75 protein-coding genes, 2 tRNA genes, 3 rRNA genes and 4 pseudogenes (1 of these 84 running past the window's edge) are annotated in these 115,343 nt (G+C 58.2%); 36 read left to right on the top strand and 48 right to left on the bottom strand.

The features are described 5' to 3' along the window. Positions 1-529 carry the 5' portion of a glycosyltransferase family A protein gene (locus tag ACUIAI_RS00420; protein ID WP_445342255.1) on the bottom strand. It extends 269 nt beyond the left edge of the window, so only the first 529 of its 798 coding nucleotides appear in the window; the start codon lies at positions 527-529; its stop codon lies beyond the left edge, outside the window. A 529-nt stretch (positions 530-1,058) separates the two neighbouring features. Between ACUIAI_RS00420 and ACUIAI_RS00415 the strand changes: the two genes are divergently transcribed. Then, on the top strand, positions 1,059-2,204 hold the full coding sequence (locus tag ACUIAI_RS00415) for an acyltransferase (protein ID WP_445342254.1): 1,146 nt from the start codon (positions 1,059-1,061) through the stop codon (positions 2,202-2,204). 153 nt (positions 2,205-2,357) lie between these two features. Here the strand turns inward: ACUIAI_RS00415 and ACUIAI_RS00410 are convergent. Then, positions 2,358-3,746: pseudogene (locus tag ACUIAI_RS00410) on the bottom strand (DUF6020 family protein); the annotation flags it as partial. A 376-nt stretch (positions 3,747-4,122) separates the two neighbouring features. Here ACUIAI_RS00410 and ACUIAI_RS00405 point away from each other — a divergent pair. After that, positions 4,123-5,193, top strand: a complete 1,071-nt coding sequence (locus tag ACUIAI_RS00405; protein WP_445342776.1) for a glycosyltransferase family 2 protein — start codon at positions 4,123-4,125, stop codon at positions 5,191-5,193. A 493-nt stretch (positions 5,194-5,686) separates the two neighbouring features. Here the strand turns inward: ACUIAI_RS00405 and ACUIAI_RS00400 are convergent. From ACUIAI_RS00400 to ACUIAI_RS00385, 4 genes and pseudogenes are all read right to left on the bottom strand, one after another. After that, positions 5,687-6,676: pseudogene (locus tag ACUIAI_RS00400) on the bottom strand (glucosyltransferase domain-containing protein); the annotation flags it as partial. A 96-nt stretch (positions 6,677-6,772) separates the two neighbouring features. Next, entirely contained in the window at positions 6,773-7,843 is a 1,071-nt protein-coding gene (locus ACUIAI_RS00395) for a glycosyltransferase family 2 protein (RefSeq protein ID WP_445342253.1), read from the bottom strand. A gap of 56 nt (positions 7,844-7,899) precedes the next feature. Beyond that, the gene (locus ACUIAI_RS00390) at positions 7,900-10,326 is read right to left on the bottom strand and encodes an RICIN domain-containing protein (RefSeq protein ID WP_445342252.1); all 2,427 of its coding nucleotides are present in this window, start codon (positions 10,324-10,326) and stop codon (positions 7,900-7,902) included. Positions 10,327-10,743: 417 nt separating this feature from the next. Then, positions 10,744-11,472 (bottom strand): metal-dependent transcriptional regulator, encoded by a 729-nt coding sequence (locus ACUIAI_RS00385; protein WP_445342251.1) that lies wholly within the window; start codon positions 11,470-11,472, stop codon positions 10,744-10,746. Between the two features lie 194 nt (positions 11,473-11,666). On the opposite strand from ACUIAI_RS00385, the gene ACUIAI_RS00380 reads away from it, so the two are divergent. The 3 genes from ACUIAI_RS00380 to ACUIAI_RS00370 all read left to right on the top strand — a co-directional run bounded on the left by ACUIAI_RS00380 (position 11,667) and on the right by ACUIAI_RS00370 (position 15,094). Next, a complete protein-coding gene (locus tag ACUIAI_RS00380; protein ID WP_445342250.1) occupies positions 11,667-13,109 on the top strand; it encodes an Nramp family divalent metal transporter in 1,443 nt (480 codons plus the stop codon). A gap of 321 nt (positions 13,110-13,430) precedes the next feature. Beyond that, entirely contained in the window at positions 13,431-14,873 is a 1,443-nt protein-coding gene (locus ACUIAI_RS00375; protein WP_110412379.1) for a catalase, read from the top strand. 133 nt (positions 14,874-15,006) lie between these two features. Beyond that, a tRNA-Ser gene (locus tag ACUIAI_RS00370) sits at positions 15,007-15,094 on the top strand. A 606-nt stretch (positions 15,095-15,700) separates the two neighbouring features. Here the strand turns inward: ACUIAI_RS00370 and ACUIAI_RS00365 are convergent. Together ACUIAI_RS00365 and ACUIAI_RS00360 are read right to left on the bottom strand one after the other, a co-directional pair. Continuing rightward, entirely contained in the window at positions 15,701-17,134 is a 1,434-nt protein-coding gene (locus tag ACUIAI_RS00365; RefSeq protein WP_445342249.1) for an MDR family MFS transporter, read from the bottom strand. Positions 17,135-17,197: 63 nt separating this feature from the next. Then, a complete protein-coding gene (locus ACUIAI_RS00360) occupies positions 17,198-17,647 on the bottom strand; it encodes a MarR family winged helix-turn-helix transcriptional regulator (RefSeq protein ID WP_445342248.1) in 450 nt (149 codons plus the stop codon). A gap of 524 nt (positions 17,648-18,171) precedes the next feature. On the opposite strand from ACUIAI_RS00360, the gene ACUIAI_RS00355 reads away from it, so the two are divergent. Next, positions 18,172-18,609: a MarR family winged helix-turn-helix transcriptional regulator gene (locus ACUIAI_RS00355; RefSeq protein ID WP_198178630.1), complete on the top strand. Its 438-nt coding sequence runs from the start codon at positions 18,172-18,174 to the stop codon at positions 18,607-18,609. Further along, positions 18,606-20,873, top strand: coding sequence for an ATP-binding cassette domain-containing protein (locus tag ACUIAI_RS00350; RefSeq protein ID WP_445342247.1), 2,268 nt, complete (start codon positions 18,606-18,608; stop codon positions 20,871-20,873). Before ACUIAI_RS00355 ends, ACUIAI_RS00350 begins: the two co-directional genes overlap by 4 nt. A 32-nt stretch (positions 20,874-20,905) precedes the next feature. Here the strand turns inward: ACUIAI_RS00350 and ACUIAI_RS00345 are convergent, their stop codons facing one another. Then, entirely contained in the window at positions 20,906-21,598 is a 693-nt protein-coding gene (locus ACUIAI_RS00345; protein WP_445342246.1) for a GNAT family N-acetyltransferase, read from the bottom strand. A 426-nt stretch (positions 21,599-22,024) separates the two neighbouring features. Here ACUIAI_RS00345 and ACUIAI_RS00340 point away from each other — a divergent pair, with 426 nt between their 5' ends. Beyond that, the gene (locus ACUIAI_RS00340) at positions 22,025-22,645 is read left to right on the top strand and encodes an isochorismatase family protein (RefSeq protein ID WP_254478070.1); all 621 of its coding nucleotides are present in this window, start codon (positions 22,025-22,027) and stop codon (positions 22,643-22,645) included. Between the two features lie 18 nt (positions 22,646-22,663). Here ACUIAI_RS00340 and ACUIAI_RS00335 read toward each other — a convergent pair whose 3' ends face one another. Beyond that, the gene (locus ACUIAI_RS00335) at positions 22,664-23,410 is read right to left on the bottom strand and encodes an SDR family oxidoreductase (RefSeq protein ID WP_445342245.1); all 747 of its coding nucleotides are present in this window, start codon (positions 23,408-23,410) and stop codon (positions 22,664-22,666) included. 459 nt (positions 23,411-23,869) lie between these two features. Here ACUIAI_RS00335 and ACUIAI_RS00330 point away from each other — a divergent pair, with 459 nt between their 5' ends. The 3 genes from ACUIAI_RS00330 (at position 23,870) to ACUIAI_RS00320 (ending at position 26,813) form a co-directional block, all read left to right on the top strand. Beyond that, positions 23,870-25,195, top strand: a complete 1,326-nt coding sequence (locus ACUIAI_RS00330; protein ID WP_445342244.1) for an MFS transporter — start codon at positions 23,870-23,872, stop codon at positions 25,193-25,195. A 423-nt stretch (positions 25,196-25,618) separates the two neighbouring features. Beyond that, positions 25,619-26,359, top strand: a complete 741-nt coding sequence (locus tag ACUIAI_RS00325) for an SDR family oxidoreductase (RefSeq protein ID WP_015021283.1) — start codon at positions 25,619-25,621, stop codon at positions 26,357-26,359. An 88-nt stretch (positions 26,360-26,447) separates the two neighbouring features. Beyond that, entirely contained in the window at positions 26,448-26,813 is a 366-nt protein-coding gene (locus ACUIAI_RS00320) for a TIGR02328 family protein (protein ID WP_445342243.1), read from the top strand. Between the two features lie 132 nt (positions 26,814-26,945). On the opposite strand, the gene ACUIAI_RS00315 is transcribed toward ACUIAI_RS00320, so the two are convergent. After that, positions 26,946-28,196, bottom strand: coding sequence for an MFS transporter (locus ACUIAI_RS00315; RefSeq protein WP_445342242.1), 1,251 nt, complete (start codon positions 28,194-28,196; stop codon positions 26,946-26,948). Positions 28,197-28,711: 515 nt separating this feature from the next. On the opposite strand from ACUIAI_RS00315, the gene ACUIAI_RS00310 reads away from it, so the two are divergent. Continuing rightward, complete coding sequence (locus tag ACUIAI_RS00310) at positions 28,712-33,703, top strand: Spy0128 family protein (protein WP_445342241.1); 4,992 nt, start codon at positions 28,712-28,714, stop codon at positions 33,701-33,703. 236 nt (positions 33,704-33,939) lie between these two features. Further along, positions 33,940-34,356: a hypothetical protein gene (locus tag ACUIAI_RS00305; RefSeq protein WP_045934962.1), complete on the top strand. Its 417-nt coding sequence runs from the start codon at positions 33,940-33,942 to the stop codon at positions 34,354-34,356. A gap of 96 nt (positions 34,357-34,452) precedes the next feature. Here ACUIAI_RS00305 and ACUIAI_RS00300 read toward each other — a convergent pair whose 3' ends face one another. Then, positions 34,453-35,220, bottom strand: a complete 768-nt coding sequence (locus tag ACUIAI_RS00300) for a helix-turn-helix transcriptional regulator (protein WP_445342240.1) — start codon at positions 35,218-35,220, stop codon at positions 34,453-34,455. 419 nt (positions 35,221-35,639) lie between these two features. Between ACUIAI_RS00300 and ACUIAI_RS00295 the strand changes: the two are divergent. After that, positions 35,640-35,810: pseudogene (locus ACUIAI_RS00295) on the top strand (glycerophosphodiester phosphodiesterase); the annotation flags it as partial. 82 nt (positions 35,811-35,892) lie between these two features. On the opposite strand, the gene ACUIAI_RS00290 reads toward ACUIAI_RS00295, so the two are convergent. Then, positions 35,893-36,663, bottom strand: coding sequence for an MIP/aquaporin family protein (locus ACUIAI_RS00290; protein WP_445342239.1), 771 nt, complete (start codon positions 36,661-36,663; stop codon positions 35,893-35,895). 252 nt (positions 36,664-36,915) lie between these two features. Beyond that, complete coding sequence (locus ACUIAI_RS00285; protein ID WP_445342238.1) at positions 36,916-40,410, bottom strand: SNF2-related protein; 3,495 nt, start codon at positions 40,408-40,410, stop codon at positions 36,916-36,918. A 160-nt stretch (positions 40,411-40,570) separates the two neighbouring features. On the opposite strand from ACUIAI_RS00285, the gene ACUIAI_RS00280 reads away from it, so the two are divergent. The 4 genes from ACUIAI_RS00280 to ACUIAI_RS00265 all read left to right on the top strand — a co-directional run bounded on the left by ACUIAI_RS00280 (position 40,571) and on the right by ACUIAI_RS00265 (position 45,336). Then, positions 40,571-42,043 (top strand): DHA2 family efflux MFS transporter permease subunit, encoded by a 1,473-nt coding sequence (locus ACUIAI_RS00280; RefSeq protein WP_445342237.1) that lies wholly within the window; start codon positions 40,571-40,573, stop codon positions 42,041-42,043. A 101-nt stretch (positions 42,044-42,144) separates the two neighbouring features. Further along, positions 42,145-43,380, top strand: a complete 1,236-nt coding sequence (locus ACUIAI_RS00275; RefSeq protein ID WP_445342236.1) for an FtsX-like permease family protein — start codon at positions 42,145-42,147, stop codon at positions 43,378-43,380. Continuing rightward, positions 43,377-44,372, top strand: coding sequence for an ATP-binding cassette domain-containing protein (locus ACUIAI_RS00270; protein ID WP_445342235.1), 996 nt, complete (start codon positions 43,377-43,379; stop codon positions 44,370-44,372). Before ACUIAI_RS00275 ends, ACUIAI_RS00270 begins: the two co-directional genes overlap by 4 nt. Before the next feature lie 82 nt (positions 44,373-44,454). Then, entirely contained in the window at positions 44,455-45,336 is an 882-nt protein-coding gene (locus ACUIAI_RS00265) for a hypothetical protein (protein WP_445342234.1), read from the top strand. On the opposite strand, the gene ACUIAI_RS00260 is transcribed toward ACUIAI_RS00265, so the two are convergent. Then, positions 45,315-45,980, bottom strand: coding sequence for an HD domain-containing protein (locus ACUIAI_RS00260; protein WP_121913057.1), 666 nt, complete (start codon positions 45,978-45,980; stop codon positions 45,315-45,317). The genes ACUIAI_RS00265 and ACUIAI_RS00260 overlap by 22 nt on opposite strands. Before the next feature lie 233 nt (positions 45,981-46,213). On the opposite strand from ACUIAI_RS00260, the gene zwf reads away from it, so the two are divergent. From zwf to pgl, 3 genes are all read left to right on the top strand, one after another. Next, positions 46,214-47,695 (top strand): glucose-6-phosphate dehydrogenase, encoded by a 1,482-nt coding sequence (zwf, locus tag ACUIAI_RS00255; RefSeq protein ID WP_445342775.1) that lies wholly within the window; start codon positions 46,214-46,216, stop codon positions 47,693-47,695. Continuing rightward, positions 47,692-48,699, top strand: a complete 1,008-nt coding sequence (locus ACUIAI_RS00250; RefSeq protein WP_445342233.1) for a glucose-6-phosphate dehydrogenase assembly protein OpcA — start codon at positions 47,692-47,694, stop codon at positions 48,697-48,699. Before zwf ends, ACUIAI_RS00250 begins: the two co-directional genes overlap by 4 nt. An 80-nt stretch (positions 48,700-48,779) precedes the next feature. Further along, the gene (pgl, locus tag ACUIAI_RS00245; protein ID WP_445342232.1) at positions 48,780-49,571 is read left to right on the top strand and encodes a 6-phosphogluconolactonase; all 792 of its coding nucleotides are present in this window, start codon (positions 48,780-48,782) and stop codon (positions 49,569-49,571) included. Between the two features lie 29 nt (positions 49,572-49,600). Here the strand turns inward: pgl and ACUIAI_RS00240 are convergent, their stop codons facing one another. After that, positions 49,601-50,383 (bottom strand): FadR/GntR family transcriptional regulator, encoded by a 783-nt coding sequence (locus tag ACUIAI_RS00240; RefSeq protein ID WP_445342231.1) that lies wholly within the window; start codon positions 50,381-50,383, stop codon positions 49,601-49,603. Between the two features lie 231 nt (positions 50,384-50,614). Between ACUIAI_RS00240 and ACUIAI_RS00235 the strand changes: the two genes are divergently transcribed. From ACUIAI_RS00235 to gnd, 3 genes are all read left to right on the top strand, one after another. Next, positions 50,615-50,968, top strand: a complete 354-nt coding sequence (locus ACUIAI_RS00235; protein ID WP_110412357.1) for a GntT/GntP/DsdX family permease — start codon at positions 50,615-50,617, stop codon at positions 50,966-50,968. A 111-nt stretch (positions 50,969-51,079) separates the two neighbouring features. Then, positions 51,080-51,757, top strand: a complete 678-nt coding sequence (locus ACUIAI_RS00230; RefSeq protein WP_110412356.1) for a gluconokinase — start codon at positions 51,080-51,082, stop codon at positions 51,755-51,757. 87 nt (positions 51,758-51,844) lie between these two features. Next, positions 51,845-52,723 carry a phosphogluconate dehydrogenase (NAD(+)-dependent, decarboxylating) gene (gnd, locus tag ACUIAI_RS00225; RefSeq protein WP_110412355.1) on the top strand — a complete coding sequence of 293 codons (879 nt, stop codon included), beginning with the start codon at positions 51,845-51,847 and terminating at the stop codon, positions 52,721-52,723. Here gnd and ACUIAI_RS00220 read toward each other — a convergent pair. The 4 genes from ACUIAI_RS00220 to ACUIAI_RS00205 all read right to left on the bottom strand — a co-directional run bounded on the left by ACUIAI_RS00220 (position 52,713) and on the right by ACUIAI_RS00205 (position 56,773). Further along, on the bottom strand, positions 52,713-53,603 hold the full coding sequence (locus ACUIAI_RS00220; RefSeq protein WP_258334395.1) for a family 43 glycosylhydrolase: 891 nt from the start codon (positions 53,601-53,603) through the stop codon (positions 52,713-52,715). The two genes, gnd and ACUIAI_RS00220, sit on opposite strands and share 11 nt — an antisense overlap. A gap of 122 nt (positions 53,604-53,725) precedes the next feature. After that, positions 53,726-54,583 carry a carbohydrate ABC transporter permease gene (locus tag ACUIAI_RS00215; protein WP_445342230.1) on the bottom strand — a complete coding sequence of 286 codons (858 nt, stop codon included), beginning with the start codon at positions 54,581-54,583 and terminating at the stop codon, positions 53,726-53,728. Then, positions 54,580-55,509: a carbohydrate ABC transporter permease gene (locus ACUIAI_RS00210; protein ID WP_181414846.1), complete on the bottom strand. Its 930-nt coding sequence runs from the start codon at positions 55,507-55,509 to the stop codon at positions 54,580-54,582. Before ACUIAI_RS00210 ends, ACUIAI_RS00215 begins: the two co-directional genes overlap by 4 nt. A gap of 13 nt (positions 55,510-55,522) precedes the next feature. After that, positions 55,523-56,773 (bottom strand): ABC transporter substrate-binding protein, encoded by a 1,251-nt coding sequence (locus ACUIAI_RS00205; protein WP_110412353.1) that lies wholly within the window; start codon positions 56,771-56,773, stop codon positions 55,523-55,525. 185 nt (positions 56,774-56,958) lie between these two features. On the opposite strand from ACUIAI_RS00205, the gene ACUIAI_RS00200 reads away from it, so the two are divergent. Continuing rightward, positions 56,959-57,993 carry a LacI family DNA-binding transcriptional regulator gene (locus ACUIAI_RS00200; protein WP_181414845.1) on the top strand — a complete coding sequence of 345 codons (1,035 nt, stop codon included), beginning with the start codon at positions 56,959-56,961 and terminating at the stop codon, positions 57,991-57,993. 69 nt (positions 57,994-58,062) lie between these two features. On the opposite strand, the gene gndA is transcribed toward ACUIAI_RS00200, so the two are convergent. From gndA to ACUIAI_RS00185, 3 genes are all read right to left on the bottom strand, one after another. Further along, the gene (gene gndA, locus ACUIAI_RS00195) at positions 58,063-59,529 is read right to left on the bottom strand and encodes an NADP-dependent phosphogluconate dehydrogenase (protein WP_110412351.1); all 1,467 of its coding nucleotides are present in this window, start codon (positions 59,527-59,529) and stop codon (positions 58,063-58,065) included. A 112-nt stretch (positions 59,530-59,641) separates the two neighbouring features. After that, positions 59,642-61,963, bottom strand: coding sequence for a KUP/HAK/KT family potassium transporter (locus ACUIAI_RS00190; protein ID WP_110412791.1), 2,322 nt, complete (start codon positions 61,961-61,963; stop codon positions 59,642-59,644). A gap of 175 nt (positions 61,964-62,138) precedes the next feature. Further along, positions 62,139-63,095 carry a TatD family hydrolase gene (locus ACUIAI_RS00185; protein WP_110412350.1) on the bottom strand — a complete coding sequence of 319 codons (957 nt, stop codon included), beginning with the start codon at positions 63,093-63,095 and terminating at the stop codon, positions 62,139-62,141. Between the two features lie 176 nt (positions 63,096-63,271). On the opposite strand from ACUIAI_RS00185, the gene ACUIAI_RS00180 reads away from it, so the two are divergent. After that, positions 63,272-64,336, top strand: a complete 1,065-nt coding sequence (locus tag ACUIAI_RS00180) for a glycoside hydrolase family 43 protein (protein WP_445342229.1) — start codon at positions 63,272-63,274, stop codon at positions 64,334-64,336. Positions 64,337-64,894: 558 nt separating this feature from the next. Here the strand turns inward: ACUIAI_RS00180 and ACUIAI_RS00175 are convergent. The 4 genes from ACUIAI_RS00175 to metG all read right to left on the bottom strand — a co-directional run bounded on the left by ACUIAI_RS00175 (position 64,895) and on the right by metG (position 74,053). Further along, positions 64,895-66,826: an ABC transporter ATP-binding protein gene (locus ACUIAI_RS00175; RefSeq protein ID WP_445342228.1), complete on the bottom strand. Its 1,932-nt coding sequence runs from the start codon at positions 66,824-66,826 to the stop codon at positions 64,895-64,897. Positions 66,827-66,855: 29 nt separating this feature from the next. Further along, positions 66,856-68,694, bottom strand: coding sequence for an ABC transporter ATP-binding protein (locus ACUIAI_RS00170; RefSeq protein ID WP_445342227.1), 1,839 nt, complete (start codon positions 68,692-68,694; stop codon positions 66,856-66,858). Between the two features lie 226 nt (positions 68,695-68,920). Next, positions 68,921-71,941: an HAD-IA family hydrolase gene (locus ACUIAI_RS00165; RefSeq protein ID WP_445342226.1), complete on the bottom strand. Its 3,021-nt coding sequence runs from the start codon at positions 71,939-71,941 to the stop codon at positions 68,921-68,923. 240 nt (positions 71,942-72,181) lie between these two features. Next, positions 72,182-74,053 carry a methionine--tRNA ligase gene (gene metG, locus ACUIAI_RS00160; protein WP_445342225.1) on the bottom strand — a complete coding sequence of 624 codons (1,872 nt, stop codon included), beginning with the start codon at positions 74,051-74,053 and terminating at the stop codon, positions 72,182-72,184. 138 nt (positions 74,054-74,191) lie between these two features. On the opposite strand from metG, the gene ACUIAI_RS00155 reads away from it, so the two are divergent. Both ACUIAI_RS00155 and ACUIAI_RS00150 read left to right on the top strand, forming a co-directional pair. Next, positions 74,192-74,959, top strand: a complete 768-nt coding sequence (locus tag ACUIAI_RS00155) for a hypothetical protein (RefSeq protein WP_445342224.1) — start codon at positions 74,192-74,194, stop codon at positions 74,957-74,959. A gap of 182 nt (positions 74,960-75,141) precedes the next feature. Beyond that, on the top strand, positions 75,142-75,417 hold the full coding sequence (locus tag ACUIAI_RS00150; protein WP_082097676.1) for a variant leucine-rich repeat-containing protein: 276 nt from the start codon (positions 75,142-75,144) through the stop codon (positions 75,415-75,417). Here ACUIAI_RS00150 and rsmI read toward each other — a convergent pair. Further along, a complete protein-coding gene (gene rsmI, locus ACUIAI_RS00145) occupies positions 75,381-76,310 on the bottom strand; it encodes a 16S rRNA (cytidine(1402)-2'-O)-methyltransferase (RefSeq protein WP_445342774.1) in 930 nt (309 codons plus the stop codon). The two genes, ACUIAI_RS00150 and rsmI, sit on opposite strands and share 37 nt — an antisense overlap. Before the next feature lie 250 nt (positions 76,311-76,560). On the opposite strand from rsmI, the gene ACUIAI_RS00140 reads away from it, so the two are divergent. Further along, positions 76,561-78,117, top strand: a complete 1,557-nt coding sequence (locus ACUIAI_RS00140) for a dolichyl-phosphate-mannose--protein mannosyltransferase (RefSeq protein ID WP_445342773.1) — start codon at positions 76,561-76,563, stop codon at positions 78,115-78,117. A gap of 75 nt (positions 78,118-78,192) precedes the next feature. Here the strand turns inward: ACUIAI_RS00140 and ACUIAI_RS00135 are convergent, their stop codons facing one another. Next, on the bottom strand, positions 78,193-79,587 hold the full coding sequence (locus ACUIAI_RS00135; RefSeq protein WP_445342223.1) for a GH1 family beta-glucosidase: 1,395 nt from the start codon (positions 79,585-79,587) through the stop codon (positions 78,193-78,195). Between the two features lie 212 nt (positions 79,588-79,799). Between ACUIAI_RS00135 and ACUIAI_RS00130 the strand changes: the two genes are divergently transcribed. Continuing rightward, on the top strand, positions 79,800-80,471 hold the full coding sequence (locus tag ACUIAI_RS00130; protein ID WP_045923865.1) for a VTT domain-containing protein: 672 nt from the start codon (positions 79,800-79,802) through the stop codon (positions 80,469-80,471). A gap of 78 nt (positions 80,472-80,549) precedes the next feature. Here the strand turns inward: ACUIAI_RS00130 and ACUIAI_RS00125 are convergent, their stop codons facing one another. From ACUIAI_RS00125 to ACUIAI_RS00105, 5 genes are all read right to left on the bottom strand, one after another. Beyond that, positions 80,550-83,633 (bottom strand): glycoside hydrolase family 3 N-terminal domain-containing protein, encoded by a 3,084-nt coding sequence (locus ACUIAI_RS00125; RefSeq protein WP_445342222.1) that lies wholly within the window; start codon positions 83,631-83,633, stop codon positions 80,550-80,552. A gap of 88 nt (positions 83,634-83,721) precedes the next feature. Continuing rightward, entirely contained in the window at positions 83,722-85,761 is a 2,040-nt protein-coding gene (gene yicI / locus ACUIAI_RS00120; RefSeq protein ID WP_445342221.1) for an alpha-xylosidase, read from the bottom strand. Between the two features lie 86 nt (positions 85,762-85,847). After that, positions 85,848-87,125 carry a glycoside hydrolase family 1 protein gene (locus ACUIAI_RS00115; protein WP_445342220.1) on the bottom strand — a complete coding sequence of 426 codons (1,278 nt, stop codon included), beginning with the start codon at positions 87,123-87,125 and terminating at the stop codon, positions 85,848-85,850. Beyond that, positions 87,122-90,001: a family 78 glycoside hydrolase catalytic domain gene (locus ACUIAI_RS00110; RefSeq protein WP_445342219.1), complete on the bottom strand. Its 2,880-nt coding sequence runs from the start codon at positions 89,999-90,001 to the stop codon at positions 87,122-87,124. Before ACUIAI_RS00110 ends, ACUIAI_RS00115 begins: the two co-directional genes overlap by 4 nt. A gap of 36 nt (positions 90,002-90,037) precedes the next feature. Next, positions 90,038-91,423, bottom strand: coding sequence for an MFS transporter (locus tag ACUIAI_RS00105; protein WP_211120844.1), 1,386 nt, complete (start codon positions 91,421-91,423; stop codon positions 90,038-90,040). 308 nt (positions 91,424-91,731) lie between these two features. Here ACUIAI_RS00105 and ACUIAI_RS00100 point away from each other — a divergent pair, with 308 nt between their 5' ends. Next, entirely contained in the window at positions 91,732-92,559 is an 828-nt protein-coding gene (locus tag ACUIAI_RS00100) for an IclR family transcriptional regulator (RefSeq protein ID WP_445342218.1), read from the top strand. A 301-nt stretch (positions 92,560-92,860) separates the two neighbouring features. Beyond that, positions 92,861-92,933: transfer RNA gene (locus ACUIAI_RS00095), tRNA-Ala, on the top strand. A 613-nt stretch (positions 92,934-93,546) separates the two neighbouring features. On the opposite strand, the pseudogene ACUIAI_RS00090 reads toward ACUIAI_RS00095, so the two are convergent. The 5 genes and pseudogenes from ACUIAI_RS00090 to dnaK all read right to left on the bottom strand — a co-directional run. Beyond that, positions 93,547-94,914: pseudogene (locus ACUIAI_RS00090) on the bottom strand (DEAD/DEAH box helicase); the annotation flags it as partial. 202 nt (positions 94,915-95,116) lie between these two features. After that, entirely contained in the window at positions 95,117-95,647 is a 531-nt protein-coding gene (locus tag ACUIAI_RS00085; protein ID WP_110412787.1) for a heat shock protein transcriptional repressor HspR, read from the bottom strand. Between the two features lie 52 nt (positions 95,648-95,699). Further along, complete coding sequence (locus tag ACUIAI_RS00080; protein WP_110412332.1) at positions 95,700-96,704, bottom strand: DnaJ C-terminal domain-containing protein; 1,005 nt, start codon at positions 96,702-96,704, stop codon at positions 95,700-95,702. Positions 96,705-96,851: 147 nt separating this feature from the next. Further along, positions 96,852-97,577: a nucleotide exchange factor GrpE gene (grpE, locus tag ACUIAI_RS00075; RefSeq protein ID WP_445342217.1), complete on the bottom strand. Its 726-nt coding sequence runs from the start codon at positions 97,575-97,577 to the stop codon at positions 96,852-96,854. A gap of 1 nt (position 97,578) precedes the next feature. Beyond that, positions 97,579-99,477 (bottom strand): molecular chaperone DnaK, encoded by a 1,899-nt coding sequence (gene dnaK / locus ACUIAI_RS00070; protein WP_445342216.1) that lies wholly within the window; start codon positions 99,475-99,477, stop codon positions 97,579-97,581. A 376-nt stretch (positions 99,478-99,853) separates the two neighbouring features. Between dnaK and ACUIAI_RS00065 the strand changes: the two genes are divergently transcribed. Continuing rightward, a complete protein-coding gene (locus ACUIAI_RS00065) occupies positions 99,854-101,626 on the top strand; it encodes a glycoside hydrolase family 13 protein (RefSeq protein WP_445342215.1) in 1,773 nt (590 codons plus the stop codon). 183 nt (positions 101,627-101,809) lie between these two features. Here the strand turns inward: ACUIAI_RS00065 and ACUIAI_RS00060 are convergent, their stop codons facing one another. Continuing rightward, entirely contained in the window at positions 101,810-102,436 is a 627-nt protein-coding gene (locus ACUIAI_RS00060) for a DUF624 domain-containing protein (protein ID WP_445342772.1), read from the bottom strand. A gap of 321 nt (positions 102,437-102,757) precedes the next feature. Between ACUIAI_RS00060 and ACUIAI_RS00055 the strand changes: the two genes are divergently transcribed. Continuing rightward, positions 102,758-103,762, top strand: a complete 1,005-nt coding sequence (locus ACUIAI_RS00055) for a LacI family DNA-binding transcriptional regulator (RefSeq protein ID WP_445342214.1) — start codon at positions 102,758-102,760, stop codon at positions 103,760-103,762. A gap of 245 nt (positions 103,763-104,007) precedes the next feature. Here ACUIAI_RS00055 and ACUIAI_RS00050 read toward each other — a convergent pair whose 3' ends face one another. Further along, positions 104,008-104,709, bottom strand: a complete 702-nt coding sequence (locus tag ACUIAI_RS00050) for a histidine phosphatase family protein (protein ID WP_445342213.1) — start codon at positions 104,707-104,709, stop codon at positions 104,008-104,010. Between the two features lie 267 nt (positions 104,710-104,976). Between ACUIAI_RS00050 and ACUIAI_RS00045 the strand changes: the two genes are divergently transcribed. Next, a complete protein-coding gene (locus ACUIAI_RS00045) occupies positions 104,977-105,342 on the top strand; it encodes a DUF4235 domain-containing protein (RefSeq protein WP_445342212.1) in 366 nt (121 codons plus the stop codon). A 106-nt stretch (positions 105,343-105,448) separates the two neighbouring features. Continuing rightward, positions 105,449-106,267: a nitroreductase family protein gene (locus ACUIAI_RS00040; protein ID WP_445342211.1), complete on the top strand. Its 819-nt coding sequence runs from the start codon at positions 105,449-105,451 to the stop codon at positions 106,265-106,267. A 212-nt stretch (positions 106,268-106,479) separates the two neighbouring features. Here ACUIAI_RS00040 and ACUIAI_RS00035 read toward each other — a convergent pair whose 3' ends face one another. The 7 genes from ACUIAI_RS00035 to ACUIAI_RS00005 form a co-directional block, all read right to left on the bottom strand. Next, the gene (locus ACUIAI_RS00035; protein WP_254478150.1) at positions 106,480-106,731 is read right to left on the bottom strand and encodes a hypothetical protein; all 252 of its coding nucleotides are present in this window, start codon (positions 106,729-106,731) and stop codon (positions 106,480-106,482) included. 197 nt (positions 106,732-106,928) lie between these two features. After that, a complete protein-coding gene (locus ACUIAI_RS00030) occupies positions 106,929-107,867 on the bottom strand; it encodes an aldo/keto reductase (protein WP_445342210.1) in 939 nt (312 codons plus the stop codon). Positions 107,868-107,935: 68 nt separating this feature from the next. Further along, on the bottom strand, positions 107,936-108,688 hold the full coding sequence (locus ACUIAI_RS00025; RefSeq protein ID WP_445342209.1) for a tyrosine-protein phosphatase: 753 nt from the start codon (positions 108,686-108,688) through the stop codon (positions 107,936-107,938). Positions 108,689-108,876: 188 nt separating this feature from the next. Beyond that, a complete protein-coding gene (locus ACUIAI_RS00020) occupies positions 108,877-109,542 on the bottom strand; it encodes an NAD(P)H-binding protein (protein ID WP_445342208.1) in 666 nt (221 codons plus the stop codon). Positions 109,543-109,844: 302 nt separating this feature from the next. Continuing rightward, positions 109,845-109,961: ribosomal RNA gene (gene rrf / locus ACUIAI_RS00015) — 5S ribosomal RNA — on the bottom strand. Positions 109,962-110,129: 168 nt separating this feature from the next. Then, positions 110,130-113,200: ribosomal RNA gene (locus ACUIAI_RS00010) — 23S ribosomal RNA — on the bottom strand. A gap of 411 nt (positions 113,201-113,611) precedes the next feature. Further along, a 16S ribosomal RNA gene (locus ACUIAI_RS00005) occupies positions 113,612-115,137 on the bottom strand. Together the 16S, 23S and 5S rRNA genes form the textbook arrangement of a ribosomal RNA operon. Positions 115,138-115,343: the final 206 nt, after the last annotated feature.

Raw genomic sequence — 115,343 nt, 5'->3', positions numbered from 1 at the left:
TTAAGTTCTTGTTAAAGGTAGAGTCCGGCATCAAGTGTGGAGGGAAGAGCGTGCCGGCACCAGTGGTGGCAAAAAGTCGCATGGATGGCACACCCACCAGACGGGGATGATAATGCGGCGCCTCGTAAATCCAGTCCTCATATTTTTTACGACTGCCGTCGCTGTTAAAAGTGATGAGATGGGTGCGTGAAGCCACTATGGTTTGCGGATAGCGGCGGTGGGTCGCCAGAAGATCCCCAATCATGGTATTCCGGTAGATTAAATCATCATCAACTGTGACAACCAAGTCGTTCGGAAATTCGCGCAGAGCCCAATAATATTTCTTGTGCGGTTTTAAATCATCATCGACCCAACGCACCTGGACATCCATCCAAAGCAGGTCTTTCAAGCTGGAAGGCAGGTCACGCTCTCCACCTGGAAAATCAGATCGGCAGAGCCAAAGAATGATCAAATCTGGCAGGGTCTTTTGGGCAAGCAGCGACTTTATTGCCAGGTGGACAGTCTCGATGCGGGCAGGGTACGAGGTCATAGAGGCAATGATTCGTGGACGACCAGGCACCAGAGCCCGACCACATCGGGTACCCAGACGCCTCAGTCTGTTGCGCTTCTCCCTCAAAGACAGGCCCGTAGACATAAACTCCACCTCACCTTCGGCAACTATAAAGATAAACGCTCCTGGATTGCCAAGAACTTGAATTCCTTGCAGTCAGCATGCCACAAAGTCTAGTTTTACCAGGCTGGACTCGCATTCCCTACCGGTAGGCAACAACTCTCATCAGTTCTCCAACAGCTCGATAGCAGAGCCCTGGAGGAACGCCTTGGAAATCACACCGATTGTTTTATGCATAGACTGCTCATGACGGGAATAGGTAAACATCACCCAATAACCATGTGGGCCACAGTTTCAAGGGGAGTAAAATCGGTACGACTGGTTGAGGTGATTGGTTGTGGCTTCTGCTGACATTTCAGAATCGACTGTGGAATAGAGGTTGGAGCCATTTCTCGCCGGCGGATGCGCATGATTAAATATGGGGGTTTTCACACGAAAGAGGCTGCAGATGAACGACCAGCGAAGAGCTGCTCCTCCTGAACATGCAGCGAGACACAGAGTCCATAAGGATCGGATCGCTGGCCTGGATCTGGCAAAATCGCTGGCAATATTTCTTGTTATTTTTATACATTACATTTTTTACACCGGTTTTGTCGGCGACACCGCACTGAACAACCTTGCCTCAACTTTCTCAGTCGTCGGAGTGCCCTTGTTCTTTGCTGTCAATGGATATCTTCTGATGAACTCGCGATTTTCGGCGGACAAGCATCTTCATAAAATCCTCAGGATGGTATTCATCCTGCTGGCATGGAAGATCATCAGCTTGCCAATACTCAGTGCCCTAATGCACAAAAGCATAGATTGGAAATCGGTTCCCCAGTATCTTCTTGGCGGCTCTTACGACGTGGTTCCTCTGGGATACTTCTGGTTCATCAATGCGCTGCTGGCCATTTACATTGTTTTTCCCATACTGAAGACTGTCTACGATGACCCGGATGGGAAACGATATCTGGGCTACGTCACAATTGTGCTTGGCGCTCTTATATTCGCTGTAACGCTCGGAGACAATGCCAAAGACATACTGGCAAGCTACTGCGGGCATCAGGTTCCACAAGTGCTCGCCTCGCTCAGCCAATACAACATACTGGGAGGCTATGGTTACGCCCTGGTGTATTTCATTGCCGGAGGCTACGGGCACGACATGGCAGCCTGGCTGTCTCGTCACCTCTCAAGCACGAGAGCGAAGAACATCTGCCTTTCTCTCATGGCCCTACTGGCCTGGGGCTTGCTTTTCACTTTGCAACGGTTCCAGGCTCGGGCAAAGGGCATATCTTTCTATGTAGACTCTGGTTACCAGAACGTTTTAACCTTGATCTTGACTATTGCCCTATTCCAATTATTCATACAGGTCAGGAAAGTCCCGTCAGGCCTGAATACAATCGTCACGGCTATTGGGTCCAATACGCTTGGCATCTATTATCTGCATCTGATGCTGATATTGGTAACCCGTGATCTGGTCCTGCATTTCCATCTATTCTACAAGGCGCCCATGTTCATCAATCTTGTGCTGGTGGCCGCTATTGTTTTGATTGCTACCTTTATAAGCTGGGTCGGTGGCAAAATCCCCTTCTTCAGACATCTTTTTATTGGCTGAATACAGAGCCCCCAGGGCCAGGGGAGCCGTCAGCACTGCATGGAACACATACCTTGTGGGATCCATCCGTCCTGGGACGGAAAACGAGATGGGATATGCGAACAGGCTCAGCACTGAAACGAAATAGGGCGCCAGCCGCATGACCAATACCACCAAGCGCTCCCTTGCACGCCTTCTCCAAGCGGCATACAGAATGAAGAAGGGTACGACCGATGACCAGATAGCCACATAGAAGCAGACATTCAACACCGGGATGGTTGTCAGCGTCTGGTATGTTTCGTCGGACAGCCGTTGACGCCCATTGGGGTGCGGATCTTTTTGCAGCCGACCGTAAGTATCAGGATTCGTCATGGTCCATGTATACACGCGCATCACCATGGAATCTTGCCTATATGGGGGTTTCTGGGCCTTGGTGGATTGCGGCCCGACAAAACTCGTCCAGCCACCCTCTAAGCAGAAGAAGCCATTCAAATACGACAAGGGATGATGAAGTCCTAAGTTCACCCACAAACGCGCGAAACCGAGCAGGGACCCTTTAGGACCATTCGCCCCATAGCCGGTGACCGGATCGGATATATAAGGTATGTACTTTGCAGCCATTCCCTCCCAACCAAAAGGCATCACCTCATCTACTGCTTTTTTCTGGGAATCGGCGATTGCTGTTTGATGATCATGAGCCGCCCTGGACAGCACCTGTACAGGCATGACAATTGCTGCGACCTTCTCCCCCGGTACCACATGCAGCGCAGGAAAAAGACAGGTGGGTATCAGCATGTTGACAACCAGCCAAGTCGATGCTGCCAAGCAAGCGGCCAGAACCTTCATTTTCCTTCGGAAATGGCCGAGAACCAGCAGGAGCAGACTCACCACAATGATGTAAAGGCCCATCTTCTTTGTCAACGAGCTTAGAAGGGTCAGAACAATGAAAGCGCTGAGGAAACGGGGGTTCTTCAAGGGTTCCAGCCGGCCATCGACCAGCTTTACAAACAGGATGACCCAGGGCAGGAAAAACAAGGCATGAGTCGTATCCTTGCAAATCATCATGGCCATCATGGGAACCAGAGGGAAAAGGCAGAAGAAGGCTGTGCAAAGGGCAATGATTCTTTTCCCCATCGCCCTTGTGGACATATAGGCCAGCAGCCATGCGATGCAGAGTGCAAAAAGTATGACCTGAATTATGACATACAAGGAAAAACCGAAATTCGGACTGCCCGTCAGGAACCGGCCAAGATCGGAAAACCAACCGTAAAGCAAAGTATCAAAAAAGGGATGACGGTCAGATATGATGCCAGGGGCCTGGCTGAAAGCTGCAATCCCATAGTATTGGGCCAGTTGATCACCAGTATCCCAAAAAAGCGAACCCGGGTATAGAAGTATCAGGTACGGAAGCCAGCAGATGAGAATTCGTATGCCATCGCAGAGCACGCCTCTGGGCGATTCAATGTGATTGAAGTACAGTCGTCGTATCAGCCTGTTTTTTTGCTTTCCGGCTCGGTCGTCCGAAAAAGAACCGATCCTTTCGGGAAAGCAGAACCGGAACATCGTAGCGAATAAGACCCAGAAGAGTATTCCATAGAGCACAATATTCAGATACAGATGCGCCTGACCCCATTGAATGGCACCATAGGTTCCTGCATCTGAAGACAGAGAGAAAAGCACTCCCAGCAGCAGAGGAAAGAAGCACCCTTCCATTGCTCTGCCTTGCAGCAACATGTCTCGGTTCTTGCCATGTGCGATGGGCCTGATTCGATTCGAATCAGTCCTGCGAAGTCCGACCATGATTCCCTTTGCATACTTTTGGATACGTCAACGATCCCAGCTTATCCTTCCGCCTACCTTGTAACACCATCAGGAAGCAGCAGAATACGACCCTGATTCATTGTTGCGCTGATTGGTAAGCTTGTGCCTTGTGGAAGCAATAAGGAAGAACGAGGAAGCACACGTGGCCGTGCTTATTCCCTGTTACAACGAGGAGATGACTATAGGCAAGGTGATCGACGATTTCCGTCAGGCTTTGCCTACGGCCGACCTGTATGTCTTCGACAATAATTCCACGGATGCCACGGCTTCCATAGCAAGGCAACGAAACGCCATCGTCTGCCAGGAACCTCGACAGGGCAAAGGCAATGTCATCAGAGCCATGTTCGAGGAGGTTGATGCGGATGTCTATGTGCTGGTAGACGGGGACGACACCTACCCGGCCGAGGCGGCGCCAGAGCTTGTCTCCAAAATCCTCCAAGGCTATGACATGGCCTCCGGTGATCGACTCAGCTCCACCTATTTCCAAGAGAACAAACGGCCCTTGCATGGTCTTGGCAATCGACTGGTCAGATCTTCAATCAACTTGCTTTTCGGAGCCCATCTGACGGATGTCATGACCGGTTTCAGAGCCGTATCCTTTGCCTTTGCTAAAACCTGCCCCGTAACCTCCTCGGGCTTCGAGGTAGAAACCGAAATGACCATTCATAGCCTGGATAACAACCTGCGCATCTGCGAAATCCCCATCCAATACCGCGACCGCCCAAATGGATCGGTGAGCAAACTAGATACCCTCGGTGATGGGATTAAGGTCATGTCAACTATCTTTCGCATGATACGCGAGTACAGACCTTTGCCATTCTTCGGCCTTTCCGGACTATTGATATCCATGATTGGGCTGGGGTTGACTCTGAGCGTCATGATCGACTATTGGGAAACCGGCGTGGTTCTACGCTTCCCTACGCTTATCGGATCCGTAATGCTCGTCATTGCGGGTCTGTTGCTCATCGTGGCCGGCATCATCCTGGACATCATGGCAGCCGAGGAACGCAAACGCATCATCCTGGCCCGAAACCAGTTCGCGTATCTGAGCAGACAGCAAGCCGCTAGTACAAGGCCAGATAGGCCTTGTCGCCAGAGAATACCAGCTGCTGATCCAAATCGAGCTGGTTCCAGTCCCGACCAGCAAAATATCGGCGATAGTCCGACTGAGGCATCTCAATTTTGCTGAGGTTCGAATGACTCAGATAATTGATCATCTGATAATTTGAATAAGGGGTATTCATGATGCGCCGGTTCAGTTCGTACCTCTGATAACGCACATTGTCGTATTTGACATGCACACTTGCATCAGGAACTATGGCGATAGCTGTTATAGGTTGCCCGGTGGAGGTCTCATGCTCTTTGATCTTCTGAGCGACGCTCATGGCATAGGCCTGATCCTGGGTGTTACTGACATAGGCATCATAAGCTATATCCGCCATGCATAGGCTTGAAAAGAGGAGGAAGACACCAGAGACGGCGATAAGTGCTGCAACATGCTGGGCACCGTTGCAAGAGCCAGGGAAGGCCTCAGTCCCCTCCACCGTGACTCCGACCTTTCGCTCCGGTTCCGGCACGGGCTCGATCGAGGTCCTGACCATGAACGGCTGATGCCGGGATACAAGCAGGGAAACTGCAAAAACCGTGGTCATTGACGCAACCCAAGCCCAAAAAGCCATATTGCTGCGCGGGGTCAAGAGAATATTTTTCTCGATATAGTGAGGAGCAAAGACTGCCAGATAGGCAACCAGGGCGGCGCAAGCCAATTGCCCATAGGGCAGATTGTGCCTGGTGCGGAAGGACAGCACCAGCAGAGCAATCAGAAAGAGCATTATCAGGGTAACGCTGAATTTGGGCATGAGTCCATCGGCATTATTGAGCAGAGACAGCTGGTATTTCAATACCTGTTTGAGGTTGGAGACAATATTTGGCAAAGAAAGCCCGGCTCCACGCCCAGGATCAACTATGTACTTAATATGTATCAAATATTTTACGCAGATAACATTAAAAACAGAGCCGAATGCGGCCATGCCCAGCACCTTGGCCCAACGAAGCATCACTCGTGTAAAAGGCTCGTGTCCTTCCCTTAAAGAAGTCAGGCAACCTCCTAGCAAGGCGAGCGCTAAATACACCCCTACCAAGCTTTGGTAGCATCCCAGGGCAATCAGAAGACAAATCAACGATGCAGCCGACAGCCAAGCATTCCGTCTGCCAAGGATGAGGCTAACGGCCAAGCTGACGAATATGGAACCGACGGCTGCAGACACAGCGCTTTCGGGGAACAAGAGGAATTCAAGTACAAATACGTTGATCCATACCACCGACAAGGTCAGGCACAGACAGCACTGTCCTCCAAAGGAGGATATACCGCCCAGCCTGGCGAAAGAGGCCGTGAGAATAACCAAAGAAATGGAAAATCCGACAATGCAGATTGCTATGAACAGTCGTTGCCGCAAGACCAGGTTCAGGCCGAGCCTGTCAGCCATCAGCGTCAAACGCCACCATGTGTATCGGCCATTCTCCAAATACCAGGGGGCATTCTGGTCGTCGATCAGATGATAGGAATCCACCGAGTAATGACGGCGGGCAATCAGAGGAGCAAAGGCAACAGCGTTAAGGATGAAGGCCAATAGAGCAATGCCAGCGTGACGCTTCAGCGATTCGATGGGCATCAGTGCATGCCGAGAGAGGGCAGATTTCACGTTGAATACCTCTTTTGAATTATCTCGTCGAGACTTTCCCGGTTGAAAAGTGGTTTGACGTACATATCAGATGCGTTCTTCGACGATATAGCGGGGCCGATGCTTCACTTCCAAATAGATTCGGCCAACATACTCGCCCACCACTCCAATGCCTGACAGGATAAGCCCTCCAAGGATCCAGATTGAACACATCACAGACCCCCAGCCGGCCACCGCACGACCACAGAAGAAGGACACCAGCACATAAATAAGTATCACTATGCCTACCGCAACCGAAATGAGACCGATGCCGGTGATGGCTCTGAGCGGGGTGATTGAAAAAGACGTAATGCCTTCCACTGCGAATGACATCATCTTTTTTAAAGGATACTTGGACTCACCTGCTGCTCTTGAACCGCGCTTGTAGTACACCTTGCTGTGGGGGAAACCAAGAGAAGGAACGATGCCTCGCAAAAACAAATTGACTTCAGTGTAGTGTGACAGAGCCTTTAAGGTCGTACGGCTCATAAGTCGGTAATCAGCATGGTTCGGTATTGTGTCAGTTCCCAGCCATGACATCATCTTATAAAACAGATCCGCTGTTGATCGCTTAAAAACGGTGTCGGTATCCCTGTTGTCCCTGACACCGTAGACGATGTCGCTTCCTTTGGCATACTCCTTTACCATTGCATCAATGGCATCGGGATCATCCTGCAAGTCCGCATCCATTGAAATGGCCGCGTCGCATCCACGATTCAGAGCCTCCATAAGCCCTGCATACAGGGCGTTCTGGTGTCCTCTATTATGAGAAAACTTAAGGCCATGTACCCTCGTGGGGTACTGGGAATGACTCGACTGGATAATTGACCATGTGGAATCATCAGATCCGTCGTCCACGAGCAGAATGTAACTGTTCTCTGTGATGAACCCACGCTTTTCCAAGTCTGAGAGCTTAGCATACAGGGCAGGCAAAGTGATAGGCAGAACATCCTGCTCGTTGTAGCAAGGAATCACCAAGGCAAGTTGCGGAGCGTCCCTATCGAAACCCTGATCGTCGGCATTCCCGCCGTGGCCGGAGGCAGATTCGGCTGCCTCGCTTTTAGGCAGATCCGATTTCAACTGCCCAGCAGTGTTCATGGTTTCTATCTTTAAACCCATGCTCCACCAAGCTTTCAGAATACCCGCAAAAGATTGTTAGAAAGACAAACTTTAAATCAATTGAGGACCGCTCCGGTCGTCTCATCAAAGTGGCGCATGGAGCCTTCGACCTGCTGCCAGCCCTTTAGCATCCACCCCATAACCGGATCGTAGTAGACCCACTTGCCACCGTTGGATCCCAAGTACTTCCAGCCATAAGTAGTGGCGCCGCTCCAATCGTTAAAGTAGTACCAATTCCCATTGATGCGGGCCTCTCCATGGAGCATTTGGCCGTTGGACGGATCGTAGTAGACCCACTTGCCGCCGTTGGACGACACATGCTTCCACCCCCGAGCCATAGCGCCGGTCACGGGATCAAAGAAATACCATTTACCGGCCTTGCTGCTTTCGCCCTTGACCATTTTTCCATCGGCAGCGTAACGTACCCATTTGCCGCCGCTTGAAATGAGGTAGAGATCCCGGCTCCGGACCATATTGCCGTCATAGGCAAAGTAATACCAGGCCCCATCAATGAGCCTCTCGCCATGCGCCATTCCTAATGTTCGGGGATCGTAATACACCCTTCGCCCATCAGGCAGCGTCTTCCAGCCCTGGGCCAGCTGACCATCGTCACCTGCCCAGTACCAGAGTCCGGCGGAAGAATCATATACCTCCTTGGAACGGACTTTTGCTCCGTTCTCATACCAGTACTTTCCACCATCAGCGCTCACCAACTGACCTGATGCTGATGAGTTACCGTTGCCGTTTCCATTAACGCTGACCAGCTTGAATCTTTGATTCTGGCCTTGATTAGCCGCCCACAGTTCCAGCCTGGATCCCGGGGCATCATTTGAGGCAGTGATGTCCCAAACCTTGTTCCGGCTTCCGGCATATACCGAAGCAAAGTAGTACGAACCATCAATGCCCCGATACAGGGTCCACTGCTGATTGCGACCGCCATTTGCCGAAAACTGAATCAATGGGGTCCCGTTATCAGCCGAAGGTCCTGACGCATCCACCACTTTGCCATAGCTGGTCGCAATAGTGTAATTACCGCCACCGGCCGGTTTGATATAGAACTGCTGGTTGTCCTGCCCGTTGTAGGGCCAGATATCCAGAGGCACACCATTGTCAGGACTGGCTCCTGTTACGTCGACATAACGATTGTCGAAAAGACTGGCGATATAGTAACGCCCCTCAGGCACGTCCGTGACTTTGGCGGCAAATGAATTGGGGTCAGTTCCACTGAAATCAGGCTGATTGCGTATGTTGCTAAAGGCATTCAAATCCACGTGTCCGTTGATGCCGCTGACTGAACCGCTGCTGCTGTATTGCCAACCCTTATCAGCACTCCTGAAATGAAAACCAGTACGCGGACCATAGCTAGCCACCCAATGCGTCTTGGAATGAAGGTTATCAGAATTCAAGGCGGAATAGAGATAGTTGGTGTATGAGTACAGGGACAGGCTGTTGTATCCGGCAGATGTCAACTTGCCCCACCAGGTATTGACTATTTGATCATAGGTTCCAGGATTGGTGGGATGACTGTGACCTGCCCAAGTCCAATTTTCCAGGTCATAATAAACGGGATAGCTGAGATCGTAAGGGCTGACCCCGGCCTGCCTCAACAGATCGACCGCATTGTTGCCCTCGGCGGCGGCCGTATTGGAGTCATAGGCGTACGAGTAGATATAGACCCCGAAGGGTATTCCCAAACGCTTGCATTCACTGATGTTTCTCTTGGCCTGCTTATCGAGGCCATTGCCCCAACCGTAGCCTAGGCGAATGATGGCGCCGTCAACTCCGGCGTTCTTTACAGCATCCCAATTTATAGTATTCTGCCACACAGAAACATCGATGACCCCCTTGGCCTGTTGCGCGAAGAGAGTTCCATCAGCCTCAAAAAATGCCTGTGAACCTTGATAAAAGCCCCAGTGAGCACCGTATGTGTTATTTTGCAAAGAAGCAAAGGACGTACGCGACCGTACGGAGGAATCAGCTGTTGCCGGTCTTGCCTCTTCACCTTGGTTGCCCTTGGTCTGTTGATCGGAATCCGTCTTGGAATCTTTTATGGCTTTTCTGACTTTATCCACATGAACGGGGATGAATGATTCTCCATCGGTCTTAGCCAAAGGATCTGCCTGACGGGTTGACGTCCCGACGATTTTCGGATCGGTAACTTTCTTGCCTGAGTCCAATTGCTTAAGCTGCTGGTCTGGCGTCAAAGCCAAATCATTCGCAACTACGGTCGCATCCTTAGGTATAGCGTTGCTGATTTTCTCTGGCAGGGGTTGATTGGGGTTGTCCGGCATGGATGCACTCTGCGACTGGTCCTGATCACCTATTGTCGAGGGGCTCGCATGCTCTTCCTCGGTCACCTTTTCCTGCGTTGCTGACTGTGGTGTATTCCATTCAGCAGCCGTGGATCCAAGAGCACTAGGCTGAAATCCCATAGGGCCGGCCATGGCAACAGTGGCAGCAATAACCAGAATATTTTTAATCACAGACCAAAGCACAGCTACGGCTCCCCTTCAATCGTCATGCAACAATGTGCCCTACCAACCACACTGGTACCAGCTTAGGAGGTAAAGCCGAGTTCGTCCAATGATCGCAGAATTGGTTTCGAAACATACCAGACTAAGACTACCGAGCGATCACCTCAGCCTATGAAGAGGCGTATTTACAAGCCTTGTTTGAAGACGATAAGCGAGAAGTCCATTCATGCGTATACCAGGCAGAGTCTGGACGTTTTGAAGGAATTTAGCTGGATCTTCCCGCAGCTGCGGGGAGCACCATGACTCCCAACAGAAAAGCGATGCATGGTGAAATAATCCATGAACTCATAGCTGGCGCTGATAGACATGCTCCCTGATATACAGCGCAACCGTCACTACTGCCAGGACATCTAACTTATACAAAAGCTATTGAATTACTACCTTGATTTTTGAAGCCTGTGCATCGTCCAATTCCAAAGGCTCAGCAATCCCCTTCGATTCATCCTCATCCTTATTGGGAATACTTCGCCCAGCCGATATCTTCTGAACGCGGACTTGCGCCCCCTTTGATGCGTCCACAGGCGAAACTAATTTCAGCAAGGTCCCCGGGCGTACCCTGTGCCTGCTCAGATACCTGAGCAATGCTGGATCCTGATCGCTTACTCGCCAAACGCGTACGGTTTGCCCATCTTCCACCTGAGACAAAGATTTCGTTAGAGGGACAACGGGCATGCTGCCGGATTCAGTCGGTATGGCATCCCCATGCGGATCCTGGGCTGGATGGCCCAGATAGCGATCAATCCTGTCAACCAACTTTTCAGAGACGGCATGCTCAAGGGCATCAGCCTCCTCGTGCACTTCATCCCAGGTATAGCCCAGGACCTCCACCAGAAACGTCTCCAGAAGACGGTGGCGACGGACCATGGTAACGGCCGAGCGCCTACCTGCCGAAGTGAGACCAACCCGTCCATAAGGCTTATGTTCCACCAAGCCGGCATTGACCATACGCGAGAGCGCGCCCGAGATGGTCGATTGCTTCATGCCGGTCCGTTCAGCGATATCCGTCGGGTGGACTGGGCCATCGTCCCACTCCTCCAGATCCCAAATGACTTTGAGGTAGTCCTGGACATTGGTGGAAAGCTGAATGACGTCCATGTGCACAGTCTATAGCACAATTCCTCAGCCCCTTCCCCGATTTTTTCAGTCAAACATCAGCAGAATCCGGCATGTAGGCAATGTCACAGACATGTCATTGTCGAGGTCTCGCAATTTTCATGTGGCACCATTAGACTTCGAAGGGTCGAAGTTTTCTCCCAGACCTTTGAGCAACCAAAATCAAGGAAGGTGTCATGCCGAACAGTCAGACCAGACCCTCCTCAGGGTCCGCCAGTCCAGCCGGATCCGAAGTCAGGACTCCGCCGTCCAGTCGGCAGCGCCAATCCCATCCCATCATCGAGACGGCCAATGGGCGATCCCTGGAGGAGATCAACGCCACAGTCTCCGTGCCCAACTCGACATCCTCCTTCTGGAAGAACCTGGCTGCCTTCTCAGGCCCAGGCGCCCTGGTTGCAGTCGGTTACATGGATCCTGGCAACTGGATCACCTCCATCGGCGGCGGCGCCCAGTATGGCTACCTGCTCATGAGCGTCATCCTCATCTCCAGCCTGATCGCCATGATGCTGCAATACATGTCTGCCAAGCTGGGGATCGTGACTGGTCTGGACCTGGCACAGGCCACACGCCAGCACACCAGCCGCCGGCTCAGCTTCGCCCTCTGGATCTGCACGGAGCTGGCTGTGATGGCCACCGACATCGCCGAGGTGATCGGCGGAGCGATCGCCCTGAAGCTGCTCTTCGGCATTCCACTGATCCTGGGCGTGACGCTGACCGTGCTGGACGTGCTCATCCTCCTGCTGCTGACCAAGATCGGCTTCCGCCGCATCGAGGCCATCGTGGCCACCCTAATTCTGGTCATCATGGCGGTATTCCTCTACGAGGTCTTCCTTGCCAGGCCCGACATGCCCGCGGTCTTCCGCGGCTTCATCCCTGACAAGGCCATCCTGGGCAACGGCCAGCTGACCATGGCTCTGGGCATCGTGGGCGCCACGGTCATGCCTCATAACCTCTATCTGCACTCATCCATCGTCCAGACCCGCGACTTCGACCGAAGCGACGACCATCAGGTTGCCAACGCTGTCCGCTTCGCCACCTGGGATTCCAACATCCAGCTGTCCGCCGCCTTCGTGGTCAACTGCCTGCTGCTGATGCTGGGTGCGGCCATGTTCTTCGGACACGGCGAAGGGCTGGATACCTTCACCGCCCTCTACAACGCCCTTGGCGACAAGACCATCGCCGGTCCGGTCGCCTCCGGTCTGCTCTCCACCCTCTTCGCCGTAGCCCTGCTGGCCTCGGGCCAGAACTCGACCATTACCGGCACTCTGACTGGACAGATCGTCATGGAGGGTTTCATCCGCATGAGGATCCCCCTCTGGCTGCGCAGGCTGGTCACCCGTGTGATCTCCATCATCCCCGTACTGATCTGCACCATCGCTTTCGGCGGCAAGGAGTCCGCCCTGGATAGCCTGTTGGTCTACTCCCAGGTCTTCCTGTGCGTGGCCCTGCCCATATCCATGATCCCCCTGGTCTGGTACACCTCCTCCAAGAAGATCATGGGCAAGTATGCCAACCCTCGATGGATGGCCTTCCTGGCCTGGATTGTCGTGGCTGTCCTGACCGGGCTTAACCTCCAGCTGGTCATCCAGGATGTGGGCGAACTGATACAGATGCTCTGAGCACCAGTGCTCTGATGAGAGCCGTCGCCGTTTGCCGATTGAATGAGGCATCGTCGGCGGCTCTCTTGAAATTCCGCCCGCAACAGACACATCACTCTTCGTCGTCATGAGCATCTTGCTCGATTAGTGAGATATCTGACTCTCGCTCAGCGCGCATATCCACCAACCCCATCCCCTGTCAGATACGGTGGAGAATAGCAGGATTTTGTCAAGAGTCCTGCCATCAGCGATCGAGTGGTCAACCAGGAGCTGGGTCGCAGACCCGGCTCGCATGGGACCGTCAATCGCGAAAAACATAGAGGTCAGAGGAATCGAGCAGACATGAACGACAAACTTACTACCAACGAAGGGCAGCCCTGGGCAGACAACAACCATAGCCAGACGGCGGGCACCCGGGGGCCCATCCTCATGCAGGACTACCAGCTCCTCGAAAAGCTGGCCCACTTCAACCGCGAGCGCATACCAGAGCGCGTAGTCCACGCCAAGGGAGCCGGAGCCAAGGGAACCTTCACCTTGACCAAGGACATGAGCGCCTACACCAAGGCCGACGTATTCAACGGAGCAGGCAAGACCACGCCCATCCTGCTGCGCTTCTCCCAGGTGGCCGGCGAATCCGGCTATCCCGACACCCTGCGCGACGTCCGCGGCTTCGCCCTGCGCTTCTACACGCAGGAGGGCAACTACGACGTGGTGGGCAACAACACCCCCGTATTCTTCGTCAACGACCCCCTGAAGTTCCCCGACTTCATCCACTCGCAGAAGCGCGACCCGGCCACCCACCTGCGCAGCCAGGAGATGCAGTGGGACTTCTGGTCCCACTCCCCCGAGTCTGTGCACCAGGTCACCTACTTGATGGGCGACAGGGGCAACCCTGCAAGCTACCGGAACATGAACGGCTACGGAAGCCACACCTTCAAGTGGGTCAATGCCAAGGGCGAGCAGTTCTGGGTCAAGTACCACTTCCTGAGCGAGCAGGGCGTAAAGAACATGACTGATGAGACCGCCGCCAAGGTCGCCTCCGAGGACACGGACTTCCTCCTGCACGATCTCTATGATGCCATCGACCGGGGCGACTACCCCAAGTGGAAGGTCTGCGTGCAGATCCTGCCCTACCAGGAGGGTCTGGACTACAAAGACGATATCTTCGACGTGACCAAGGTGGTCTCCAAGAAGGACTATCCGCGCATTGAGATAGGCGAGTTCGTGCTGGACACCAACCCGACCAACTATTTCGATGATGTTGAGGAAGCGGCCTTCTCTCCCGCCAACTTCGTCCCCGGCATCGAGCCATCGCCCGACAAGCTGCTGCAGGGCCGCCTGTTCGGCTACAAGGACGCTGAGCGTTACCGTCTGGGAGCCAACTACGAACAGCTGCCCATCAACCGGCCGGTCAATGAGGTTCACAACTACGAGCGGGACGGGTTCATGTCCCAAGGGCAGGACGGATCGGTCAACTATGAGCCCAACAGCAAGGGCGGCCCCGTGGAAGACAACGATGCCCGTATGCACGGCGATGCCGTCCAAGGGCAAACCGAGTACTCCCGCCCCTATGACAAGGACTACTATTCCGCAGCCGGCCGTCTCTATAGGCTGATGAGCCCGGAAGAGAAGGACCGTCTGATCCAGACCATCAAGAACAACCTGGGATCCGTTGATGACCAGGAGATCCAGGTTCTCGAGACCAGGCAGTTCTACCAGGCCGACCCCGACTACGGCCAGCGCGTGGCTGAGGCCCTTGGCCTTTCCATGGATCAGATCAAGTAACACAGAAAATAGAAACAGGGCGAGGATTGTCGGCGACACGTCTGGACTGGCCCGCAATCCTTGCCCTGTGTTATTATTTCGTAGTTGCCTTGATCAGGGTCACGTAGGCTATGGCCCTGTTCACTGCAGCCATGGAGGATTCGCCTAGTGGTCTATGGCGCACGCTTGGAAAGCGTGTTGGGTTCACGCCCTCACGAGTTCGAATCTCGTATCCTCCGCCAGCAGAGTCTTGGACAGTGACCCAAGACTCTTTTTGTATGCGCAATATCGGCATCACCATCCTTTGCGCTGTCTATCCTGTTTCTTTCCACTATGTCTGGTCTTAGCAGGTCGTTTACTATAGTGAGCTAGGCGGTCTTGTTACGATAAGGCGCCTGATCACCTAAGTACTTGGCAAGACAGGGATGTCTGGAGGCGACAAGACGCTGCGAGCAGAGCGAGACAAAGAAAGTTCAAGGCCATGCCGTTGAAGACTTACGGCAAATGCGAGAGAGGATACGCTCAGCCCCGTCACCAGCTACAAGTTGGCACACATAAATCTTTGCGACGGGTGATCTTACTTAAGCGAATCACCGGTCGCTTCCTGGACAGGCTGATAGGCGCCTCTTCTGGTCTGAGCGCTGAGTGCGCCCACAGCAGACTGAAGGTTATACGATTTGCAAATGTAATGATCGGCATCATATCAATTTCCATTTCGTACATCTAAATAAGCGTCATACCTTTTTAAGTATCAAATTATGACCGATGCCTGTATCCCTGCTCGTTGGCATCATGAGCCAATCGATGTCAGCAACGGTCCCTGCTTTGAAAGCGAAAAGACACCTTTCTTACTCAGTCGCAGTTCTATTCGGTTTAAGGAAGAGCGAGCCGCATAGGCCGATCAGGGCTATGACTGCAAGGAAGATGAATGCCCATTGGTAGCCCTGGTCGAGAGCCTGGGCTGACGTGGCTCCACTGAGACTGCCGAGCTGAGCGCCGATGGTGACGATCATCATGGCTGCAGCCGTACCGAGCGAACCGCCCACCTGACGGACAGTCGAGGCAGCCGCGTTTCCATGGGCCGTGAGTTCCGTCGGCAGAGCGTTGATGCCCTCGGTGAAAGTAGTCATCATTACCAGCGCCACTCCTGCCAGGCGCAGAGCATAACAGGAGGCGATAACGATAAGACTGGTAGCGGTGCCGAACCATACCATCGGCAAGGTTCCGGCCAGCAGCACCGCATACCCCAAAAGGGAAATCTTCCTCGCCCCGATTCTTTGATAGATCATCCCGGAGAGAGGGTTGAATATGCCCATGACGATGGCTCCCGGCAACATGACCAGACCAGAGGTGAGTGCGCTTGATCCACGCGTGTTCTGCAAATAGAGAGGAAGGACCAGCTCCACACCGACCATGGCGATGTTGCTCAGGGTGCTCAGCAGACTGGTCAGATTGAAGGTGGCATTCGTGAAAACTCGCAAATTCACCAGCGGAGACTCCAGAAGCAGCTGACGCCGACAGAACAGGGCCACCACCAGCAAGCCGGCCAGAAGCAATCCCAAGTCAAGCACTGAGGCACCGCCCGCCTCCCCAATGGCGGACAGGGCGTACAGAATGAGCCCGAAACCCAGGCAGGAGTAAACCACAGAAGGCGTGTCCAGCCGGGTTCTCACCTGCCGGTTGACCGTGTAGACCAAGAAGAACGAGGCCACCAGAATCGCAGCGCTCAAGGCAGCAAGCAGCACAAACAAAGCCCTCCAGGACCAGTGCTCCAAAACAAACCCTGAGAGCGTGGGGCCAACCGTAGGACCTAAGGCCACCACCAGGCCCACCATACCCAAGGCCACACCGCGCCTATCCGGCGGGAAAAGCAGCAGTACCACATTCTGAATGAAAGGCATCAGCGATCCGGCGGCTATGGCCTGGATGATTCTGCCCGCCAACAGCAGCGGGAAATGCCCTTCGGAAAAGACACAGACCAGGGAGCCAGTCAGGAAAATAGCCATCATAGCCATGAAGGTGTGCTTGGATCGGAAGTTGGAAAACACCCAAGCCGATACGGGTATCATCAGCCCCACCACCAACAGGTAGGAGGTGCTCAGCCACTGAGCAGTGGATTGGGACACATGGAATTCCGCCATAATGGTGGGCAGAGCATTGTTAAGGAAGGTCTCCGCCATCAAGGCCAGGAAAGCCCCTGCCAAAAGCGTGCCCATCATCGCAGTGCGACTTCCCTCAGCCCCTCCTTGGCTGCCTTCCCCCTTGGCGCCATCCTTATTCATATTGCATCCTCTCCGTCCTTCACCGGCTCGGGCCAAAGCCTGCGTGATCCGACTAAAAGCAGATCAGGATTCCATGTTTCTAATGATTCGTTCCAGGTAGCCGACCAGCTGTCTGCTCTCCTGCTCATCGAACCCTTTCAAGGCAAGCTCGCCCGTGGTCTCTAATACATGCCGGATCTCGACCTGGTGGGCGTTCAGCTCTTTCCGCGCCTGCCCGGTGAGCTTAAGAACCATCTGACGTCGGTCATCACTCTGCGGCTTTGCCGTCAGCCATCCTGCCTTGACCAGCCGTTTGACAACTCCCCGAACCGTAGGATGGCTCAAACGGAACCTGTCGCCCACCGTCTTCTGCGTCACCTCCAGGCCCTCATGCTCATACAGGTAATAGACCATGACGAATTGGGGACCAGTCAGATTGGGAAAGATGTTCCGCACACACTCATTCATGTGCTTTTCCAGCAGGGTGTTGGCTATTTTGACCAGCCCCTCTGGCCGCTTCTCCGAGAGCTCCAAAAAATACCGCCTCTCTAAAATGTAGCATGCTACATTATTAGCGAAGAAAGCCTAGCTGTCAAATCAAGGAAATACAAGAACCTATTCATCAACGTTCTTAATACAGGAGGCTCGAGCAAAAGAAGAGCCTTAGCTCAGCCTTTCCGACCGGTGGGCATGCTGGTTTACCTAGCATTTAGGCCTCAGTATCGTCGTTCTGCATAGCCGATTGACTAAGCAATACTGATAGGATGATAAGTTGACACTCCATCCCACCGCCGCTGTCAACAAATCACGAGCCTTTAGTCCAATAGACCTCCTTTACCTTGGAGCGGCCAACAGAGAAAATTGCTAAACCGCATCAAGGGATCCACCAGGCAGACACACGCCTACTCTCATGCAAGAAGCTCTTTCAACAACACAAGGCCAATATTGAACCTCCTGAGACGTGGCTTCATCAGTCAATACAGTCAGACAAGAACGAATTCAGAGAAAAGCAAGCTATCCGGGTAATAGATAGTTTCCGATATGATATAGTTTCTATAATGAAATCAAATAATCCGTCCTCCCTCTACGATGCTCTCATGTATCTGCAGTGCGAATTCGTAGCAGAGCGCAACAGGGTCAACCCGGGGAACATCACCTGGCAACAGTTCGACATCCTCACCGTTCTGCGCACAGGAGCGTCCACGCCCTCACAGATTGGTCAGCGACTCGGCATAACCCGATCCAAGGTCTCCAAGAACCTCAGCACTCTGCGCGATCTCGGATACATCAGGCAGGTGCCTGACGCCCACGACCGGCGAGAGCTGGAGACCAATCTGACCCAGGATGGCCGGGACATGCTTGACATCATCGATCAACAGCATAAAACCCTTGAGGAAGATGCCCGACAGGTCTGGTCCAAAGACGAACAGGAAGAGTTCGCTACTCTTGCCAACAGGCTTATCAACAAGCTACGCCAGGAGCGAGTCGCCCAATGAGGACCGAGTGCATTCTTATTGATCGGGCCTCCACGCACAACCTCAAACAAGTCTCACTGGCCATACCCAAGAGGGCCATCACCGTGGTCACCGGCCTGTCGGGTTCAGGAAAGTCGTCTCTTGTGTTTTCCACGCTGGCAGCCGAATCACAGCGCATGATCAATCGCAGCTACAGCTCCTACATTCAGCAGCTCCTGCCCAAGTATGAGCCTGCGGAAGTCGCCCGAATCGACAACCTGCCCTTCTCCATTGTCGTAACCCAAAAGCAGCTCTCGGGCAATGCTCGCTCAACCGTAGGCACCTACACTGATATCTACACTGCCCTGCGCCTGCTGTTCTCCCGTATGGCCCAGCCCTTCATCGGGTACTCCATGACATATTCCTTCAACAATCCTGCGGGGATGTGCCCGATCTGCCAGGGACTCGGAACTGTGCGCACTCTGGTGCTTGATCGCCTGCTCAACATGGATCTCTCGCTGAACCAGGGAGCCATCTACTTTCCCACCTTCCAGCCAGGCGGCTGGAGGCTGACCAGGTATACGGATTCAGGTTATTTTGACAACGACCTGCCTCTACAGGAGTGGGACAGAGATGACCTCGACTTCCTGCTCTACGGCAAGAGGCAAAAACCGGCACACCCTGGCCCCAACTGGCACAAGACAGCCATGTATGAGGGATTGGTGCCCAGGATCACCAAGACCTTCATCAACCAGAGCAACGACAAGTACCAGCATGAGCTGGAGGAGGTTACGCGAATCACCCAGTGCCCCGACTGCCAGGGGGCCAGAGTCAACGCCAAGGTGCGCTCAGCCAGGATCCGCGGACTGAACATAGCTGACTGCTCCGCCATGAGCGTGGCAGACCTCCAGGAATGGCTTGGAAAGATTCATGACGATCAGGCTGAGACCATTCTGCAGGACTTGAAACGCAAGATAGCCAATCTGATAACGGTGGGTCTGGGCTACTTGAGTTTGGAGCGTGGCACCTCCACACTTTCCGGAGGAGAGGGACAGCGTCTGAAAATCGCCAACTGCCTGAACAGCCCCTTGAATGACGTCCTCTACATCTTCGATGAGCCAAGCGTTGGCTTGCACCCCCATGACCTGACTGGGATCAAGAAAATCTTTGAGGGCTTGCGAGACAAGGGCAATACGGTAGTGATCGTGGATCATGACCCCGAGCTCATCGCCATTGCGGACCATATCGTCGATATGGGGCCAGGGGCAGGCAGTGAAGGCGGACGGATCGTCTTTGAAGGGAACTATCAGTCTCTGCTGAGAAGCGGCACAGCAACTGGCAGAGCCCTGGCAGATCCAGGCGTGGTAAATGAACCATCGGTGCCTTCGCATGGCTTCTATACAATAGACAAGGTCACTGCCCACAACGTCAGAGAAGCCCACGCCAAGATACCCCGGCAAATGCTGACTGTGGTGACCAGGGTGGCCGGCTCAGGTAAGAGCACCCTTATTAAGGAAGGCTTCATGGCTCAACATGAGGCCTTACTCCTGGATCAGAAACCAATCAAGACCAGCGGACGCTCCAACCTGTTGACCTACTTGGGTGTCTTCGACCCGCTGCGCAAGGCCTTTGCCAAGGCCACAGGCGAGTCCCCCTCGCTCTTCTCATTCAACGCTGCCGGAGCCTGTCCGGTCTGCAAGGGCAAGGGGGTCGTCACCCTGGATATTGCCTACATGGGCGACACCAGCACTATCTGCGAAAGCTGCCATGGAACCAGGTATTCAACGCAGACCTTGTCTGCCAGATACCGTGGTCTCAACATCGCCCAGGTGCTGAAACTGACTGCCAGCGAGGCTATGCACCAATATCGTGAAGTGCTGGGGCCAGCTATGAAGGCCCTGGAGGATGTGGGTCTGTCTTACCTATCCGTTGGGCAGGCTCTTGATACGCTTTCGGGCGGTGAGCTGCAACGCCTCAAGCTGGCCAGACTACTCAAGGAAGGAATTCATGAGACCCTGATTTTGGATGAGCCTACCAGCGGCCTGCATGAATCCAATATCCTGCAGCAGATTGCGCTCCTACGTAAACTCATCACCAACAAAGGACTCACTATCATCGTCATAGAACATAACCTGCGCTTCATCGGCCAGGCCGACTGGGTGATCGATATGGGCCCGGGAGCCGGAAGCGCGGGCGGAAAAGTGCTATTTGAAGGAACTCCGCTTGCGCTGATGCGCCGCAATGACACTCCTACAGCCCGAGCCATGAATGCCTATTTCGGCTTTTTCAAAGATGCCGCAGTGTAACCATAAGGGGTTGCAGTCAGATCAGCAATAGTTCAGCAATCTTGCAGACGGCGCTTCTGCCTGCCCTGCTGATCGAAATTGTCATCATCCAGCCAGGTCTCCAACCGCTCTTTCACTGCCGGCCATTCGCTGTCCAATATGGAAAACCAATCCGTATCCCGAGTACGGCCCTTGTAGACCATATCGTTCCTGAACCGGCCTTCAGCCTTGAATCCCAGCCTCAGCGCTGCCGCCCGTGAGGGCGCGTTGAGGCTGTCGCACTTCCACTCGTATCGGCGATAGCCCAAGTCCTCGAAGACATGCCTAGCCATCAGATACTGGGCCTCGGTAGCCTGCCTGCTTCTCTGCAACTCATGGGTATAGATAACGTGCCCCATCTCAATGCTTCCCACGTCGGACCTTATCCGCTGCAAGGCATACATACCCAACAGATCCGACGAATCAAGAAGCTTCACATGCTTCCGTATATCCGCATCCTTTCCATCTGCAGACTGACCGACACTGAGTCCATGTGCAGACGGATTGCGGAGAATAGCAAAGAAGAGAGGATTGCGACTTTCAATCATGGATTCGAACCCTGAGTCGAATGATGGTCTATCAGGGTAGAGATCGTGAGTGCTATAGGTCATGATGGCTTTGTCGCATTCTGGACTGAAAATCCGTTCATAGAAGGCATCACCCTGGTTGCCGTCCAAGGGCACTGCCAGAACAGTACTGCCAGTCAAGATGACAGGCTCCGGCGTAATGGCCCCGGGAAACGAAATCGCATCACCAATAGGTTGCCCAAACTCATTGATCCTCATACCCGCATCTCCTCCCTTGGAACGATGCCCGCTCTGTCACGTACGAAAGAGGTAGCCCCAGAAGCATCAGCTATAACTCCGTACAATCCTGGCACTTAGACTACCAAGTAAACACCCCAAAAGTCCGTATGAATCCGCCTCGCGCAACCACATTTGTCCTCCTTCGCTACTTGTCTTATCGTCTTGTGCGCAAGATGCTGATCCGCCGCCACATTTGTCCACATGCACTCAACCTGGAGGACCGACTCACCTGCGAGAATTAAACTAATACGTAAGAAGAAATGATCGAGGAGCTTCAACCGGTATTTCCTCTGCCTACCGTCAGCATCGACCAAGGGAGTGATCACTATGTCCAAGGCTTTGATCGTCGTGGATGTTCAACCGACCTTCTGCGAAGGAGGTGAGCTGGGAGTCGAGGGAGGCAACGCCACGGCCGACAAAATCGCCGACTATGTCCACGACCATGCCGGGGACTATACCTACATGGCCACCACCCAGGATTGGCACATCGAACCCGGATCCCACTGGTCCGATCACCCGGATTTTGTGGACACCTGGCCCAAGCACGGCGTGGCAGGCTCACCCGGGGCGGAGCTGCATCCCAGTATTCGGGAGCTGGGCATCACCCATCACTTCAAAAAGGGTCAGTATTCCGCCGCCTACTCCGGATTCGAAGGCATCGAAGACAACACTGATCGAATCCAGAGCAGGGAGGAATTCGCTGCCGCCAAGTCAGCTGGAGTCACCTTGGCCGATGCCCTGGCACAAGCAGGAGTCGATCAGGTGGATGTAGTCGGCATCGCCGAATCCCACTGCGTCAAGGAGACGGCCTTGGATGCCGCAAAACTGGGCTACCGGGTCACGGTCTTCGAGGATCTGACTGTCCCGGTCAGCGAGGATCAGGGCGTTGAGGCTCGAAAGGCCATGGCCCAAGCAGGCATTCGTCTGCTTTCCTCCAGCAGCGACTAAGGGCAGCGACAGAGGAATTCACCAGGGCTGGATGGTAGGGCCTACAGTAAACTCCGATACATTGGTATCCTCAGGCTGATCGATAGCGAAGGCCACTACCTGGGCCACCCGTTCGGGATCAATCTGGTAGCTGTCGTAGGTCTTGTTCATATCAGCCAGGGTCCGCTTGTCTGTGATGGTGTTCAGCAACTCGGTTCGAATGGCCGCCGGATAAATGGTAGAGGTGCGAATATGGGTCCCCTCCTGGGCGGACTCCATCCTGAGCACCTCCATCAGATCACGCAGGCCCCACTTGGTTGCCCCGTAGACAGCTCCGCCAGTATAGGCTTTGAGCCCAGCAACCGAAGAGGTGGTGATGAACTGCCCGTGACGCTGCCCGATGAATTCCGGCAAAGCCGCAGCAATGCCATACAATGCGCCCTTCAGGTTGACATCAATAGTGCGGTCCCACTCGTCCACATGCAGGGCCGACAGGGGTGAGTTGGGCATGAGCCCGGCGTTGAGGAATACCACGTCCACCCCGCCGAACTGCCTTTTGGCAAAAGCCACGAAGTCCTCATTGGCCTGACGATCGGTCACGTCCAGAGCCATGGAAGCCGCCTGGCCACCAGCCTGAACAATGTCGTCGACGATTGTATCCAGCCGATCCTTGCGGCGAGCGCCCAGCACCACCTTGGCCCCTCGCTGTGCCAACAGCCTCGCTGTGGCCTCTCCGATGCCGGAAGAGGCTCCGGTGATCAGCACTGTCTTATCCGCAACACTCATAACAGCCCCACCTTTCATTAATCTGTAGTCGGCCTGATGGTACAACCTCGAGTCGCTGGAGGTGCAAGTCATTGCTACAACCAAGTCCATATCGACAACCATGACTAAGTGCGCGTGGTACAAAGCTGAATCTTCTGAGAAGAACAGATCAGTTAGGACCGCACCAGCATCGGTATATGGAGAATCGACGCAGTTATTTACGAAGAAAGGCGGATGCCAGCCAAAAGCGGGCTCGATCGCCCTATTGCAAGAGGTAAAAACGGCAGTGACGCAAAACTACTTAATCTGCATCGTCTTAATATGCATTGTAACGATAGGTTAGGGTCAAATATTGAACTACAATCAGTTCTTAAATTTCCCATAGTGGACATTCAGAGCAGACAAACCGCAAATCAATGGGAGCATACAAACCAAGCAGCAGTTGGCTAGCCACGATCCCATAAGAGGAAGGTCGCAGTTATGTCGACCACACCGACACAGCCCTCATCACCAAAACAGGCTGTTTATCCGTACCTGATCGTGCTGTCGGGCATTGTCTTCACGGCCATCCCAGTATCGCTGGTATGCAGTTGCGCAGGTATCTTCTTCACTCCTGTTAGCAACTACTTCCATGTTCCCAAGGCTGCATTCACGGGGTATTTCAGCATATTCAGCATCACCATGGTCATCTTCCTGCCGGTGGCGGGATGGCTGATGCACCGCTACGATCTGCGCATCGTCCTGACGGCAAGCACCATCCTTGCCGGACTGGGCTGCCTTGGCATGTCCCGATCATCCGCCATGTGGCAGTTCTATCTATGCGGAGTGGTTCTGGGAATAGGCATGCCGCCCATCCTCTATTTGTCAGTCCCCACGCTCATCAACGCCTGGTTCCGCAAACGGGTCGGGTTCTTCATCGGCCTATGCATGGCCTTCACCGGCATAGGCGGCGTGATCTTCAACCAGATAGGCACCATGATCATCAGATCCGCCCCTGATGGATGGAGGCGAGGATACCTGGTCTTTGCCATTCTCATTCTGGTGATCACCCTGCCTTTCACCATTTTCGTCATTCGCGGCACGCCCGAACAAATGGGTCTGCATCCCTACGGCGCCGCCGACCAGGAGCCTGCTGCAGCTGAGGCTACCTCCAACAGCACAGACACCGGAAGTAAAGACAAAAAGAGCCCAGAGCCTGCCGCGTCGACTGTGGGCATGACCGCTTCCCAGGCCTTGCGTTCCCCTGCCTTCTGGGCACTGGCGCTCTTCTGCGGCCTGATCACCATGAATCAGACCATCTACCAGTTCCTGCCCTCCTATGCGGCATCCCTGCCATCCATGGCGGCTTACACAGGCCTGATAGCCTCCTCCTGCATGGCCGGCCAGGCTATCGGCAAGGTCATCCTGGGCATGGTCAACGACGGCAGCATCGTGGGCGGGCTCTGCCTGGGCATCGGCGGCGGCATTCTCGGCGTCTGCCTCATGGTCGCCTTCCCCGGATTGCCTGCGCTCCTCCTGCTGGGAGCCTTCGCCTTCGGTCTGGTCTACGCATGCACTACGGTGCAGACACCCATTCTGGTTACAGCAGTCTTTGGCTCGCATGACTACACCAACATCTACGCCCGCATTCAGATGGTGGGCTCCCTGGCTTCGGCCTTCGCCGCTCTTTTCTGGGGCGCCATAGCTGACCAGCCCCACGGCTACATCATCATGTTCGGTCTGAGCATCCTGATCATGGTTGCAGCCTTGTTCCTGGGCATTATCCCACTGAAGGGGACGCGCAAGTCAGCTAATCAAACCAACTGACCGAACCTTGCAACCAGCAGCCTGCGCAACATTCCACCTTGCATCATGGGCTGACAGGATACGGCAGACCGCAGCTGTTACTACCTGGGCCCCGTCACCGCTATAGGGCCCATCGTATGCCGGGAAGAAAGCAGGGCCGGACGGCAATGACCGGATGCCCATCACCATCACCGACCTCGGTCTTGACCGACCTATGGATCACGGGCTCTACCGCCATCTGCTCGACATCCGAACATGCCCAGTCAGCAGAACAGGCGCACTGTTTCAGCGGGGAATCGACTGTAACCCCTGCAGAACTTTTGGCCCCTCATGGACAACTTCGGAGAAATAACGAAACCAGGATAATCGGTACGTCGGTCACCACCGTGGGCATGCCATCCCATAGGATGGAATATGACAGCACATCTCTATAAAGGAGTGGATATGACTGATCGACTACAAGGTAAGGTAGCCATCATCACCGGAGGAACCGGTGGCATGGGCGTGGGCATCGCCGAATGCTTCGTCCGCGAAGGAGCCAAGGTGGCCCTTACCGACATCAAGGAGAGCGATGCTTCCCGCAGCTTCATGCAGGAGCACCCCGGGCAGGTCGTCTTCCACACCCTGGACGTGACGGATGAGGACCAGTGGGTCTCCACCATCGACACTGTTGAAAAGGAATTGGGTCAGCTGACCACCGTGGTCAACAATGCCGGCATAGGCGGCAGCGGGGCCACTATGGACCAGGAGAGCTACGAGGACTGGAAAAAGGTCATCGCCATCAATCTGAACGGGACTTTCCTTGGCACCAAGCATGGCATGCGGGTCATGAAGGGCCGCGGCGGATCCGTTATCAACATCTCCTCCATCGAGGGCTTCGTAGGCCTGAGCGGAGCCGGAGCCTACAATGCCAGCAAGGGCGGCACCAGGCTGCTGACCAAGTCCGCGGCCCTGGATTCCGCCAACAACAACTATGGTGTTCGCATCAACTCGGTCCATCCCGGATTCATCAAGACCCCTCTGATCAGCCAAAGCCTTGAGGACAGGATGAGCAAGCTGACCCCCCTGGGTCACATCGGCGAGCCCCAGGACATTGGCGAGATCTGCGTCTATCTGGCCAGCGACGAATCCAAGTTCGCACTGGGTGCCGAATTCGTTGTGGACGGTGGATTCATCGCCCAGTAAGCAATTCCAGTAAAGAATTACCGAAACCCCTTCTTCCGCCAGTCTGCTTTACAGTAATGCAAGCGGCTAGGCTGAAGGAGGGGGCATTATGCGACTGTGGCATCAGGATTTGATTCGACTGCTTCCCAGACAGCAGCTGTTGGGTCAGCATCGGGAGATCACCGCGCTGCGGGGCCTGGGCTGGGGTAGACGGCACGCCACTGTTGACTATGTCTTCCACTACTCCCCATACAAGCTCTTCCAATTTCATCTGCTGGTCATGTCAACGATGCGCGAGCGCGACTACCATCCTGATCCTGCCTGGTATGATCCGCTTTACCGCGGCAGACATTGCCCGCCCTACAAGGATCTATCTGTAGTGCCGTTAACGGACCCCATCTATCCCGAGCACAATGCAGCCTATCTGCAGGAGTGCTTGGAAAACCTGGCGGGGAAGGGCATCCATCTGCCCTAAGGCCGATTACCAGAGCCGGTGCCGGCCGACTGCTGCAGCCATGAAATTCACTGACGTGTACGGCAATATTGGGGAAGGGCTGTTTGAATCCGAGCATCTACCCAAAGAGCGCTCTTCGCCAATGCAAGCGCATCATTCCCGAGTAAGCCTGGACACCGTAGGCACCAGGAGGGTGACCGCCGCCAGCAAGAGTGCCAAGGGGATCAACGCCGGCCTGACGCCTGTGTGGTCGGCCAAAAATCCGATAGCCGGAGGAATGATCCAAGAGACCCCGTAGTAAGCAGTGGAGATGACCGAAGCTCGCTGAGCCGCCATGGCTGGATCCTTGGTTGCCAGAGTAGTGACGATGGGTACGCCCAGAGCTGCTCCGACACCCCAAATTCCAGTACCCACGAGGCTGAGCACGAAAGAGGGGGAAAGAGCATAGACCAGGATACCCAGAGCCGAAACCAGCAGGGTAAGGACCAGCGAGCGCATATTCCCCAGCCACTCAATCAGATGCGTACCCAGCAGCCTTGAGACGATCATGGCTGCAGCGAAGATCGTGGGAGCGAGACCGGCTTGAGACTCGGGGACACCGAAGGAATCGACCAGACCGATCCCGCTCCAGTCGTTGACAGCACCCTCGCTGGCCTCCAGAGCCACGTTGATCAGGGCCAGGATGAGCACCAAGGCATCACCCCAAGCCGCTAACTGCCTGCTGAAGGCGGATGATCGTCCTGAATCAGCATGACGATCCGAACGTTTGCCGTCAGCACTGCCCTTGTAGTCCCCTAGAGGCTGAGCCGGGCAGAGCAGAACACAGGCGGCCACCAGGACCAGGCTGGTCAGTGCATTGACCGCCAAATGCGCGCCTATGGGCACGCCCAGATGAGACAGAAGCGAGCCCAGCCCCAGCGCAAGAAACATGCCCAGACTATATGAGGCATGGAAGCGCGGCATTATAGACCGGGAGGAGAATCGCTCCACTGCACCGGCCTCAACGGTGTTGACCGTTCCCCAGAGGCTGATCCCCGCCGAATTGAAGAGCAGCCCTAAGATCACCCCCGGCACTGATCGCAAAGTGACGGCCAGAGCCGCGATCACCATGCCCAGGCACCAGGTCGAGGCTGCCAGCAGCATGGCCCGGCGCACGCCCAGCTGATCAGTCAACACTCCCGAGACCAGCATGCCGACCAGAGCGCCGCATCCGCCCAGGATGGTCATCAGAGCCAAGCCCGAAGGTTGCAGACCGAGACTGGCCTTGACCGTGGGCAGTCGAGAAATCCAGGCCGATGTACCAATACCCATGATGATGAAGAACCCGTAAACGGCCAAGCGCTCGCGCATTCCGTGACCTGGAGGACAGGCCGCTGAAGGTTCACTATGATTCCGTTCAATCATGTGACCCTCCTCCTTATTCTGTCCATGGTCGACCCTTTTCTCCGGAGGCTCACATTAGTAGGGAATCTTAACCAATAGCTCTGTATACTGGCTTATCAACGGACCTAAGAACATCGTACATAGTCGACCGGATGACCTGGACGGGGACGCCCCCCAGATGGCTGTCGGTGCACAAAAGGAGAAATGTGGCAAAGGGTAATTTGAGCGGTAGATTCTTCGCCGGCCTGATGGCCATGGCCATGCTGGTGCCCACAATGGCTATAGCAGATGGCGGGCGGACAGCAGATACCCAGGCCACTACCTCCACATCGACATCGGCTACAACGCACGAACAGCATGTCAGAAATAACAGAAAGACTTCAGACCAGAGCAATCGAGTCCAGTCTACGGCAGCCATTCAAACTCCGGCACCACAGTCAGACACAACCAAATCCAACACAGCCCGATCCACTTCCCCTAACCAGGTTGCACCCATACAACCAGGCACAACGAGCGGCAGATCGACCCTCAACAACATGTTGGATACCGACAATGCCAGAGTCACCTCAATAAAACAGACCTCCCGCAGTACCGGCACCGCCCCTTTTGACAAAGACAACGACCCCGGCGATGACCGCGATGCGGACAATGGCATCGTGCGCTCTTTCGATACGGTGATATATGACTTTACCTTCTCTGTGAACTCACTGGACGACACGACCTACCGACAGGCTCGGATAGGCTTTCAATTCACGCTGAACCAACCTAAGGACCTGATCGCTTTTGATCAGGACTCCATGCCATGGATAGACAATACGCCCGGCTATGAGCCCAAGCTGGAACAAAAAAGCATCAACGGTCAAACCACTCAGGTGCTTACCGTTTACAGACTGCTCACCGCGACATCGAACTCGGCTATCGTCATTCCAAGCACATCGAGCGTCTCCTTGGTCCTCCAGGTTCGAAACATGGCCAATGGCAGCAGTTTCGCCCCCCAGGTCCAGGCGTGGTGTGCCCCCGATCCCACGACCAGGACCGAACCGGCTTCAGCTGCATCAGATTCGGTGACCGTGTCAGCCAAGCCCAACCTCAACCTGAGAATCACTGGCGGAACCAATGAGGGCTCCGGCAATCAAACCTTTGACTTCGACACCACAGAGGCCCATAACTACATCAATCATGAGTTGGGCAAAAGCAAGGGGATCATCAGCAAATTCAACTGGGCAGTCGACATGCGCTGGCCTGATCGATCCAAGGGCCTCAAGGGCCTGGAAGTGCCCACCGGCCCCATAACCTTTTCCATCTCTTTGAGCAACCTCTGGCAGACCAGCGGCGGAAAGGTATTTCCCAAGATCAAGGACCTTCAGCCTTACTTCTGGGACATCGGCACCATTGACGGCGACTTCAACAACAGTGGACGCAACACCATCAACCAGGGCTGGAGCCCCTCTTTCAACAACTATGACTACGCCCGCTCTACGGGAGGTCAAGCCGGGAAAGACCGCGTCCAAGGCAATGGTAAATACACTGTAGCAGAACACCGCAGCGATCAGGGTCTCGTGCTGGATTTCACCGTAGAAGACTACCGGACGAATGATCCCTTCCCCAAATTTGGACATACCTATGCCACAGATAGATGCACGACAATCTTAGCCTCAACCGATTGCTCACAGGTGGAAGTGGCCGAGATCTCCACTGGCTACCTCTACGTTTTCAACCCTTCTACCGTCCAAGGCAAGGATGTGGCCAATTACTATGGCCAGTCCGGCCTCAGTCTGCAGAGCCAAGTCAATGACGGTCGGCTAGGGGCGACTTCTATCTCTGGTCAGCAGTTGCCTGCGGTTTCTGACACCAAGGATGTGTCAAACCAGGCCGACCAATCCGATGATGAGTGGCACAATGTCATCTTCGCACAGGGCTCCGAAACCTGGCAGCCCGGCATCAGCAACATCATTCAATACAGTTGCATGTCTTTGCCCAACTACTTTGATAACGGCGTAGATTGCGGTTGGTGGAACGCTCCCGACAACAAGCAAGGGACCGACTCAGCACTAGCAGGAACCCAGGTGCGGATTATGGCTGGCTTCAACGCCAAAACCAGCAAGGCCGATCTGCCCCTGCTGGCAATGTCTTTGGTCAAAATCGATCCAAATGTGCTCGAGCTGCCGAGCCCCAACCAAGAACCCCCTAAACCGGACCAGTCGGGCCAATGCAGAACTATTGCAGACCCTGTCCCGGAAGACCATGACCACTACCACAATGAACTGGGACTGCCTTGGAAGGGCAACGGTGACTGGCAGAATGGCCAAGACAACGCCTTCGGCAACCCTTGCCAGAATCTGACCATGGTCTTGTACGCTACCAAACGTGGCGGCGGAACCTGGAACAACGACCAGGAGCAAGCCAACGCCGACATGAAAGATCTGAACTTCTACAAAACCCCAGATGAAGCGAGAAAGCACGGCTCCATTGTGGGCATACTGCTGGGCGCCCGCACCGCTGCCTCCAGCAGCTTCATCTACGACGAGAACAACAGCAACAAGAACCCTCGGTACGGCTTCGGCGGATTTGTGATCAACGTGCGCGCCGATGCCAAAGAAGGCTCGGTGGCCCAGCTGACATCAGTTTCACGTGCTTTCACACGTAGCCAACTGGCAGACCTAGCCGGTTTAGACCCCGTAAACTCCAGCGACCAGGACTGGGAAGATTGGGCAGAGAAGCAGAATCCATACGAGCTGTCCCAAAATCGCAGTCCCGTTTTCGCAACATCCACTGGAGGCTATACAAAGGCTCGCTATGATCAAACCAAAGGTTATCTAGGCGGTGACACCGGAGGCAACGAACACGGTGACAGCCTCTATGTAGCCGGCGAAGCCAGCACCATCTCCAATACTGTGGCACAGATGGGCACGAATTCCGACCCCAAAGGATCCTTCGACATAGACCGTGATCAGCGATATGTCGACTGGCGGCTGACCATCAACACTGGCACTTCGGCCTCCCAGGCCGACAAGCCTGCTAAAACCGATCTTTACGTCACTGATGTGCTGCCTGCCAAACTTCACTACATCCCCGGCAGCGCCAGACTGGGAGGCACCTATACCGAGGGCACACCTGAAATGGGACATATTGAGGGCGGAACAGTCTGCGAACCATCGGTGAGCACCACCGAAACCCCCGGTGAGACCAAGCTAAGCTGGACACTGCCCGACATACCTGTAGATGGTAGCAACCACGTCATCTACTTCTCAGCCTCCGTCGGAGACCAGACCGACCCAAGCAAAGACGTCGCCAGCCCCTACGAGAATCTGAAGACCCATGCCGAAGTTCAATCAAAGCATAACATGTCCAAACCCAGCTCGTTCATGGACACTGTCAGCACATCGACCATTCGCGCCGTGCGTAATAACGCAACCAGCCTGTCCACCTTGCCCCAGCAAGCCATCAACGAGACTGGCGACCATATCGGTTTCACCAACATGCTGAGCAATACTGCCGATAGTGGCAAGAAGTATCACTATGCCGTCGACATCATGCCCTACTCTCATGCGAGCGGCAATCCTGGCAAACCTGACTTCCAAGGTAGTCCAACTCTCGCCGATATGAGTGTGAAGCTCACAGGGGTCGATCTGAAAAATGTCCACATATACTACACGACAGAATCTAAATGGCAGGTAAACGACACCGCTTCCATAACACCTAGTGAATTCCAAGACTGGCCCGAGGCTGAATTGGACCCAGCTACAGGCAAAGTGAGCATGTCCCCAGATGTGACCGCCTGGGCTTTCATGGTCGATGGACAACCTGGACAGTTCCGTTGCGACATCACCTTCCATATAAACCCAGGAAACAGCTCCACTGGCAATCTTTATCGGAACCGCTGGGGCAATGCACAGAACCAAATGTCCACCCAGTCCGTAGTGGCTCAGCGTTCCGTCAGCGGCATAGCCTGGTACGACCTTAATGGCGATGGGATCCGCGGCGCCGACGACCCCTTGCTAAACGGCGTCAAGGTGACCCTGCTTGACAACCAGAATAATCCTGTCAGATCGGTTGTAGCCCCCCATGATGAGCTGACCACGGAAACCAATGCCCAGGGCAGGTACAACCTGACCAATATACCTGCCGGACAATTCCATCTCAGGTTTGATCCGGCTGAGGGCACTGACTGGAGCCATCTAAACACCACCACTCCGCAAGCTGCCGGAGCCACGGAGAGCGAGAACTCTTCTGCCCACGATCTTACGGAGGACGGGATCTTGAAAGCAGCCGTCATCGAGCTGGACGATTTCAAGCAGGCTGCGGAGATGGACACAGCCAGCCAATCCCAGGACTTCAACAACTGCGGCCTGAAGGGTCTGATGCGCACCGATGAAGTGAAAGCTGACGTCGAAGTACAGCTTCAAGGCCGAGACTGGCTCAACAGTGACTCCTTCACACTAAATGTCGAGCCCGTGAATGGAGCGCCGGCTACGGCCCTGCCCGAACATATCAATATAACAGCCGATCATAAAGAACTCCAAGTGCCTGTCAAGATGGAAGCCTTCCCCAGTGACGGCACCTACCAATACCGTGTGAGCCAGGCAATCGGCAACCTACCTGGTCTGACCTATGACAAAGGCAACGCGAAACTGACCATCACGCTGAAAACCAATGCAGGTCAGTTGTACCGAACCGCTACTGCAACGTGGGCTGACGACAAGGGCCAGGAGATAAGCAAGGCGGTCTTCACCAACACCTACAAGACCCATTCGGCTACAGTGAAGATCACCGCCTTCAAACGCCTGGACGGCCGGAGCCTGAAGGGCGGGGAATTCACTTTCCGCCTGTCCAAGGACGGCGAGCCGCTGACCGAAGCATCCAACAAGGCCGACGGGACCGTCGAATTCCCCGACCAGACCCTGGACCAGCCCGGCGACTACACCTACTACGTGAACGAGGTCCAGGGCAGCCTCCCCGGCATCACCTACGACCAGTCCACCCCCAAGATCACCGTCCACGCCACCGACGACCACCAAGGCCAGCTCCAGGTCACCATCATCGGCAACAACCCCACCTTCACCAACACCTACAAGGCCCAGACTGATAACCCAGGCAACGCCGACAACCCCGACCACTCTGGCAACTCTGGCGAGCCTGACAAACCCGACAAGCCTGGCAACCCTGACAAGCCCGACAGACCCGACAACTCTGGCGATCCTGGCAACCCTAGCGAGCCCAACAAGGCCGACAAGCCCGACAACTCAGGCGGAAATGACAAGCCGAATCCGCCGGTAGAACCAAACAAGTCGAGCGAATCCGATCATGCATCCAGCGAACTGGGCCAAACCAGCAATAGCCAAAAACCATTGCCAGGAAGCCAATCTTCTGATGACCAAGCGAAGTCCTCGACGGATTCCTCATCCCTAGCCGACTCCGGCTCAGACATTGTCATGCCTGCAGCACTGACTATCGGCACTGCCGTCCTCGGCCTGGCACTGATGTGCTTGCTTCGGCATCGCAGGGATCGAGAGACCGACCTGGGCTGATGGTTCCCTGCATGAAAACATAGCTGGACACGTTTCTCACTACTGACAGCCACCTATGGCGAACCTCACGGTTCCCTGCCCCTATCTGCAGACGAAATTTGGTATTCTTGCAAGTGGAAGGAATCTTGCATCCAGGGGTCACCGTCGACGATGGACGGCGACCCAAATGGTCATGGCCCTGCACGGTCATGATGTCGATTGTCACACGTGCAGGCCGTCACACAGAAAGGTCAGTCATGGCAGACGATACAGTCATTGTTGTTGATACTTCCATGTTCGGAAAAGATGCCGCAGCGAAGACGGCCAAGGCCAACGAGGTCGCCCGCAAGTACGGCATCAGCGACGAGGCCCTTAAGAAGGTCGAGGATTACAAGAATCAGTTGAGCTACCACCAGGCATGGGACCTGCCTTTCCTGGGCTACGTGGACGAAGACGGCTATGGATATGCCTACGTACCCAACAAGGCTGTCGCAGCCGATGGCTGGGATGCCCATAAGGCTTTCCTGGACCTGCCCGATGATGCCCAGACGGCATTCGCCATCCGCATGCTCTTCACCCATCGCGACGTCGACCGCCACGGTGCAGAGATGTTCCTCCACCACGGCCGCGGACTGACAGTCCGCTTCCAGGAGCCCACCTCAGCCAGCTACTGAGCTCGAGCTACCCAACTAACTCGACCCCCGGCCCTGTCGTAATAACCCCCTGACAGAGCCAGGGGCTTTTCCATGCCGACGATCAAGGCGCAATATTCAAGTACGATGGATTCGATGCAAATACCGATAAATAGAGGAATCAGCCAATCCGAGCTGCCCGGCAATCGCAGAAATCGCTCCTTTAAGCTGAAAATAACCGCTCTTATCAAGCTCACGGATAATGCCGAAACGCTCAGAAGCATTGAAACGATCTGGCTGCCGCCCAGTCTTGGCTACCATAGCCCAAATGACCTGCTTTCCCATACTCTCGACTGAGGCAGACAAATTCTCCCGGTCTGGCTGGCCATCCCCGTCGCTACCATTGCCTTGAGAGTAGGAATATGCCTGCCCTAGAGAAGCCGCAGGCTGCGTAAGAGGGAAGTACCCCTGCAGGGCCTGAGTCGCAGCACGAAAATCCTCTAGAGCCGACTGGTCGGTATTAATGCACAACATCCCAATAATCCTGCCTTCCCTCCGTATAAAATACGCTGATGAAATCAGGTCCCGGTCGTTTTTGGCCGAATGCGTTGCATACCCAACAACATAATCGCGCCTCTCCTTCAAACCCTGATGCAGAATTTCCGGCATGGAATCAGTAGCCGCTACCCCGACCCGACGACCACTGACGTCCCCATTGGCTATAGCGATGATAGGATTGCCAGGTGCGACTGTATTATGAAGAGCAACTTCAGTCATCGGTCCACAGACACTTCCTAAAAACTCAACCAATGGCTTGAAAGATTCTACAAATCGCTCATCTTTACCCCACTGGTCACCAGTTCCAGGACGCTCCCCCCGGTCATCCCCACCAATACGACTACCCATATCAGCCTTCCCCTGTTCATGAGGCACATGCTAAGAACCGGCCAATTCATGAACTAATCACCATTGATGTTCCCCCTTCAGGAACATAGTCAGTTGACTAGCATGATGTCCAGGATCGCCCTGCCCACAACCTACATACAAATCGTACTCAGTTCACCGAACTCTTTACCGATCGCGTTAGCATCAGGGCACTTCAAATTATTGCGAAAGAGAGACAGAATATTCTGCTAAGCCAGAAACGTGTTCAGACAAGCCTTTTACATAAGACAGTATCCTCACAAAGGACTCACTGCTATAGAGGTCTTTATCATCACGTTGGCATGTTTTTAAAGAGTCCGCACCTGGGGGGGGGGGCTGTAGCTGCACATGACTAACCAGAGGAGCCCGAAGAGGAAAACTAACTACCAAATACTCATGGCTGGGATGCCCATAAGGCTTTCCTGGACCTGCCCGATGATGCCCAGACGGCATTCGCCATCCGCATGCTCTTCACCCATCGCGACGTCGACCGCCACGGTGCAGAGATGTTCCTCCACCACGGCCGCGGACTGACAGTCCGCTTCCAGGAGCCCACCTCAGCCAGCTACTGAGCTCGAGCTACCCAACTAACTCGACCCCCGGCCCTGTCGTAATAACCCCCTGACAGAGCCAGGGGCTTTTCCAAGCTGACAATCAAGGCAAAAGCCCCATCCAGGCAGGGACTAGAACGCCGATGCAAGCTCCGACGATCGGCCCAACAAAGGGTATCCATGCGTAGCTCCAGTCCGCGTTCTTCCTGCCAGACATGGGCAGAAGGCAGTATGCCAATCGAGCGGAAAAGTCACGTGCAGGATTCATAGCCGCACCAGAAACCCCACCCAGGGCCATGACCAGAACCGTGATGACCAGAGCCACGCCCAGGGGCCCGACCTGGGTAGGAGTCCCTCCATTGAGAAAAACCCAGGTAACCAGGATGCCCGTGCCGATGGCCTCCGATGTCAAATTCCAGAAATTTGAACGTATGGCCGGCTTGGTGCAGAAAACCATAAGTTTGGTATCTGTATCGGTCGGAAGCTCGAAATGCTTGCGAGTGCCCAGATAGCCCAGACAGGTGCCAAAGAAAGCCCCAAGGAACTGGGCGGAAATGAAGATGGCCACATTCGCTAAGGTGACCGGAATGCCGCCCTTGCCCATGGCCAGACCGTTCAAGGTCGCCTGCGGATCGATCCAGTGACCGACCACCCTGGCCAGGGTCACGGCCGGATTGAGATGGCCGCCCGTTCTCCACCCCACATATACGCCCACATAGACAGCAAGGCCCCAACCCAGTGAAGCGTTGATCCAGTCGGCTCGATAAGCCCCTGTCTTGGGGAGCGATCTGCTGGCTGCGACCATGAAAGCAATGGCCATCATAAGGGCCGTGCCCAGGAACTCTGAGCAGAACATTTGCATGCCGCTGATCATGCTCTCTCCTCCAGCTTCCCATAATCAAAGGAGCTGAAAATGGCCAGGCTCCCATAACCCGAATAATCGAACGCTGTCAAACCGACAAGCCCGCAGTGGAACAACCGTCAATCTGCTCATGCACATAGTCTTTCGATTTGACTACCGCATCAAGAATAACCGGAACCGTGGCCCAAAGACCTCGCCATCGATGATGCCACCGCATTCGAGACCACTGACTATTAGGTTCGAATAGATTCGCGTCATACGGGATCAGCCCAGCAGGGCCAGGAGGTCTTTTCTGCTCAGTCTGGCCACGCTGGAAGCACCGGTGGAGGCGGCCGAATCAACAAAGCGCGATGCCAGGTCGCTCTTGCTGTGCTGCAGGTTGAGGATGCGTTCCTCGATGGTGTCCTTGGCTACGATCTGGTAAACGTTGACATCCTGGGTCTGGCCGATCCGGTGGGCGCGGTCGTTGGCCTGCTCCTGGGCTGCGGCGTTCCACCAAGGATCCGCATGGACCACCACACAGGCTCCGGTCAGGTTGAGCCCGGTATTGCCGGCCTTCAGGGAGATCAGAAAGACCGGCGTGGCATCTCTATTGAACTGTTCCACCAGCTCCAGTCGCCGCTTCTTGGATGTAGCGCCGGTGATCAGATCGTAGGACACGTCCAGCCGACGGAGCCGTTGAGCTATTAGGTCCAGGTAGGAGGTGAACTGGGAGAAGATCAGCATCTTGCGCCCGGCATCCTGACAGGAGACCACCAGATCCTCGATGGCATCCAGCTTGGCCGAATCGCCACGCCGGTCCCGGCCCTGATCCTGGTAGACCAGACGCGGATCGCAACAGACCTCCCGCAGCCTGGTCAGCTGGGCCAGGACCTGGATTTTACCGACCTCGTACTCCTGATCCCTTTCCTTGTTGAGGGTAGCCCTCAGCTCCTGCTCCAGGGCCGCATAGAGCTTGCGCTGACGACCCTGCAGGGGCACGCTGATCACGTTTTCGATCTTCTCGGGCAGATCCGTCAGCACCTGTGACTTGAGCCGGCGCAGAATGAAGGGTCCCACCAGGGCCTGGAGCCGAGACTGGGCATCCTGATCGCCGCTGAGTATGGGCATTTCGAAGCGGTCCCGGAATCGGGAGTAGGGCCCCAGCATCCCGGGCATCAGGAAGTCGAAGATGCTCCAAAGCTCAGACAGACGATTTTCGATGGGTGTACCGGTCAGAGCGAACCGGTGCAGACTGTCCAGAGCACGTACGGCCCGAGCGGCCTTAGTGGCATGGTTCTTGATGTACTGGGCCTCGTCCAAGACCAAGGCATACCAGGGCAGGCTCCGATACCGGTCCAGGTCCCTCCTGAGCAGGTCATATGAAGTAATCAGCAGGTCGTAGGACCTGGCCTGATCCAGCAGATCCTGACGCTGGCTGCGCCCTCCGGCCAGGACCGCCACCCGCAGATCCGGCGTAAAACGACGGCACTCGGCCTCCCAGTTGTAGACCAAGGATGCCGGACAGACGATCAGCGAAGGTCTCCGATCCCTGGCCTGATCCTTACGGGAGAGCAGGTAGGTCAACATCTGTATGGTCTTGCCCAGGCCCATCTCATCGGCCAGGATGCCGCCGAATCCGCGGTCACTCAAGGTGCATAGCCAACGCAGTCCTTCTACCTGATAGGGTCTGAGTTGCCCGCGCAGCCCATCGGGGACCCTGAACCCCTGAGGGTCAGGCTTGCGCTCCTTCATATAGTCGCTGAAGCTGGAATCGCGGTCCTGCTCGGGTACCAGCGCATCCAGGTAGCCGAGCTGGAACTCAGGCACACGGACCGGCCCCTTGGCCAGATCAGCCGGGTCGATGCCCAGGTCTTGGGCCAGGGTGTCCACAGCATCCGTATTCAGATCAGCCAACTCGACGAAGGCCCCATTACGCAGACGATGGAAGCGCCGACGACGGCGATGGTCAGCCAGAATGGCAGCGGCCTCCTCGGGCCGTACCTCATCCGCGATGGGCGAAATCTCGACCAATCCGGAGCGCACCCGCACACCCACACGAATCTGCGGATGGGAGATGACGCTCAGTCCGTCGAAGGCCGGGGTGGAAAAGACCCGTCCCAAACCCTTAAGTACCGGCAGACCCCGGGTCAGCAGGGTGTGGATAGCATCCTCGTTTTCTTCGGGGATGCGGGCCAATCCCTCCTCCATCAGGGGGAAATAGCGGCGAACCTTCTGCCGGGCCAGAGACTCGCTTTCCCGATCCCTGCCAGGTTCATTCTCGGAGCCGGGATCAGCGCCGACGGACACAAGACGATCTCCATAGCGAGCCTTGAGATCACAGCTGACCCCCTGCTGATCCCTGTCCAGGTAAAGCTCGATCCTGCAGGGCGGCCGTCGGCGGGCATCCAGCTCTTCAGGCAGTGTGGCGGAGAGCCCGGGTCCTTCCTGGGCACCCTGATTCAGGTCGGGCAGGACCGTACGTGCGAACAGATCCAGGTCGTCGGCATCCAGATGCAGATCCCGATCCTCGCCAGGGCGGCAGAGGGTCTCCAACAGATCCCGATGACGCATGAAACGCGCGCTGCAACGGTGGATGACTGGTCCTAATTCCAGCCCTAAGCCGGGCTGAGAGGGGCGTACGATAACGAAGGAATGGGCCTGGCCTACGATGAAGCGCTCCACAGCCAAGGCATGGGTGATCCGATAACCTTCCGCCTCCTTGGTGACTGCGATGCCAGGGTCCGGGTCTCCGTTAACTACCGGGGCAGGCATGGTCTGCAGGAAGGAATCCTCGGGAGGTGTGTAGTCCAGGGTGAGCCCGGAGTCCACAAACAGATCGAGGATCTGTGTCACCTCGTCGTCGCTAAGCCGGATTCCCGCCAGTCCTGCACGTGTAAGACGGCGACGCACGCCCCCCTCCTGTTCGACCAGGCTGCGACGGATGGCACCGGCCCTTTCCAGAATGGTCAGCAGAGCCTGGGCTCGATCATCAAAGGTGTCACGAGAATGGATGAAGGCCAGACGGCGTCCATAAGACATGAATTCGCCCTGGTCCACGGCGCGCAGTAGGGCCGGCAGGTCCTTGACCAGGTAGGCAACCCCGTGGGAGGACAGGGTGATATGCAGACGGACCAGCCAGCCTCCGCGCTCGCTGGTTAGGTCGGGGATCAGTCCCACCGAACCGATGGGCAGGTGACGGCCTCCAACTGGTCCGTTCTCCTGCTTGAGCAAGCTCAGCTGGCGGTCACGAAAGGCCTGCCGCCGCCGACCCTCCTGCCGGTGCATGTAGGCTGCCAAGGGTCCCGAGGTCGACCGGGCGGACCGGGGTCGACCCTCGTCGCCGGTCCAGTCATCCGATCCTGTAAACGCCTGGCTGGACTCGTTATAGGCCATGATCAGCGCGACTACATGCTTGCATGCGGGACCCTGGCGCCCAAAGGCTCGGCAGGTGCAGGAGGAGTCAATGACCCGATGAGCCTGCTCATCCAGCCGAGCCTGAACCATGCAGTCACCATCCGGCTGATAGGTGGCGGGCACACGTCCTTTGAGAACAGTCAAAGCCCCCAGGTGTCGCAGGCGCAGGTCTGTAAAGCGGCGGTCATCCAGCAGTTGATGGGCACGAAAGTAGGCCTTGCCGCCCAATCGACGCAGAGCAGCGTCAGAGATGGCGTCCGGATCACCGAAGGTCCGCCCCTCCTCCTCGTCGCCCGGATCATAGAAGCCATGTCCTCCTGAATCAACGGCTCTTGACCCGTAGACCGCTGCATGCCAATCCACACGCACCCTCCTTATGATCTCTGACGACCATTCCCGAGCATAACCTTTTCCATCTCGACGCGGCACGCCTTCGGCGAAGCGAGTAGACATGCCGACTTACGAAAAAATTGCCGCCTCCCTAAGATGGCGTGCTGTTTGTCTGAAGAAGGAGATCATTATCGTGCAAAACACGTCCACCTCTGCCTCCGTTCACCGGTCACGACCGGCCGTCCCCCACCCCTGGCCGGCCATCGCCGCGCTGATGATCGGGGCCTTCGTGGGCATGCTGAGCGAAACCTCGCTCAATATCGCCCTGCCCAACCTGATGGAGAGCTTTCACATCCCCGCTGCCACTGTGCAGTGGCTGGTGACAGGGTACATGCTGGTCATCGGCATCGTCTTGCCCTTCTCCAGCCTGATCTCCAAGTGGTTCACCACCAGGCAGACCGTGATCTTCGGTCTGGTCGCCTTCCTGGCGGGCTCGATTATCTCGGCCATGGCATCCACCTTCCCTGTCCTGTTGACTGGACGGCTGATCCAGGGCATCGGTACGGGCCTGATCCTGCCGCTCATGTTCACCGTGGCCATGCTGATCTTCCCGCCTGCCCGTCTGGGAACGGTGATGGGTATGTGCGCTCTGGTCATCATGTTCGCTCCCGCCATCGGCCCGACCTTGACCGGGATCATCCTAGGCAAGCTGACCTGGCACTGGATCTTCTGGTTCTTCACCCCCTTCCTGGTGGTGGCTCTGATCTTCGCCGTCTGCTTCCTGAAGAACGTGGGAACCATCACCCACCAGCGGCCCGACCTGGCCTCCATACTGGAATCCATTGTCGGCTTCGGCGGGCTGGTAGCAGGTGTCAGCCTGGCCAGCCGGTACGGATGGCTCTCTCCGGTCACCCTGATCATCCTGGTCGTGGCCCTGGTTGCGCTGGTCCTCTATATTCGTCGTCAGCTTGGCTTAGAGCACCCGGTGCTCAACCTACGCATCTTCTCTATCCCAGCCTTCCGCTATGGTGCCACTCTGGTCATGCTGGACTTCGCAGTCATCCTCTCCTCCATGTATCTGCTGCCCCAGTTCCTGCAGCGTGGGCTGCTCTTGCCCGTGGCCATGACCGGCATCCTCATGCTGCCCGGCGGCGCCATCAACGCCCTGGTCTCAGCCTTCGCCGGCCGGCTCTATGACGGCTTTGGAGCCCGAATTCCCGTCCGCTGCGGATTCCTTGTCGCCCTGCTTGGCACGGTCATCCTCCTGTTCACCGGCCCGCACACCCCTGTGGCCCTGGTGGTGGCTGCACACATCATCCTCATGATCGGCTGCCCCTTGGCCATGTCGCCAGCCCAGACCTACGCGCTCAACTCTCTGAGCGGCCCGCAGTCCGGCGACGGGAGCACTATCATCAACACCATGCAACAGATCGTAGGAGCCGTGGCCACAGCCATCACCACCTCCCTGCTGGCCATGGGTGAGGGGCAGGCAGCCGGAGTTGATAAAGCCCAGGCGTTCACCAAGGGCACCCACTACGGATTGATCTTCACCCTGGTGCTGATTCTGACTGCTCTGGCCGTGTCTCTGAAGGTGCGCAACTTCTCCCACGCTGACCAGCAGGAGGCCGATCGAGGCATTCAGCAAGCTCCAAGTTCGCACCGCTAGCTTGGGAACGTCCTTGGCTAGACTGGAGGACGGCGACCGGACTTAAGGCCCGCCATCGCGGGCCGCTCGGTCATCCCTGGAACGCTATCAGGAAGGGTGTCATGTTCGTTCTCAAGAACGCCTGGTTCACCATCAGGCGGCATGCGGCGCGGAGCCTGGTCATGGTTCTGGTCTGCCTGGTCGTGGCGGCGCTGGCCACGACAGCGGCCACCGTGCTCCAGGCTGACACCAAGGCACGTACCACAGACTACGAATCCCAACAGGTGGATGCCGTCATCAGCCCGCGCAAGGGAACCAAGGTCTCCCCCCTGGGCTGGAACGAGTATTCCAAGTACGCCCAACGCCTGCAGATGGATGGCATGCAGTACAAGGCGTATTTCCATGAGACCGCCGACATCAACCCGGAGGGACTGACCCAGTCAGGCACTTACTCCCTGGTGGGCGTCTCCGACAAACAGGCTGAGCCTACCCTGCCTCATGGCCCCTTCGTGCTGGACCAGGGCAAGGGGCTGGACTACGCCTCACAGAATGCCTCCGGCACCCAGACCGTACTGATTTCCAAGCAGATGGCCCAGGCCAACAAGCTCAAGGTGGGTGACACCCTGACCATCAAGGATCCCCGCCAGCAGGATCAGCAGGTCAAGCTGACAGTCTCGGGCATCTATCACTACCGCAAAGCCGCCGACCAGGCAGCCAACCGGGCCATCTACACGGCCTATCCCACCTTTGCCATGCTGGGACTGGATACGGCAAGCAAACCCGGTGACCCTGGCCATGAGCTGCTGGTGGCCTTCGTCCTGGATTCGCCGAGCACCTACCAAAAGTTCATCAAGGAGCTACGCAAGGACGGGCTCAAGGCCTCGCAGTACGACATAGACTCTCCCAGCCTGAAGGACTATCAGCGGCGGATGGAGCCGGTCCACCAGGCTGCCGACCAGGCGCGAACTGTCATCATCCTGGTCTGCCTGCTGGGCGGGCTGATTCTGCTGGGTTGCCTATTTCTGATGCTGCACGGCCGCGCCAACGAAATCGGCATGGCCATCGCCATCGGTGTCCACAAGGCCCGGCTGGGCTGGCAGTTCGCCTTGGAGACCCTCTTGCTCACCCTGCCCGGACTGGCCCTGGGCCTGGCGCTGGGCACCGCGATCAGTCGGCCGCTGGGGCGGTCGCTCTTCCATCTGGGGAGCCTGGCCAGCATGCCTCATGCTGGTCTGATCTGGAAGATAATCCTGATTGGCCTGGCCGTCTGCCTGGTCCTCGCTCTAGCAGCAGCCGCCAGAGTAGCGGCCTTCAGAACCGCCCAGCTATACACCAACGACCTGGAGGACGAGGCATGAGCGAAAAGACATCGGACCAGCAGCCAGACGAAGAGTCCCAGGCAACTACTGATCAGAAACAGACCGATCAGAAGCAAGCCGCTCAGACAAGGGCCGAAGCTGAGCAAACAGCCGACGAGAGCACCAACGCCGAACCCATGTCCGAACCCGAGGAAGAAGCAACCACTCAGACGGACAAAAAGACCGAGGAGGATGATTCTTCGGAAGAAGATGCCGCGCTGGCTGCCTTCAAAGTGGTCATCGAGCATGAAGATACCGAAGATTCCGATGACGATCAGGAAGAGGACCCGCTGTTGGATACCGATGACCAACGGGTGCTGGTTCCTGGAGGCTACCCGGTGCTTTCCCTGAAGCACGTGGATTACGCGCGCAAGATCCAGGGTCGCCCCGAACAGATCCTGGACGATGTCGATCTGGAATTCCAGCGTCGCCGCATCTACTCGGTGGAGACCACCTCCCCTTCCGTACGGGCCGCCATGATGGCCTTGATGACCGGCTTGCGCGCCCCCACCCAGGGCAGTGTGCTCTTCCGGGGCACAGATCTGCGCCAGTTGCTGGCCTCCGACTATCGCGGCCACCAAATTGGGGCCATCTTTGGCACCGATGCCCTGAGGCACGACCTGACCGCTGTGCAGAATCTTGTCTACACCATGGATGCCAGCGGGCGCACCTTCCTGGGCCCCAAGGACAATCTGGCCCGTCAACTGCTGGACGAGGTCGGCTTCCCGGAGCGTCTGCAGGACAAACTGACCGCTGATCTGGGCCACCTGGACTTCCGCCTGGCCTCCGTGGCCCGAGCCCTGTGCTGCGAGTGCGATGTGCTCATCGCCGACGAACCCACCGAAGGGCTGGAGCCGGGCGACTGGGATACCCTGCTGGCCACCCTGAAGCGGGTCTCCCGCCGTCATGACTGCACCGTGATCATCCTGACCTCGGGCGGTTCGGACACTGTAGACGAGGGCACCTACGACGACCGATTCATCGTCGATTGAGCCTCAGCCTTCCGGACCGAAGACGGATGGCACTGCACTGATTTGTTCGGTCATCACCCATGAGGAGTGGATACCCCGGGTCATGGCCGAACAAATCGATTTGTGCAACAAGGACCCACATCGGCAACGGGGAATCATCCTGCACCATCACCATGGATTCGGACCCGTTCGGGATGTCGGCGTCAAAGAAGCGATATGGATCACCCCAGGGCTGCTGATTGCCCAGAACGCCTGGCTGGTATCCCGCGGCCGTCCCTCATGGGCCCTGTCAGCCCCACCGACCATGTGGCTGGATGATCTGGACCAGTCCCTGACCGGACGCAGAATTCTGACTGTGACGGCCGAAACCATTCTGACTTGGCGCCGTATGCCATCGGGCTTGGGGCAGCGCCCCTGGTCGCAGCTGGCTGCCGGTCGGGTATCGGGCCTGCCTGCAGCCCGGCGAAACCTTGAAGATCTGCAGAGCAAGCTGCGGACGGCCCCTGCGCAATCGCTGATTCGCATCCAGACCCACTTGCCCGATATCCAGGAGGAGTGGCGGGTCATCATCAACAGGGGACGGATTGCAGCATCCAGCGGATACTGCCTGCATGAAGGTGAGGGCTCTAGGGCCATCACGACAATCTTTGACGGTGCCGTTTTCGATCCCAGACATCGAGCGAGCGCTGAGGACTGCGCCCTCCAGGCAGCCAAGGGTCGATCTTCTGCCCCGATCAGCGTGGATCTGGCCTTCCTCCGTGGGTCGGATCGGCCGCTGATTTTGGAGGGAAACCCGGTCTGGTGCGCTGCTCCCTATGCTTACGGGACACAGGGCATGGCCTCTTTCCTGAAAGCCGTTGCGGACTGCCGGACCGATCCAGTCGACCCCTATCAACCAGACCCGTGGATGGTGCGCGAATTCGCTGGTCGTTTCCGCAGTTCCTGGGGTCCGGTCCGGCAGGATCAGACGATGGTCATGCCGTAGTACTTAGCCAAGGGCTGCAGGTCCGGCACCCCGTATCGGGCCACCAGTTGCCTCCAACGGGCCAGATTGTCGGGACCATATTTGGCCGTGCGCTTGGCGGCAGTAGGCTCGGAGACGAAGATAGGCGGCTGGTGCTTGCTGTGGAACTTGTCCGCATACATGACCACCTCCTGCTCAGGGTTGACCGGCAGGTAGTCGTCCGGCGGCAGGTTCAGATGCTCCTCCTCCACCTGGCGGCGGGTCAGCCCAACCCCGGTATGGTTGCGGGCGAACTGGGCCACCGACTCGTCCACACCAGCGTCCAGCAGCAGGCGATAGCCCTCCAGCCCGTGCTCGATGTACCGCTCACCCTGGAAGGTCAGGGGCCGGCCCTGAGAACCGTCATCCTTGAGGATACGATAGGTGCCGATGTCGTGCAGCAAGGCGCCCGTGCGGACCAAATCACGATCAAGCGGCCGCTCGGGCAGGACCCCGTCAGGGTCATCACCACGCGACAGGCGCTCGTTGACCTGGTCGGTCATGCGCACCGCGAGCGCGGCAATGATCTGGCAGTGGGTGTGTATCAGTTCATAGGCGGCTTGGGAGGGCGCATACTGACGATGCAGGGCCTCAGCCATGGGAACATTGGGAATCATACCGACCATTCTAGGGATCCTTGCCGCAAATGTGACCTTTGCGACGCTTATGCACACTTCAGCGGGTAATCAGCCCTGCCATTCTGCTGCCGACAGTACACTGGGAGCCACGGTATTTCACGAGGAGCACTATGGACACTTCACCACTTGCGCGCTCCGCCGACCAGCCCACTCCCCCCGACGAGGACGGCGGCCGACAGGCGCCCTGGCACAACCCCTTGCTGGACCCGCGCGATCTGCGCATGCCGCGCATCGCAGGACCCAGCTCATTGGTCATTTTCGGCGTCACCGGCGATCTGGCCAAGAAAAAGCTCTTGCCGGCCGTCTATGACCTGGCCAACCGGGGACTGTTGCCAGCCAGCTTCGGGCTGATCGGATTCGGACGGCGCGACTGGAACGACCAGCAATTCGTCGCCTTTGCGGAGGAGAACGTCCGCGCCCACTGCCGCACCCCCTTCAACGAATCCACCTGGCGACATCTGAGCCAGGGCATGCGCTTCGTCAAAGGCAGCTTCGACGATGCCGAGGCCTTCCGCCACCTGTCGGCCACCGTCTCTGAGCTGGACCGAGTCCGTGGCACCCGTGGCAACCATGCCTTCTACATGTCGGTGCCGCCCAAGGCCTTCCCCCAGGTGGCCCGTCAGCTGGCCGAGTCGGGGCTCTCCCACTCCACGGAAGGGGCCTGGCGCCGCGTCATCATCGAGAAACCCTTCGGTCACGACCTGGCCTCGGCCAAGGAGCTGGACCGAGTGGTCTCCGAGGTCTTCGAGCCGGATTCGGTCTTCCGCATCGACCACTATCTGGGCAAGGAGACCGTGCAGAACATCCTGGCCTTGCGCTTTGCCAACATGATGTTCGAGCCGGTCTGGAACTCCAACTACGTTTCCCACGTGCAGATCACCATGGCCGAGGACATGGGCATCGGCGGCAGGGCCGGCTACTACGACGGAATCGGAGCAGCCCGGGATGTCATCCAGAACCACCTCCTGCAGCTGATGGCCCTGACGGCCATGGAGGAGCCGGTCTCCTTCTCGGCTTCAGATCTGACGGCTGAAAAGACCAAGATCCTCTCAGCTGTACACCTTCCCAAGGATCTGGCGGCCCACACCGCCCGAGGCCAGTACACGGCAGGCTGGCAGGGCTCCCAGCATGTGGTCGGTTACCTGGATGAAGACGGGATCGACCCCTCCTCCACCACCGAGACCTATGCGGCCATCAGGCTGGATGTGGACACCCGCCGCTGGGCCGGCGTCCCCTTCTACCTGCGCACGGGCAAGCGCCTGGGCAAGCGGGTCAGCGAGATCGCCATCGTCTTCAAGCGTGCCCCCCACCTGCCCTTCGAGGCCACGGCCACCCGGGAACTGGGCGCCAACGCGGTGGTCATCCGCGTACAGCCCGACGAGGGTGTGACCCTGCGCTTCGGGGCCAAGACCCCCGGATCGGCCATGGAGGTGCGTGACGTCAACATGGACTTCTCCTACGGGCGTTCCTTCACCGAGGCCTCTCCCGAGGCCTACGAGCGGCTGATCCTGGACGTGCTCCTGGGAGATCCGCCCCTCTTCCCCACCACCGAAGAGGTCAATCTCTCCTGGAAAATCCTGGACCCCATCGAGGAGTTCTGGGCAGGACAGGGCCAGCCCCAGCCCTACCGCGCCGGCACCTGGGGTCCGCGGGAGGCTGATCTGATGCTGGCCCGCGACGGATACCACTGGAGGATGCCATGATCGTCAGACTGAACAACACCACCACCTCCGCCATCGCCCGGGAGATTGACGAGCTCCACGTGGAACGGGGGGAGGCCGCCCAGGGACGGGTGCTGACCTTGGTCATCGTCACCGAGCAGGCCCATCTGGAGACGGCCCTGGAAACCGTAAACGCCGCAAGCCGTGAACACCCCTGCCGGGTTATCGCCATGGTGACCGACGCCGAAGACCATCAGGCCGAGCAGGAAGCGGATCAGAAGTTCGCTGCAGCACAGTCCTCTGAAGACTGCGTCTCCTACAAGAACACCGACCATGACGGCGACCGCACACTGGATGCCGAGATCCGCTTCGGCTCGGATGCCGGTGCCGGCGAGGTAGTGGTCCTGCGACCAGTGGGGGCTCTGCTGAACCATTCAGATGCTCTGGTCATCCCACTCCTGGTGCCGGATGCCCCTCTGGTGGTTTGGTGGCCAACCAATCCACCCCTGGATCCCTCGCAGGATTCCATCGGGACCATGGCCGCCAGCAGAATCACTGATGCCATGGAAGCCGACGATCGCCAGGCTGCCTTCGCCCAGTTGCTAGCCCATTCGCGCGCTCAGGACGTGGACCTGTCCTGGACCAGGATCACCATCTGGCGGGCACAGCTGACCTCCATGGTGCAGCAGCCGCCCCACCTGCCCATCCGCTCGGTCAGGGTGACCGGCCAGGCCCACTACCTGCCGTTGGAACTCTTGGCCTCCTGGCTGGCACTGAAACTTAAGGTGCCGGTCACTGTCGAGCGTGATCCACAGGCCCAGGCCGTCACCGGCGTCTACTTCGAGCGCCCGGACGGGATCATGAGCATGGAGCGTCACAATGACGACCAGGCCCGAATCAACCAGCCCGGTCAGGCCTCACAGACCATCTCCATGCCCCTACGCACCGCTGTGGACTGCATGAGCGAGGAGCTGGGTCGGTTGGACCCTGACGAGGTCTATCAGGAGGTCATCCACACCGGCTGGGAAATGGTTGACCACCAGTAAACCCAGGCAGCAACTCAATTCATATGCAAACGTCCGGGTGTAGGCTGAGGCCAGCATCACCTGCATGCAAGGAGGATCAGATGACCGATCGTCGTACCGTGACTTATGCCACAACCAAGCTGCTCAATCAGGCCACCGCAGCCCGCATCCTGCTGGAACTGGGAGACCTCCTGGCCCGTCAGGACCGGGCCGACCTGGCGCTGACCGGCGGACGGGACGCGGCGGATGTCTATGCCCTGATGGGCGCTGATCCCTTGAGCCAAAGTGTGGACTGGAGCCGAGTCCATCTCTGGTGGAGCGATGAGCGGTTCGTGGGCCTGGAAGATCCGGACCGCAACGACGAACAGGCACGGCGGGCCTGGTATGGCTCGCTGATCGACCAAGGGCTGCTGCCGCAGGCCAACGTGCATTCCATGCCCGTGGACACCCGCAGCCCAGCTCAGGTAGAAGCCGCCGACCAGGAGGAGAACGAACGGGTCCTGGCCCAGGCGGCAGCCACCTATCAGCAGGAGATCATCGACCAACTAGGCCTTGAGGGCCGGATGGATCTGGCCGTCTTTGGCGTGGGCCCCGACGGCCACTATGCCTCCCTCTTCCCCGACCGCCCCGAGGTCAGGCTGCAGGACGACGATCTGCTGGTGACGGGCGTCAGCAACTCCCCCAAGCTACCCCCGCTCCGGGTCACCATGACCACGCCATTCATCCGCCGGACCCCCAAGGTATGGCTCTTCACCTCAACTGCCGAAAAGGCCTCGGCCGTGGCTGCTGCCCTGGGAACCACAGACGATCCCCATGTCCCCTCCTCTTATGCCAGGGGCACCCTGGAGACCCTCTGGCTCTTGGATTCAGACGCTGCCTCGAAACTGAACTGAGCTTTCTGTACCAAGAGCCTCTACATATCTCAGGACTCCGAAGATTCCTTATCCGCAGCAGGAGCGGAGTTGGAGTTTTCGGAGTCCTTTCTGGTCATTTGCTCGACAGCCCGATCGGATTCGTCGACGATCCAATCCATGGCGTGCCGTGCTCCATCTGCATCGCCCCGACGTATCAGGGCAGCTACGTCGCCATGTAGCCGCAGAGCCTTCTCATCGGCCTTCCTGGGCATAAGCTCATGCCGGGTCCGCCCAGACAGCACTGAGGCAATCACATCGCCCAGCGCCGCGAACATGGTGTTGCCCGATGCCTCAAGCAGGGTTCGATGGAAGGTTTCGTCAGCCCGAAGATAGTCCGGCCCGTCGGCCCGGTCAGCGTTGGCCACCATATCAATAGCGGCCCTCGTCAGCTTCGCCCACTGATCCTGATCAGCGTGGCCGGCCGCCAGCTGGGCAGCCATGGGCTCCACGCATGCCCTGAGCTCAGACAGCTCATGCAGGGTCCGTCCCCGGTCAGGTCCGCGCAGTCTCCACTCGATCACCTGGGGATCAAAGATGTTCCAAAGCTGGTATGGGTTGACCGTGGCACCGACCTTGCGTTTTACAGTGACCAGACCCATGGCCTCAAGAACCCTGGTGACCTCGCGGGTGACCGTGCGCGAAGGCCTCTGGCTATCCAGGTCAGGGATTGGCAGTCGGTCGCCCGGAGCGATGGCACCGCCTACGATGGCCGCGCCCCACAGGTCCAGCAGCCGGTCATGCAGGGTTCCTTCTGCAGCCTTTTCGTCATCAGGTATCCTTGCGCTTTCCACAAAGTCCACTCTAGCAACCGGTTCATTCGCAAGCAGACCAAGGGGATTTACAAGCAAAATCGAGGCTCGATCCTGCTCTTAGCATCCAGGCTTCCAATCCGTCCTAAGGTCGTGTAAGATATGTTTCGTTAAGGCATACTTAATATCGTATTGCTGATATTACGTAATGCAAAAATATGAGCCGAGAAGCTGTTGGGCCGAACGGTTCACACCCTCAGAGAAGAGACAGCCATGCTTTTAGCGTCGCAGAAGCCAGCAGACGGGTACCTAACCCTGGCGACGAGTCAGGCTGTATCCCTGAACACCACCCAGTTGGACATCAGTCTGGTGATCAGCCTGGCGGCGCTCATCTTCCTGGTCACTGTCGTCAAACTTCATCCCTTTGTCTCCCTGCTGGATGCCGCCTTGGTGGTCGGCATCCTTAATAATGCCATGACCATGATGCATGCAGGTTCCATGGCCACCACACTTTTGGTCATTGTCATCATCGTCGGCTCAATCTTCCTCTCTCATCTCAACGACGCGGGCTTCCTGCTGATCAAGAAGCACTTCGGCCTGAGTGTTGGAGAGACCATGAAGACCTGATCGGTTCTGAAATGCCTGCTGTCGGTAATGGTTCCGGTCATGATCGTCAGCCTCTTTGAACCCATCACCGCCTGAACGTCATTGTCAGATTACTTTTCAGAAAGGTTACACATGGTCGACACATCATTGAAAAATTCAGACGCGCTGAGTGCAGAAAGTCACCCGGAGCCCAGGGTTCCCACGGCAGTGGACAACACGGTTCCACCGGACTATTTCCACGGCCGCACACCCATCCTGGTCATCATGGGAGTCTCCGGCTGCGGCAAGACAACCATGAACGAACACCTCGGCAACAAGCTGGGTTGGGACATGGCCGAGGCCGACGACTTCCACCCTCAGGCCAACATCGACAAGATGGCCCGCGGCATTCCCCTGAACGACCAGGACCGATGGCCTTGGCTGGACAGCATCCATGATTGGATCGAGGACCACATGCGGCGAGGAGTGCCAGGAACCGTCACCTGCTCCGCCCTGAAGCGGGTCTATCGTGACCGGCTTCGAATGCCTGGGGTGGTCTTCATCCATCTCAGCGGGGACTACGACTCCATCATGGAACGGCTCTCCAAGCGGAAGGGCCACTTCATGAAGCCACAGATGCTGCGCTCCCAGTTCGACACCTTGGAGCCCCTAGGGCCGGACGAGGTCCATCTGACCATCGACGTGGGTATGCACATGTCTCCTGAAATCGAGGCAGAAGAGGTCATCGACACCCTGGGCCTGCAGTGCGACGTCAAGGCACACACCGCCCAGGTTCAGGCCGAGCGCGCCCGGCAGGCATCCCGCCAATAGCATCGACAAATCGGCTCGACCGCGGCCGATAACCAACCATCGCGGTCAGCTTCACACTGTTGCAGTTAAGGGAGAGGAACTGACATTATGAAGATCGGCATGATTGGCCTGGGACGCATGGGCAAGAACATGGCGGACCGCCTGCGCACCGGTGGCCACCAAGTAGTCGGCTACGACATCGCGCCGGACTCGGGCAGGGATGTGGACAGCCTGCAAGCCCTGGTCCAGGCCCTCGAGGCACCACGAGTGATTTGGGTCATGGTCCCGGCCGGCAAGCCCATCGAGTCCACACTCGATCAGCTGGGCGAGCTGATGGAGCGCGGCGACCTGGTTGTGGACGGGGGCAACACCCGCTTCACCCAGGACCAAGAGCACGCTCAAGCCCTGGCTGCCAGGGGCATAGGCCTGGTGGATGTGGGCACCTCCAACGGCATCTGGGGCAAGGAGAAAGGCTATGCCCTGATGGTCGGCGGATCGGACCAGGATGTGGCCCGAATCCAGCCCATTCTGGACACCCTGAAGCCTGAGGGCGACTTTGGTCTGGTCCATGCCGGGGGAACGGGCGCGGGCCACTATGCCAAGATGGTCCACAATGGCATCGAGTACGGGATGATGCAGGCCCTGGCCGAGGGGTACGCAGTTCTGGAGGCCTCCGACCTGATCAAGGAGCCGGGCGAAGTGGTGGAGTCCTGGCGCAAGGGTTCGGTCATCCAATCCTGGCTGCTGGACCTACTGGCCCAAGCCCTGAAGGAAGATCCGCACCTGAGCGGAATCGCAGGCAAGGCTGATGAGACCGGCGAGACCAAGTGGATGATCGCAGACGCCCTGGAGCTGGGGGTGCCCACACCGGCCATCACCTCGGCCCTCTACGCCCGCCAGTCCTCCAAGATCGAGGACCCCATGACCATGAAGGTGGTCTCCGCCCTGCGCAGCGCCTTCGGCGGCCACCCCATCGTCAGGGAGTAACCGGGTCCCGGGCCGGGTACCAGTAGGATCCCACCTGCGGACGGACCTGGACCATGGCGCTGTCATCAGCGAACTCCAAGGGAGCGAAGACGATTTCGCGATGGCAGCCGTCGCCCCGGCCGTCCCTGGCGAACCTGTGATAGGCCACGATCCAGTCGTCCCGGCCCGGCACACGTGTGATGCAGTGGTGCCCCGTGGCCAGGATCCCTTTGGCGTAATCAGCCTTGATCAGGATCTGGGGCGCGGTCCAGGGCCCGTCCAGCGATGGCGCGCTGGACCAGCGGATCCGGTAGCTCGGGTCCCTGGTGTCGTTCTCCGACCAGGAGGCATAGTAGATGTCTCCCCGTCGGCAAACAGTGATGGCTTCGCGGAAGTTGTCGGGCACAGCGGAGCACACCGAACCCTCTTCCAGACGCAGGCCGTCCGGGCTCAGCCGCCCTATGTAGGCACGGCCATTGCCCCAGAGCAGATAGGGCACATCGTCGTCATTCACAAAGACCGAGGGATCGATGGGCAGGCAGTCATAGTCCCCTCGGGCGATGAATGGCTCCTGGGCCGCCCGGAAGGGGCCGGTTGGACCGGGAGCGACAGCTTGGCCGATTTGTCCGTCGGCCACAAAATACAGGATGCAGCGTCCCCGGCGCACCAGCAGGCAGGGAGCCCAGGCACCCTGTCCCCCATGCCACCAGGGGACCTGGTCCAGGTCCAGGATTTTTCTGCGGGTCCAGTGGCACAGGTCCCTAGATTCATAGACGTAGAAAGCGTGCGAGGACCAATCAGGTAGCCCGTCCTCGGTGCAATACAGGTACCAGCAGTCCCCGATCATGACCAGATCCGGGTCCGCGCAGTAGCGATGCAAGGGGCTGCTGGCCAATCCCATTCCCGTCGACCCTTGATGTGCGCTTGCAAATTCCTCCATGGACTGTGACTCCGATCCTTCATGAGTGCGGCGGCCGGAACCTCCGACCGCCGCCATTGACTACGACCTTCCAACTGGCCGCCTTACCCCTTGACCGCTCCTGCAACCAGTCCGGAGACGATCCACTTCTGACAGAAGATGAAGAAGACGAATACCGGAATCAGGGCCAGGACCGTAATGGTCATGAAGCTGGGCCAATCGGTGGTGAACTGGCCGACTGCGTTGTAAACCTGCAGAACGATCGTGCGCAGGTTGGAGCTGCTGATGAAGACGTTGGCCGTCATGAAGTCGTTCCAGGTCGACATGGTCTGGAAGACCACCACCGTGGTCAGGATGGGCCTGATCAGGGGCAGCACGATGCTCCAGAAGATCCTTAGGGGGCCGGCACCGTCAATCCTGGCGGCCTCGATGACCTCGAAGGGTAGGGACTGCATGTAGCCCACGATCAGGAAGTAGCAGAAGACCGCCCCGCCCAGATACATGATGATCAGGCCCAGAAGCGTGTTGACAAGCCCCACTCTGGACTCCATCCGGTAGAGGGGAATCAGGGTGGACTGGGTGGGAATCACGAAGGCGATCATGAGGATCACCCCGATCACCGAGGTGAAGATCGATTTGCGCAGGATCATTCCGTAAGCAGCCAAGGCTCCGATCAACACCTGGAAGAGGACGCCGAAGAAGGTGACGATCAGGGTGTTGACCAGGCTGCGGACGATGGGCACCGTAGCGAAGGCCCGGGTGTAGTTGCGCAGCGTCCACTGCTTGGGCAGGCCCAGCGGATTGGTGGCCATGTCCGGGACGGTCTTGAAGGTGTTGATCAGGATATACCAGAGGGGCACAGCGCAGATCAGGGCGATGATCAGCACCACCACGCTTCTGACCACCGAACGCCGCCGTTCCCGCTGACTCAGGGTCAAGGTCGAGCTCTTGCTGCTGCTCATTGGAACCTCCTGGAAATCAGGCTGGCGGCGCCCATCTGAGCGAAGACCACCAGAGCCGTGGCCACGGTGAACAGGACCGCCAGGGCCGAGCCCAGCCCATACTGGGACTGGCCGATGCCCTGCTGAATGATGGACTGGGTCACCGTATAGGTGGAGTATCCTGGGCCGCCCTTGGTCATGGTGTAGGGCAGGTCGTAGACCTTTAGGCCTCCTGACATGAGCAGGAAGCTGGAGGTGACGATGCCTGGAATCAGCTGGGGCAGGGTGATGTGGACGAACTGCTGGCGGCTGGTGGCCCCGTCCACCGTGGCCTGCTCATAGAGGTCTCCGGGAATGGACTGCAGGAAGGCCAGGTAGAGGGTGGCGTGCCAGCCGATCTGCGCCCAGACTGCGATGAAGATGACACAGCACCGGGCCAGGGTCGAGTTGGACAGCCAAGGCACAGGTCCCAGGCCGAAGACGCCCAGGATGGTGTTGAAGACGCCTGACTTCATGGGCGAGAAGATGTACTTCCAGACCATGCCCATGATGGCTAGCGAAGGTACGCTGAAGAAGAAGAACAGGGAGCGGGCGAAGTTGCGGCCCCAGAACTTCCGGTTCAGGGTGACTGCCAGGGGGATGGCGAAAATGGTCACCAGAACCGTTTGGGCCACGGCGTACAGGATGGTGAACACCAGGCCCTGCATGGTCGAGGAATCAGTGAACACGCTGTGGTAGTTCTTCCAGCCCACATAATGCATGTTCAGGCTGTAGCCGTTGAAGTCGGTCACCGAGTAGATGATGGTCTGCACCAGTGGCACCGCGAAGAGGATGACGAAGACGGCCAGGATAGGCAGGAGGAACCAGAAGGAGGTCAGATCCTGCCGCAGGCCGACCATGCGCCTTCGATGGGCGTTGGCACGCTCTGCCGCAGATTGGGAAGCCATATTCCAGCCCTTCCTACTTGACCGAGGCCATCTTGTCGTCGATGGCCTTGGCCCACTGATCCAGATTGATGGACCCCTGGACCAGCTGCTGGGTCTCGGACTGGCGGACGGTGGTCAGCACATCAGGCTTGGCATAGAAGTTCATGAGCAGGAAGTAGTGGCCTGGCTGCACGTTGGCCCGATAGACCTGCTCGTACTCGGGCTTGACCTTGGCCTTGAACCCCTGGACGGTGATGGCATCCCCGTTGTCGGCCGAACGCTGCAGGGCCCAGTGGCTGTCCATGAAGGTCAGGAACTTCCGGGCGGCCTTGAGCTTGTCGCCCTTGAGATGGGAGTAGATGGCGTAGGCGGGCGATGGCGATCCCTGGGCGTAGTTGACCATGCCCTTCTCCATGAGCGGCATGGGGGCCATGCCATACTTGAGCCCGGCCTGGCCGATGGATGGCAGGTCCCAGGGGCCGGTGCAGATCATGGCCACCTGGCCATTGATGAACTGGGTCTTCATGTCGTCGCCGCTGATGCCGACCGTGTCCCGGGTGACCAGGCCCTGGTCATAGAGCTTCATCCAGGCCGCAGCCGCCTCGCGTTGGTCACTGCCCGGCTTTTGGGGGCGGCGGTCGATCAGACCGGTCACATCGACCTTGTCTCTGTCGAACTGCGAGCCCATGAAGGCATCGGGAATCCTGCTGGGGCCATCGGCGATGGTCTCCAGGAAGGGCGTGACCCCGGCGGCCTTGAGCCTCTTGCACAGCTGCAGGAACCCGTCCCAGGTCTCCGGAACCTCCTTGGCGCCCGCCTTGGCCAGTAGGTCCTTGTTGTAGACAATGCCGGAGGCCCAGGAGGACACGGACATGCCGTAGACCTTGCCCTGATGGCTGACGAAGTCCTTGTTGGCCTGAGAGATGTTGCGCATGAATGGCTCGTTGGTCAGGTCGCGCACGTAGCCGTTCTTAATCAGGTCAGCCTTGTTCTCGGAGGTGATGATGAACACATCTGGGGCCTGATTGCCGACCAGCCGGGTCTGCAGGGTCTGGATGTACTCGGGGGTCGGCGGCGAGTAGCTGAAGTCCACCTTGATCCCTGGGTTCTGTTGCTCGAATTGGTCGATGTACGGCCTCATCACCTGTTCGTTGTTCCATGACAGGAAGGTCAGCGTGGTCTTGGACCCGTCAGCGCCACCAGCCCCGCAGGCACCCATGGCCGACACCAACATGCCGACCCCCAGCGCCGCAGCTATGCCCTTCCATGCTCGCTTCAGCTTCATGACTCCTCCTTGCAATCAATCCTCTGAACATCCGTCCGGGCTGTTCAACGTCGAGACCCGGGAATTGACACGATTCAACTACTGTCAAGATATGGTATAGCACGTCGATTGAATCGTGTCAATTATATATTGATAAGGCCACCCACATGCCTAAGATAATGGCTGAACCCCGGGAAAGGTGCGAGATGGTGACGATGAGCGACGTGGCCAAGGAGGCGCAGGTCTCTCGGGCCACTGCCTCCTATGCCCTTCGAGGCGATACACGCATAGCGGATGACACCAGGCGCAGGGTCCTGCTTGCCGCACGTAAGCTCCGCTACTCGGCCAACCTGTCGGCCAGAAGCCTGCGCTCAGGCAAGAGCGGCATCATCGGCGTGGCCATCTTCGAGCTGGACAAACCCTACCCCGCGCAGATGAGCGCGGCCATCTCCCGGCAGATCAACGCCCACGGCATGCAGGCCATCATCCAGCAGACCTCCAACTCCAAACAGGACGAGGTCTCCATCCTCCGGCATGTGACCAGCCAGCTCTGCGACGGCACCATCTTCAGTCCAGGCAGCATCACCAATGAGGAGATGGAGGAGCTGGCCGACGGCAAGCCTTTGGTCCTGCTGGACGACCCCTCAGCCGAGCCGGTCTTCGACTCGGTCATGACGGCCGGATTCGAGGGAGCTGCCATGGCTGTGCAGCATCTGCTGGATTGCGGATGCCGACGAATAGGCGTGGTGGGTGCCGACATGACGGCCAGCACCGATCCGGTCCAACGGCACTCGGTCCGCGGCCGCAGGGTGGCCGGCTGCCTCAAGGCCCTGACAGCCGCCGGAATCGCGGCCCGGCCTAAAGACTTCCTGCCCTTGGACCGCTGGGACGGGGAAATGGCCCGCGACCTGGGCCATCATCTGGCGGACACGTCCGGCCTGCCCTTCGACGGCATCTTCTGCATGACCGACTCCCTGGCCCTGGGCCTGATCCGAGGACTGCACGAATGCGGCGTGGAGGTTCCCCGGGACTTAGCCGTTGTGGGATTCGACGGCATCCAGGAGGGAGAGTCCTATATCCCTTCGCTGACCACCATCAGCACCGACAAGGAGGACCTGGCCCGCAAGGCGGTGGATGCCCTCCTGGCCCGTCTGCAGGGCGAGGACGATGATCGTCCTCCCACTCGGACGACTGCCGCATGCCGGCTGGTGGTCCGGGAATCCACAGCCAAGATCCGCTGACAGGAAGACTAAAGGGTCCGCGCTGCCGTCCTAGCGACTGTGCGGACCCTTGCGGTTCCGGCGAGAAGCTCAGTCCTGCTTGATCTCGGACTTGTCCTCGGCCCAGAGGGTGTGGAAAGCGCCTGGCTGATCTACGCGCCCATAGGTGTGGGCGCCGAAGAGGTCACGCTGGCCCTGGATCAGTGCGGCGGGGAGCCTATCGGAACGCAGTCCGTCGTAGTAGGACAGAGAGCTGGCGAAGACGGGGATGGGGATACCGGCCTGGGTGGCGCGGGCCACGACACGCCGCCAGGAGTCCTGGGCCTGCTCGACCGCTTGCTTGAAGAAGGGATCGAAGAGCAGGGAGCCCGGCTCACGGCCAGAGGCGTAAGCATCGGAGATCCGGTTCAGGAACTTGGCCCGGATGATGCAACCGCCGCGCCAGATGCGGGCGATGGCACCCATGTCCAGCTTCCAGCCATAGACACGGGCTCCCTCCTGCATCTCGTTGAATCCCTGGGCGTAGGCCACGATCTTGGAAGCATAGAGGGCCTGGCGAATGTCCTCGATGAAGGACTTGCGGGCCTCGGGGTCGGCGGCCAGATCAGCCATGACAGCCTTGGGCTGCGGACCCTTCAGGCCCTCCTGGGCAGCCTGGCTGCGCAGCTCGGGCGAAGAAGAAAGTCCGCGAGCGAAGACCGCCTCGCCGATGCCGGTCACGGGCACGGCAAGATCCAGCGCGGTCTGCACGGTCCAGGTGCCGGTACCCTTCATGCCGGCCTGGTCGGTGACGATGTCGATGAAGGGCTTGCCAGTCGTGGCGTCGGTGTGATGGAGCACCTCGGCAGTGATCTGCACCAGGTAGGAGTTAAGATCCCCCTGGTTCCACTCCTCGAAGACCTGGGCGATAGCCTCGGGTTCCATGCCCAGACCGCGACGCATCAGGTCATAGGACTCGGCGATCACCTGCATATCGGCGTATTCGATGCCATTGTGGACCATCTTGACGAAGTGGCCCGCGCCGTCAGTGCCGATGTGGGTGACGCAGGGTTCGCCATCGACCTTGGCGGCAATGGACTCCAGAATGGGTCCCAGGGTCTTCCAGGACTCATCGGTCCCGCCAGGCATCATGGAGGGCCCCAAGAGGGCGCCCTGCTCGCCGCCGGAGACGCCGCAGCCTACGAAGTGCAGCCCACGGGCCCGGATGGCCTTCTCCCGGCGGATGGTGTCTTTGAAGTAGGCATTGCCGGCATCGACGATGATGTCTCCCGGCTCCATCAGGTCGGCCAGGTCATTGATCATCTGGTCGGTGGGGTCCCCGGCCTTGACCATAATGATGGCCGTACGGGGCTTGGTCAGCGAGGCCACGAACTCCTGCAGGGTCTTGGCCGGGACGAAGCGGCCTTCCTGGCCATGATCGCGGATCAGGGTCTCGGTACGCGAATAGTGGCGGTTGTAGACCGCTACGGTATTGCCGTGCCGTGCCAGGTTCCTGGACAGGCTGGCACCCATGGCGGCCAGACCCACGACTCCGATATTGGCTTCAGCTTGTGTCATCACATCACCTTTCGACGGTAGCCCGGAAAGGCCGGGCACCAGGTTCCATGCCGTCAATTCTATGGCCCGGACCCGATTTGGGCCAAGCTCCATAGGGTGAGATTCCACTCACTCAGCCCTTGTGGCGCTTGCCGCCCTTGATCTTGCGGGAGGGCAGGACCACGCGCGTCAGCTTGGGAACCGCCCGGGTGGAGACGAACAGGGGCTGCACTTCCACGATGGGGTTGTAGGGAGCCAGGCCGAACCACTTGATCGGCGAGCCCGCCACCTTACGGATGGCGTACTTGACCTTCAGCGAGAAGGCACCCCGGGAATCTATCTTGGACTCAGGCATCAGGGCCTTGTGGACCAGTACGTAGGTGACTGTGCCGATCTGCGGATCCTCGTCCACCTTGGGGTAGATGGAGGGCTGCTTGGGCAGTTCGCCGCTGTCGATCAGCTCGTGCATGATCTGGTGCAGGTAGGTGGCCACATTCTGGTCCACCTTGAAGCCCAGCCTCATGCGCACGCGGAAGAGGTAATTGGTGCCGAAGTTCTCCACTGAGTACTTGCGGGTGTAGGGGGCGTCCGTGGTCTGGACCGAGACCGCCCACCAGGCCCGGGCCCGCTTGGGTCGGTTGGCGAAGATGGAGAAGAAGATGTCGGTGTCCAGCCGCCGCATCTCCGCGTCCGAGGTCAGATAGACCAGGTTGTCTGCATAGTAGGGGACGCGGAAGTCGTTGTGGAGCATCTCCAGGGCGGGCAGGCACTCCTTGGCCGTCATATGCCGCCGCTGCGAGCGCTCCACCTTGGTGCCCACGTCCCAGGTGTACATGATGTAGAGGATGGCCGCGGTCAGCAGCATGGTGAACCAGCCACCGTGCATGAACTTGGCCATGGAGGCCATGAAGAAGAGGATCTGGATGGCCAGGAAGACCAGGGCGAAGAGTAGGGAGAGCGCCCTCTTGCCGTCGTGCCAGATGTAGTCGGCCAGCAGGACGGTTGTGGTGATCATGGTCACCGTCAGAGCCAATCCGTAGGCGGCCGAGATGTGCTCGGAATCCTTGAAGATGGCCAGCACAGTCAGGGTGGCCGCGCACAGGACCCAGTTGATAGTGGGGATGTAAAGCTGGCCGCGGGTACGCGCCGGGTAGCGCACCTGCAGGTGGGGCATCCAGTTGAGACCGGTGGCCTCCGAGACCATAGTGAAGGCGCCCGTGATGAGGGCCTGCGAGGCGATGACGCCGGCCGTCACGGACAGGAGGACCGCCACGTAACGCACGGTGGTGGGCATCATCTGGAAGAAGGGGTTGAGCCCGTCCACACCTTGCAGGGCCTTATTGTCGCTGTTGCGCAGGATCCAGGCCCCCTGGCCGAAGTAATTGAAGACCAGAGCGACGTTGATGAAGGGCCAGGTGGCATAGATGTTGCCGCGACCCACGTGGCCCATATCAGAATAAAGAGCCTCGGCTCCCGTGGTCGACAGGAAGACCGTGCCCATGATGGTCAGACCCACCGGATTCTGCGGGCTAAAGAGGAAGCGGATCCCGTAGACCGGATTCAGGGCCTCGAAGATGGACCAGTCGTTGCCGATGCAGTAGATGCCGATCAGGGCCAGGAAGGCGAACCAGACCATGACCACGCTGCCGAAGACCTTGCCGATCCGCTCGGTTCCACGCGACTGGACCGCAAACAGGATCAGGATGATCACGAAGGTGATGACCATGGTCAGGTTTCCGTTTTCACGGAAAATCGGAGTCAGGACGGGGATGGTCTTGAGGCCTTCGACTGCCGAGGATATGGAGACCGCCGGGGTCAGCACCGAGTCAGCCAGGAAAGCTGCGCCGCCGACCATGGCAGGGATGGCCAGCCATTTGCCGTAGTGCCGGACCAGAGTGTACAGGGCGAAGATGCCACCCTCGCCCTTGTTGTCGATGCGCATGGCCACCAGGACGTATTTGACCGTGGTAATCAGCGTGATGGACCAGAAGACCAGGGAGAGCATGCCCAGCACAGCCGCCCTGTCCACACGGGCCATACCGCCTTGCCCGGCCACGAAGGCCTGCATGGTGTACAAGGGCGAGGTGCCGATGTCGCCGTAGACCACGCCCAGGGCCACGATGCACATGCCCAGACTGATCCTGTCTGGCGAGGCTTGTACCCGTCGCCACCAGCGGCCCAGAGGACCCTTTGGCGGGGTGCGGCGACGCTGGGCCGCCCGCTGGGCCTCGCGCCGGACCCGCTTGAGCTCGTTCTCCTCCTCGCGCGTGCGGGATTTGGCCGAGATCTTTGGGGCCTTGGTAAAGCTCTCCGGGGGAAGTATCGATTCTTTGGCCAACCGACCCTTACGAGAGGCCGTCGTCGGCTTCGCCGCTTTTTCGCCGGATAACCGGGGTGGTTCGTCAGCGCCCCTGCCATCATCCTGAGCCGCCAACTCATGCCGCTCATCCGCCATAGAGCCCTCCATCGGCCAATGCCTTCACTCATCTACTTCCGGGTGCCGTATGTTGCTGTTCGCGCACACGTGCGACGACAACCGTAGCACTCTCCCCCCACACTCGGCAGGGGCGATTCAGACCGCGACACACCATTAGTTTAATCCCGGTCTGGCACCATCCGTCGGACCTCCTTTACAAGCCGTAAACCCGGCGCGTGGTGGCTGCCGTCGCTTTGGCCACCTGGGCCAGGGGGCAATCCAAGGCATCGGCCATGGCCCGGAGGGTATAAGGAATCATGTAGGGGGAGTTAGTGCGTCCCCTGTAGGGCATAGGACTCAGGTATGGTGCATCGGTCTCCACCATGATGTGGTCCATGCCGACCACGGACAGGGCCTGGCGGATTCCCTCGTTGCCCTTGTAGGAGACCGTCCCTGAGAAACTTAGATACCAGCCGTGCTCGGCGACAACCTGAGCCATCTGCGCATCCCCCGAATAGGAGTGGAAGATCGTGCGCTCGGGAGCGCCATCCTCCAGCAGGGTCTCAATGACCTGCCGGTGGGCGTCGCGGTCGTGGATCTGCATGGGCAGATCCAGCTCCTTAGCCAGGGCGATGTGATCGCGGAAGGCCTGCCGTTGAATCTCTTCGGCTCCCTGTCCAGTTCGGAAGAGGTCCATGCCCGTCTCCCCGATGGCCACCACCTGGTCGGGATACGCGTGAACCAGGCGGGCAACCTCTTCAAGCGCCTGCTCGAAAGAAACTTCATGCCAGGGCTGATATTTCAGAGGCAGTCCGTCCGGTCCCGGCACCCCTCGGTGGCCGTGCAGGACGGCTTCATTGGGATGGATGGCCAGGGCCGCGTGGACCACCCCGGGATGGGCTAGGGCCAGGTCCACCGCCGTCTGCAGATTGGGCAGTTCACAGCCCACGTCGATAGCACCGACCACGCCTACTGCCCGGGCCCTTTCCAGCTGCTGGTCGACCGAGCGGACGGGTACCGGATCCTGCCCGCGCTCCCTGGCCTGCCGATCCATCTCCTGGGCAAAGGGGACCACAGAAGCCATGTGGGTGTGATCGTCGATAACTCCAATGCCTTCGGGCAGCGGCTCGGGGTCGGGAGCCCAGCTGCGGTCACGGTGATGTCTGCTCATGATCCACAGTCTAAGGTCCAGTGCGACCCAAACTGCGACCCGCCCGGACGGACGGTGCCGACAAATGGAACGCCGGCCGCTAGAATCGCCCATGACGGCCCTGGAACGGCCGGAACGGAAGGGCAAAGAAGCGCCCGCCGCCACGGTACCTTTGCCGTAAGCAGGAAAGGTGGAACATGTCTACGGATTGGCAACCCTCGTTCGAGGCGACCAACGCCTACCTCTTCGTCCACTTCACCGGACATGAACAGGCCGAGACGGACGAGCAGCTCTACTTCGCCCTCAGCCGCGATGGCCTGCACTGGCATGACCTGCGGGCCCAAGGAGACCCGGTGCTGACCTGGAGCGAAGGCGAAGGTGGCGTGCGCGACCCCTATGTCGTGCGAGGACCTGACGGTCTCTTCCATATCATCGCCACCGACCTGTCCGTCTACCACAGGAGCGGCTGGCAGGAAGGCCGGGCCACCGTGGACGGATCCACCGGCCTGGTCATCTGGGATTCGCCTGACCTGGCCCACTGGGGCAGACCGCGCCTGGTGGATGTGGCCTCGGCCATTCCCAAGGCCGGCATGGCCTGGGCGCCGGAGGCCTGCTGGGATGCCGACAGGAAGCAATGGATAGTCTTCTGGGCCACGGCTGCCGCCAACAGCGCCGAGGATCCGGCCGCATCCGACCTGGCCAACGAGCTGGGCGACGGCATCAACATGTACTACGCCACCAGCGCTGACCTGATCACCTTCTCCCGCCCGGTAAAGTGGATCGACCGCAGCAACGGGATCATCGACACAACCATGCTCAAGGCGCCCGACGGCTGGTGGTACCGGGCCTCCAAGGATGACCAGATCACCCTGGAACGCACCCGGAACCCCTATGCGGTCACCCATGAGTTGGTGCGCACTGACGATGACCAAGCCTGGTCCTACTTGTCCAATCTGACCGACATCTTCGGCCAGGGACGCTACTCCTCGCGTTATCTGGAGGGCCCCGAACTCTTTCTCTACAACGATACTGACGCCACAGGATCCGACGGCCGGGCCATGCCTTTCGGCCTGATCTGTGACCAGTTCGCCGAGGGCCGGGGCTACCTGCCCTTCCGTTCGGCTGATCTGTCTTCCAGAGAGCAGCAGGACTGGGTCCTGGTCACGGACATGAACTTCGGCCGGCTGACCAAGCGGCACGGATCCATCATGCCCATTACTGAGAGCGAGTATCGGATTCTGAAGCGGACCCTGACCCGCTAAGCGGCTTCTTGGCGGGTTCGAGCACATGTAGGTCCATACCTGTCAACCATATCCGGAAATAGTCGGGCGACACGGCTGCCAAGAGCGGCGCAGCCAGACCCGGCCAAGTGCAGTAGGCCCAGCCCATCATCATGACAGTGGGAGGCGCACCCCACCGCTAGATCAGATCGTCAGTGGACCAAATTGCTGCCATAGCGGTACCAGTGCTCCCAGCCATTACCCTGCGCGACTGATCGTCGTCGAACAGCCACAGATCGGTACCATGCCATAAACCCGACCGTTGCGCGGGCAACGCACCATGTGGGGAATCCCGCAGGCAAGTGATGCCCAGTGCGAGGTCAGCAGCTTCCTGCCTCCGTACAGTGAATCCCAGCTCATGGACTCGTCACCTCACGACAGGTCAAAATGGAGGCACGGCATACCCAGACGGGTCTTCAATGAAGTGCACTATCAGATACCCGTAAGGGTCGGCCCCATCGACGGCCTGGCAGCCGATCCTGTTGGTTTTGCACTTGTCGCCAATGCTGCCGAGATATCGATAACGAATGGGTCAGTCTGCTATTGCGCAGAGGCAACCGAATCCTCCTGAACCTGGCTGCCTTGTCCCGCATCACCCTCAGCTTTGTTCGTATCGGCATGGTCCGGCTGTGTCGATTGCGTCTGGTCGCCATTGGCTGTGCGGATCATGGCGTACTGGGACTCGTGCAGCCGGTAGTAGGCGCCTCTCTTGGCCAGAAGCTCCTCGTGGGTGCCATGCTCCACGATCTGCCCGTGATCGATGTAGAAGATCTGGTCCGCATTTTCGATGGTGGACAGCCGGTGTGCGATGACGAAGGAGGTCCGCCCCTTGAGCAGGTGGGCCAGTCCGGCCTGGAGGGCCTCCTCGGTGCGGGTGTCGATGCTGCTGGTCGCCTCGTCCAGGATCAGGATGCGGGGGTCGGCCAGCAGAACCCTGGCAAAGGCGATCAGCTGCCGCTGACCTGCGGAGAGGGTGGATCCGCGCTCCTCGACTTTGGTATCGTAGCCGTCGGGCAGCTCCATGATGAACTCATGGGCATGGACGGCCTTGGCGGCCTCCTCGATCTGCTGGTCAGTGGCATCCAGGCGGCCGTAACGGATATTCTCGCGCACGTTGCCGGTGAAGATGAAGGTGTCCTGAAGCATGACCCCCATCTGCCGACGCAGGGAGGCCAGGGTCACGTCGCGCACGTCATGCCCGTCCACGCAGACGCTCCCCTCGGTCACGTCGTAGAAGCGCGAGAGAAGATTGACGATGGTGGTCTTGCCGGCACCCGTGGGCCCGACTAGGGCGACCGTGCTGCCTGCCGGCACATGGAAGTCCACCAGGTTGAGAATGTTGCGGCCTCCGGGCTCGTACTTGAATACCACGTCGTTGAAGTCCACCCTGCCCTTGACCGGAGGCAGCTCTATGGCCCCCGGGCGGTCCTCGATCTCAGGGTGGACATCCAGGGTCTCGAAGATGCGCTCCAGGTAGGACGAGCAGGTGATCAGCTGGTTGTAGAAATTGCCGATGTTGATGATGGGGTTCCAGAAGTTGTTGGCATAGCCGACGAAGGCGATCAGCATGCCCGTGGTCACCTGCACGCCGCCCAGGCCGGTGATCCCCAGATAGTAGATCAGTGCGATGGTGATGGTGGAGATGTTCTGCACTCCTGGCCACATCAGGTACTGGATGTGCACGGCCCGCATCCAGGCGCTGCGAACCTGACCCTGCTGCTCCTGGAAAGTGCGAAACTGCTCGCGCTCCCTGACGAAGGTCTGCGTGGTCTTGACCCCCGCGATGGACTCATGGATGTAGGCGTTCAGATTGCTCTGTTTGTTGGACAGGCGCTGATAGGCCCGTCGCTGGAAGCGCTGGAGGACCAATACATAGAGCACCAGCAGGGGCATAAGAACCAGGGACCAGAGGGTCAGCTTCCAGTCGATGACGAACATGACCACCAGGGTCAGCAGGAAGGTGAAGATGTCCGCGATCACGTTGATCAGACCCGAGCTCAGGGTATCCGAGAGGGTGTTGACGTAGTTGACCACCCGGATCAGAATCTTGCCGTGGGGCCGGGAGTCGAAGTAGGAGAAGGGCAGGGTCTGGATGTGGGTGAACAGGTCCCGGCGCATGTCCTTGAGCATGAGCTGCCCTACCTGTGTGATGGCCACGGTCCGGTAGCGCAGGAGGAGCTCGTAGACCACGATGGCAAGCAGGAAGACTGCACCCAGGGCGAAGAGCCGGACCGGATCCTTGGAGGGGATGACCGTGTCGATCATGGTCTTGGTCATGTAGGGAATGGCCACGGCGATGACGCTCATGAACAGGACCGCCGCCAGGATGATCACCCCCTGGCGTAGGTAGGGCTTCAAATAGGCACCTATACGCTTGATGTCCCCAAAGTCAATCTGCTCCTCCAGGTCCTCGTCCTCGCGGAAGGTGTTCCTGCGCGCGGTGCCCGCCGAACGTTGCTCTTGCTGCTTCATCGTCTCACCTTGCCATGCCTGCAGATGTATCAGAATCCCGCCGACTGCCCGGATTGCAGCCCTAACTGCTTGCGGTAGATCCGGTAGTAGCGGCCGTGGGCGTGGACCAAATCCTCATGGGACCCGCGTTCTACGATCCTGCCGTGGTCCAGGACCAGGATCAGGTCGGAATCCTTGATGGAGGAAATCCTGTGGGCGATGGTAACCATGGTCCTGGTGCCCTCCATCTCCTGCAGATGTCGCTGGATGGTGGCCTCGGTTTCCATGTCGACGGCCGATGTGGTGTCGTCCATGATCAGGATGGCCGGGTCGTCCGCCAGGGCCCGTGCCAAGCTGAGTCGTTGCTTCTGGCCGCCTGACAAGCCCACGCCACGCTCGCCCACCACGGTGTCATAGCCCTCGGGCATTCGATTGATGAAGGAGTCAGCGCCGGCCATGGAGGCCATGGTCCTGACGTACTGCTCATCGTCGCGGTGAGCTCCGAAGGCGATGTTGTCGCCGATGGTATCCGAAAAGAGGAAGGTGTCCTGTGCCACAATGTTGACCTGCCGCCGCAGCAGGTCCAGGGGCCACTGCCTAGCGTCGATCCCGTCGATGAGCACATGGCCCACGGTGGGGTCGTAGAAGCGGGCCACCAGGCTGACCAGGGTGGACTTGCCCGAGCCGGTCTCCCCCAGTATGCCCAGCCGGGTGCCGGCCGCCACATGGAAGTCTATGTCCTTGAGGATGGGGGTCTCCGGATCGTCAGGGAAGGCGAAACTGACGTGGTCGAAGCGGATATCTCCGCGGATCCTGACCGGGTCACCTGTCTGCTCGCCGTTGACCTTGGCACGGACCGTGGCCGCCTGGACCACGCCGGCCTGGGCGTTCTTGCGTTCAACAATCCTGGGCTCGGCCGTCAGCAGCCGACGGATCTTGACGCAGGAGGCATTGAATCGCTCTACATCGTTGATCAGCCAGCCGGACTGGCGCACCGGGCCGTCGATCATCCACAGGAAACTGTTGAAGGAGACCAGGGCGCCCAGGGTCATCTGCTGGCGGATGACCAGCCAGCCGCCCAGAATCAAGGTGATCAGCTGGAGCATGTAGGAGCAGCCGTCCAGCCAGGGCATATAGGTGCGGCTGTTGCGGGCGGAGTCCATGTTGCGCCGCATGTAGTCATCGTTGTGCTGATCGAACTTCTCGGTCTCATAGGGCTCGCGGACGAAGGCCTTAACCACCCGGTTACCTTCGATGTTCTCCTCGACCATGGAATTGAGGGATGCCAGCGAGTTGCGGATGGCATAGAAGAGCGGGTGGGCGTGCTTGGAGAGCTGCCAGGTGAAGTAGAAAAGGAATGGTGTTACGGCCAGCAAGGCCAGGGCCAGCCGCCATTCGATGGTAAACATGACGGCCAGCGATCCAACGAAGAGGCAGATAGCCTCCAGGATGTTGTAGGAGACCCAGGAGATGCAGTGGCGGATGGCATCGGTGTCCGAGGTCATCCGGCTCATGATGTCGCCGTTGCGGGTGTGGTTGAAGTAGGTGAAGTCCATGTCGTGGAGCTTCTCATACTCGTCGCTGACCAGCCGATAGATGGTGTTCTGGCCGAATCGCTCCATGAACATCTGGTAGCCATAGCGGCAGACACTGCGCCCAAGGGTGACGGCTATCATGGCGAAACAAAGTTTGGGCAGCCTGTCCTCATGCCCCTGGCCAATGACCTGGTCCACGATCATGCCCGCCAAAATGGGCATAAGCATGACCAGGACCTTGTCCGCCGCAAAGAGCAGGAGAGCGGCGGCGATTCTACCGGCGTCCGGCCTGCAGTAGGGGAGGATCCATCGAAGGTTGCTGCTGTGCTGATTCTTTGCAGAATCGACGTACATTGGAGGACACCCTCACGTTCCCTGTTGAACTTTTCTGATCTGGTCTCTTCTCATTGCCGTGACCGTCCGGGAGTGTGACTGACCGATGATGACGCTCAGCTATGTTCTTCGCCGCTGCAAGGCCGCGCGCGTCCGCCCTGGATTCGTCAAGCGTTGCTTATTCTATTGGAGCCCCGAGCAGATGCAACCCCGGTTCCCGGGCGTGTCTAGGCCCAGAATCCGGAGGTCATATGTGGCGCGGATGTCCCTGGACCAGAAGGTCCAGCTCAGGTCCTGACAAACGCTTCAGATCGACACCGTCTGGGGTCACGGCTACCTGGAACCTGGTGCCCCGCACCTCCAGCTGGTAGGTCAGCGAGCGCCAGGATGAAGGTAGGCGGGGGTCGATGCTCAGCCCGGTTCCACCGGTGTCCCGCAAGCCGCCGAAGCCGCAGACCAGGCTGGACCAGACACCTCCGCAGGCAGCTAGGTGGATGCCGTCGGTCGTGTTGGCATGCAGATCGTCCACGTCCGTAAACAAGGAGCGACGGAAGTACTGCATGGCTAACCGATCATGCCCCACCTCGGCAGCGAGGATGGACTGGGAGGCTGCCGACAGAGTCGAATCCCCGGTGGTCAGCGGATCGTAGTAGTCGAAGTCAGCCCGCTTCTGCTCCGGGGTAAACCAGGAGCTGAGCAGGTAGAGAGCCATAACCACGTCGGTCTGCTTGAGCACCTTGTGCCGGTAAATGACCAAGGGATGGTAGTGCAGCAGCAGGGGCCTGGCCGTGAACCGGTCGAAGTGCCAGCGGGGGCGTTGCATGAACTGGGCATCCTGGGCATGGACCCCCTCCTGATCATCAAAGGGGACAAACATGGCCTCAGCCGCACTGGACCATTTGCTGGCCTCCTCATCGTCGAAGTACAGCCTTTCACGTATGGCGCCGATCAGGTCGGGGTGCTTCTCGCGTAAGTGCTGGTAAGCCTTGTAAGCAGCCAAGAGGTTGAACCGAGCCATCTGGTTGGTATAGAGGTTGTCGTCAACCAAGACCGTGTACTCGTCCGGACCGGTCACGCAGTGGATGTGGAAGCGGCCATCCTCCTTGTAGCGCCCCAGGCTCATCCAAAGACGGGCCGTCTCCACCAGGATGTCTATACCCTCAGCCTGCAGGAAGTCTTCATCGCCGGTGACCTGCACATACTGGGCCACCGCGTAGGCGATGTCGGCATCGATGTGGTACTGGGCTGTTCCCGTGGGGAAGTAGGCGGAGGCTTCCTCGCCGTCAATGGTCCTCCAGGGGAAGAGGGCGCCGTTCAAGTTGAGCGTGCAGGCCCTGCGCCTGGCGGCAGGCAGCATCATGTAGCGGTAGTGAAGGACAGCCCTAGCCCGGGCAGGCGCTGAATAAATCAGGAAGGGAAGAATGTAGATCTCGGTGTCCCAGAAGTAGTGGCCGCTGTAGCCGGACCCACTCAGACCCTTGGCACCCACGCCGTTCTCGATCTGGGCCGTGGACTGGGCCAGCTGGAAGAGCTCCCAGCGCACCATCTGCTGGGTACGACCGCCATCGTCGGCCTGGATGCGGATATCCTGACGCTCCCAGAACCGGTCCAGCCACTCCCGCTGACGCTGCTCTAGCTCATCCAGAGAAAGAGTGCTGACCTCCTCCAATCTATCGCGGCAGTCCTCGACCAGATTCCTGGTCCCCTCGCCCCGCGTCTGCACGACCAGACCATTGCCGCTGGTGCCGGCCGGAAGGATAGGGTGGCTGCGGTAGACCGCGTAACGGACCAGACGAGTGGAACCACCCTTGGGCACGTCCATACGCCAGCCGGAGCCTTCAACAGGCCGGCCGTCCCTGAACTGCCGAACACCCAGGGCCAGGCTGAGCCGTGAATTATTGCAACGAAAGACCCTGCAATCCGAGCTCAGCTCGCCATAAACAGCATTGTCCAACACCTCGTGGATTCCGCAGCCGTCCACAAAGGTCGACTTGCGGGGATCACTGGAGTTGACATGGCGGGGGTTGTCCGCGTTGACCGGACCCTCGACCACAACAGCCATATCCCGGTCGGGCGATTCAACGGTCAGCGTGCAAACGCTCAGGCTGCGGTCATACAGGCAGACCATACGGGTGAGCACGGTCTTCAGGTGGATGCCGTGGCCCAGATCGTACAGATTGGTGGTGGTCGCGATTCCGGTTCGGAAGTCCAGACGCTGAGTGGTCTTCTCCGGCCGGCCCAGAGGCAGCCCTTCCACCTTGAGGGTGAAGTCCGAAGCATCGGGCACTCCTTGGATCAGCTGACCCACCTGGGCATATCCGTAGGCGCTTTCAGGGTGGGCTATGCGGAAAGTGTCATGGAAGCCACTTAGGAAGGTGCCGTTGCCCAGGCAGCGTTCCCCGCCTCCTTCGCCCCTGACACCGACGGATCCGTTGGTGACCGAAAAGACTGTGGCACTGACCGCGTCGGGCCGTCCGACCTCGCTCAGACCCCAGTCCTCCACAGGGAAACGTTCCGCATCCAGATCCGGATCCTCCGCCAGCGCACGCTCACTGGCATCGTCGTCGATCAGCTCAATCAATTGGTCCACCACCAGGTCCGCACCCGCCTTGAGCAGCTGCTCGCGACCGGCACCCCTGTCCACGCCCACAACCAGGCCGAACCTACCCGCGTGACCGGCGGCTACACCAGAGAGGGCATCCTCGACCACAACAGCATCCTCGTTGCGCAGACCCAGCACCTTGGCCGCATAGGCGTAGGTGTCTGGGGCCGGCTTGCCCTGAAGGCCCATCTCGTCCTTGAGGTTGCCGTCCACCACTGTGTCGAAGTATCCGGCAATTCCAGCGGCTTGGAGGACTTCAGCCGTGTTGCGCGAACTGGACACCACAGCCAGACGCTTCTTGTCAGTACGCAGGTGCCTGAGCAGATCCACCGTGTCCGGGTAGGGATCAATGCCCTTCTGCTTCAGCATCCGCTCAAATGTCATGTTCTTGCGATTGCCGTATCCGCAGACGGTGTCCAGCTGCGGATCGTCATCGGGGCTGCCCCAGTCAAGCTCAATGCCTCTGCTGCGCAGCAGGGCATCGACACCGTCATAGCGGGGCCGACCATCCACATAGGCGTAGTAGTCCTGCTCCGTATAGGCCGGGACGTTCGCGGGCAGGACCTGATCGAACAACGCCTTCCAGGCGGCCTTGTGCAGGATGGTCGTGGGCACCAACACCCCATCCAGATCGAAGAGCACACAGGCGAATTGGGCAACCTTCATGGTTACTCATCCTATGGGTCTTCCATGACGAAAGAACCCGGCGGTTCGAAGAACCGCCGGGCGAGAAGAGAGAGAAGAAGGGGTTCAGTTATCGGGGCCGCACGACCCCCATCGGCCAGTACCTCAACCGACAGAACTAATATAACCAGCGCTACCTTGGAGGAAGTACCCGAAAACCTCAGAGTTCTCTGTGAATCATAAACTGTGGTCTGAGTATGCGTCGTTCGGGCGAGTCGACCGTCACTTGCCCTGGCCTTCCAGTTTGGCTTGCTCGGCCTCGAAACGGGCACGCTCCTTGGCCTTGCGGCGATCCAGCTGCTCCTGGAAGCGGTCCAGCTCCTCCTGCACGGCTTCCTTGGGAATGCGGGGGAAGATGGGCGTGGGCCGATCGATTGGCGTGCCGTCCCTGAGAGGCTCGCGCGCCCAGGGATGAACAGTCTCCCCCAACCGGTAGTCGCCGGTGATGATGGGATAGTGAAAGTCGGACCGATCCAGATCGTCAACCTCCTCGACACGAGGCAGGGGCGAGAAGGTGCCCTTGCCGCCCATGGCCTCCCAGACCCGCTGAGAAGCATGTGGCAGGAAGGGGGCCAGCATGGTGTTGGCGTCCAGCACGGCCTGGGCGGCGGTATGCAGGACGGCAGCCAGACGATTTTGGTCGTCCTTAATTTTCCAAGGTTCCTGAGCAGAGATGTACTTGTTGATGTCGCCCACCAGGGCCATGGCCTCGACCAGAGCAGCCTTCTGGCGATGGTGCTCGATCAAGGACCCCACAGTATCAAAGGCCTGCAGGCTGCGATCCAACAGGGCGCGGTCCTCCTCGGTCAGCCAGGATTGCTCTACGGCGGGGATGCTGCCGAAGTCCTTGTTGAGCAGGTTGGCCACGCGATTAACCAGGTTGCCCCAGGATGCAGCCAGCTCTTCGTTGTTGTGCCGGACGAACTCTGCCCAGGTAAAGTCCGAATCCGAGGTCTCCGGCCCGGCGATGGAAATGTAGTAGCGGACTGCATCAACCGGATAACGTGCCAGAATGTCCTTGACGTAGATGACGATGCCTCGGGAGGAGCTGAACTTCTTGCCCTCCATGGTCATGAATTCGCTGGCCACCACCTGCTCAGGCAGGTTGAGCTCGCCGTAGGATCCCGGCTGTCCGCCCTTGGATCCCTGCCCGTTGTAGGCCAGAATCTCCGAGGGCCAGATCTGTGAGTGGAAGGTGATGTTGTCCTTGCCCATGAAGTAGTAGCCCAGGGCCTTGGGGTCATTCCACCACTTGCGCCATGCTTCGGGGTCGCCCTGACGGCGGGCCCATTCGATGGATGCCGACAGGTAGCCGATGACGGCGTCGAACCAGACGTAGAGCTTCTTGTTGGGGTCGTCGACCCACCCGTCCACCGGCACTGGAATGCCCCAGTCAATGTCGCGGGTGATGGCCCGTGGCTTGACCTCCTTGAAGAGTCCCAGGGAGAAGTTGAGCACGTTGCTGCGCCAGCCCTTGCGGGTCTTCAACCAGGCCAGGTTGGCCTCGGCCAGGGCGGGAAGATCCAGGAAGAAGTGCTTGGACTCCTCAAACCGAGGCGTCTCCCCATTGATTTTGGACACAGGGTTGATCAGCTCGTCCGGATCCAGCTCGTTGCCACAGTTGTCACATTGGTCGCCGCGAGCGCCATCGGCACCGCAGATGGGGCAAGTCCCCTCAATATAGCGGTCTGGGAGAGTCCGACCGGTGGAGGGCGATATAGCCACCTTCTGTTGGCCCTCATAGATGTAGCCGTTGGCCCTGCACTGCCGGAAGAGCTCCTGCACCACCTTCTCGTGATTGCCGGTTGTGGTCCTGGTAAAGAGGTCATAGCTGAGTCCCAGATCGCACAGGTCCTTGACGATGACCCGATTATAACGATCAGCGATCTCCTGGGGACCTACTCCTTCGGCGTCAGCCTCCACCAGGATGGGAGTGCCGTGCTCGTCGGTCCCCGAAACCATAAGGACATCATTGCCCTTCATGCGTTCGTAGCGTGCATAGACATCCGAAGGGACGCCGAACCCAGCGACGTGGCCGATGTGACGGGGCCCATTTGCGTAGGGCCAGGCGACGGAAACAAGGATATGACTCATACCAGCAAGATTATCGGCTTCGGCCTACAATCCCCCTGCTCGTCCACAAGCCCGCAGGCTGGCGAGCAGATTATCCACAAGTTCACAAATTTAGGCCTCCTTCAGGTAAGCCCGGACACGACCTTTTACAGTCGAACCATGAATCGAGAACACGTGCTCGGGGGAGCGACGTGGGCGCCTGTCACTACCCTTGGCGCCAGCCGCACCCTTAGAGCTACAACCAAGCCGCCAGGCCGGACTCCCCTCACCGACACCGCTCAGCAGTGCTTCGGGCCACGATACGAAACAGGCCCAACGCGCACTCGTGGCCGTCCGTCTACAACCGAATTCGGAACCCTGGTCCCTGAGCCCAAACCGCTGCCCAGCCTGATTCAGATCGGGGATCTGCCCGGTCCGCTCAGCCTCAGCCTGCTGGTGAATGAGGGAATCGTGACCTGCCTGGACCGATCCTGTTGCTACCTGAACGAACAGGCGGAGGGACTCTACGGTCGCGCATCCATCGTCATGCCCATGGTCCCTTACGGTGCAGCAGCAAGCGGCGGACTGGCGCTCTGGGTGTGGATCAACGGCCATTTCCCCGATGCCCTGGATATTATCTCCAACTCCCATTTCCGCACGCCGGTTTACGGCAGGCCCCTACGCCCCCATCAGCGACAGCTGGATGCCCGTTATCTGATGAAGCTTGGGCGACTCTGGGTGACTTCGCCACTCTGGACAGCCTGTGATTTGGCCTGCGATCCCACGGGCCAATGCAACGGGGAGGACATCATGGCGGTTCTCCATGAGCTTATGGAGCGATATCATGTCAGCTGCGGATCCTGCGAAGCGCTTCTGTCCTCCAACCCCCGTTGGCCTGGCCACGCTCGAGGACTGGATACCATAAAACGACTCAAGACGATCCTATGAATCAGGCTATGAGGAACGGCCGACGTGGTCATGGCCATCATCGGCACCAGGATCGGATCCGACATCGTCGTGAATCCTCCGCCACTGAACGTATGACCCGGTTTATGACTGTCATCAGCAGCCGGTCGCACCCATCAACGGAAGACGATTGGAGTCAAGACGAACCCAATAGCCTCGAACCAATGGCCGAGGGGCGGGCCCCACCGCCAGAGCCTCCCTTGGTGCCAACGGCACTGATGGCCACAGACCCCGAGACCGACCCGAGCATCCTCTGGACCATCGCCCGAGAAGAGCCCCGGCTGCGCCGGTGGCTGGTGGCCAATCCCGCCGCTTCGCCGGCATTGCTGGAGACCGTCTCACAGCTGGGTGGGCCCGGTGTGCGCAGGGCGCTCGAGGTGCTGCTGGATGAAGAGGACGGGAATCAGTCCTCCTTATCCTCTTCAACGGCCAAGGCATAGATCCGCTTGCGATTAGGCAGGCTGCCATCGGCCAAGGGATGCTCGGCAGCCACCCGGGCGATAGCCTCCTTGAGCCGTAGGCCCTCGGATCTGGCCAGTTCGCGTGCCAGGTCTGCCAACTGCCGATCATCCATGGCCTCAGGGTCGTTGCGCCTGGCCTCCAAGGCAGAAGCACCAGCCACGACCAGGACCATCTCCCCCCTGGGGGGATTCTCCTGGAGGGAGTGCACAATGTCGCCGACGGTACCCCGCCGGATCTGCTCATGCTCCTTGGTCAGCTCCCTGCAGAGGGCCATGAGCCGGTCGGAGCCGAAGACCTCCTGCAGGTCCTGCATAGCCTGATCAATGCGGTGGGGTGTCTCGTAGAAGACCATGGTCCGCTCCTCGCTGCGCAGAGTGCGCAGATGCCGCAACCGCTCCTGATGTCGGCGGGGAAGAAACCCTTCGTAACAGAAGCGGTCAGTCGGCAGACCGGAGAGAGCCAGAGCGTCCAGCACAGCGCTGGGGCCGGGAGCGCAGGTGACCGGTATGCCTCGCTCGATGGCCCGCCTTACGATGGCCATGCCCGGATCGTTGATGGTGGGCATACCCGCATCCGAGACCACCAGCACGCAGGCTCCGTCACGAACCTGATCCAAAATGGGATCGGCCATCCGTCGCTCATTATGATCGTGATAGGCCATAACCCTGCCGCCTACACGCACGCCCAATCGGTTGGCTAAGTCGTAGAGCCGCCGCGTGTCTTCCGCAGCAACCAGGTCCGCCGACTGCAGGAGCTCCACCAAACGTTTCGAGGCATCGGCGACATTGCCAATAGGCGTGGCCGCCAACACTACCGTTCCACGTGAAACACTAGGTGGAATCGGCTTCTCATGACTTTCTCTGCCCTGCATATGTCCATCGCTCCGGCCATTCGTGCTGCTCATGCCTTTAGTATGGCCTAATCTAGGGGTGATGACATCTTTGGCAGGGCTTTCTTCGCAGCATCGCTCCTCCAGACACGGCAGGCACGCCGCCCACCGGTCCGGTCGCCCTGTCATGCTATCTATCTTCAGCTCGCCCATGGGTCAGCACACCAAGGGTCGGGTCAACCGGATCCACAGGCCCTCCCATCGGCAGAGCGGCTGGTTGGCCTGCATACTCATGGCTCTTTTAGGCGGGCTCTTGCGGTTTGTGCGGCTGGGCAACCCCCGGGCCATCGTCTTCGACGAGACATATTACGTCAAAGACGCCTGGACCATGCTGATGACCGGCGAGCCTCGCAATTGGCCCAAAAAAGCCGGCCCACTGAACCTACCCATTGACCAGATCTTCGCCCAGGGGCAGACAAGCGACTGGCTGCCTCAGGCCGAATACGTGGTTCACCCGCCAGTAGGCAAGTGGTGCATCGCCCTGGGTCTCAAACTGTTCGGCGGAGCAGGCAATCCCTTTGCCTGGCGAGTGGCCACTGCTCTGGCCGGCACCATCGCCATCCTGCTGCTCTGCCGTGTAGCTCTGCGCCTCTTCCACAACCTGCCCATCGCCCTGACGGCCGGCTTCCTCATGGCCATAGACGGTCTAGGCATCGTCATGAGCCGCACCGGCCTGCTGGACAACTTCGTCATGATCTTCGTTCTGGGAGCCTGGCTGTGTCTGATGGGCCATCGGGACTGGGCCAGGACCAGGCTACGACAATCCTGGGCCAAGGACCAGGCTGATTTCCGCCTGCACTACCGGGTTAAGGTCATTCAGTCACAGGGACAGCAAGGGCAGAAAAGCCGTGTCGAGCTGCCCGTGGCCACCACCGGCCCTTTCATCGCCTGGTCCTGGTGGCGGACCGGAGCCGCCCTGCTGCTGGGCCTAGCCACCGGGACCAAGTGGTCGGGCGCCTACTTCTTCGCCGTCTTCGCCCTGATCTCGGTGCTCTGGGATGGCTGGGAGCGTCATCAAGCAGGGTATGGATCCTGGCTACAGAGCGCCGTTTTCAGGGATGGGCTGCCAGCGGCCTTGCTTATGATCCCCATCTGGGCGGGCACCTATTTGGCCTCCTGGACGGGATGGTTCCTGCACGACGATTCCTTCATGCACAATTGGGCGGCCCAGCACCCTGGCCAAGGCCTGACCTGGTTGCCGGAAGGGCTGCGGTCCCTGGCTGAATACCACCGGCAGATGTGGCGCTTCCACACCACCCTGCATGCCCGCCACCCATACATGGCCAACCCCCTGACATGGCCCCTGCAGATCAGGCCCACCAGCTTCTACTGGCAGAAAATCACGGGCTTCCCTGGCCTGTGCGGACTGGCCAAGGACTCCCCCTGCGTAGCGGCAGTCACGTCCTTGGGCAATCCTCTGACCTGGTGGCTGGGCAGTATCTGCATGATCCTAGCCATCGTCATCGCCGTCGTGGTCAAGCACGGAGATTGGCGGATCTGGGGGGTTCTGGCAGGCATGCTGGCCGGCTGGCTGCCCTGGATCCAATACATGAACCGGACCACTTTCACTTTCTATTCCATCGTCATCCTGCCTTGGATGATTCTGGCCATCTGCTACGTGGTCAACTGGCTGCGGCAGAACTCGGACATCATCCTCTACCGACAGACCATGATCATGGGTCTGACCCTGCTGGGCCTGACCTCGGTCTTCTTCTACCCGCTGTGGACCGCCATGCCCATCCCCTATGACTTCTGGCGCATGCACATGTGGCTGTCCAGCTGGATTTGAGACAAAGGAGGCGGTCGGACAGCGATGCCCAACCGCCTTGCAGCAACCTTCATATGCCTTTGTATGCCGTCTTGCTCAGACTGCGCGATCATGGATGATCTGCGCGTACCGCAGACCGGAATCCTTCCAGAGCCGCTCCTGGGTGTCATAGTCGACCCTGATCAGACCGAAGCGCTTGGTGTAACCCAGGGCCCACTCAAAGTTGTCCAATAGGGACCAGGCAAAGTAGCCAGTCACCCGGGCTCCTTCATGGATAGCCCGAGCCACAGCACGCAGGTGCTCCTCAAGATAGGCCACCCGTTGGGGATCGTGCACCCCTTTGCCGCCAGGGAAAGATGGATCCGGGCTGACCTGGTCTTCCCAGGCAGAGCCGTTCTCTGTGATCATAAGATCCAGCTCAGGGAAGCGCTCGGAGACCTCCATGAGCAGGTCGGTCAGCCCCTGAGGCTCCTGGTTCCAGCCCATGGCGGTCAGCGGCCCCTGGGGAGGCAGAGTTTCGACGATATCCTGGGCGGGCATGGGATTGCGCTCGGAACCAGCGCCGCTTCGACCCCGCACATGGTTGGTTGAATAGTAGTTAATGCCCAGCACATCCAAAGGCTGGTGGATTTGCTCCAGATCGCCGTCACGAACGAAGCTCCAGTCAGTGATACCCTCAGCGGCATCATGGATGCGCTGGTCATAGGTGCCGGCCAGCATGGGACCCAGCCAGACCTCGTTGGCGAAGAGGTCAGCCCGGGTCTTGGCCGCCAGATCCTCCGGATCGTCGCTATCGGCCCGGTTGACCTGCAGGTTCAGAGTCACCGATATACGTACCCTGTCGCCCAGCTCGGCACGGATGGCCTGGGCTCCCAGACCGTGGGCAAGATTCAGATGATGGACCGCTGCAAGAGCCTTCCCATAGTCGCAGATGCCGGGGGCATGGCCGCCATTGCCGTAGCCCAGATAGGCCGAGCACCAGGGTTCGTTCAGGGTCGTCCAGGTCTGCACCCGATCACCCAGAGCCTTGGCCAGGACGGCCGCATAGTCGGCATATCGCTGGGCGGTGTCGCGATTGGCCCAGCCTCCAGCCTCCTGCAGGTACTGGGGCAGATCCCAGTGGTAGAGGGTGACCACAGGCTTGATACCGTTTTCCAACAGCATGTCCAGCACCCGCCGGTAATGATCCAGACCAGCCTGGTTGATGGCACCGCCCGCCTGGGGCATAATACGGGGCCAGGCCACAGACAGCCGGTAGGCCCCCACCCCCATCTGCTTCATCAGAGCAATGTCCTCTGGGTAGCGGTGGTACTGATCACAGGCGACATCGCCATTGGACCCATCCACTATCCTCCCCGGCTGCCGGCAGAAAACGTCCCAGATGGAGTCTCCTCTGCCGTCCTCGTGCGCCGCCCCCTCCACCTGGAAGGATGCCGTAGCCGTGCCCCAGGTAAAGTCTTCTGGGAAGGCGAGCCGTTCGTCATTGACCATATGTCCACTCCTCAATTGTGTGACCCTTCCTGCCCATCTTCGCACAGGAGGACCGACTACAGGACCGTAGCCGACAGCCCATAAGTTCGGCAACGACGGGTTGTGTTGTCCTCGCAAGGAATCAGACCGGGGAGTACTAGGTGCCAAGGCCGGCTTGTTAAAGTGTGTCTCGGTTCTGGAAAAGCACACATCGATGGAATGGAATGCGATTCATGGGGTTCGTCAACTGGCTGATACACCTGCTCAAGGATCCGCGCAGCGCTATCGCGAGCTGGATCGCCATGGGGCTGGTACCGACCTACGGGTTCATCTTCCTGATCATCTTCATCGAGACCGGCGTGGTTTTCATGCCTTTCCTGCCAGGAGACTCCCTGCTCTTCGCCGCCGGCGTCTTCGCCCATGACCCATCCAGCGGCATGGCTCTGGACGTGCTCCTTCCCGTCGTTTGGTTGGCCCCAATCCTGGGCGACCAGAGCAACTACTTCATCGGACACTTCTTCGGCCGGGCCATCGTCCGTTCGGGGCGCGTGAAGTCACTGACCCCCGAACGAATAGCCAAGACCGAAGGCCTGATTGACAAGTGGGGCCCACTAGCCGTAGTCCTGGGACGTTTTCTCCCCTTCATCAGGACATTCATGCCGTTCATATCGGGCATCTCCGGAATGCGCTGGCGGCGCTTCACCCCCTTCAGCATCCTGGGCGGTCTGATATGGTCCACCCTCTTCACCCTCCTGGGCTACTTCTTCGGGGGCATCCCCGCAGTCCAACAGCATTTCGAGCTGGTCATCATCCTGATCCTGGTCATTTCGGTCCTGCCCACGGTCATCGGCCTGCTCAAGGCTAAATTCGGCCAAAAGCGCGGGAACACGTCGAAGTCGGAATGAGCCTACTTGCTAGACAATCTTGTTTAGTGTACATGTCGATGTCTGCTTTCCTCCGAGCGATATAAGCCGATGCGATTTTTACCTCTTGCTTCGACCATCAAGGCGACACTTTTGCAGAAATCCGCCAAACAGCAGGACACCCTCCGCCAGGACGGCCACCACATCTGCCGCAAGCAGCCCAATTTTCCAGGGACTCGGCGATACGCTAAGTCGCGACCGTGGGGGAACACCGTTCATGGCATTGGAATTGACCGTCATATAGAGTATCCGATGGATGGCTTGACGCATGACACCCCTTGCTGTCGGACTGTCATAATCCTCGGCATTGAATCCTGGGGTCTGGATCATGTACATGTCGCTACCGGCACGCAGGGCCAGGTCGCGCTCCGCATGGGACTTGGATAGAAAGAGGTCAGTGATGACCGCCCCGTGGAAGTTCCATTCGCCGCGCAAAATATCCGTGAGCATGCCACGGTGACCAAAGCCAATGACCCCTCCGATCAGGTTCTGCGCAGACATGATCCCGGTCGCTGCCCGCATGATCTTCCTATGTCGGCCTCCCTTGGCGTCCAGGTAGGGCACGGCAGTGACGGCCTCCCGACAGACGATCTGGAAGGGCTTGAGGTATATCTCCCGGATCGCCTGTTCGTTGGCCCATGTGGCCAGTCCCTCTGAGCGGAAGCTTTCCTGGTCATTGAGCACCATGTGCTTGAGGTAGCTAAACACGCCCTTATCCCCAGCTCCCTGGATGCAGGCAGCTGCCAGCTTGCCAGACAACAGACCATCCTCGGAATAGAATTCGTAGACACGCCCGGCAAAGGGAGAACGGTGTATGTTGACACCAGGCGCGTACCATCCATTGAGCCCGGAGTGCAGCGCCTCCTCACCCAGGCAGGAGCCCATCCGCCGAAGAAGATCCGTGTTCCAAGTGGCCCCCATAACGTTGGCTCCAGCCCAGGAGGATGCTCCCTTGATACTCCAACCCATGGCCCCATCCTTGTCAACGGTCATAGGCTTGCCCAGGGAGAGTAGATCCTTGGTCTGGTAGGCGGCCATAAACAGCAGCTGCTGGATGTCGCTCCTGTCCTTTTTCCAGTCAATCTGATCCAGAAGCTGCTGCCAGCCCGGGTCGGTGTAAGGCTTGGCTCGCAGATCGATCAGCGACAAACGGTTTTTAGCGCCGCTGACCGGCTCCTGGTCGCAATGGACCTGGCTGGTCTTCCCATTGCCCATCGTCGGATCACGGTGGGGATCGAATCGTTCATAGCGTTTGAACTCATCCAAGGCCGACTGAGGGGCAGCCTTGGTTCGAGCAGGAATAGGTCGCGGCTGACTTGCACTCCAATCGCTCCGAGTCAGTTGCACCACCGAGGGATCATCCATGTAGGCATTCAGACTTTCGAAATGGTTGCTGACCGGCCTCCATATGCCCGATTCCGGCTTGCCCGTAGGCCTGCCCTCATCATCAAGCGAAGACTGCGCCAGACGGTCGCCCCCCGGAAGATGCTGCCCTTGGAAAACCTGGGTGCGATCGACTGTTACCTTGGCTGAATCAATCAGATCGTGGGCATTGGCCTTCAGCTGGACGGTATAATCGCCCGCCTCAAGCACATAGGCGCCAATGGTGCCATCCTTATTGACATGATGATAGTCATATGAAGCCATGTCATCACGCAGAAAGGCGAGAACAACCTCTTGGCTGGCTCCGGGTTCAAGAATCCTGGTCTTGGCAAAGGCAACCAGAACAGTGGCGGATTTCTCAATATGCTCCGCTCTGTCATGCACGGTATAAGGAGCCGAATAGTATAGCTCCACCACGTCCTTGCCCGGACGCGAACCAATGTTGGTTACACTCACCCTCGCTTCGATGAAACCGTCATCGCGCAAAAACACCCGTCCAAGCGTCTGTCTGAAGGTGGTATAGCTCAGGCCGTAGCCGAAAGGATATGCCACGGCGCCCGGCGACTCCACTGCCCCCTTGCCGTCCAGCTGTCCGTATCTGAATTCCGAGTCTTCAAGGGCTGCTGTCTCGTAATACCGGTATCCCAGGTAGATACCTTCCCGATATTCAACAAAAGGCCGATCAATGGTTCCGAAGCCGCCATGGGGCACCAAATCACCGATAAGGGTCCGATCGGTGACAGAGGCGTTGTTGTAATGGAACTCACCGAAGTTAGCAAAAGTAGGGTCTGCAGTGAAATCGGTGGGATAGGTATCGGTTGTCCTTCCCGAGGGGTTGACCGTGCCGGCCAGAATGTCGCTGAAGGAGTCAAATCCTCGTGATCCTGCCGTTCCAATCCACAGAATCGCGTCGACTTCATGAGTGCCGCCCATCAGCGGACCGAGCTCTATCGGGTTGGCCGTGTTGAGGGCCACCACTACCGCACTGCAGAGTCGCTTAGCCGCATCGATGGTACCCAGCTCAGCCTTGGTCAGGGCCAGATAGTGGCGGGTCCCATCCTCATAAGGTTCTGTCCGCTTGTCAATGCCTTCAGATCCGTCCCTCCTTATCATCACCAGCCCCACTGTTCCGGTGACCTGCCCCTCCAAGTGCCTATATATGGCTGGATCATATTCCGGGATCTGGGCTGATCGGCCCTTGTCCATGACTGCCTGAAGGGAATTCCTGTCAGCGTCCAAGGGTCTGGTGCCCGCAGCTGCCTTCGGATAGGAGGTCTTGGCCGATTGCATGGCATGGCAGGCGCTCTCGTCAATGGAAAAATGCCGGGAAAGGGCCTGGGCCGGGGTCACTCGATCACGATCGGTCGTCGCGGCAGCACCGGTGCCAGCATAGGCCGGGTCCAGATAGGCCCTGCCGAAAGGCGTAATACAGGTACCCTCCTGCAAGGGCAGGAGATCCTTGTTCTTCAGAAGCACGATGCCTTCGTTGACCATCTCCTGTGAGACCTGGTCACTGACAGCCTTGGCCTCCTGAAGCGAATCTGTAGAAGGCTGATAGTACCTTGCGTCCCAGCCATGGGTCCCCGAAGCCCTGTCAATTCTTAATTTTCCTGGACCAAGGTAACTATCCAAAACATTAGCGAAGAGTTTTCCAGCGACATTCCCAGCTCCCATGACCAAAGGCAGGGCCACTGCCAGAACCGACCGGACCCTTCCTACGGAACCAGACCGATGCAGCCTGCGATCAATCCTTCTCTTCATGGGACCCTCCCTTGTTTAATGACATGAATAAACGCTGGTCCCCATCGGTTCCCCGCAGTGAAAGCGAGAAACCGACGGGCGACTGAACTCAGACAGCCAATGGATCCGTGCCGGGCCGAACCAGAACCGGCAGCGTGTGGTAGTCGTAGGTCTCCTCATACCAACGGCCTGGGTCATAGCTCTTGTGCGTAAGAAGATTGGTCCAAGGCTTTCCTGACTGGTCACCGCCGGCATCCGGCACATAGAAGCGAGCGCTGCCATCATCAGAAAAGATGGGAGCCACCAGGATGTCATCACCCAGCATATATTGAGTGTCGATGTCCTCGCAGGTGGGATCGTTCTGGAATTCAAGAACCATGGCCCGCATCATGGGCAATCCAGTCTCATGGGTCTCCATGGCCATCTTTTTGAGGTAAGGAACCAACTTGAGCTTGAGCTTGGTGAATTCTCGGGCCACGTCCACAGCCTCATCACCGTAAAGCCAAGGCACCTTGTACTCCCGTGATCCATGATAACGAGAGTGGGAGGAAAGAAGACCGAACTGGGTCCAACGCTTATACAGGTCAGGGGTGGGTTTGTCCTCGAATCCTGCAATATCATGACTCCAGTAACCAAAGCCGGACATACCGAAGGACAAGCCGGCCCTGAGGGATTCAGCCATGGACGGGTAGTTGGACCAGCAATCGCCGCCCCAGTGCACAGGGAACTGCTGACATCCCACCGTGGCCGAGCGAGCAAAGAGGATGGCCTGGTCGGGGCCCTTGACCTGGGCAACCAGATCGTAGACGGCCTTGTTGTAAAGGTAGCTGTAATAGTTGTGCATGATATGCGGATCTGAGCCGTCGTGGAAAACGACCCCTTCAGTGGGAATTCGCTCACCGAAATCAGTCTTGAAGCAGTCCACGCCCTGGTCCATAAGGTGCCTGAGCTTGCCCTGATACCAGGCGGTGGCCTCAGGATTGGTGAAATCCACAATGGCCATGCCCGCCTGCCACTTGTCCCACTGCCAGACCTGGCCATCGGTTTTCTTGATGAAGTAGCCTTTGGCAGCACCTTCGTCGAAGAGCGGCGACTTCTGGCCTATGTAAGGGTTAATCCAAACACAGACCTTCAACCCGCGGTCGTGAAGCTTGGCTAGCATACCCTCAGGATCAGGGAACTTGTCCGAGTCCCAGATGAAGTTGCTCCACTCAAGTTCCTTCATCCACCGGCAATCAAAATGGAAGACGCACAACGGGATGTCTCGCTGGGCCATACCATCCACGAACTCCATCACGGTCTTCTCATCGTAATCAGTGGTAAAGGAGGTCGACAGCCACAAGCCGAAGCTCCAATCGGGGACCAGGGGCGGCTTTCCAGTCAAATCAGTGTAGGTGTTCAGCACTGATTTAAGATCCGTGCCGCCGATGACACTATAGGCCAGCTCCTGACCCGGCACAGAGAACTGGACCCTGGTGACGCGTTCCGATCCGACCTCGAACGAGACCTCGTCAGGACTGTCGACGAAGAGCCCATAGTTCTTATTGCTCAAATAGAAGGGGATGTTTTTATAGGCCTGATCGGTATCGGTGCCTCCGTCGGCATTCCAGATATCGACACTCTGGCCGTTCCTGACGAAGCTGGTGAAACGCTCGCCCAGGCCATATATCTTCTCGCCGACCGCCAGATCCATCTGATCGGACATGAAGACCTGACCTTGGGGATCGGTCACCATGCCCTTGGAGCGAAAACCAGTACTGGTTATAACCTTGCCATCGAAGAAATACTTGAATGAGGGGAAGTCGCCCTTGTCAACTTTCAGGGTCAGTCGTCCGGAAGTGAAGGTCCAGCCCCGATCATCTTCATCGATGGCGACATCCGGGTCGGTCGTGTTCAGGTGGAAGGCCGGGCAATGGCTTCGATCCGTCCGGTAATTGATCAGGCGCGTGGTGATGATGTCGGGCCTGGGGCTGGTTATCTCGATGGTCATTATGCCGCCATCGACCGTTTGCCCGGCCTCATGAATGGGCCAGCCGTACGGGCAATACAGGGTCAGCTTCTTAGGCTCGATCTTGGCCTGGTACACATTGGCCGCATAACGGACGTCAAAGCCTTTTTTGACCATCCACATGCCATCTAGAAACTTCATGGTTGCTCCTTTGCTTGCTTCATTGCTTTATTGTCGAATTGCTGCATATGCTCAGATGAAGATGCCAGAACCAGATTACAGACTGTTCAAATCACCGTCTCAGCCACTAGCTTTCGGTAGGTCTGAGCGCTGCCTTTGGGGGTCCGATCATAGGTGCCGCCTGACCTGTCCACAGAACACAGGCCGTAGTGCATGTCATATCCGCTGATCCATTCGAAGTTATCCAGCAGGGACCAGTGGAAGTACCCCAGGAGCGGGAAGCCGTCGCGCGCCAGGTCCACCAGTGGAGGCAGAGAACTGCTGATGAAGCGGGAACGGACCTGGTCATCGGCGGTACAGACGCCATGCTCGGTCACTAGAACGGGTAGACCGGTCAGCTCCCGTATGTAGACCACGGCATTAACCAAGGAGCCAGCGCAGACCGGCGCACCGGATTCGCTGGTATCGACCCCTTCTGGAGCCGCCAGTGGACCTTGATCGCCCATGGTTTCCCTTTCATAGTTTTGCACCCCAATGAAGTCATTACCTTGAACGGCCTGGATCCAAGGCCGATAACAGGCATCCCTCCGGGCCTGAGCCAGGGCCTTGCCCTTCTCACTGACATAGCTTTCGTCAATAACCGCCAGAGACAGGCCGACCGGCAGATTTGGGCACTGGGAACGTATTGCTTCCACAGCACAGGCATGGGCTCTTCGGAAGCCTAGTTCCAGTTGTTCAACTTCCTCGGGAATCACCACATTGCCAACACGATAGCGCTCTACACCCGCCTTGCGGCTGGCCGCTTCCAGGCATTGACGCTGGGCTTCAACAGCTTGGGTCGACAGAGCTCCAGTGCTGAGGATCCTGGGCAGATTGGGCTCGTTAAAGGTTACAGCCATGGCCACTCGATCGCCCAGGACCTTCAGCACCCTTAGGCACTCATCGGCGAACAAGGAGGGAGCGTCTGGATTGAACCAGCCTGCCTTGGCCCCGAACCATTGCGGGCAGACGAAGTGGCTGAGAGTAATCAATGGTGTAATGCCACGGTCCAGACACCCGTCGACCATACGGTCGTAATGGTCCAGGGCGGACTGGTCCACGACCTTTTCCTCGGGTTCTATACGCGCCCATTCCACCGAGAACCTGTAAGCATTAAGGCCCATGCCCGAAACCAGGTCCAAGTCATCCTGCCAGCGCTCCCAGCTCTTGCAAGCCGACCCTGCCGGTTGCTTGAAAACAGTCGGCTGCACGTGCTCCAGAAAGCTGATATCGGATGTGGTATCGCCTCCGTCCACCTGGTGCCCAGCAGTGGAAGCTCCCCAAAGAAAGTGATCAGGAAACACTCTTGCCACGGTATGCCCCTCCTCTTGCTTCAAATCAATCATTGATCAAAATCCTGGTTCTTAGCCTGTCCTGCTGGAGCAAGCCCATGCCTTTGCAGAAATCCGACTACAGCACTCTCGATGGCTCCAGCATCCGGGAGGAAACCCTGCTGTGAAGCCACCTGAGGAAGCTCGCCGACAGGAGCATCAAGCCAAGGTTTTGCGGCGGCGCAAAAGCTGAGATCGGCCTGACTGCCTCTGTAGGAAGGAGAGTCAATGGCCAACAAGGCCCGAATCAGATCAGCCAGCAGATCAGGGACATCAATCAGATCGCGTATGGTGCGAATCTGGGTTTGCCTCGTCGGTTTGGCATTGGGATCCGGCAGGATCCAGGAATAATCGCCATGGTCGCATCGACCGCTGACGCCCCCTGGTAGTACCAGATTCGCGCTGACACCGACCGGCAGAGACAAATGCATGCTGACAGTGGCACTGGAATCCTGGCGCCGCCAGGAGAAATTCACCGGTCCGTACGGGGTTACCAGACGGAGCTCAGCAAATGAAAGCTGCGGGATTATCAGTGGAGCTACAGTCACCTTCCGCCAACCGGCTGCATCCATGCGCAGACCAATCAGCCCCTGAATCAGCCAGGAGACCACAGAGCCCAGAGCGTAATGGTTGAAGGAAGTCATGCCATTAGGGTTGATTGACCCGTCAGGCAACATGGAATCCCACCGTTCCCAGACCGTGGTAGCACCCATATCCACTTGGTAAAGCCAGCTAGGGCAATGGTCCTGAAGAACCAGCCGGACAGCCAAGTCGGCGTGCCCGCTGATGGTCAGCGCTTGGCATATGAACGGCGTGCCCAAGAACCCGGTGGAAATACGGAATCCGCTGGCTCTTACCAGATCCGCCAGGCGTTCGCCCGCCCCCTGACGTTGTCTGTCGGTCTCCAACAGATTCCAATCCAGGGCAAAAGAGTAGACCGAGGGGCAATCCGAAAGAATACGCCCGTTGGGGCTGACATATTCGTCGCGAAAACCCTGAGCCATGCCATCAGCCAAGGATCGGTAATGTTGCTCCTGATCTTCTTGACCTAAGCAGGCATGGGCCTGGGCGACAAGAGCGGCCGAATGGGTCGCGAAAGCAGTGGCGACCACGTCAGGATCTGCTTTGGATTTCATGGGCTGGTCCGCTGGTGCGTCAGGATCCAGCCAATCACCGAATTGAAAGCCTCCCTGCCATAGGCCCCGACGAGTCAGATCCTGGACTCCGTCGACGAACCCGTCCATCATGGGCAGGAAGCGACGAAGGACAGCCTCATCGCCAGTCGACCTGTATAGGGCCCAGGGCACGAGCACCGCCGCATCACCCCAACCGCAGGTCAGACGAGGTCCGTCCAGAACATCAGGGACCACCAGTGGAATACCTCCATCTGCTGCCTGGCTGTTGGCTACGTCAGTCAGCCAGGAAGCGAGGAAGGCATCGGCATCGAAAAGCTCCAGTGCAGATGGCGCGAACATGGCGATGTCCCCAGTCCATCCCAGACGCTCATCTCTTTGCGGGCAGTCGGTAGGCACGGTGATGAAATTATCCATGGTCGACCAACGAACGTTCTCAAACAAACGGTTGAGCCGATCGTCCGAACAAGTAAAGGATGCCGTGGACTCCATGACGGCCGAGACAAGGCAGGCCTGAAAATCACCTGCCTTCACATCGGCATCGGGCTCCAAGCCCTCCACCTGCACATAGCGGAACCCATGCTGGGTGAACAGGGGCTCGACCACCTCGTTGGCAGTGCCTGAGAGAATGTACTCGTCAGTGGCCTTTGCCTGACGCAGAGGTTTCAGAGCCAGTTCCCCATGATCCAAGACCTCGGCATGGCGCAGTCGCAGGCGGCCCCCAGGCCGGCCCCCTCTGACCACCATACGGACCCAGCCGGCTACGTTCTGCCCAAAGTCGACGACTGTTCGGCCTGATGGAGTGGTGATGATTTTCTGACCTGGCAGACGACGGATGATCCGTGCCGGAGGTGCCTCCTGAGGTCGGATGCTCACATGGGGCATGGGCAGCAGTTGTACGGGATGTACAGCTCCTCTGACTTCAAGCAAGGGAATTCTCATATCCCTGCATTCGCCGTCATAGAGGTCATTCGATCTTATGGGTGATGGATGCCAAGTCCATTGGTCATCACCGCTCAGGACCTGCTCCCCCCGGCTGTCCAACCACTCCAGCTGGGCCATGAGCCACAGACGATCACCATAGAAATCAGTGAGGCGCTGCCAACCTAGGTGCCCCCTGTACCAGCCGTTGCCCAGCAGGACATCCAGCCGGTGACTGCCTGGCGCCAGCGCATCAGTCAAATCGTAGGTCAGAGCATTGATTCGGTGCCGGTAATCGGTCCAGCCCGGACATAGCTGATCCTGACCGATACGTCGACCGTCCAAATAGGCGACGAAGAGACCACCTGCCGTCAAATGAATCCGGGCCTTGGCACAGGTCCCTTCCACAGTGAACCTTCTGGAGAGCACCGGTGCTGGGTCCTCTCTTCCGACTGAATCATCTGGCGACACCGGACAACCCGACCAGTCCTGGTTGGAGAGGAGACCGCATTCAACCCGTGCCGTGGCCGACCAAGGAGACCAGATGCCATCTTGGCCAGCAACCCTGACCCTTACAGCAGCGGATTCTCGGGACTCCAATGGCTCACCAGGCCAGGACAGACAGATCTGATCCGCCACATGCAGGCGATGTACGCTCACACGACCATGATGATCAGTGATCTCAACTTCAGCTTCTTCCTGCTTCCAGCCCTCAGGTGCTTTCAACAAGCGCCAGGACAAGGACGGGCAAGGTTGGTCGTAGCCCAATGCGCAGCCGGCCCAAGGTCGGTGCCCGAACCGAACCGGCGACACCTCCAGCCCTGCCGAATCAACCATTATTGTTGCCTTTCCTTGCTGACTTTCAATTGATTACTACTTCACGCCCTTGATGAGCGGAATGGCAAGAACACTACAGAGGCTCAGAGCCGCCGCGATGAACCAAAGCAATCCGTAGTTGTGTCCCCCTGCGGTGTTGATGATCAGAGGAGCCGCAGCCAGAACGACCACACTGGACAGGTTGATTGCCAATCCGAAAACGCTCATATCTTTGCCGGTGTCCTCGCTATTAGGCAGGACGGCTGCACACAGCGCCAGATCAACGGTCAAATACATGGCCTGACCCACAGCGAACAGTAACCATGCTATAAGGAACTGTGTGAAATTATGAGAAGTCGCACCAAGGCAAAGGGCTGCCGCCATAAGGATGGAAGCCAAGATCACAAAGGGCTTCTTGCGCCCCAAATGATCTGTCAGGAAACCGGACCCTGTGAAGAAGATGATGGAAACGGGTGCCGAGCACAAGGTCAGAAGACCAGCCTTGCTGCCTACCTGATTCAGAGGGATATGCAGTCCGGAAATCAGGTAGTAGATGAAATAGGACTGCATAGCGGCCATGGCCAGACCGACCAGGAACCGAGATAGCCAGGTCCAGCCGAAATTCGGGTACTTCCGCGGGTTGACAAAGAAGGTGCCAATGAATTTCTGGACGTTCATAGGCGGCACCTCGCTCTTGGTTTTGGCGGGATCCTTATAAAGAAGCAGTAAGGGAAGAGATGTGACCAGGCCCAACAGCACCGGAACCGTCATCAGCAGCAGACCATTGCCTACCAGAGCACCAGTAAGATATGTGCCGGCCGAGAAAGCAAGGGCTCCGCACAGACCCATCAAACCCATGACCGTGCCGCGGCGGTTGTCGGGCAGCCCTTCGACAGCAATCACCGAATAGGCATTGAAGGCCGACTGCATGCCCATGGCTGACAGGATGAAGAAGACTCCCATCACCCAGACATTGCTGGATAGACCGACCACGGCCCCGCAGACGATGGAAAAGAGCAGTCCACCCAGAATCCAGGGCCTACGACGGCCAAAGCGGCTGATCGTCCGATCTGACAGAGCGCCGGCCAGTGGCATCATGAAGAGCGCAAGGAATGAGCTCACCGAGGTTATATGGCTGTAGACCGAATCTTTTCTGTCCGGCATGATTGCTGCGATATGCAGCGACAGCGCTGTGCCCAGGCTCATGTTCACAATGTAAAGACCAATGGCCGCGATGAGCACCAGCACAATCGTCTTGCGAGGATTAGGAAATTCAGGCGGAAGATATCCAGGATCGTGACTGGGCTGCGCTGCCTTATCGGTATCTTCAACATTGACATGCGCCTGCTCTGGTGGCCCAGCCGTATCCACCGGAGCAACAGGCTCTCCGGCCTTGGGCCCATTCGGGGACTGATCCCTGTCTCGCTCAACTGTATTGCTCATCGCAAGCCCTCCTTTGGACTTCTTACCATCGGCCGACGTGACGTACTCGACCTTGAAACGTTAACCTCCCGCCCAAGTCCCGTCGACGCACTGACCTACCCATAAATCTGGGACTTTGGACAGACACAGGTGACAGTATTGCCGACGGAACTTGAACCCTGTCCGCACCGACTCGTGTGATCCGTCATCTTTGCCTCCCGTGGGTTGATTTTGTTGTATCGGTTTTTCATCGCAGATTTGAAACTGACTTCCGCTGAGTGGAAATTACGTCGTCCTTACCCTCCCCAAAGCCGTAGCTTGTAAGCAAGATGACCGAGTACACAATGACGTATCAGCAGGAATCAGAGGGCCGGACGCGCAGACGCACCGGCGTCCTGGATCGTGCCTTCGCGATCCTCGACTGCTTTACCTCTGATGAACCCACGCTGACCCTTACGCAGATCACTCGTCGGACAGGGCTGGCAGCCAGTACTACCAGCCGACTTCTGAAGAGCCTATGTGAGCACGGAGCCCTAATACGCGAGAGAAGCGGAGCATACTCCATCGGGCCAAGGCTCATGGAGATCGCTCAATTTGCCCGCCCAATGCTTTCCATCAGGGAGGCGGCCTCGCCGATTCTCGATGATCTGAACAGAACTACAGATCAGCACATCCAGTTGGGAACGCTGGACGGGACCGAAATGGTTATCCTTGACCGGAGAGAGGGCAAGCATCCCATACCGGTCTACTACCATATAGGCGATCGACTGCCCCTGGCCCCTACGGCAGCGGGACGAACCCTGCTCGCCTATGCCGGACCAGGCATCATCGGACAGGTGGTGAACAGCGGAACCTTCACTTGGCCTACTTGGCAGATTCCCCGCCCCTCCTCAGATGAGTTGATGGCCTCGCTGGCTCTGATCCGCCAACGCCGGGTCGCTGTACTCCAGACGCCCGGCGCCTCAGTTCATTCGGTTGCTGCCCCTATTTTCGGGAGGACCAACGCCGTCATAGCAGCTGTCAGCATCGTTCTATCAGCCGGAAGCACGAGTCTGGAACGTTATGTGCCAATTATCAAAGCCGGGGCCACTGCCATATCAAGAAGAGTGACCGGACCAAAAACGTCCCGGATATTGCCGCCCTGGGACCAGGCATAAAATGTCATATCTGGTATAAATCCATATCAAGGACGACACTGATATGGCGGTCTGCTGCAAGGGGCGCAACAGCGCACCTGACCTAGAGAAAACTGCACTACAATTCACAACACCGAACAATCCGTGAAGCCATGCCCGATATCCGCAATGGGAGAGAAGGTGCTAGGAGAAAAGCGGCAACTTTATAGTTGAATCTAATGTCATTTCGAATTGTACTTTGCCGGCAACCCGGGAAATTGCGTTTGACCGGGGCACGCGCTAGAGTGAACTTTTGTTGTTCGGCTACGGTCGGGCAACGCATGGGGCTGTAGCTCAGTTGGTAGAGCGCTTCGTTCGCATCGAAGAGGTCGGGGTTTCGACTACCCTCAGCTCCACAGTGTCGAGATGATTCTATTCCTGCTTTCGTCATCCTGCCGTGCATTGATAAGCTAAGCAATGCTCCAGGTCGTTCTTATAGCCGACAACAGATTCGATACAATCAGACATATCAAAATATCACAGCTACTCTTGCCCTGGCGGGTCGATCGGTTGGACACACAGCATCATTAAGCAGTCTCATAATCAAGAACCCTGGCACGGAGCCAGGGTCAATCCACGCAACAATTCTGGAATCGGTAAAGTCGTGGTTTCTCAGCGAACGCTCAAAATTATTTGAGCAAATACAGCGTAGATCCGATCAGCATCAACACGCCCATCGATGAATCAACGCCTGGAGGCAGAACGGAAGGGGTTGTCATCGCGGCGATGGCGGCGATGACCACGACGGAATCCATGACGGTCGGCATCAAAACGAGAGCCAGCGCGACCGCTACCATGACCGTGGCCATGACGGTCGGTCCGCTCGCTGCCGCTGGTACGACGGTTACCTCTGGTCCGGCCGTCCAAGGGGCCATCCTCGCGATCGAATGCCAGTCGGTCCTCTGAGGACCGCTGGAAACGGGAAGGTCGACGACCCCGATCTTGGCCTGCAACCCGACCATGGCCACCACGATCAAAGCGCCTGTCTGCGCGGGAACGACCCCGATGTCCACTGCGGCCGCCACGTCCGCTACGAGCAGGCCGACCCTTGGAAGCCTGCGGCTGCTCGACCTGCAAGGACCAGCCGTGTACAGGTTTGGCCAACGGCCCCACGAGCTCAGTAACCTCGGGCGAATCGGCAGTCACCTGAACCGGCTTGGCATCGATATGGGCCATGCGCAGCATCCGTCTGGTGTCACGCCACTGGTCGGGAAGAACCAAGGTGACCACATCGCCGGGACGACCGGCCCGGGCTGTGCGGCCCGACCGGTGCAAGAAGGACTTGGGATCGGCTGGTGGATCCACTTGGACCACAAGGTCTACGTCACTGATATCCACGCCTCGGGCGGCCACATCGGTAGCCACCAGGACTTTCACCTCACCCCGGGAGAAAGCCCCTAGGTTGCGATCGCGCTGGTTTTGGGAAAGGTTGCCATGCAGCTGCGCAGCCGGGATGCCGTTGTCAATCAGGTTCTTGGCAAGCTTCTTGGCCTGGAACTTGGTCCGGGTGAAGAGAATACGCCGTCCTGTGCCCGAGGCCAGCTTACGTACGAGATCGTGCTTGGCTGCCTGAGTGGTGCGGAAGATGTGGTGGGTCATCAGGTCCACATGCTGGGTGGCGGAATCCACCTCGTGAATCTTGGGATCCTTAAGGAAGCGCTTGACCACGGCATCCACACCGTGATCGAGGGTGGCCGAGAAGAGCATGCGCTGACCGCCCGGACGAACCTGGGCCAGAATCCGCTCCACAGCAGGCAGGAAGCCCATGTCGGCCATCTCGTCGGCCTCGTCCAGCACGGCAATCTCCACGTCCTCCAGGCTGAGCTTGTGCTGGCGGAGCAAATCCTCCAAGCGACCGGGGCAGGCCACCACAATCACGGCCCCGCGCCGAAGTGCATCGACCTGACGACCCTGGCCTACCCCGCCGTAAACAGTGCAGGTCCGCATGCCGTAAGCCTGAGCCAGCGGATTGAGAACCTCGTCGATCTGATTAGCCAGCTCGCGGGTGGGAGCCAGGACAAGACCGCGCGGGCGGGGCAGACTGCCTGATCCGGCGGCAATCCTGCGGCCATGGCGATCCCGTCCTCCCTGGTCGGCAGCCAGTCGAGCCACCAGAGGGATGCTGAAGGCCAGGGTCTTGCCGGAACCTGTCCGGCCCCGTCCCAAAATGTCACGGCCAGCCAGGGCATCAGGCAGGGTATCCCGTTGGATAGGGAATGCGCTGGTCTTGTCGTCCTTGCGTAGGACACGGACCAAGGGTTCAGGCACCCCTAGCTGGTCAAAAGTCATAGGTTCTACGGCAGGTTGGTCGGAATTAGACGAATTGGAATCGGGCATGGATGAAGCAGTCACAATGACCTTTCACAACAGGGAAGAAAACGGTACTGTCGGTCGACAGTTCGCAGGCCGCGTGCAAAGCAGAGAATGACGAATTTCGCGCAAGCGGTTTCCCCGTACTCAAAGCTGTCAGGCGACGATCAGCCGCCGCTCATGGGCGAGCGGCCAACCTGTACACCATAGCACAGACCCCTCACCTGTCTCAGGAGCGTACGCTCCAGACGATCAGCGATTTGGAATCAGTCGGATCAGCCTCGTCATGCGTCGTGTCCTGCCGCCAAAGCCGGGCCCTGCTGGACCGCCTGACTTCGACGACCCGGCCATCGGCAGCGGCAGCGAACATACTGGACCCCTGTGACTGGTGGGAGCGGCGCAGCTGGCGCCGCAACTGGCGATTCTCCTCGGCCAGGGCCAGGATCCTGGTCACACCTGCCAGGTTGATGGACTCGTCCTGGCTCAGATGCTGGGCCTGGCCAAGCCGGTCCAGATCCCGCAGGGAGTAACGGCGCGCACCCCCCTCAGTACGTTCCGGCACGATCAGACCCAGCCGGTCGTATTGGCGCAGGGTCTGCGGATGGATGTTGGCCAACTGTCCGACCTGGCCGACGCTGAAGACCGGCAGCTCGATGTCCAAACCGGCATCATCGGCAGCATCCAGGCTGATGTGCCCGGCCACCAGACCGCGAGCGCAGGCCAGATAAATCCGCCTGGTCTCGGGATCCACCCTGACCATGATCATCACTCCTCTCCGCTGTTCGTTCCGACTTAATCCGGCACCCGGATCGTCATATCTTCATGCGCTCCCCGGCGATCTGCTCGTCGAAGTCGCCACTGGACTTGGCGAAGTCGCGCATGGCCTTCTTCTGGGCCATGCCCAGCCGACCGGGCATGCGGATCTCAAGCCGCCCCACCAGGTCGCCCTTGCCGCGACGGTCCTGAACCCCCTTGCCGGCGATGCGAATCTCGTCGCCGCTGGAGGAGCCAGCCGGGATCTTGAAGGTGACAATCTGGTCATCGATATCCCGGGCCTGGACCTTGGCCCCCAGGGCAGCCTCAGAGACGGTCACCGGCAGGTTCATAACCAGGTCCCTGTCCTTCATGGTGAACCGCTGACTGGGCTGAACGCTGATCTGCAGGTAGAGGTCGCCATTGGCGCCCCCGTCCCTGCCGGGCCGACCCTTGCCAGCCAACCTGATCCGCTGGCCGTTGCGGACTCCGGCGGGGATATGCGTCTTGAAGCGCTTGCCGCCCACGCTCAAGGAGACCGTGGCACCCTTGACCGCCTGACGGAAGGACAACCCGATTTTCGAATTGCGATCCTCACCCTTGACGGGTCTGGGCCTGCTCTCCTGGTAGGCGGTCCGACCGCCACCGCCGGCACCTCCGCCGAAGGAGGAGAAGATGTCAGCAAAGTCCGGCTGCCCGGAACCATCGCCGAAACGGATACGGGTGCCTCCCGGCGCCCCGGCACCACCGAACATGGAGCCGAAGATGTCCGAGAATGCATCGGTGTTGAAGCCACCCTGGCCGGAGCCGCCGGCAAACCGGGCTCCCCCCATGCCGAATTGGCGGATGGCATCGTACTTTTGACGCTGCTCCTTGTTGCTGAGCACGTCGTAGGCCTCGGAGATGTCCTTGAACTTCTCCTCGGCTTCCTTGGTCTTATTGAGATCGGGATGGTATTTGCGGGCAAGCTTGCGGTAGGCCTTGGTGATCTCCGCTTCGCTGGCGTCCTTGGAGACACCAAGGACCTTGTAATAGTCCTTGCTCAGCCATTCATTCTCAGCCATCCATGTCTCCTTTCCTCATAAGCTACGAATATATCGAATTGGAATCCGCCCTTTCGCGTGCGGCGGCGGGCAGGACCATAACCCACCCAGCCGCCGCATGCGAAGGCGTCGATTCAGCCTGCGGAAGGTCCGCAATCACCGTCCCTGCTATTGCCCGGGCGAAGTCACCACTACCCTGGCAGCCCGAATCACCCGGTCGCCAATCCGATAGCCTGCCTCAACCACCGTGTCAACGGTCTCTTTCTTGGCCTCGTGGTCGGGCTTGTGCAGGATGGCCTCATGCTTGGTGGGGTCGAAGTCCTCGCCTTTTTCACCGAACTTCTCGACACCGAACTTCTCGAAGGTCTTGTCGATCTTCTTGGCCACGGCCTGGAAGGAGTCGTCCATCTGTCCGTGCTCCTTGATCCGGTCAATGTCGTCAAGGGCAGGAAGAAGGGCGGTCAGCACATCCACAATGCCATGCTGGCGGAAGATGTCCTGCTCCTTCTTGGCCCGGTTGCGGAAGTTGACGAACTCGGCCCGCTCGCGCTGGAGGGCCTCCAGATAATCGGCGGCCTCCTTCTTGGCCTGACCCAGCGGGGTCAGCCCCTCTGATCCCTTGTCGGCACCGTCTTCCTTAGCCGAGTCAGCATCCGTCTTGTCATCAGCCTGAGCATCTGCTGACGACGCATCCTTGGCGGAGGAATCCGACGAGGACTGGCTGGCCGCTTGGCCCTCGTCTGCAGCGGTCTTATCGGCGTGACGTCCGCGAGCCGCTTCCTGACCGGCCGTCGAGGTGGCGTCAGAGGCCTTGGCCTCGTTTCCGTCCGGCTTGCCGGCGGCGGCCGGGTCGCCCTTCAGCGGCCCGGCATCATCCTTGTCGAAGGCCGACATGTCACTCGCCGTCCTTCTTCTTGTCGTCGTCATCCACGACCTCGGCATCCACCACATCGTCATCAGCGGACGAGGAGGAGCCCGCACCCGAGGCAGCACTGGCGGCACCTGCAGCGCCCTGGGCGCCTGCACCATCAGCGGAGCCCTGCTGGGCGTAGAGGGCCTGGCCGATCTTCTGGGCAGAGGTCATCAGCTCGCTCTGGGCGTTCTTGATCTTGTCCATATCCTCGCCCTTCAGAGCCTCTTTCAGAGCGTTGACCTTGTCGGTGACCTCCTTGGCCACCTCGTCGGAGATCTTGTCCTTGTTGTCGTTGACCAGCTTCTCGGTCTGGTAGGCGGCGGACTCGGCGGCGTTGCGGGTGTCGGCATCCTCACGACGCTGCTTGTCCTCAGCCTCGTGGGCTTCGGCCTCCTTGACCATGCGATCGATCTCGTCCTTTGGCAGGGCGGAGCCACCGGTGATGGTCATGGACTGCTCCTTGCCGGTGCCCTTGTCCTTGGCGGAGACGTGCACGATGCCGTTGGCATCGATGTCGAAGGTGACCTCGATCTGAGGAACGCCGCGCGGAGCCGGAGCGATGCCCGTTAGCTCGAAGGTCCCCAGAGGTTTGTTGTCACGGGCGAACTCGCGCTCACCTTGATAAACCTGGATCAGCACGGAGGGCTGGTTGTCCTCGGCGGTCGAGAAGACCTCGGACCTCTTGGTGGGGATGGCGGTGTTGCGGTCGATCAGCTTGGTCATGATGCCGCCCTTGGTCTCGATGCCCAGTGAGAGCGGGGTCACGTCGATCAGCAGCACGTCCTTGCGGTCGCCCTTGATGACGCCGGACTGTACGGCAGCGCCGACAGCCACGACCTCATCGGGGTTGACGGTCTGGTTGGCTTCCTTGCCGCCGGTCAGTTCCTTGACCAGGTCCTTGACGGCGGGCATACGAGTGGAACCGCCGACCAGCACCACATGGTCGATGTCCTGAACCGAAATGCCGGCATCGTGCAGCACGTTGTTGAACGGCGTGCGGCAGCGGCCCAGCAGGTCGGAGGTCATCTCTTCGAAGTGCGCGCGGGTCAGGGTCTCGTCCAGATGGACTGGAGTCCCGTCGGGGGTCATGGCCAGGTACTGCATGGAAATGCTGGTGGACGAGGAGGAGCTCAGCTCCTTCTTGGCCTGCTCAGCAGCCTCCTTGAGCCGCTGCAGGGCGATCTTATCCTTGGACAGATCCACGTTGTACTTGTTCTTGACCTCGCTGACCAGCCAGTCGATGATCTTCTGATCCCAGTCGTCACCGCCCAGCTTGTTGTCGCCATTGGTGGCCTGGACCTGGATGGTGGAGAAGCCGTCGTCATCCTTGCCGATCTCCAGCAGGGAGACATCGAAGGTGCCGCCGCCCAGATCGAAGACCAGGATGCGCTCGTCCTCCTTGCCCTTCTCCAGACCGTAGGCCAGAGCTGCAGCAGTGGGCTCGTTGATGATGCGCAGGACGTTCAGACCGGCGATCTTGCCGGCATCCTTGGTGGCCTGGCGCTGGGCATCGTTGAAGTATGCAGGGCAGGTGATGACCGCGTCAGTGACCGGTTCGCCCAGGTAGGACTCGGCGTCCCTCTTGAGCTTCATAAGGATCTGGGCCGAAATCTCCTGAGGGGTCCACTTCTTGCCGTCGATCTCGACGGACCAGTCGGTGCCCATGTGGCGCTTGACCGAGCTGATGGTCCGGTCCACATTGGTGACGGCCTGACGCTTGGCCACCTCGCCGACCAGAATCTCGCCGGACTTGCTGAATGCCACCACCGACGGCGTGGTCCGCGCGCCCTCAGCATTGACGATTACGGTGGGCTCGCCGCCCTCCAGGGTTGCAATGCAGGAATTGGTGGTTCCCAGATCGATGCCAACTGCACGTGCCATACTCGTTACCTCCTGATGAAATTGGGCGTAGGGCCTGACCCCGCACCTCGTCGTTCACGTTCTCCGCTCGCGCTTCGTTCGTGGTCCCGATGGCCGGCTCCCGTCGGCCCGGGCAAGCAGCCATCATGACCACTCCGAAACTTGAGCCTACATCACTCAACTTCTTATGGCAAATATTATTCCCGGTTCTTCGAAATTGTCGAGCACAACAATGGTCAATGCGATGAAAACGTATGCAATTATTTATCTTCACGACCTGGACTCAATGTATGTGATTCTAGAATAGAATGGAGGGACACGGTTGACCAATGGTATTGCTATCGTTGTCATACAACTGCTGATCAATAAGACGGCCTGTTTCAAGGAGGAGATACGTATGACCGATAACAACGTGAACGACGATTGGTGGAAACAGGCGGTTGTATATCAGATATATCCACGCAGTTTCAAGGATGTCAACGGAGACGGCATTGGCGACATCCGAGGCGTTACCGAAAAAATGGAATATCTTCGAGATCTGGGCGTAGATGCCATCTGGCTGTCGCCCTTCTACCCATCGGAATTGGCCGACGGCGGTTATGATGTTATGGATTACCGGAACGTCGACCCGCGTCTGGGAAGCATGGCTGATTTCGACGAAATGGCCGGAAAGGCCCACGAAATGGGTCTCAAGGTCATCGTGGACATCGTGCCCAACCACACGTCAAACAAGCACCAGTGGTTCCAGGATGCCCTGCGGTCGGCCCCTGGCTCCCCAGAGCGAGACAAATACATCTTCCGACGGGGCAGAGGCTCGAACGGCGAACTACCGCCAAATGGCTGGATGTCCTTGTTCGGAGGGCCGGCCTGGGAACAGGTTGACGATGGCGAATGGTACTTGCATATATTCGCCAAAGAGCAGCCTGATTTGAACTGGAAGAACGAGCAGGTTCACGAAGCCTTTAAGGACATATTCCGCTTCTGGTCCAATCACGGCACGGACGGCTTCCGCATCGACGTGGCCCATGGTCTGGCCAAGGATCTGGACAGCCGTCCCCTGTCCGAGCTGGACAAGTGGCCCGTTCAGGAACAGTCTGAGTATCACAGCAGTGAGCATCCACTATGGGACAGACCTGAAGTACATGATATTTATAAGGAATGGCGAAAGGTCTTCAACGAATTTGAACCTCATCGCTTCGCAGTCGGAGAAGCCTGGGTCGTACCTGAGCACCAGCATCTGTACGCATCCGAGAACGAACTAGGACAGGTCTTCAACTTCGAGTTCGCCAAGGCTAATTGGGACTGCCAGGCCTTGTACACCGCCATTGCCGAAGGTCTGCAATCCGCCGAGGATTCCGGGTCGACCACAACATGGGTGATGAGCAACCACGATGTGGTCAGACAGGCCACCAGATACGCCCTGCCTCAGGTGGACAGCTCCTCTTATCATCAACTCGACAAGGACTGGCTTCTTCGAGATGGGCAGACGTATTTCGAGGACCGGGCCAAGGGCACGCGCAGGGCACGCGCTGGATTCGCCCTGGAAGCCGCCCTGCCCGGCTCCGTGTACATCTATCAGGGTGAGGAGCTTGGCCTGTTCGAGGTTCCTAATATCCCCTGGGATCGTCTGGAGGATCCGACTGCGCACCGAACCCGCGGCAAATACACTGAAAAAGGCCGCGATGGATGCCGGGTCCCCCTGCCCTGGGTCGCCGGAGACACCCCTGCCCCCGCAAAATGGAATCCCGCCTTTGGAGAAGGGGCATCCTTCGGATTCTCCCCCTCGCACACCAAGGATGGAGGTCCAGCAAGAGACCCTCACCTGCCACAGCCCCTTTGGTTCAAGGACTTTGCCGTAGATAAGGAGGAAAGCGACGAGACCTCGATGCTCTCCCTTTATCGTAAAGCCCTCAGTCTACGGGCCACACTGCTGACCCCCACAGGCAACGTGAAGGTTACAGCCCTGACTGCCACAGAGGGTCGGATTTCCTACACACGCGAGGCACTTGTCGATTCCAAGCCTGCGGAGCTGACCTGTCTGACCAATTTTTCACAGACACCGGCCTCCCTTCCACAGGGTCGGCCCATTCTCGTATCAGACAGCCTTACCGACGATGGCCTGCTTCCCCAAGACACAACCGCCTGGGTTGTTGGCGAAGTGGAGGAATAACTGCTGAAGGACGCTGAGTCCAAGGCAAGCAACAGGGTTCTGCGGCAATATTGGGATTGCTGCAGAACCCTGTTGAAGAATCTGGCACGCGTCAGAGCATCTGTTATCCTCCGAAATACCCGCGGCTCCAACAGCATCCCGAGAAGCAACCATGACCACTCATCACAATATTGCCAGGCAACCTCAGTGAGTGGTCGGTGACATTGAGGCATTTGCAACAAAATGGTTGAAGGCGCCATTAAGCAGGGGCGTATGCACCATGATCAGAGTCCCGTAGCCGAAAAGCAGCAGCAAAAAGAGGCCTTGGGGCATATAGAACCACGATAGGACCAGTAGAGCAAGATATAGTGCGTCAAAAAACACCATGATCAAAGTTCGCCCGAGGTTGGCCAAGGCAAATACCCATGCATTGAACAGGGTGTGGCCAATGGTGTTTTCAAAACGCGACTGCAAGGCCCAAACCCACTCGAACCCCAACACCCACAAAATACTGAAACCAAACTTGACGATCAGCAGCGGCGTGATTTGGAGAACCACCCAAGCGTAAACCAACAGCAGGAGCAGGGGCCCGAAAACAAGCCATATCATGGTTGCCTTGACTAAGTTTGAACGGAAAGCCCGAAAATAGTTCGATGTCACATGCCCTTGCCCCTCTAGACTCCTCCTGGCCGCATCATGGCCAGCGGTCAGAGCAGCCCCGATGGATATCAAGGGAATTGACGTGACCACCATGAGGATGTTGATCCATATCGCGTCAATGAGATCTGCGAGGCCTTTCATAAAAACTGAATCAGGAGAAAGAAAATTCAATGGAACCCCCAAGCCGGGAAAGGGCAGGAAACCAGCAACGACACTCGTTCCATACCGTGTTGCCGTTTTCCATGATAACCCACAGCAAGCTGCCGTAGATTCTGTCATCCGCTGATGATGCCTTTCTGGCTGATCAGACAGAAGACCAGAGCGTTGACTACCCGATGTCGTTTCCAGCACGTTGCTGGCTCTTGCGGCTGCTGAAGCATATGCTGGGCTGACCGTATTTTAATCAAGCGCGCTATCATCAGATATCTGAGTACCGTTGCGGCATCCTATTGCAGGCGCTGGTCTTGGCTCAGCATTGACGAGGAGTTATCCATGGAACCCACAATCCAAGACGTGGCCAGACAAGCGAATGTTTCCGTGTCCACCGTTTCCCGATCGTTCACCCGACCAGAACTGGTTTCCGAGCGCACACGTTCCAGGGTCCTGTCAATTGCGCAAAAATTGAATTTTTCGATTTCGCGCTCCGCGACCGCTCTCAAGTCAGGCCAGTCCCTACGTGTGGCGGTTCTCATCAGCGGCCACTTGAACACTTGGTTCAATTCGACCATCGTGGAAGGATTCAACGAGGTCTTTTCACGCAACGGCTACGACATCTCCATCTGCCAGATCACCAGCGGCCAGGCACGAAGAGAATTCTTCGAAGCATTGCCGGTGAAGCGCAACGTCGATGCAGTCATCGTCACATCCTTCGACATTGAGGCCTCCGAGGTCTCTCGCCTTACGAGTATCAACGTGCCGATCCTCAGCCTTAACGTTACCGAGGAGAACGGCTTCACGGCTTCGGTGCGCAATGACGATTTCAATGGCGGCATGGTGTCGGCCAATCATCTGATAGCTCTTGGGCACAAAGGTATTGCATACATTCGTTCAACTCCTGTTGCTTCCCTTCGTTTCAGCGTTCAAGCCAGATTGGAGGGATTCTTAAGTGCCTGCAAGGCAGTCGGTATCAAACCAACGGTCCTGGCAGCTCCGGCAACCGAAAACCCCACCAGTGCCGTACTGGCAAAACTGGAAAGCATGAAGACCAGGCCCACCGCAATCGCCTGTCAGGAGGATGCCCTGGCAATACCGCTGATTTTCCAGCTGCAACGCTTCGGTATCGCCGTTCCCTCGGACATGTCCGTGATCGGATACGACGACAGCAGATTCGCAGAGGACATCGGGCTGACCACCATTCGGCAGAAACCCTATGATATGGCAGTTTCACTTGCCAAGAAGACCCTGCAGCTTATTGAGGGAAACACGCCGGAAAACCGGCATGAGCTTATTGCTCCCACATTGATCCTCAGATCGTCCACCGGTACGCTCAAGCGTTGAAACATCCATGCTGCGAGTCAGCGCCTGTTGGCCTGATGCTCCCTCCCCCCAAGGTATAAAAGCTCCCCTCAATGCAGAGTTCGTCTTAGTATTTCTGCATCCCATTGACAACAGCCCTGAGATTGGCAAAGAAGTTGATACCCTTAATGGTTTTGATGTACTTGTCCTGTATATCCTTGCTGTAAATCAAGCCGTACCTGAATACCGCAACGATCACTCATCAGCAGAATTCGCCTGGCACCGATTCAGCAATTCCACTGCTTCAAGACCCGATCACCTTTATAGAAACCAAGGACTCCGAAGTGTGCCGTATACATGCGCAGCAATCTCGCATCTATGGGATCAAGCCCAAGCCATCGCACAGCCAGGATCCGCAGCACATGTGCATGGGCTATGAGAATCACATCCTTGCCATCAAGAACTTGCGGCGCTATAGCCGCGATCGCCATATCGACACGCTCAGCGACCTCCTGAAGGGATTCTCCAGAGGTGACATGTACCTGCACATGGTCACCGCCTGGAAGCACTTCCTCCCGATCAGCCTTTGGCAGGTTCATCACGGCAGCAGGCCCGTCAGACCATACATCCCAGTCACGGCCTAGCTCCTTACTGAGGTCCTGACGAATCTGGCCCTCGGCGTGACCATAATCCCACTCCATTATTTCAGGCATAGGGAGTGGCTGATCGAAGCCAGCCTGCTGTGCAGTCTGCAAGGCGCGCTTAAGCGGACTCACATATACACAATCCTTTTCGAATCCATGTGGGAAGGATTGCCTAAGACGGACACCAGCCTGTCGAGCCTGGATCATTCCCTGTTCAGTCAGCGGTATGTTCGTCCTACCCGTGTACTGACCTGATACGCTCCAAGCTGTTTGACCATGGCGCAGCAAAACCACTGAACCCGGCTCCGAGGCATCCTTGCCCACATTCCCGTCTGCGTTAAGCATGACTTGACCTTATCACTGCAGAGGCCCAACCCTCTTTAAGGCCCTATCCCTGGCCAGGAGGGAACCAGTGCAGGACGAATGCGCCTCCACAGAGCAGCCGCTGACCCATGAACCAACTTTGCTGATTAGTGAATTAGGCGAGGTGTCGCCACGATTGCATAAGCCCGATAGCGCAGGAGGAAATCGCAGCAGCAGGATCGGGCGGTTGTCAACGTCTATCCCCAATGCAAGCGACTGATGACCCCTTGCGTGTGGGATAATGGACCTATGACGGACTCAGGACGGGAACCTGGCAGGATGGCCGACCAAGTGGTCGGCATGCTTCATCAGGTGGATGACAAGGTGAATGACATGCGCAACTCGATTGAATCGGACCCAGAATCGTTGGCAGACAAGCTGGTCAAGTTTGCGCTTCCCAGCATCGCCGCACTCCTGGCGGGCAAGCTCTTCCAGTCTTTCTGGAGCGGACTGGTCCGCAAGCGCAACGGAGGCTTTGACAGCCCCGAAGAGGATCAGGAGAGCGCTACCGCCGGTCTCCTCTTCGGCGTTCTGTCGGCAGCCGTCACCGCCCTGGTCTCCGGCCTGTCCGAGCGTGGTTCCCAGGCTCTGATTGATCGCCGCCACCAGCGCTGAAAGCATAGGATGCTAACTGGCAACCAGGCAGTGCTCGATAACGCTGATTGCGTGATTTTAACGACAAGGTCTTGCATTGGCAGGCATTGACGGCAAGAATGTCAAAATGACCTTAACAAATTCACAGAAAAACCCGGCCACGAATCCGGCCGATAATCCCACCATACGGACTCTGCTTGAGCGACGCTCCATCCGTGGATTCACAGACGAACCGGTTGACGACCAGACCATCGCCCTGCTAGAGCAGGTGGCCCAGCATGCAGCGACCAGCCGGTACTTCCACGAATGGTCGGCCATCAGAATCACTGATCATGATGAGGCGCTTGCCATCGCCGATATGGCCCATCAACGCTATGTCGCCGAAGCCCCGCTGCTCTACATCTTCCTAGCCGACCAACGTCGCAATGCAGATCTGGTCCGACGATTCAGCGATGATGTGGATCCGGATAGCACACTGCTCAACTCCGGGTATGTCTTCCTGCAGTCGCAGAATGATGCGGTTCTGGCCCTGCATGCCATGGAGACCGCAGCCAATGCCTTGGGCTTGGGCGGAGTTATTCTGGGCAGCGTCATCAATGACACAAACAGATTGATTGATTTGCTCAAGCTGCCCAAACTGGTCTATCCGGTGCTGGGTCTTGCCATCGGCCATCCAGCCCAGAATCCAGATCCCAAGCCCAGGATGCCTCGTCAGGCGCAAATTTTCACCAACACCTATCAGAGGGCCGACGACGATGCGAATATGATGGATGCCCTGGCTGACTTCGACCAGACGGTCACCCGCTACTATCGCGACATCCGGCACATGGACGCTCCCCACCGCTCATTCAGTGCCATTATGGCTGACAAGGTTCGCGATCCCGCCTCCGGTCATGAACCCATGCTGCATTCGATCCGCCGACAGGGATTCGACCCTGCCTGCTAGGGGAACGAAATCCCTGCCAGCCAGTGAACCATGATGGCCACCAGACAAGTTCACCTGCCTAGTTCACCAGACTTAGGTGAATAAACAAAATCCAATCGGCCCCAAACAGCGAGATCAGTGGAATCCAATCTTGCTGCTTGGGGTCTTTGGAATCAATCAGAATCAACTTGGCAATCACCAAGAATGCATGAGCTGCAGAGGCAATGACTGCCTCACCTGTGACGAGGCTTGTACCCACGTTTGCGGCTGTGTGGTTTCGAAGATCGCGAGGCAGCCCTCATACGCTGGTAGGAGCCCGGCTCATGGCTGGTCAGATGCCAGCTTCCGCAGTAATCACAACGGTAGACCCACAGAAGAACGTTGCGTTCGACCATGCTGCGGTCGGCGGCCTGCTGGGCCTTGGCCCGATCGTGATACATGATCTTGGACGTAGCAGCGCAACGTCGTGGGGTGAAATAATGCATGACAGTGTACGACTACCTCGGAACCGGTCTCATTATCCTTCTGCGCATCTTTTTGCACTAATGGCACCCAATGCCCGATAAGACAGGTCCTGCCAGATGGCGCAAACCGATGATGCAAGATCAGACTGGCAGGGCGCAATCCTTCATAGTTCGAAGCGTTAAAAACCGGACGGACGTGAGTGACCCTACGGCATGGATCAGGGCAGGTCGTGACCGGCGCTCAGGTAGAGGTCGTACCATTCCTGGGCGGTCAGATCTACATCTGCACCAGCGGCCATCTGGGTGATGCGCTCAGGGTTCATGGATCCCAGAAGCACCTGTATGCCAGCGGGATGCCGCAGAATCCAAGCCACTGCGATTGCACTCTTGGTCACTGCATGCTGCTTGGCCAGCTTGTCCAGCTCGGCATTGAGCTCGGGATAGCGGGGATTGTCCAGAAAGACACCATCAAAGTATCCGGTCTGGAAGGGGCTCCAGGCCTGAATGGTCATGGACTTCAGCCGCGAATAGGCCAGAAGACCGCCATCATGGTCCAAGCTGGGATCATCGCCCATATTGACATGGATCTCCTGGTCGACCATGCCGGTATGTCCCAGGCCGAACTGCAGCTGGTTGACCTCCAGCCGCTGGCTTACAGCGCTCTGCAACAGCTCCACCTGCATGGGGTTGACGTTGCTGACGCCGAAGTGCCGAACCTTCCCGCTGGACTGCAATTCATTGAAGGCCTCAGCCAGATCGTCCAAGTCGACCAAGGTGTCGGGACGATGCAGCAGCACGAAGTCGACATGGTCGGTCTGCAAATTGACCAGCTCTTGATCCAATGCCTTCAGCAGGTGATCCTTGGAGAAGTCATAGCGAGTGATCTGGTCGCTGTCCGGGTTGCGGAAAATGCCGAACTTGGTCTGGATGCCCACGCTGTCACGGTCTACACTCAGATCCTTCAGAGCCTGTCCCAGGGCTCGGCTGCTGGCCCCGGCATGATAGCAGTCCGCTGTGTCGAAGAAGTCCACGCCCGCATTCATGGCCGTCTCCACAATGGTCCGCGCCTCCTCGCGGCTCTTCTGATCGATCCGCATGACCCCCAGGGCCACACGGGAGGTCCGGAATCCTGACCGTCCTAAATTCATGTATCGCACAATGTCCTCCTCTTGATTGACGTCTAGGCTCGAGTCTACCCGTACCAGCTACCTCCAGCCTTGTGCGGTTACTCCAGCAGGTTGCTGCGCAGGGTCTCCACCTGGTCCGGCCCGAACCCCAAAGCCTGACGCGCATAGGCGAAGACATCCCCGTAGGCCTCGACCATGGTTTCTTGGGCATGCGCCAGGTATTCCTTCTTGACGCAGAGCGCAATCTGCAGGGCGTCCAGTGAATCCTGGTCGAAGCCTCTGGCACGGAATTGGTCCAGCAGTTGATTGTTGGCCGCAACCCTCTCTTGGTTGGTCTTCAGATAGTCCGCGAATATCTGGGCGTCGTCCACCTCCAGCAGCCAGAGCACCAGCGCCGCGGCGAACCCAGTCCGGTCTTTGCCGGCAAAGCAGTGGAAGAGAGTGGCCCCCTGGGTGTTGTCCACGACGATGCGTAGGAACCTCCCATACCCCTGCTGGGCTGCAGGACTCATAACCAGGTCATGGTAGACATTCAGCATGTGCCCGTTGACCTTATTCGCCAAACCCAGCGAGGCAAAATCGTCCAGGCTGGCGCTGTTGGTGCCACTTTGCTCCAGCAGATCAATGTTGGTAAAGGTCACACCTTCAAGCCGATCGTCTGGACTCTCCTGTATCTCGAAAGGCCGACGGAAGTCCACGACCTGAGTCACCTGGTAGCGGTCGACCAGTTCCCTCTTAGTTTCTTCGTCCAGACCCACTAATTGCCCGGAGCGGATGAACTTATGGGGACGTACCAGACGGCCATGAATGGTCCCTATACCTCCCAGATCCCGAAAATTGGTAATGTTCATCGACGACCTCCCTAAGATCCGCCCTGTCTCCAAGCCATCCCCGTCTCTATGAAAATCACAGAAACCCAGCATGCCAGCGCACAATCAACGGCAACAAGCATTGCACCCAAGGTACCATTACCGTTGCTATGCAGACACCTCATGGTTGGCATCAAAAGCTGCTGTTGAGGAATTGGGTGGGTTTCGGGTCACCGCTTTGCGGTCAAGGCCTCCCTGATAGGCGTGCGGCCTGCGATGATGTTGTAGATCCTACCTTTGGTCTGTGGCAGGTCGACGCAACCGGCCAGGCATTGTGCCACATCGGGGATTGGTATGGGTCCGGGCCCGTCTGGCTCTACCTGGATGGCTCCTTTGCCGTCCTGCTCGGTCAGGCTGCCTGGCTCAATAATGGTGTAGTCCAGTCCGGAATTGATCAGATACTGATCGGCCATGTTCTTGGTCACGTAGTAATCGGCGAGGGAGTCAATGGCAGGCTTGACCTGAGGCTGTTCCCAGCGCAGCCAGTCGGCTGCATACATGGCCCCCAGCATGACGTATCTGGTGATGCCGACTGCTTTAGCGGCCTCTATGGTCTTCATGGCTCCCAAAGCGTCAATCTGGTTGATGTCTTTACCTCGCGAGCCCGCAGTGAAAACAACAGCGTCCGCATGCATCTTACGGAATGCGTCGGTTATCTGGGAGAGCGGGTCATGCAGGTCCAGGGTCATAGTCTCCACCTGCTGGCTGGCGGGAATCTTCGAGACTCCTCGTGCGCAGGCCACCACCTCATGGTCGGCTTTGACCAGATCCTCGAGAGTCAGTGCACCCACTCTGCCGGTAGCTCCTACAAGAATGATTCTTTTACCCATACTCATCCGCTTTCTTTCACATATGTGTTTACGCGCCTGATTCGGCTATTTTTATTTTAGGTGTCCTGGGCCACAAACAACAGGCGGTAAGTATGAGACAGTTTCGGCAACAATGCTCTCGAAGATCAAATCACAGACTGCCCAAGTAAAAGGCAGCCTTCTATATTCCGATTAACCGTATTCCATTGTTTGGCATGTGTCTTTGCGCATGGAAGCTGGAATCCTCAAGACTGGGTCTGAGTCTGGTATCAGAAAGGAGGTATCTTCAGGAACATTTTCCTGAAGATACCTCCAATATTTATGTGTTGTGGCGGCGGTGTGCTACTCTCCCACACTCTTCCGGGTGCAGTACCATTGCCGTGCTGGGTCTTAGCTTCCGGGTTCGGAATGGGACCGGGCGTCTCCCCCAGGCCATGACCGCCGCGAATCTTCAATTCTTCCGATCCCGTGGGGTCGGGGTCTCCTGGCGGTTTGGGGACCGGATGGTGGACGCGTGTTCCGTGTGCTTCGATCGTCTGTGGCTGTTCGTGCATATTGCCGCAGGCAGGATGCGCAGTAAGGGTTGATGCCGCCACCCCTCCAGGGGGGTGGGTGTTGTGTTGTCTTCGACCATTAGTGCCGGTCGGCTCCGCCCCTTGCGGGGTGTCCACGTCCGGTCTATCGACCATGTGTTCTGCATGGGGTCTTCAGAAGCCGCAAGGCTTCATGGAATCCTTATCTTGGAGGGGGCTTCCCGCTTAGATGCTTTCAGCGGTTATCCCATCCGAACGTAGCCAACCGGCCGTGCCGCTGGCGCGACAACCGGCATACCAGAGGTTCGTCCACCCAGGTCCTCTCGTACTATGGGCAGGGCTCCTCAAGATTCCAACGAGCGCAGAGGATAGAGACCAAACTGTCTCACGACGTTCTGAACCCAGCTCGCGTGCCGCTTTAATCGGCGAACGGCCGAACCCTTGGGACCTGCTCCAGCCCCAGGATGCGACGAGCCGACATCGAGGTGCCAAACCATCCCGTCGATATGGACTCTTGGGGATGATCAGCCTGTTATCCCCGGGGTACCTTTTATCCGTTGAGCGATGCCGCGTCCGTACGCCGGCACCGGATCACTATCTCCGACTTTCGTCCCTGCTCGACCCGTCGGTCTCGCAGTCAAGCTCCCTTGTGCGATTGCACTCAACACCCGATTGCCAACCGGGCTGAGGGAACCCTTGGGCGCCTCCGTTACTCTTTGGGAGGCAACCGCCCCAGTTAAACTACCCGCCAGGCACTGTCCCTGGCCGGGATGACCGGCCGAGGTTAGAGCCAGATGAGGACAGAGCGGTATTTCACATTACGGCTCCACGGATGCTGGCGCACCCGCTTCGAAGCCTCCCGCCTATGCTACACAGTCCGCACCTAACGCCAATACCAAGGTATAGTAAAGGTCCCGGGGTCTTTTCGTCCTTCTGCGCTTAACGAGCATCTTTACTCGTACTGCAATTTCGCCGAGCTCCTGGTCGAGACAGTGGGGAAGTCGTTACGCCATTCGTGCAGGTCGGAACTTACCCGACAAGGAATTTCGCTACCTTAGGATGGTTATAGTTACCACCGCCGTTTACCGGGGCTTGAATTCACCGCTGCCCCCCCGAAGGGGATGACGGATCCTCTTAACCTTCCGGCACCGGGCAGGCGTCAGTGCATATACAGCGACTTACGTCTTCGCATGCACCTGTGTTTTTGGTAAACAGTCGCTACCCCCTGGTCTGTGCCGCCCCCGCCGGCTCCGCGCGTGAAGCGCCTCACCGGCAGGGGCCTCCCTTATACCGAAGGCACGGGAGTGATTTGCCGAGTTCCTTGACCAGGATTCGCTCGATCGCTTTGGTATACTCTACCTGACCACCAGTGTCGGTTTAGGGTACGGGCGGCGCCACTCCTCACGCCGAAGCTTTTCTCGACGGAACGGCACACCGGATTCGGGGCACAAGACCCCCCATCATCACACCTCGCGCTCATGCCGGGCGGATTTGCCTGCCCGACGCGCCGCATGCTTGACCACGGATAACCACCACCGCGGCCCGGCTCCCGTTCCGTGTCACTCCCGCGCTACCCGCCACGCATCCACACGCCGGTCCCATGCCATCGGACGGTCCGAAGACCACCACCCGACACAGGTAAGGGCACGCTTCCACGTCTTGGATTGGACGGCTTGACGCCGGTAGGAGAATATCGACTCCTTCATCCATTCGACTACGCCTGTCGGCCTCGCCTTAGGACCCGACTCACCCGGGGACGACGAACGTGGCCCCGGAACCCTTGGTCATCCGCCTGCGGGCGGGATTCTCACCCGCCTCTCGCTACTCATGTCTGCATTCTCACTTCCACGCGGTCCACGGCCGGCTCACGCCGCCGCTTCACCCCACGCGGAACGCTCTCCTACCCAGCACAGCAAACTGCGCTGCCGCGTCTTCGGTGGCGTGCTTGAGCCCCGCTACATTATCGGCGCGGAACCACTAGACCAGTGAGCTGTTACGCACTCTTTCAAGGATGGCTGCTTCTGAGCCAACCTCCTGGCTGTCTATGCGACTCCACATCCTTTCCCACTTAGCACGCGCTTAGGGACCTTAGACGACGATCTGGGCTGTCTCCCTCTCGACGACGGAGCTTATCCCCCGCCGACTCACTGCCGCGATACACCTCACACGTATTCGGAGTTTGGCTGCTGTCGGTACCCGATACGGGCCCTCAAGCATCCAGTAGCTCTACCCCATGGAGGCACTCACGCGACGCTGCACCGAAATGCATTTCGGAGAGAACCAGCTATCACGGAATTTGATTGGCCTTTCACCCCTAGCCCCAGGTCATCGGCCCGGTTTTCAACCCAGGTCCGTTCGGTCCTCCACGCGGTCTTACCCGCGCTTCAACCTGCCCAGGGCTAGATCATCCCGCTTCGGGTCCAGGACACGCGACTGGAAACGCCCTTATCGGACTCGCTTTCGCTACGGCTGCCCCACACGGGTTAGCCTCGCCACGCACCACTGACTCGCAGACTCATTTTTCGATAGGCACGCCGTCACCCCGAAAGGCTCCGACGGATTGTAGGCACACGGTTTCAGAAACTCTTTCACTCCCCTCCCGGGGTGCTTTTCACCTTTCCCTCACGGTACTCGTACGCTATCGGTCAGACAGGAATATTCAGGCTTACCCCACGGTCGGGGCCGATTCACACGGGATTCCACGAGTCCCGCGCTACTTGGGAACAAGAACCGGCAGGCGGCGCGCCTTCGGCTACGGGGCCATCACCCTCTACGGCCGGGAATTCAATCCCGTTCGCCTCACACGCCGCTTTATCACTGCCGCCGGGCCCGTCGGAGCCCGGACGCCAAGTCCCACAACACCCATGCCGCAACCCCCGACGGGTCTCACACGGCACCGGTTTGGCCATCATCCGCTTTCGCTCGCCACTACTCACGGAATATCCTTTCCTGCAGGTACTGAGATGTTTCACTTCCCTGCGTACCCCCCGCACGAATGCGGTGCCGGCCCATAACAGCCGGCGGGTTACCCCATTCGGACACCCTCGGATCAAAGCCCTGTCGGCGGCTCCCCGAGGCCTATCGCGGCCCCACGCGTCCTTCATCGGTCCTGTCTGCCAAGGCATCCACCATGCGCCCTTGCCGACAACACGACCACAGGCCATGCCACGACAACAACAACTGCGAACTGCCAGACGACAAATCATCACACTAAACGATCACAAAACGATCGACCCGAACCCACCAAACATGGGCCCGGACGAAACAATACAGCAGACAGCCAGCCCGAAAGCAAAGCCAGCCATCCGCTCGCGTCCACTATCCAGTTCTCAAACCACCAGCACACCATCAGGACCCGCCACAGGGCAAAACCCCCACGCAGGACCCGACGGGCATCAGGAACACCACCCACAAGGGTGGCGGTCCGGGAACCCAACAGCGCATCCATGCCACAGCCTCAAGACCGTTCCACGCCAGCACGCCCACGCCAGCCGGCCAGACGGCCGGCCCGCAGGCACGACCCCCACGCAGACCACGCAGGGGAATTTCCATAATCTCCGTAGAAAGGAGGTGATCCAGCCGCACCTTCCGGTACGGCTACCTTGTTACGACTTAGTCCCAATCGCGGACCTCACCTTAGACGGCTCCCCCCCTCGCGGGTTGGGCCACCGGCTTCGGGTGCTGCCCACTTTCATGACTTGACGGGCGGTGTGTACAAGGCCCGGGAACGCATTCACCGCGGCGTTGCTGATCCGCGATTACTAGCGACTCCGCCTTCACGGAGCCGGGTTGCAGGCTCCGATCCGAACTGAGACCGGTTTTCAGGGATCCGCTCCATGTCACCATGTCGCATCCCGCTGTACCGGCCATTGTAGCATGCGTGAAGCCCTGGACGTAAGGGGCATGATGATCTGACGTCATCCCCACCTTCCTCCGGGTTAACCCCGGCGGTCCCCCGTGAGTTCCCACCATAACGTGCTGGCAACACGAGGCGAGGGTTGCGCTCGTTGCGGGACTTGACCCAACATCTCACGACACGAGCTGACGACGACCATGCACCACCTGTGAACCGGCCCCGAAGGGAAGCCACGTCTCCGCGGCCGTCCGGCACATGTCAAGCCCAGGTAAGGTTCTTCGCGTTGCATCGAATTAATCCGCATGCTCCGCCGCTTGTGCGGGCCCCCGTCAATTTCTTTGAGTTTTAGCCTTGCGGCCGTACTCCCCAGGCGGGATGCTTAACGCGTTAGCTCCGACACGGAACCCGTGGAACGGGCCCCACATCCAGCATCCACCGTTTTACGGCGTGGACTACCAGGGTATCTAATCCTGTTCGCTCCCCACGCTTTCGCTCCTCAGCGTCAGTGACGGCCCAGAGACCTGCCTTCGCCATCGGTGTTCTTCCCGATATCTACACATTCCACCGTTACACCGGGAATTCCAGTCTCCCCTACCGCACTCCAGTCCGCCCGTACCCGGCGCCGATCCACCGTTAAGCGATGGACTTTCACACCAGACGCGACGAACCGCCTACGAGCTCTTTACGCCCAATAAATCCGGATAACGCTTGCACCCTACGTATTACCGCGGCTGCTGGCACGTAGTTAGCCGGTGCTTATTCGAAAGGTACACTCACTCTCGCTTGCTCCCAATCAAAAGCGGTTTACAACCCGAAGGCCGTCATCCCGCACGCGGCGTCGCTGCATCAGGCTTGCGCCCATTGTGCAATATTCCCCACTGCTGCCTCCCGTAGGAGTCTGGGCCGTATCTCAGTCCCAATGTGGCCGGTCGCCCTCTCAGGCCGGCTACCCGTCGAAGCCTTGGCAGGCCATCACCCCGCCAACAAGCTGATAGGACGCGACCCCATCCCATGCCGGTAAACCCTTTCCCACACCATCATGCGATGATGCGGAGCATCCGGCATTACCACCCGTTTCCAGGAGCTATTCCGAAGCATGGGGCAGGTTGGTCACGCATTACTCACCCGTTCGCCACTCTCACCAGACAGCAAGCTGCCTGGATCCCGTTCGACTTGCATGTGTTAAGCACGCCGCCAGCGTTCATCCTGAGCCAGAATCAAACCCTCCACAAAAAACCATGAAGAAGGCCGAAACAGCCCACATCAATAATTGACGGGCCAGCTTCCATAAGGAGGAAACCAACCCACGAAAAACCCCGACACCCCTCACAACGCTCCCACGTACCCGACAACAGCCGGGCGGGCATCGGACTGGCAATCAAAAAGCTATAAGTAGCACAAACACGCTCTTGAGTTCTCAAACCACCACCACACCAACA

It is taken from the genome of Bifidobacterium sp. ESL0827 (assembly GCF_052606685.1).
Note: the sequence above shows the minus strand (reverse complement) of the source record. Positions and strands in the feature narration are given on the sequence as shown.

Bases quoted from the DNA above. Each gene is read 5' to 3' on its own strand.
- ACUIAI_RS00415 (WP_445342254.1), top strand. From the start codon at position 1,059: ATGAACGACCAGCGAAGAGCTGCTCCTCCTGAACATGCAGCGAGACAC.
- ACUIAI_RS00395 (WP_445342253.1), bottom strand. From the start codon at position 7,843: ATGGGTTTAAAGATAGAAACCATGAACACTGCTGGGCAGTTGAAATCG.
- ACUIAI_RS00385 (WP_445342251.1), bottom strand. From the start codon at position 11,472: ATGGACGTCATTCAGCTTTCCACCAATGTCCAGGACTACCTCAAAGTC.
- ACUIAI_RS00380 (WP_445342250.1), top strand. From the start codon at position 11,667: ATGCCGAACAGTCAGACCAGACCCTCCTCAGGGTCCGCCAGTCCAGCC.
- ACUIAI_RS00375 (WP_110412379.1), top strand. From the start codon at position 13,431: ATGAACGACAAACTTACTACCAACGAAGGGCAGCCCTGGGCAGACAAC.
- ACUIAI_RS00365 (WP_445342249.1), bottom strand. From the start codon at position 17,134: ATGAATAAGGATGGCGCCAAGGGGGAAGGCAGCCAAGGAGGGGCTGAG.
- ACUIAI_RS00355 (WP_198178630.1), top strand. From the start codon at position 18,172: ATGAAATCAAATAATCCGTCCTCCCTCTACGATGCTCTCATGTATCTG.
- ACUIAI_RS00350 (WP_445342247.1), top strand. From the start codon at position 18,606: ATGAGGACCGAGTGCATTCTTATTGATCGGGCCTCCACGCACAACCTC.
- ACUIAI_RS00340 (WP_254478070.1), top strand. From the start codon at position 22,025: ATGTCCAAGGCTTTGATCGTCGTGGATGTTCAACCGACCTTCTGCGAA.
- ACUIAI_RS00335 (WP_445342245.1), bottom strand. From the start codon at position 23,410: ATGAGTGTTGCGGATAAGACAGTGCTGATCACCGGAGCCTCTTCCGGC.
- ACUIAI_RS00330 (WP_445342244.1), top strand. From the start codon at position 23,870: ATGTCGACCACACCGACACAGCCCTCATCACCAAAACAGGCTGTTTAT.
- ACUIAI_RS00325 (WP_015021283.1), top strand. From the start codon at position 25,619: ATGACTGATCGACTACAAGGTAAGGTAGCCATCATCACCGGAGGAACC.
- ACUIAI_RS00320 (WP_445342243.1), top strand. From the start codon at position 26,448: ATGCGACTGTGGCATCAGGATTTGATTCGACTGCTTCCCAGACAGCAG.
- ACUIAI_RS00315 (WP_445342242.1), bottom strand. From the start codon at position 28,196: ATGATTGAACGGAATCATAGTGAACCTTCAGCGGCCTGTCCTCCAGGT.
- ACUIAI_RS00310 (WP_445342241.1), top strand. From the start codon at position 28,712: ATGTTGGATACCGACAATGCCAGAGTCACCTCAATAAAACAGACCTCC.
- ACUIAI_RS00305 (WP_045934962.1), top strand. From the start codon at position 33,940: ATGGCAGACGATACAGTCATTGTTGTTGATACTTCCATGTTCGGAAAA.
- ACUIAI_RS00300 (WP_445342240.1), bottom strand. From the start codon at position 35,220: ATGGGTAGTCGTATTGGTGGGGATGACCGGGGGGAGCGTCCTGGAACT.
- ACUIAI_RS00290 (WP_445342239.1), bottom strand. From the start codon at position 36,663: ATGATCAGCGGCATGCAAATGTTCTGCTCAGAGTTCCTGGGCACGGCC.
- ACUIAI_RS00275 (WP_445342236.1), top strand. From the start codon at position 42,145: ATGTTCGTTCTCAAGAACGCCTGGTTCACCATCAGGCGGCATGCGGCG.
- ACUIAI_RS00270 (WP_445342235.1), top strand. From the start codon at position 43,377: ATGAGCGAAAAGACATCGGACCAGCAGCCAGACGAAGAGTCCCAGGCA.
- ACUIAI_RS00265 (WP_445342234.1), top strand. From the start codon at position 44,455: ATGGCCGAACAAATCGATTTGTGCAACAAGGACCCACATCGGCAACGG.
- ACUIAI_RS00260 (WP_121913057.1), bottom strand. From the start codon at position 45,980: ATGGTCGGTATGATTCCCAATGTTCCCATGGCTGAGGCCCTGCATCGT.
- zwf (WP_445342775.1), top strand. From the start codon at position 46,214: ATGCCGCGCATCGCAGGACCCAGCTCATTGGTCATTTTCGGCGTCACC.
- ACUIAI_RS00250 (WP_445342233.1), top strand. From the start codon at position 47,692: ATGATCGTCAGACTGAACAACACCACCACCTCCGCCATCGCCCGGGAG.
- pgl (WP_445342232.1), top strand. From the start codon at position 48,780: ATGACCGATCGTCGTACCGTGACTTATGCCACAACCAAGCTGCTCAAT.
- ACUIAI_RS00235 (WP_110412357.1), top strand. From the start codon at position 50,615: ATGCTTTTAGCGTCGCAGAAGCCAGCAGACGGGTACCTAACCCTGGCG.
- ACUIAI_RS00230 (WP_110412356.1), top strand. From the start codon at position 51,080: ATGGTCGACACATCATTGAAAAATTCAGACGCGCTGAGTGCAGAAAGT.
- gnd (WP_110412355.1), top strand. From the start codon at position 51,845: ATGAAGATCGGCATGATTGGCCTGGGACGCATGGGCAAGAACATGGCG.
- ACUIAI_RS00220 (WP_258334395.1), bottom strand. From the start codon at position 53,603: ATGGGATTGGCCAGCAGCCCCTTGCATCGCTACTGCGCGGACCCGGAT.
- ACUIAI_RS00215 (WP_445342230.1), bottom strand. From the start codon at position 54,583: ATGAGCAGCAGCAAGAGCTCGACCTTGACCCTGAGTCAGCGGGAACGG.
- ACUIAI_RS00210 (WP_181414846.1), bottom strand. From the start codon at position 55,509: ATGGCTTCCCAATCTGCGGCAGAGCGTGCCAACGCCCATCGAAGGCGC.
- ACUIAI_RS00205 (WP_110412353.1), bottom strand. From the start codon at position 56,773: ATGAAGCTGAAGCGAGCATGGAAGGGCATAGCTGCGGCGCTGGGGGTC.
- ACUIAI_RS00200 (WP_181414845.1), top strand. From the start codon at position 56,959: ATGGTGACGATGAGCGACGTGGCCAAGGAGGCGCAGGTCTCTCGGGCC.
- gndA (WP_110412351.1), bottom strand. From the start codon at position 59,529: ATGACACAAGCTGAAGCCAATATCGGAGTCGTGGGTCTGGCCGCCATG.
- ACUIAI_RS00190 (WP_110412791.1), bottom strand. From the start codon at position 61,963: ATGGCGGATGAGCGGCATGAGTTGGCGGCTCAGGATGATGGCAGGGGC.
- ACUIAI_RS00185 (WP_110412350.1), bottom strand. From the start codon at position 63,095: ATGAGCAGACATCACCGTGACCGCAGCTGGGCTCCCGACCCCGAGCCG.
- ACUIAI_RS00180 (WP_445342229.1), top strand. From the start codon at position 63,272: ATGTCTACGGATTGGCAACCCTCGTTCGAGGCGACCAACGCCTACCTC.
- ACUIAI_RS00175 (WP_445342228.1), bottom strand. From the start codon at position 66,826: ATGAAGCAGCAAGAGCAACGTTCGGCGGGCACCGCGCGCAGGAACACC.
- ACUIAI_RS00170 (WP_445342227.1), bottom strand. From the start codon at position 68,694: ATGTACGTCGATTCTGCAAAGAATCAGCACAGCAGCAACCTTCGATGG.
- ACUIAI_RS00165 (WP_445342226.1), bottom strand. From the start codon at position 71,941: ATGAAGGTTGCCCAATTCGCCTGTGTGCTCTTCGATCTGGATGGGGTG.
- metG (WP_445342225.1), bottom strand. From the start codon at position 74,053: ATGAGTCATATCCTTGTTTCCGTCGCCTGGCCCTACGCAAATGGGCCC.
- ACUIAI_RS00155 (WP_445342224.1), top strand. From the start codon at position 74,192: ATGAATCGAGAACACGTGCTCGGGGGAGCGACGTGGGCGCCTGTCACT.
- ACUIAI_RS00150 (WP_082097676.1), top strand. From the start codon at position 75,142: ATGGCCGAGGGGCGGGCCCCACCGCCAGAGCCTCCCTTGGTGCCAACG.
- rsmI (WP_445342774.1), bottom strand. From the start codon at position 76,310: ATGCAGGGCAGAGAAAGTCATGAGAAGCCGATTCCACCTAGTGTTTCA.
- ACUIAI_RS00140 (WP_445342773.1), top strand. From the start codon at position 76,561: ATGGCTCTTTTAGGCGGGCTCTTGCGGTTTGTGCGGCTGGGCAACCCC.
- ACUIAI_RS00135 (WP_445342223.1), bottom strand. From the start codon at position 79,587: ATGGTCAATGACGAACGGCTCGCCTTCCCAGAAGACTTTACCTGGGGC.
- ACUIAI_RS00130 (WP_045923865.1), top strand. From the start codon at position 79,800: ATGGGGTTCGTCAACTGGCTGATACACCTGCTCAAGGATCCGCGCAGC.
- ACUIAI_RS00125 (WP_445342222.1), bottom strand. From the start codon at position 83,633: ATGAAGAGAAGGATTGATCGCAGGCTGCATCGGTCTGGTTCCGTAGGA.
- yicI (WP_445342221.1), bottom strand. From the start codon at position 85,761: ATGAAGTTTCTAGATGGCATGTGGATGGTCAAAAAAGGCTTTGACGTC.
- ACUIAI_RS00115 (WP_445342220.1), bottom strand. From the start codon at position 87,125: ATGATTGATTTGAAGCAAGAGGAGGGGCATACCGTGGCAAGAGTGTTT.
- ACUIAI_RS00110 (WP_445342219.1), bottom strand. From the start codon at position 90,001: ATGGTTGATTCGGCAGGGCTGGAGGTGTCGCCGGTTCGGTTCGGGCAC.
- ACUIAI_RS00105 (WP_211120844.1), bottom strand. From the start codon at position 91,423: ATGAGCAATACAGTTGAGCGAGACAGGGATCAGTCCCCGAATGGGCCC.
- ACUIAI_RS00100 (WP_445342218.1), top strand. From the start codon at position 91,732: ATGACCGAGTACACAATGACGTATCAGCAGGAATCAGAGGGCCGGACG.
- ACUIAI_RS00085 (WP_110412787.1), bottom strand. From the start codon at position 95,647: ATGGTCAGGGTGGATCCCGAGACCAGGCGGATTTATCTGGCCTGCGCT.
- ACUIAI_RS00080 (WP_110412332.1), bottom strand. From the start codon at position 96,704: ATGGCTGAGAATGAATGGCTGAGCAAGGACTATTACAAGGTCCTTGGT.
- grpE (WP_445342217.1), bottom strand. From the start codon at position 97,577: ATGTCGGCCTTCGACAAGGATGATGCCGGGCCGCTGAAGGGCGACCCG.
- dnaK (WP_445342216.1), bottom strand. From the start codon at position 99,477: ATGGCACGTGCAGTTGGCATCGATCTGGGAACCACCAATTCCTGCATT.
- ACUIAI_RS00065 (WP_445342215.1), top strand. From the start codon at position 99,854: ATGACCGATAACAACGTGAACGACGATTGGTGGAAACAGGCGGTTGTA.
- ACUIAI_RS00055 (WP_445342214.1), top strand. From the start codon at position 102,758: ATGGAACCCACAATCCAAGACGTGGCCAGACAAGCGAATGTTTCCGTG.
- ACUIAI_RS00050 (WP_445342213.1), bottom strand. From the start codon at position 104,709: ATGCTTAACGCAGACGGGAATGTGGGCAAGGATGCCTCGGAGCCGGGT.
- ACUIAI_RS00045 (WP_445342212.1), top strand. From the start codon at position 104,977: ATGACGGACTCAGGACGGGAACCTGGCAGGATGGCCGACCAAGTGGTC.
- ACUIAI_RS00040 (WP_445342211.1), top strand. From the start codon at position 105,449: ATGACCTTAACAAATTCACAGAAAAACCCGGCCACGAATCCGGCCGAT.
- ACUIAI_RS00035 (WP_254478150.1), bottom strand. From the start codon at position 106,731: ATGCATTATTTCACCCCACGACGTTGCGCTGCTACGTCCAAGATCATG.
- ACUIAI_RS00025 (WP_445342209.1), bottom strand. From the start codon at position 108,688: ATGAACATTACCAATTTTCGGGATCTGGGAGGTATAGGGACCATTCAT.
- ACUIAI_RS00020 (WP_445342208.1), bottom strand. From the start codon at position 109,542: ATGAGTATGGGTAAAAGAATCATTCTTGTAGGAGCTACCGGCAGAGTG.